This window comes from Streptomyces sp. NRRL S-1813, from assembly GCF_000719605.1.
GTDB classification, from domain to species: Bacteria; Actinomycetota; Actinomycetes; order Streptomycetales; family Streptomycetaceae; genus Streptomyces; species Streptomyces decoyicus.
In genome coordinates this window covers 1-113,820 of the sequence record NZ_JOHB01000022.1, presented here as the reverse complement: position 1 = coordinate 113,820, position 113,820 = coordinate 1, and the positions used below count along the sequence as shown (strand labels likewise).

General features: G+C 71.5%; 102 protein-coding genes, 2 tRNA genes, 1 other RNA gene and 8 pseudogenes (1 of these 113 only partly in view). 59 read left to right on the top strand and 54 right to left on the bottom strand.

Features of this window, described 5'->3' with window-relative positions:
- Positions 1–90, bottom strand: the start of a protein-coding gene (locus IF67_RS0126585) for a class I SAM-dependent methyltransferase (RefSeq protein WP_030989769.1). The gene continues 744 nt to the left of window position 1, outside the view; only the first 90 of its 834 coding nucleotides appear in the window; the start codon lies at positions 88–90; its stop codon lies beyond the left edge, outside the window.
- A gap of 243 nt (positions 91–333) precedes the next feature.
- Here IF67_RS0126585 and IF67_RS0126580 point away from each other — a divergent pair, with 243 nt between their 5' ends.
- Positions 334–2,145 (top strand): S9 family peptidase, encoded by a 1,812-nt coding sequence (locus tag IF67_RS0126580; protein ID WP_030989767.1) that lies wholly within the window; start codon positions 334–336, stop codon positions 2,143–2,145.
- Between the two features lie 378 nt (positions 2,146–2,523).
- On the opposite strand, the gene IF67_RS0126575 is transcribed toward IF67_RS0126580, so the two are convergent.
- A complete protein-coding gene (locus IF67_RS0126575; protein ID WP_037839892.1) occupies positions 2,524–3,513 on the bottom strand; it encodes a cation diffusion facilitator family transporter in 990 nt (329 codons plus the stop codon).
- Between IF67_RS0126575 and IF67_RS46360 the strand changes: the two genes are divergently transcribed.
- Positions 3,493–3,897: a hypothetical protein gene (locus tag IF67_RS46360; protein WP_420708719.1), complete on the top strand. Its 405-nt coding sequence runs from the start codon at positions 3,493–3,495 to the stop codon at positions 3,895–3,897. The genes IF67_RS0126575 and IF67_RS46360 overlap by 21 nt on opposite strands.
- A gap of 53 nt (positions 3,898–3,950) precedes the next feature.
- On the opposite strand, the gene IF67_RS0126570 is transcribed toward IF67_RS46360, so the two are convergent.
- From IF67_RS0126570 to ffs, 10 genes are all read right to left on the bottom strand, one after another.
- Positions 3,951–4,892, bottom strand: coding sequence for an SURF1 family protein (locus tag IF67_RS0126570; RefSeq protein ID WP_037839873.1), 942 nt, complete (start codon positions 4,890–4,892; stop codon positions 3,951–3,953).
- 90 nt (positions 4,893–4,982) lie between these two features.
- Positions 4,983–6,509 carry a hypothetical protein gene (locus IF67_RS0126565; RefSeq protein ID WP_234341349.1) on the bottom strand — a complete coding sequence of 509 codons (1,527 nt, stop codon included), beginning with the start codon at positions 6,507–6,509 and terminating at the stop codon, positions 4,983–4,985.
- Between the two features lie 191 nt (positions 6,510–6,700).
- Positions 6,701–7,363 (bottom strand): SigE family RNA polymerase sigma factor, encoded by a 663-nt coding sequence (locus tag IF67_RS0126560; protein WP_199812784.1) that lies wholly within the window; start codon positions 7,361–7,363, stop codon positions 6,701–6,703.
- Positions 7,364–7,833: 470 nt separating this feature from the next.
- Positions 7,834–8,949: an aspartate-semialdehyde dehydrogenase gene (locus IF67_RS0126555; RefSeq protein ID WP_030089274.1), complete on the bottom strand. Its 1,116-nt coding sequence runs from the start codon at positions 8,947–8,949 to the stop codon at positions 7,834–7,836.
- Positions 8,946–10,217 carry an aspartate kinase gene (locus tag IF67_RS0126550; protein WP_030989759.1) on the bottom strand — a complete coding sequence of 424 codons (1,272 nt, stop codon included), beginning with the start codon at positions 10,215–10,217 and terminating at the stop codon, positions 8,946–8,948. The genes IF67_RS0126555 and IF67_RS0126550 overlap by 4 nt, the downstream gene beginning before the upstream one ends.
- A gap of 423 nt (positions 10,218–10,640) precedes the next feature.
- On the bottom strand, positions 10,641–11,303 hold the full coding sequence (locus IF67_RS0126545; protein WP_030989757.1) for a DUF5063 domain-containing protein: 663 nt from the start codon (positions 11,301–11,303) through the stop codon (positions 10,641–10,643).
- Complete coding sequence (recR, locus tag IF67_RS0126540) at positions 11,296–11,895, bottom strand: recombination mediator RecR (protein ID WP_018089931.1); 600 nt, start codon at positions 11,893–11,895, stop codon at positions 11,296–11,298. Before recR ends, IF67_RS0126545 begins: the two co-directional genes overlap by 8 nt.
- Positions 11,896–11,946: 51 nt before the next feature.
- Positions 11,947–12,297, bottom strand: coding sequence for a YbaB/EbfC family nucleoid-associated protein (locus tag IF67_RS0126535; protein WP_078889642.1), 351 nt, complete (start codon positions 12,295–12,297; stop codon positions 11,947–11,949).
- Positions 12,298–12,484: 187 nt separating this feature from the next.
- A complete protein-coding gene (locus tag IF67_RS0126530) occupies positions 12,485–15,013 on the bottom strand; it encodes a DNA polymerase III subunit gamma and tau (RefSeq protein WP_030989754.1) in 2,529 nt (842 codons plus the stop codon).
- Between the two features lie 46 nt (positions 15,014–15,059).
- Positions 15,060–15,158, bottom strand: an RNA gene (gene ffs, locus IF67_RS40850) — signal recognition particle sRNA small type.
- A gap of 130 nt (positions 15,159–15,288) precedes the next feature.
- On the opposite strand from ffs, the gene IF67_RS0126520 reads away from it, so the two are divergent.
- Positions 15,289–15,376 (top strand) — tRNA-Ser (locus IF67_RS0126520).
- Between the two features lie 64 nt (positions 15,377–15,440).
- Here IF67_RS0126520 and IF67_RS45230 read toward each other — a convergent pair.
- Positions 15,441–15,673, bottom strand: a pseudogene (locus IF67_RS45230) (site-specific integrase); the annotation flags it as partial.
- Positions 15,674–15,913: 240 nt separating this feature from the next.
- Positions 15,914–17,113: a serine hydrolase domain-containing protein gene (locus IF67_RS0126510; protein ID WP_030989752.1), complete on the bottom strand. Its 1,200-nt coding sequence runs from the start codon at positions 17,111–17,113 to the stop codon at positions 15,914–15,916.
- Between the two features lie 140 nt (positions 17,114–17,253).
- Between IF67_RS0126510 and IF67_RS0126505 the strand changes: the two genes are divergently transcribed.
- Together IF67_RS0126505 and IF67_RS0126500 are read left to right on the top strand one after the other, a co-directional pair.
- Complete coding sequence (locus tag IF67_RS0126505; protein ID WP_030989750.1) at positions 17,254–18,495, top strand: sensor histidine kinase; 1,242 nt, start codon at positions 17,254–17,256, stop codon at positions 18,493–18,495.
- 82 nt (positions 18,496–18,577) lie between these two features.
- Positions 18,578–19,258, top strand: a complete 681-nt coding sequence (locus IF67_RS0126500) for a response regulator transcription factor (RefSeq protein ID WP_030989748.1) — start codon at positions 18,578–18,580, stop codon at positions 19,256–19,258.
- A 262-nt stretch (positions 19,259–19,520) separates the two neighbouring features.
- Here the strand turns inward: IF67_RS0126500 and IF67_RS0126495 are convergent, their stop codons facing one another.
- Positions 19,521–20,534: an alpha/beta hydrolase gene (locus IF67_RS0126495; protein ID WP_030989746.1), complete on the bottom strand. Its 1,014-nt coding sequence runs from the start codon at positions 20,532–20,534 to the stop codon at positions 19,521–19,523.
- 239 nt (positions 20,535–20,773) lie between these two features.
- Here IF67_RS0126495 and IF67_RS0126490 point away from each other — a divergent pair, with 239 nt between their 5' ends.
- The gene (locus IF67_RS0126490) at positions 20,774–23,722 is read left to right on the top strand and encodes an AfsR/SARP family transcriptional regulator (RefSeq protein ID WP_030989744.1); all 2,949 of its coding nucleotides are present in this window, start codon (positions 20,774–20,776) and stop codon (positions 23,720–23,722) included.
- Positions 23,723–24,134: 412 nt separating this feature from the next.
- On the opposite strand, the gene IF67_RS0126485 is transcribed toward IF67_RS0126490, so the two are convergent.
- The 8 genes from IF67_RS0126485 to IF67_RS0126445 form a co-directional block, all read right to left on the bottom strand.
- Positions 24,135–25,241, bottom strand: coding sequence for a chitinase (locus IF67_RS0126485; protein WP_030989742.1), 1,107 nt, complete (start codon positions 25,239–25,241; stop codon positions 24,135–24,137).
- Between the two features lie 318 nt (positions 25,242–25,559).
- Entirely contained in the window at positions 25,560–27,215 is a 1,656-nt protein-coding gene (locus IF67_RS0126480; protein WP_030989741.1) for an APC family permease, read from the bottom strand.
- 218 nt (positions 27,216–27,433) lie between these two features.
- Positions 27,434–29,275, bottom strand: a complete 1,842-nt coding sequence (locus IF67_RS0126475; protein WP_078889641.1) for an ABC transporter ATP-binding protein — start codon at positions 29,273–29,275, stop codon at positions 27,434–27,436.
- A gap of 858 nt (positions 29,276–30,133) precedes the next feature.
- Positions 30,134–30,262: a hypothetical protein gene (locus tag IF67_RS45815; RefSeq protein WP_267959232.1), complete on the bottom strand. Its 129-nt coding sequence runs from the start codon at positions 30,260–30,262 to the stop codon at positions 30,134–30,136.
- A gap of 282 nt (positions 30,263–30,544) precedes the next feature.
- Complete coding sequence (locus IF67_RS0126460) at positions 30,545–31,741, bottom strand: ABC transporter permease (RefSeq protein ID WP_030989737.1); 1,197 nt, start codon at positions 31,739–31,741, stop codon at positions 30,545–30,547.
- On the bottom strand, positions 31,738–32,466 hold the full coding sequence (locus IF67_RS0126455; protein WP_037839870.1) for an ABC transporter ATP-binding protein: 729 nt from the start codon (positions 32,464–32,466) through the stop codon (positions 31,738–31,740). The genes IF67_RS0126460 and IF67_RS0126455 overlap by 4 nt, the downstream gene beginning before the upstream one ends.
- Positions 32,463–33,566 carry a peptidoglycan-binding protein gene (locus IF67_RS0126450; protein ID WP_051818630.1) on the bottom strand — a complete coding sequence of 368 codons (1,104 nt, stop codon included), beginning with the start codon at positions 33,564–33,566 and terminating at the stop codon, positions 32,463–32,465. The genes IF67_RS0126455 and IF67_RS0126450 overlap by 4 nt, the downstream gene beginning before the upstream one ends.
- Positions 33,563–34,195, bottom strand: coding sequence for a hypothetical protein (locus IF67_RS0126445; RefSeq protein WP_030989731.1), 633 nt, complete (start codon positions 34,193–34,195; stop codon positions 33,563–33,565). Before IF67_RS0126445 ends, IF67_RS0126450 begins: the two co-directional genes overlap by 4 nt.
- A 134-nt stretch (positions 34,196–34,329) precedes the next feature.
- Here IF67_RS0126445 and IF67_RS0126440 point away from each other — a divergent pair, with 134 nt between their 5' ends.
- The 3 genes from IF67_RS0126440 (at position 34,330) to IF67_RS0126430 (ending at position 37,125) form a co-directional block, all read left to right on the top strand.
- Positions 34,330–35,016: a response regulator transcription factor gene (locus tag IF67_RS0126440; protein WP_030989729.1), complete on the top strand. Its 687-nt coding sequence runs from the start codon at positions 34,330–34,332 to the stop codon at positions 35,014–35,016.
- Between the two features lie 172 nt (positions 35,017–35,188).
- On the top strand, positions 35,189–36,634 hold the full coding sequence (locus IF67_RS0126435) for a sensor histidine kinase (protein WP_037839869.1): 1,446 nt from the start codon (positions 35,189–35,191) through the stop codon (positions 36,632–36,634).
- Complete coding sequence (locus IF67_RS0126430; protein ID WP_030989725.1) at positions 36,631–37,125, top strand: GerMN domain-containing protein; 495 nt, start codon at positions 36,631–36,633, stop codon at positions 37,123–37,125. Before IF67_RS0126435 ends, IF67_RS0126430 begins: the two co-directional genes overlap by 4 nt.
- Positions 37,126–37,140: 15 nt before the next feature.
- Here IF67_RS0126430 and IF67_RS0126425 read toward each other — a convergent pair whose 3' ends face one another.
- The gene (locus tag IF67_RS0126425; RefSeq protein WP_030989722.1) at positions 37,141–38,043 is read right to left on the bottom strand and encodes an MBL fold metallo-hydrolase; all 903 of its coding nucleotides are present in this window, start codon (positions 38,041–38,043) and stop codon (positions 37,141–37,143) included.
- A 126-nt stretch (positions 38,044–38,169) separates the two neighbouring features.
- Between IF67_RS0126425 and IF67_RS0126420 the strand changes: the two genes are divergently transcribed.
- Both IF67_RS0126420 and IF67_RS0126415 read left to right on the top strand, forming a co-directional pair.
- Complete coding sequence (locus IF67_RS0126420; protein WP_030989721.1) at positions 38,170–38,742, top strand: TetR/AcrR family transcriptional regulator; 573 nt, start codon at positions 38,170–38,172, stop codon at positions 38,740–38,742.
- A 151-nt stretch (positions 38,743–38,893) separates the two neighbouring features.
- Entirely contained in the window at positions 38,894–40,144 is a 1,251-nt protein-coding gene (locus tag IF67_RS0126415; RefSeq protein WP_051818629.1) for an SLC13 family permease, read from the top strand.
- 32 nt (positions 40,145–40,176) lie between these two features.
- Here IF67_RS0126415 and IF67_RS44370 read toward each other — a convergent pair whose 3' ends face one another.
- On the bottom strand, positions 40,177–40,341 hold the full coding sequence (locus tag IF67_RS44370; RefSeq protein WP_199812783.1) for a hypothetical protein: 165 nt from the start codon (positions 40,339–40,341) through the stop codon (positions 40,177–40,179).
- 172 nt (positions 40,342–40,513) lie between these two features.
- On the opposite strand from IF67_RS44370, the gene IF67_RS0126405 reads away from it, so the two are divergent.
- Together IF67_RS0126405 and IF67_RS0126400 are read left to right on the top strand one after the other, a co-directional pair.
- The gene (locus IF67_RS0126405; RefSeq protein ID WP_030989717.1) at positions 40,514–41,710 is read left to right on the top strand and encodes a sensor histidine kinase; all 1,197 of its coding nucleotides are present in this window, start codon (positions 40,514–40,516) and stop codon (positions 41,708–41,710) included.
- Positions 41,698–42,342, top strand: a complete 645-nt coding sequence (locus tag IF67_RS0126400; protein ID WP_030989714.1) for a LuxR C-terminal-related transcriptional regulator — start codon at positions 41,698–41,700, stop codon at positions 42,340–42,342. Before IF67_RS0126405 ends, IF67_RS0126400 begins: the two co-directional genes overlap by 13 nt.
- Before the next feature lie 68 nt (positions 42,343–42,410).
- Here the strand turns inward: IF67_RS0126400 and IF67_RS46030 are convergent.
- A pseudogene (locus IF67_RS46030) lies at positions 42,411–42,524 on the bottom strand (TetR family transcriptional regulator); the annotation flags it as partial.
- A 239-nt stretch (positions 42,525–42,763) separates the two neighbouring features.
- On the opposite strand from IF67_RS46030, the gene IF67_RS0126390 reads away from it, so the two are divergent.
- On the top strand, positions 42,764–43,144 hold the full coding sequence (locus tag IF67_RS0126390; RefSeq protein WP_030989712.1) for a hypothetical protein: 381 nt from the start codon (positions 42,764–42,766) through the stop codon (positions 43,142–43,144).
- Positions 43,145–43,164: 20 nt separating this feature from the next.
- On the opposite strand, the gene IF67_RS0126385 is transcribed toward IF67_RS0126390, so the two are convergent.
- Positions 43,165–43,788 carry a TetR/AcrR family transcriptional regulator gene (locus IF67_RS0126385; protein WP_030989711.1) on the bottom strand — a complete coding sequence of 208 codons (624 nt, stop codon included), beginning with the start codon at positions 43,786–43,788 and terminating at the stop codon, positions 43,165–43,167.
- 106 nt (positions 43,789–43,894) lie between these two features.
- On the opposite strand from IF67_RS0126385, the gene IF67_RS0126380 reads away from it, so the two are divergent.
- On the top strand, positions 43,895–44,353 hold the full coding sequence (locus IF67_RS0126380; protein ID WP_030989710.1) for a nuclear transport factor 2 family protein: 459 nt from the start codon (positions 43,895–43,897) through the stop codon (positions 44,351–44,353).
- A gap of 10 nt (positions 44,354–44,363) precedes the next feature.
- A complete protein-coding gene (locus IF67_RS0126375) occupies positions 44,364–45,248 on the top strand; it encodes an NAD(P)H-binding protein (RefSeq protein ID WP_030989709.1) in 885 nt (294 codons plus the stop codon).
- Positions 45,249–45,386: 138 nt separating this feature from the next.
- Here the strand turns inward: IF67_RS0126375 and IF67_RS0126370 are convergent, their stop codons facing one another.
- The 6 genes and pseudogenes from IF67_RS0126370 to IF67_RS0126350 form a co-directional block, all read right to left on the bottom strand.
- Entirely contained in the window at positions 45,387–45,932 is a 546-nt protein-coding gene (locus tag IF67_RS0126370) for a hypothetical protein (RefSeq protein ID WP_051818627.1), read from the bottom strand.
- A gap of 273 nt (positions 45,933–46,205) precedes the next feature.
- A complete protein-coding gene (locus tag IF67_RS0126365; RefSeq protein ID WP_234341347.1) occupies positions 46,206–48,404 on the bottom strand; it encodes a nuclease-related domain-containing DEAD/DEAH box helicase in 2,199 nt (732 codons plus the stop codon).
- 101 nt (positions 48,405–48,505) lie between these two features.
- Positions 48,506–50,743 carry a family 2 encapsulin nanocompartment cargo protein terpene cyclase gene (locus IF67_RS0126360; RefSeq protein ID WP_051818624.1) on the bottom strand — a complete coding sequence of 746 codons (2,238 nt, stop codon included), beginning with the start codon at positions 50,741–50,743 and terminating at the stop codon, positions 48,506–48,508.
- A 155-nt stretch (positions 50,744–50,898) separates the two neighbouring features.
- On the bottom strand, positions 50,899–51,735 hold the full coding sequence (locus IF67_RS0126355; RefSeq protein ID WP_107050308.1) for an alpha-L-glutamate ligase: 837 nt from the start codon (positions 51,733–51,735) through the stop codon (positions 50,899–50,901).
- Between the two features lie 15 nt (positions 51,736–51,750).
- A pseudogene (locus IF67_RS42025) lies at positions 51,751–52,594 on the bottom strand (ATP-grasp domain-containing protein); the annotation flags it as partial.
- A gap of 728 nt (positions 52,595–53,322) precedes the next feature.
- Positions 53,323–53,886: a recombinase family protein gene (locus tag IF67_RS0126350; protein WP_234341344.1), complete on the bottom strand. Its 564-nt coding sequence runs from the start codon at positions 53,884–53,886 to the stop codon at positions 53,323–53,325.
- A gap of 227 nt (positions 53,887–54,113) precedes the next feature.
- Between IF67_RS0126350 and IF67_RS0126345 the strand changes: the two genes are divergently transcribed.
- A complete protein-coding gene (locus IF67_RS0126345) occupies positions 54,114–54,839 on the top strand; it encodes a dienelactone hydrolase family protein (protein ID WP_030989703.1) in 726 nt (241 codons plus the stop codon).
- A gap of 19 nt (positions 54,840–54,858) precedes the next feature.
- Here IF67_RS0126345 and IF67_RS0126340 read toward each other — a convergent pair.
- A pseudogene (locus tag IF67_RS0126340) lies at positions 54,859–55,341 on the bottom strand (Tn3 family transposase); the annotation flags it as partial.
- Between the two features lie 284 nt (positions 55,342–55,625).
- Between IF67_RS0126340 and IF67_RS0126335 the strand changes: the two are divergent.
- From IF67_RS0126335 to rocD, 3 genes and pseudogenes are all read left to right on the top strand, one after another.
- A complete protein-coding gene (locus IF67_RS0126335) occupies positions 55,626–56,120 on the top strand; it encodes an Lrp/AsnC family transcriptional regulator (RefSeq protein ID WP_030989700.1) in 495 nt (164 codons plus the stop codon).
- 220 nt (positions 56,121–56,340) lie between these two features.
- A complete protein-coding gene (gene ddaH / locus IF67_RS0126330; protein WP_051818622.1) occupies positions 56,341–57,162 on the top strand; it encodes a dimethylargininase in 822 nt (273 codons plus the stop codon).
- Positions 57,162–58,401: pseudogene (gene rocD / locus IF67_RS39550) on the top strand (ornithine--oxo-acid transaminase). Before ddaH ends, rocD begins: the two are co-directional and overlap by 1 nt.
- Positions 58,402–58,582: 181 nt before the next feature.
- On the opposite strand, the pseudogene IF67_RS0126320 reads toward rocD, so the two are convergent.
- Positions 58,583–59,224 (bottom strand): annotated as a pseudogene (locus tag IF67_RS0126320) (SulP family inorganic anion transporter); the annotation flags it as partial.
- Between the two features lies 1 nt (position 59,225).
- Here IF67_RS0126320 and IF67_RS0126315 point away from each other — a divergent pair.
- Positions 59,226–59,432, top strand: a pseudogene (locus IF67_RS0126315) (DUF1348 family protein); the annotation flags it as partial.
- Between the two features lie 257 nt (positions 59,433–59,689).
- The gene (locus tag IF67_RS40460; RefSeq protein WP_030989693.1) at positions 59,690–61,261 is read left to right on the top strand and encodes an IPT/TIG domain-containing protein; all 1,572 of its coding nucleotides are present in this window, start codon (positions 59,690–59,692) and stop codon (positions 61,259–61,261) included.
- Between the two features lie 164 nt (positions 61,262–61,425).
- On the opposite strand, the gene IF67_RS0126305 is transcribed toward IF67_RS40460, so the two are convergent.
- Entirely contained in the window at positions 61,426–63,078 is a 1,653-nt protein-coding gene (locus IF67_RS0126305; protein WP_078889639.1) for a PLP-dependent aminotransferase family protein, read from the bottom strand.
- On the opposite strand from IF67_RS0126305, the gene IF67_RS0126300 reads away from it, so the two are divergent.
- On the top strand, positions 63,077–63,898 hold the full coding sequence (locus IF67_RS0126300) for a methyltransferase domain-containing protein (protein WP_030989690.1): 822 nt from the start codon (positions 63,077–63,079) through the stop codon (positions 63,896–63,898). The genes IF67_RS0126305 and IF67_RS0126300 overlap by 2 nt on opposite strands.
- A gap of 26 nt (positions 63,899–63,924) precedes the next feature.
- On the opposite strand, the gene IF67_RS0126295 is transcribed toward IF67_RS0126300, so the two are convergent.
- Positions 63,925–64,833, bottom strand: a complete 909-nt coding sequence (locus tag IF67_RS0126295) for a helix-turn-helix transcriptional regulator (protein ID WP_234341343.1) — start codon at positions 64,831–64,833, stop codon at positions 63,925–63,927.
- 150 nt (positions 64,834–64,983) lie between these two features.
- On the opposite strand from IF67_RS0126295, the gene IF67_RS0126290 reads away from it, so the two are divergent.
- From IF67_RS0126290 to IF67_RS0126270, 5 genes are all read left to right on the top strand, one after another.
- Complete coding sequence (locus tag IF67_RS0126290) at positions 64,984–66,510, top strand: MFS transporter (RefSeq protein ID WP_078889638.1); 1,527 nt, start codon at positions 64,984–64,986, stop codon at positions 66,508–66,510.
- Positions 66,511–66,844: 334 nt separating this feature from the next.
- Complete coding sequence (locus IF67_RS0126285; RefSeq protein ID WP_030989684.1) at positions 66,845–67,462, top strand: TetR/AcrR family transcriptional regulator; 618 nt, start codon at positions 66,845–66,847, stop codon at positions 67,460–67,462.
- Positions 67,459–68,115 carry a peroxiredoxin-like family protein gene (locus IF67_RS0126280; protein WP_030989683.1) on the top strand — a complete coding sequence of 219 codons (657 nt, stop codon included), beginning with the start codon at positions 67,459–67,461 and terminating at the stop codon, positions 68,113–68,115. The genes IF67_RS0126285 and IF67_RS0126280 overlap by 4 nt, the downstream gene beginning before the upstream one ends.
- Before the next feature lie 186 nt (positions 68,116–68,301).
- Complete coding sequence (locus tag IF67_RS0126275; RefSeq protein ID WP_030989681.1) at positions 68,302–68,553, top strand: hypothetical protein; 252 nt, start codon at positions 68,302–68,304, stop codon at positions 68,551–68,553.
- A gap of 11 nt (positions 68,554–68,564) precedes the next feature.
- Entirely contained in the window at positions 68,565–69,725 is a 1,161-nt protein-coding gene (locus IF67_RS0126270) for an SPFH domain-containing protein (protein ID WP_030989679.1), read from the top strand.
- Positions 69,726–69,813: 88 nt separating this feature from the next.
- On the opposite strand, the gene IF67_RS0126265 is transcribed toward IF67_RS0126270, so the two are convergent.
- Positions 69,814–70,311, bottom strand: coding sequence for a MarR family winged helix-turn-helix transcriptional regulator (locus IF67_RS0126265; RefSeq protein WP_030989677.1), 498 nt, complete (start codon positions 70,309–70,311; stop codon positions 69,814–69,816).
- A gap of 311 nt (positions 70,312–70,622) precedes the next feature.
- On the opposite strand from IF67_RS0126265, the gene IF67_RS0126260 reads away from it, so the two are divergent.
- Positions 70,623–71,861, top strand: coding sequence for a cytochrome P450 (locus IF67_RS0126260; RefSeq protein WP_030989676.1), 1,239 nt, complete (start codon positions 70,623–70,625; stop codon positions 71,859–71,861).
- A gap of 183 nt (positions 71,862–72,044) precedes the next feature.
- Positions 72,045–72,260, top strand: coding sequence for a ferredoxin (locus IF67_RS0126255; RefSeq protein WP_030989674.1), 216 nt, complete (start codon positions 72,045–72,047; stop codon positions 72,258–72,260).
- Between the two features lie 159 nt (positions 72,261–72,419).
- Here the strand turns inward: IF67_RS0126255 and IF67_RS0126250 are convergent, their stop codons facing one another.
- A complete protein-coding gene (locus IF67_RS0126250; RefSeq protein ID WP_030989672.1) occupies positions 72,420–72,851 on the bottom strand; it encodes a nuclear transport factor 2 family protein in 432 nt (143 codons plus the stop codon).
- A 104-nt stretch (positions 72,852–72,955) separates the two neighbouring features.
- On the opposite strand from IF67_RS0126250, the gene IF67_RS0126245 reads away from it, so the two are divergent.
- From IF67_RS0126245 to IF67_RS39540, 5 genes and pseudogenes are all read left to right on the top strand, one after another.
- Complete coding sequence (locus tag IF67_RS0126245) at positions 72,956–73,525, top strand: PadR family transcriptional regulator (RefSeq protein ID WP_030989670.1); 570 nt, start codon at positions 72,956–72,958, stop codon at positions 73,523–73,525.
- 180 nt (positions 73,526–73,705) lie between these two features.
- Positions 73,706–74,053: a hypothetical protein gene (locus IF67_RS0126240; protein ID WP_030989668.1), complete on the top strand. Its 348-nt coding sequence runs from the start codon at positions 73,706–73,708 to the stop codon at positions 74,051–74,053.
- A 190-nt stretch (positions 74,054–74,243) separates the two neighbouring features.
- On the top strand, positions 74,244–75,299 hold the full coding sequence (locus IF67_RS0126235; protein ID WP_030989667.1) for an NAD(P)-dependent alcohol dehydrogenase: 1,056 nt from the start codon (positions 74,244–74,246) through the stop codon (positions 75,297–75,299).
- Between the two features lie 178 nt (positions 75,300–75,477).
- Positions 75,478–75,648, top strand: a complete 171-nt coding sequence (gene rpmF, locus IF67_RS0126230; protein ID WP_030989664.1) for a 50S ribosomal protein L32 — start codon at positions 75,478–75,480, stop codon at positions 75,646–75,648.
- 6 nt (positions 75,649–75,654) lie between these two features.
- A pseudogene (locus tag IF67_RS39540) lies at positions 75,655–76,502 on the top strand (GTP-binding protein).
- Between the two features lie 95 nt (positions 76,503–76,597).
- Here IF67_RS39540 and IF67_RS0126220 read toward each other — a convergent pair.
- Positions 76,598–78,811 carry an MMPL family transporter gene (locus tag IF67_RS0126220; RefSeq protein WP_051818640.1) on the bottom strand — a complete coding sequence of 738 codons (2,214 nt, stop codon included), beginning with the start codon at positions 78,809–78,811 and terminating at the stop codon, positions 76,598–76,600.
- Positions 78,812–79,006: 195 nt separating this feature from the next.
- Between IF67_RS0126220 and IF67_RS0126215 the strand changes: the two genes are divergently transcribed.
- The 8 genes from IF67_RS0126215 (at position 79,007) to IF67_RS0126185 (ending at position 83,880) form a co-directional block, all read left to right on the top strand.
- A complete protein-coding gene (locus IF67_RS0126215) occupies positions 79,007–79,342 on the top strand; it encodes an ArsR/SmtB family transcription factor (protein ID WP_030989659.1) in 336 nt (111 codons plus the stop codon).
- A 44-nt stretch (positions 79,343–79,386) separates the two neighbouring features.
- Entirely contained in the window at positions 79,387–79,623 is a 237-nt protein-coding gene (locus IF67_RS0126210) for a hypothetical protein (protein WP_030989656.1), read from the top strand.
- 84 nt (positions 79,624–79,707) lie between these two features.
- Complete coding sequence (locus tag IF67_RS40455) at positions 79,708–80,289, top strand: LPXTG cell wall anchor domain-containing protein (RefSeq protein ID WP_158713171.1); 582 nt, start codon at positions 79,708–79,710, stop codon at positions 80,287–80,289.
- Between the two features lie 30 nt (positions 80,290–80,319).
- Complete coding sequence (locus IF67_RS0126200) at positions 80,320–81,024, top strand: RNA polymerase sigma factor (RefSeq protein WP_030989652.1); 705 nt, start codon at positions 80,320–80,322, stop codon at positions 81,022–81,024.
- On the top strand, positions 81,021–81,665 hold the full coding sequence (locus IF67_RS43905; protein ID WP_158713170.1) for a hypothetical protein: 645 nt from the start codon (positions 81,021–81,023) through the stop codon (positions 81,663–81,665). The genes IF67_RS0126200 and IF67_RS43905 overlap by 4 nt, the downstream gene beginning before the upstream one ends.
- A gap of 322 nt (positions 81,666–81,987) precedes the next feature.
- Positions 81,988–82,608, top strand: coding sequence for a DUF4232 domain-containing protein (locus tag IF67_RS45810; protein ID WP_030989649.1), 621 nt, complete (start codon positions 81,988–81,990; stop codon positions 82,606–82,608).
- A gap of 175 nt (positions 82,609–82,783) precedes the next feature.
- Positions 82,784–83,080 carry a type II toxin-antitoxin system VapB family antitoxin gene (locus tag IF67_RS0126190; protein WP_030084955.1) on the top strand — a complete coding sequence of 99 codons (297 nt, stop codon included), beginning with the start codon at positions 82,784–82,786 and terminating at the stop codon, positions 83,078–83,080.
- 152 nt (positions 83,081–83,232) lie between these two features.
- Positions 83,233–83,880: a LytR C-terminal domain-containing protein gene (locus IF67_RS0126185; RefSeq protein WP_078889636.1), complete on the top strand. Its 648-nt coding sequence runs from the start codon at positions 83,233–83,235 to the stop codon at positions 83,878–83,880.
- Positions 83,881–83,956: 76 nt separating this feature from the next.
- Here the strand turns inward: IF67_RS0126185 and upp are convergent, their stop codons facing one another.
- Positions 83,957–84,592: a uracil phosphoribosyltransferase gene (upp, locus tag IF67_RS0126180; RefSeq protein ID WP_030989645.1), complete on the bottom strand. Its 636-nt coding sequence runs from the start codon at positions 84,590–84,592 to the stop codon at positions 83,957–83,959.
- Positions 84,593–84,767: 175 nt separating this feature from the next.
- On the opposite strand from upp, the gene IF67_RS0126175 reads away from it, so the two are divergent.
- The 4 genes from IF67_RS0126175 (at position 84,768) to IF67_RS0126160 (ending at position 86,496) form a co-directional block, all read left to right on the top strand.
- On the top strand, positions 84,768–84,986 hold the full coding sequence (locus IF67_RS0126175; RefSeq protein ID WP_030989643.1) for a hypothetical protein: 219 nt from the start codon (positions 84,768–84,770) through the stop codon (positions 84,984–84,986).
- Between the two features lie 188 nt (positions 84,987–85,174).
- Positions 85,175–85,720 (top strand): hypothetical protein, encoded by a 546-nt coding sequence (locus IF67_RS0126170; protein ID WP_030989640.1) that lies wholly within the window; start codon positions 85,175–85,177, stop codon positions 85,718–85,720.
- A gap of 70 nt (positions 85,721–85,790) precedes the next feature.
- On the top strand, positions 85,791–86,342 hold the full coding sequence (gene tadA / locus IF67_RS0126165) for a tRNA adenosine(34) deaminase TadA (protein WP_078889635.1): 552 nt from the start codon (positions 85,791–85,793) through the stop codon (positions 86,340–86,342).
- Between the two features lie 67 nt (positions 86,343–86,409).
- Positions 86,410–86,496: transfer RNA gene (locus IF67_RS0126160), tRNA-Ser, on the top strand.
- A 142-nt stretch (positions 86,497–86,638) separates the two neighbouring features.
- Here IF67_RS0126160 and IF67_RS0126155 read toward each other — a convergent pair.
- The 3 genes from IF67_RS0126155 to IF67_RS0126145 form a co-directional block, all read right to left on the bottom strand.
- Positions 86,639–87,169, bottom strand: coding sequence for a GNAT family N-acetyltransferase (locus tag IF67_RS0126155; protein ID WP_030989637.1), 531 nt, complete (start codon positions 87,167–87,169; stop codon positions 86,639–86,641).
- 202 nt (positions 87,170–87,371) lie between these two features.
- Positions 87,372–87,860 carry a hypothetical protein gene (locus IF67_RS0126150; RefSeq protein WP_051818618.1) on the bottom strand — a complete coding sequence of 163 codons (489 nt, stop codon included), beginning with the start codon at positions 87,858–87,860 and terminating at the stop codon, positions 87,372–87,374.
- A 33-nt stretch (positions 87,861–87,893) separates the two neighbouring features.
- Positions 87,894–88,673: a DUF2127 domain-containing protein gene (locus IF67_RS0126145; protein WP_030989633.1), complete on the bottom strand. Its 780-nt coding sequence runs from the start codon at positions 88,671–88,673 to the stop codon at positions 87,894–87,896.
- 727 nt (positions 88,674–89,400) lie between these two features.
- Between IF67_RS0126145 and IF67_RS43900 the strand changes: the two genes are divergently transcribed.
- From IF67_RS43900 to IF67_RS0126115, 6 genes are all read left to right on the top strand, one after another.
- Positions 89,401–89,610, top strand: coding sequence for a hypothetical protein (locus IF67_RS43900; RefSeq protein ID WP_158713169.1), 210 nt, complete (start codon positions 89,401–89,403; stop codon positions 89,608–89,610).
- Between the two features lie 130 nt (positions 89,611–89,740).
- Complete coding sequence (locus IF67_RS0126135; protein WP_030989631.1) at positions 89,741–90,034, top strand: Dabb family protein; 294 nt, start codon at positions 89,741–89,743, stop codon at positions 90,032–90,034.
- 211 nt (positions 90,035–90,245) lie between these two features.
- Complete coding sequence (locus IF67_RS0126130) at positions 90,246–91,055, top strand: RNA polymerase sigma factor SigF (RefSeq protein ID WP_030084976.1); 810 nt, start codon at positions 90,246–90,248, stop codon at positions 91,053–91,055.
- A 199-nt stretch (positions 91,056–91,254) separates the two neighbouring features.
- Entirely contained in the window at positions 91,255–92,091 is an 837-nt protein-coding gene (locus IF67_RS0126125; protein ID WP_030084977.1) for an RNA polymerase sigma factor SigF, read from the top strand.
- A 553-nt stretch (positions 92,092–92,644) separates the two neighbouring features.
- A complete protein-coding gene (locus IF67_RS0126120) occupies positions 92,645–93,484 on the top strand; it encodes a hypothetical protein (RefSeq protein ID WP_051818616.1) in 840 nt (279 codons plus the stop codon).
- Positions 93,485–93,727: 243 nt separating this feature from the next.
- Positions 93,728–94,201, top strand: a complete 474-nt coding sequence (locus IF67_RS0126115) for a VOC family protein (RefSeq protein ID WP_030989627.1) — start codon at positions 93,728–93,730, stop codon at positions 94,199–94,201.
- Between the two features lie 207 nt (positions 94,202–94,408).
- On the opposite strand, the gene IF67_RS0126110 is transcribed toward IF67_RS0126115, so the two are convergent.
- Positions 94,409–94,969 (bottom strand): MarR family winged helix-turn-helix transcriptional regulator, encoded by a 561-nt coding sequence (locus IF67_RS0126110; RefSeq protein WP_234341341.1) that lies wholly within the window; start codon positions 94,967–94,969, stop codon positions 94,409–94,411.
- A 73-nt stretch (positions 94,970–95,042) separates the two neighbouring features.
- Here IF67_RS0126110 and IF67_RS0126105 point away from each other — a divergent pair, with 73 nt between their 5' ends.
- On the top strand, positions 95,043–96,374 hold the full coding sequence (locus IF67_RS0126105; protein ID WP_030989624.1) for an amidohydrolase family protein: 1,332 nt from the start codon (positions 95,043–95,045) through the stop codon (positions 96,372–96,374).
- A 22-nt stretch (positions 96,375–96,396) separates the two neighbouring features.
- On the opposite strand, the gene IF67_RS0126100 is transcribed toward IF67_RS0126105, so the two are convergent.
- The gene (locus IF67_RS0126100; protein ID WP_030989622.1) at positions 96,397–97,263 is read right to left on the bottom strand and encodes an SMI1/KNR4 family protein; all 867 of its coding nucleotides are present in this window, start codon (positions 97,261–97,263) and stop codon (positions 96,397–96,399) included.
- 81 nt (positions 97,264–97,344) lie between these two features.
- Between IF67_RS0126100 and IF67_RS0126095 the strand changes: the two genes are divergently transcribed.
- Positions 97,345–97,548 carry a hypothetical protein gene (locus tag IF67_RS0126095; protein WP_158713168.1) on the top strand — a complete coding sequence of 68 codons (204 nt, stop codon included), beginning with the start codon at positions 97,345–97,347 and terminating at the stop codon, positions 97,546–97,548.
- A 78-nt stretch (positions 97,549–97,626) separates the two neighbouring features.
- Here IF67_RS0126095 and IF67_RS0126090 read toward each other — a convergent pair whose 3' ends face one another.
- Positions 97,627–97,845: a hypothetical protein gene (locus IF67_RS0126090; RefSeq protein WP_030989618.1), complete on the bottom strand. Its 219-nt coding sequence runs from the start codon at positions 97,843–97,845 to the stop codon at positions 97,627–97,629.
- A 357-nt stretch (positions 97,846–98,202) separates the two neighbouring features.
- Here IF67_RS0126090 and IF67_RS0126085 point away from each other — a divergent pair, with 357 nt between their 5' ends.
- The 3 genes from IF67_RS0126085 (at position 98,203) to IF67_RS0126075 (ending at position 102,349) form a co-directional block, all read left to right on the top strand.
- Entirely contained in the window at positions 98,203–98,676 is a 474-nt protein-coding gene (locus tag IF67_RS0126085; protein ID WP_030989616.1) for a MarR family winged helix-turn-helix transcriptional regulator, read from the top strand.
- Between the two features lie 11 nt (positions 98,677–98,687).
- The gene (locus IF67_RS0126080) at positions 98,688–101,294 is read left to right on the top strand and encodes an MFS transporter (RefSeq protein WP_030989614.1); all 2,607 of its coding nucleotides are present in this window, start codon (positions 98,688–98,690) and stop codon (positions 101,292–101,294) included.
- Between the two features lie 212 nt (positions 101,295–101,506).
- Positions 101,507–102,349, top strand: a complete 843-nt coding sequence (locus IF67_RS0126075) for a YceI family protein (protein WP_030989612.1) — start codon at positions 101,507–101,509, stop codon at positions 102,347–102,349.
- Positions 102,350–102,415: 66 nt separating this feature from the next.
- Here IF67_RS0126075 and IF67_RS0126070 read toward each other — a convergent pair whose 3' ends face one another.
- From IF67_RS0126070 to IF67_RS0126045, 6 genes are all read right to left on the bottom strand, one after another.
- Entirely contained in the window at positions 102,416–103,186 is a 771-nt protein-coding gene (locus IF67_RS0126070; protein ID WP_030989610.1) for a TetR/AcrR family transcriptional regulator, read from the bottom strand.
- A 144-nt stretch (positions 103,187–103,330) separates the two neighbouring features.
- The gene (locus IF67_RS0126065) at positions 103,331–104,893 is read right to left on the bottom strand and encodes an MFS transporter (protein WP_030989609.1); all 1,563 of its coding nucleotides are present in this window, start codon (positions 104,891–104,893) and stop codon (positions 103,331–103,333) included.
- A gap of 141 nt (positions 104,894–105,034) precedes the next feature.
- Entirely contained in the window at positions 105,035–107,362 is a 2,328-nt protein-coding gene (locus IF67_RS0126060; protein WP_030989607.1) for an ArnT family glycosyltransferase, read from the bottom strand.
- Positions 107,359–108,681, bottom strand: coding sequence for a bifunctional glycosyltransferase family 2/GtrA family protein (locus IF67_RS0126055; protein WP_037839876.1), 1,323 nt, complete (start codon positions 108,679–108,681; stop codon positions 107,359–107,361). The genes IF67_RS0126060 and IF67_RS0126055 overlap by 4 nt, the downstream gene beginning before the upstream one ends.
- A 26-nt stretch (positions 108,682–108,707) precedes the next feature.
- Positions 108,708–110,201, bottom strand: coding sequence for a sensor histidine kinase (locus IF67_RS0126050; protein ID WP_420708716.1), 1,494 nt, complete (start codon positions 110,199–110,201; stop codon positions 108,708–108,710).
- Between the two features lie 211 nt (positions 110,202–110,412).
- Positions 110,413–111,168, bottom strand: coding sequence for a response regulator transcription factor (locus tag IF67_RS0126045; protein ID WP_030989602.1), 756 nt, complete (start codon positions 111,166–111,168; stop codon positions 110,413–110,415).
- Positions 111,169–111,572: 404 nt separating this feature from the next.
- Between IF67_RS0126045 and IF67_RS0126040 the strand changes: the two genes are divergently transcribed.
- A complete protein-coding gene (locus IF67_RS0126040) occupies positions 111,573–112,136 on the top strand; it encodes an NADPH-dependent FMN reductase (protein ID WP_030989601.1) in 564 nt (187 codons plus the stop codon).
- Between the two features lie 128 nt (positions 112,137–112,264).
- Here IF67_RS0126040 and IF67_RS0126035 read toward each other — a convergent pair whose 3' ends face one another.
- Positions 112,265–113,140, bottom strand: a complete 876-nt coding sequence (locus IF67_RS0126035) for an amidohydrolase family protein (RefSeq protein ID WP_030989599.1) — start codon at positions 113,138–113,140, stop codon at positions 112,265–112,267.
- Between the last annotated feature and the right edge of the window lie 680 nt (positions 113,141–113,820).

The window sequence follows — 113,820 nt, the reverse complement described above, 5'->3', positions numbered from 1 at the left end:
ATAGTCACTCGCGGTGTGGATGGGGACGCGCTCGTCCCACTTCGCGCGATTGGCTTCCCGCCAATCGTCGGGGCCGGTGTGTCTTCGCATACGGCGAAGTTATCCACAGCCCTGTGGCCCTCGCCAACGGATTTCCGGCGCCGGGCGCAGAATGGGCCCATGACTGACGAGACGACCGCAGACCCAGGCCACGCCACCTCTCCGACCCCTTCGACGACCGACACCCACCCCACGACGGGGACACGGACGGGCTCGGCCGACCCGATAGCGGGAGCGGACGGATCGGCGAAGCACTCGACTGGCTCGGCGGGCTCCAGCGGCACGGACACCGCGATGCCGGACTGGGAGAAGCGCTTCCGTGCACCGCGGATCGGGCTGCCGGACTGGGCCGAGGACGCCCCGGACCGTTCCCTGTTCGTCTCGAACGCCACCGGCACCTTCGAGCTGTACGCGTGGGACCGGGCAACCGGCAGTCAGCGGCAGGCCACGGACCGTCCGAACGGCACGACGGACGGGACGCTGTCGCCGGACGGCCGGTGGATCTGGTGGTTCTCGGACACCGACGGGGACGAGTTCGGCGTCTGGATGCGGCAGCCGTTCGAGGGCGGCGCCGATGAGCCGGCCACTCCGGGGCTCGCCGCCTCGTATCCGGGAGGGCTGGCGATCGGCCGGGACGGGACGGCGGTCGTCGGGTGCTCGACGGACGAGGAGGGCTCGACGGTCCATGTCGTACGGCCCGGGGAACCGCCGGTGGAGATCTACCGGCACCGCGAGTCGGCGGGCGTCGGCGATCTCTCGCACGACGGATCGCTCATCGCCCTTGAGCACACCGAGCACGGCGATGCGATGCACTCCGCAATCCGTGTCGTACGGCCCGACGGCTCCACGGTCGCGGAGCTGGACGACACCAACGGCGGGACCGAGGAGCTGGGCCTGTCGGTGATGGGTTTCGCGCCGGTGGACGGGGATGCCCGGCTGCTGGTGGGGCACCAGCGGCGGGGCCGTTGGGAGCCGATGCTCTGGGATCCGCTGACCGGGACGGAGACTGCGCTGGAGATAGACCTCCCGGGAGATGTGGGTGCCGACTGGTATCCCGACGGTTCGGCGCTGCTGGTGGAGCACGAGTACCAGGCACGGAGCGAGCTGTGGCGTTACGAGCTGGGTGCGCCGGGCGGTGCCACTGACGCGGCTGCCGCGGCCGGCCGGTCTCTGCTGACGCGGGTCGAGACCCCGGCCGGCACGGTCTCGGGCGCGACGGCGCGGCCGGACGGAGCGGTGGAGTTCCTGTGGTCGTCGGCGGCGCAGCCCCCCGAGGTGCGTTCGACGAGCGGCAAGGTCGTGCTGGACCCGCCCGGTATGAAGGCGCCCGGGTCGGTGCCGGTGCGGGACGTGTGGGTGGAGGGCCCCGGCGGCCGCATTCATGCACTGGTGCAGCAGCCGGCGGGCGAGGGCCCCTTCCCGACGGTCTTCGACATACACGGCGGTCCGACCTGGCACGACAGTGACGCCTTCGCCTCGTCGCCCGCGGCCTGGGTGGACCACGGCTTCGCGGTCGTACGCGTCAACTACCGCGGCTCGACCGGCTACGGCCGTGCCTGGACGGATGCGCTCAAGCACCGCGTCGGGCTGATCGAGCTGGAGGACATCGCCGCGGTGCGCGAGTGGGCGGTCTCGTCCGGGCTGGCGGATCCGGAGCGGCTGGTACTGGCGGGCGGTTCATGGGGCGGGTACCTGACGCTGCTCGGGCTCGGCACGCAGCCGGACACCTGGGCGGTGGGCCTGGCGGCGGTCCCGGTCGCGGACTATGTCACGGCGTACAACGACGAGATGGAAGCCCTCAAGGCGATGGACCGGACCCTGCTGGGCGGCACTCCCGAGGAGGTCCCGGAGCGCTTCGAGGCGTCATCGCCGCTGACGTATGTGGACGCGGTGCGGGCGCCGGTCTACATCTCCGCGGGCGTCAACGACCCACGCTGCCCGATCCAGCAGGTGGAGAACTACGTCCAGCGGCTGGAGGGCCGCGCCCATCCGCACGAGGTCTACCGCTACGACGCCGGACACGGCTCCCTGGTCGTCGAGGAACGGATCAAGCAGGTCCGCCTGGAACTCGACTTCGCCCAGCGGTATGTGATCGACAAGAGGTAACGGCCTGAGGGGCGCCGGGAGCTGCGGCGGGGTGCCCCCGTCGGGGGTGCCCTGTGGGTCGGGCTCTGCGCGGGGTGCCCCTGGGTCGGGCGCTGCGCGGGGTGACCGTGGGGCGGGCGCTGCGCGGGGTGGTCTGTGGCTCGGTGCGGCGCCGGGTGCCCCGTGGCTCGGCGGGGGTCAGCCAGCCGCAGGTCACCCAGTCACGGGGCACCAGGCCGCGGGACACCCACCCACAGGGCACCGGTCCACAGGCCACTCAGTCACAGGGCACCCGCCCAGAGACACCCGGCCCCATCCCGCCCTGGAGCACCGTTCCCACGAGGGCTCCCACGAGACACTCCGCCGCTGGGCCGGGGGGCGGGGCGGGGAGGGGGGCGATCAAGCCGCGGCGTGATGAGCCGTGTGATGAGCCAGAGCCGCATGAGGATCGCTGCCCTCGCTGGTGGTGTGGTCGGTGTGCACGGTCGCGGCCGTGAGCCGGGGGACGGCGTGGATGAGGGCGTGCTCTGCGGCGACGGCGAGTGCGTGGGCCTGCACCACGGTCAGACGGGCGTCGACGACGATATCTGCCTCGGCGCGCAACGTATGGCCGATCCAGCGCATGCGGACCTGTCCGACGCCGCGGACGCCGTCGACCGCGCGCAGTGCGGTCTCGGCCGCGTCGATGAGGCCGGGGTCGACGCAGTCCATCAGCCGCCGGTAGACCTCCCTGGCGGCGTCCCGCAGCACCATGAGAATGGCGGCGGTGATCAGCAAGCCGATGAGGGGGTCGGCCGCCCGCCAGCCGAGAGCCGAGCCGCCCGCGCCCAGCAGGACGGCGAGGGAGGTGAAGCCGTCGGTACGGGCGTGCAGGCCGTCGGCGACGAGTGCGGCCGAGCCGATTTTGCGGCCGGTGCGGATGCGGAAGCGGGCCACCCACTCGTTGCCGATGAACCCGGTCACGGCGGCCGCGGCCACGGCCCACAGGTGGGTGACATCGCGGGGGTTCAGCAGCCGGTCCACGGCCTCGTAGGCGGCCACGGCCGAGGAGATGGCGATCGTCAGCACGATGACGATCCCCGCGAGGTCCTCGGCCCGGCCGTATCCGTAGGTGTAGCGGCGGTTCGCGGCCCGGCGCCCGAGGACGAAGGCGATGCCCAGCGGCACGGCGGTCAGCGCGTCGGCGGCGTTGTGGATCGTGTCGCCGAGCAGCGCCACCGACCCCGACAGCGCGACGACCACCAGCTGGATCACGCTGGTCAGGCCCAGGATGCCGAGCGAGAGCCACAGCGTGCGCAGGCCCTCGCGGGAGGTCTCCATCGCGGCGTCGACCTTGTCCATGGCCGCATGGCTGTGCGGGGTGACGAGGTGGGCGAGCCGGTGCCGGATCCGCGACCGGCGACCGGAGGGGTGGGAGTGATGGCCGTGGTGATGGCCATGGCGGTGGTGGTCATGGTGGTGGTGGCCGTGGTGGGCAGTGCCTGCCTGCTCGTGACCAGCGCGGTCGGGCTGTACCTGCTCGTGACCAGCATGGTCGGCCTGTACCTGCTCGTGACCAGCGCACTCGGCACGCGCGGACGTGTCGTCGTGCCCGTCGTCGTGCCCGTGTTCAATGTCCTGGTCATGGCCGTGACCGTGGTCGTGGTCGTGGTCACCGTGACCATGGTCGTGGTGGTGGTCGCCGTGGGCGTGATCATGGCTGTGCGGGTGGGTGCCTTTGCCTGCCATATGGCCTACCGTGGCACGCCGATTCGATTGCGGCTACTGCCGTGATACGCCCTCTGACCAGGTGCAACACCGTTGCAGGAGCGGAGGAGCCCCCGGGTTCAGGCCTTCCCGGCCCGCGCCGCCTCGTCCCGGTCCGCGCCCCGCTCATCGGCCTTGCCTTCGCCCTGGGGCACGTCCCCGGCAGCGTCCCCGCCCCCGGCCTGCTGCTCGCCCCGTTCCCGGGCCCGAGCCGCGTCCCCGCCCCCGTCCCCCTCCGGCACGATCCCCAGCGCCGCGTCCTTGGCGGCTTCGGCATCGCGGCGGAAGAGGCGGAACCACATGAAGACGACGAAGCCGGCGAAGACGAACCACTCGCCGGTGTAGCCGAGGTTCTGGAAGGCCTTGAGGTCCAGGCCGCTGCCCTCGGCGGCGGCCGGGGGGACGGCGTGCAGCGGTGCCTGGGCGTCGGTGAGCGTGATCCAGGCGTCGTAGACCTCGTACGGCACGATGTTGACCAGCGACGCCGCGCTGATCATGCCGAGCTGGCCCTGCGGCAGCCCGCCGCCGGCCTGGACGCCGTCGGTGCCCTGGTTCTCGGAGGCCTGGAGCGCTCCGGTGACCGTCACCTCGCCCTTGGGCGGCGCGGGCACCCTCGCCGTGTCGGCCTTCGCACCGGCGTCGCCGGGCAGCCAGCCCCGTACGACCGGCAGCGCCTTGCCGCTGTCCGTGCGCAGCAGGCTGAGGACGTAGAAGCCCTGCTGCCCGCCGTGCCTGTCCTTCAAGGTGCGGGCCGGTACGAGCAGTTGGTGAGCGGTGTCGTAGTGCCCGCGGGCGCTGGCCTGCCGGCCGGAGGTGCCCGTGTCGACGGGCAGCAGATCGGCCAGCGGCCGGGCAGCGGCGGTCTTGGCCCGCGCCGAGCGGTCCTCCTGCTGCTGGTGGGTGTCGACGCGGTCCTCGAAGCGGCTCAGCTGCCAGCTGCCCATGAAGAGGCAGAGCGGAATCGCCAGTACGGCGAACACGTTGATTCCCCACCACCGCGGGGTCAGCAGGAACCGGTACACACCATCAAAGGTACGGGGCCCGTACGACGGGGCCGCACCGCCCCCTCCACCGGCCCCTGCCCCGGCCGCCGGGTTCTGGGCCGTCGGCTGTTACGAGGACGCCAGCGCCTCGGTGCGGTACACCGTTCCGGCGCAGGCATCCGTGACCTTGGCATCGGCCGCGGCGGGCTCGCCGGCCTCCGGCGTGTGGCTGAGAACGATTCCACCGGGCGCGCCACCGCCCCCGGCACCCTCGTCACCGCCCGCCTGACCGCCGCCGTCGCCCGTTGCCGGGGTCCCTGCGTCCGGGGACTGCCCGGGGTCCTTGGAGGGGTCGGGGGTCGGTGAGGGCCCGGGACTGGCGCATCCGCTGGTGCCGCCGCCGGACTGCGGGATCCAGGCGAACTTGACCTCGTAGGCCTGCCCCGGCTTGAGGACCAGCTGGTCAGGGGTGGTGGCCGGGTCGGGCAGGCCGGTGGCCTCGTCGCCCGAGGTGTGGTCGACGACGTGGATGTGGTCGGGGTTGGTGGAGCCCTGCGCGACCAGTCCGACGGTGCCGCCGCCCTCGACGGAGCATGCGGCGGCGGAGGTGTTGACCACCCGGAACGTGCCGTAGACGCGGCCCGTGGAGTCCGCCGGACCGACCGTGCTGGTGCCCTGGCCGAGCTGGTCGCGCCCGCAGACCGGCGAGGTGACGTCCATGGTCTCGTCGGGGGCGGGGCTGCCGGCGCCCGCACCGTGGCCCGCGCCGTTCTTCCCTCTGGCCTTGCCCGTGCCCGGTGGCCTGCCCTCGTCCGGCGCCGCGCCGCCCTGCTCGGTCGGCTGCGGGCCGGTCTGCTCGGTGCCTTCGCCGTGTGCGCCCCCGCTGACGCCCTGGGCGGGCTGGCTGCTCGCCGCGCCGGCGGACCGCCGGTCGGAGCTGTCGGAGAGGTTGGCCACGTGGACCATGGCGGGGATGGACGTACCCCCGAGCAGCAGCGCGGCCGCCGCGCCCAGGACCACATGCCGGCGGCGCTGACGGCGGGCGGGCACCGCGCGGCGCAGCTGGTCCAGTGCGTCCGGCGACGGTTCGAGGGCTCCGGCGCGGGACTGGAGCAGCCGCCGCAGATCGTCCTCGCCGCCGAAGCCGCCGGTGGGGTGGCTTCGGCCGGGGCCGTCGCCGGGGCCGTCGCCCGTGCCGCCGGCCTGCGCCTCGCTGCCGTACGCATGGCTGTCGGCATCGTCACCGGCGTCTGCTCCGCCTCCGCGGGCGGCCGTTGTTCCCTGCGTGCCGGTGGGTGCCCCGACGGCAGCGGACGCTGCGTCCTGCGGGCCGGCCGCCGCTTCGGCCGTCTCGGCCGGTGCTCCGTCGGCGACACCGATGTCATCGATGTCACTGATGTCACCGTCGTTGCCGGATTCCTGGCCGGATTCCTGGCCGGATTTCGCGCCCTGCCCGGACGTGATGCCCCGTCGGCGGGCGGCATCCGGCTCGCCGCCCGGGTGCCCCTGCTCCTCACGTGCCGCATACAGCCCACGCGCCGGCGCGCCGGGAGCCCCATGGGCCCCGGTCGCCTCGTCGGGCCGGCCGTACGGAGCGCCTCCGTGCGCCGTGTCGCACCGGGCGAGTCCGGTCCCGCGTGCGCCGCTCCGGTTCATCGGGTCGATCGCCGTGCTCGAATTGCCGGGAGTGCGCGGGGAGATCGCCCCGCGAGGCGTCCTCGGGTGGATCGGTCCGTTCACTGTGCTCGGGTGGATCGCTCCGTTCGGCGTGCTCGGGTGGGTCGGGTTGCTCGCCCCAGGCGAGCCACACGATTCGAACGGGTCGTACCGGCCGGACGTTGTGCCACTCATGCCGGAGCCTCCATCGCGACGCGGAGCGCCGCGATGCCCCGCGACCCGTAGGCCTTGACGGAGCCGAGCGATATGCCCAGCGTCTGGGCCACCTGCGCCTCGGTCATATCGGCGAAATAGCGCAGCACCAGCACTTCACGTTGCCGGCGCTGGAGACCGCGCATCGCCTGGATCAGCTGGTCCCGCTCCAGCAGGTCGTAAGCGCCCTCCTCGGCGCTCGCCATGTCGGGCATCGGCTTGGAGAGCAGCTTGAGCCCGAGGATGCGGCGGCGCAGCGCGGAGCGCGAGAGGTTGACGACCGTCTGCCGGAGATAGGCGAGGGTCTTCTCGGGTTCGCGCACCCGTCCGCGCGCGGAGTGCACGCGGATGAAGGCTTCCTGGACGACGTCCTCGCAGGAGGCGGTGTCGTCGAGGAGCAGTGCGGCGAGACCGAGCAGGGAGCGGTAGTGCGCGCGGTAGGTCTCGGTGAGGTGGTCGACTGTGGTGCCCGCTGCCATCGCGTCGTCAGTGTCCCCACGCTGAGGAGGAATCTGCGCGGGACGCGTGGTGGGCCAGGGAGCGATCACTGGCATGCCCCCGGACGCAAGGGGCCGCGGCGGGCGCACTGTTGCGCCTGCTGCCCCTGCCGGGGCGACGGTGAATCCGAGTACCTCTGCCACGCCTGTTGGACACGCTTCCCCCCACAAGGGTTGTACGCGCAAGGCACCGCTTTTGACGATGCATCAAATGCCCTCATGCGTACCAGCTCTTCCTGAATGCCCTAATTGCCCCGACGCAAATACCCCGATTTACTCGGGGCCCCACCCTGCTGCCCGCGGACATCCCGGGCCACCTGTGAGGGCGGCCACAAAGACGCTCCCCGCCCAACTGCCGGTTGCAGTGCGACGGGGAGCGAATGGTCGAACAGATCGTCAGCCCAGATCAAGAGGTTTGGACCGGCAATTCGCTCACAGGATCTTCACACGCCCCACAAAGTATCTCCCAGGAGCTCAGCGCACGACGGCCGATCCCGCCAAGTCACCCCCACAGCATGGCCGGAGCCCCTGCCGACATCCTCGCAGCCTCTGTCAGAACCCTTGACGGAGCCCGCCGGGCAACGCCGGCGCCGGATCCCTGGCCACGGCCGGACCTATCCCCGTAGGTCCGCCGCCACCAGCTCGCCCACCTGTGCCGTGTTCAGCGCCGCGCCCTTGCGCAGATTGTCCCCGCACACGAACAGTTCCAGCGCCCGCGGATCGTCCATCGAGCGCCGCACCCGCCCGACCCAGGTCGGATCCGTGCCGACGACATCGGCGGGGGTGGGGTACTCGCCCACGGCCGGGTCGTCGCTGAGGACGACCCCGGGGGCCGCGGCCAGGATCTCGTGCGCACCGCCGACCGAGACCTCGTTCTCGAACCGGGCATGCACGGTCAGCGAGTGCGTGGTGATCACCGGCACCCGCACACAGGTCGCGGTGACCGGAAGGTCCGGCAGCCCCAGGATCTTGCGGGACTCGTTACGGATCTTGAGCTCCTCGGAGGACCAGCCGTCCTCCTGGAGCGAGCCGGCCCAGGGCACGACGTTGAGCGCGATCGGCGCCGGGAACGGCCCCAGCGTGTCCCCGACGGCCCGCCGCACATCGCCGGGCGCGCACCCCAGCTCCGTACCGGACACCGCGGACAGCTGCGCCCGCAGGGTGTCGACGCCGGCCTTACCGGTTCCGGAAACGGCTTGGTACGAGGAGACGATCAACTCGCTCAGCCCGTACTCGGCATGCAGCGCACCCAGCGCGACGATCATCGAGAGCGTCGTGCAGTTCGGGTTGGCGATGATGCCGCGCGGCCGCACCCGTGCCGTGTGCGCATTGACCTCGGGTACGACGAGCGGCACGTCCGGGTCCATCCGGAACGCGCCGGAGTTGTCCACGACCACCGCGCCCTTGGACACCGCGACCGGCGCCCACTGCGCGGCGACCTCGTCGGGGACGTCGAACATCGCGACATCGATGCCCTCGAAGGCATCCTCGCTCAGCGCGACGACCTCGACCTCGGCGCCCCGCACGGTCAGCTTGCGGCCGGCCGAACGGGGCGAGGCGATCAGCCGGATCTCGCCCCAGATGTCGGCCCGCTCGGACAGGATGCCGAGCAGGACCGAGCCGACGGCGCCGGTGGCGCCGACGACGGCGAGATGCGGCTTGGCGGCCGTACGGGCGTCCGCCCACGCCGTGTCAGCGAGGGACGGACGGCCCGCCTCGGCCGGAATCATCGGCCGGTGCCGCCATAGACCACGGCCTCGTCACTGTCGGTGTCGAGACCGAAGGCGGTGTGCACGGCGCGAACGGCCTCGTTGACGTCATCGGCGCGGGTGACGACCGAGATGCGGATCTCGGAGGTCGAGATGAGCTCGATGTTCACGCCCGCGTTCGACAGCGCCTCGAAGAACGTCGCCGTGACGCCCGGGTTGGTCTTCATGCCCGCGCCGACCAGCGAGATCTTGGCGATCTGGTCGTCGTAGCGCAGCGAGTCGAAGCCCACCGCCGCACGGGTCTTCTCCAGGGCCGCGACGGCCTTGCGGCCCTCGGCCTTGGGCAGCGTGAAGGAGATGTCGGTCAGACCGGTCGACGCGGCGGACACGTTCTGCACGACCATGTCGATGTTGACCTCGGAGTCCGCGATCGCACGGAAGATGCGCGCGGCCTCGCCCGGCTTGTCCGGGACTCCGACGACCGTGACCTTCGCCTCGGAGGTGTCATGTGCGACGCCCGAGATGATTGCCTGCTCCATCGGCTGGTCCCCTTGCGGTTCGTTGCTGACCCATGTGCCCTTCAGCCCCGAGAACGAGGAGCGGACGTGGATCGGGATGTTGTATCGGCGTGCGTACTCGACGCAACGGTGCAGCAGCACCTTGGATCCGGAGCTGGCCAGCTCCAGCATGTCCTCGAAGGAGATCCAGTCGATCTTCCGGGCCTTCTTCACGACCCGGGGGTCGGCGGTGAAGACACCGTCCACATCGGTGTAGATCTCACAGACATCGGCGTCCAGGGCGGCCGCCAGCGCGACGGCGGTCGTGTCCGACCCACCGCGCCCCAGCGTCGTGATGTCCTTCTTGTCCTGGGACACGCCCTGGAACCCGGCGACGATGGCGATGTTGCCCTCGTCGACGGACGTCTTGATGCGGCCCGGCGTGACGTCGATGATCCGTGCCTTGTTGTGCACGGAATCGGTGATGACGCCGGCCTGGCTGCCCGTGAAGGACTGCGCCTCATGGCCGAGGTTTTTGATCGCCATCGCCAGCAGGGCCATGGAGATCCGCTCTCCGGCGGTCAGCAGCATGTCGAACTCGCGCCCCGACGGAATCGGGGACACTTCCTGCGCGAGATCGATCAGCTCGTCCGTCGTGTCGCCCATCGCCGAAACCACTACGACAACCTGGTTGCCGTTCTTCTTGGCTTCGACGACTCGCTTGGCAACGCGCTTGATGCCCTCGGCATCCGCAACGGATGAGCCGCCGTACTTCTGCACGACAAGGCCCACGTGCGCTCCTCGCAACTGTCTCTTCGGGAGTTTCCTCCCGGACCCCCGGAAATGGGGGTACTGCGGTCGGCTCAGTCTAACGAGCAAGCGGAGTCCGCCCTGCTGATACCACATCGTGAGACCTGAGACTCACTGGTTGATCACTGATTCTCACCGTGATCAACCTGTCCCGTGAGTTTCACGTCCCGAGGCGGCTCCACAAGGCGCACCGTTGCGCCTGCCCGGCGAGCACATGCCCGCTTCTGGCCGGTACACACGAAAACGTAACCCAGGTCACAAGGTCCGGGCACGGCGAGAGGCGCACGGGACGGACGGCACGGGGCGCGCCGCACAGAGCGCGGGCAACGGCGCGGGAGCCGGCCAGACGCCCGTCAGCGGGCGGCCGGGGCCCGGTCAGGCACCCCGGCGGCCCCCTCCCCCGGCTCAGGCCCCCCGCAGCCCCAGCGGCCCCGCGATCTCCGCCGCCATGACCTTCCCGGCCTCCTCGGCGAGCCGCTCCTCGTCGCCGGTGACGTCACTGTCGGTGTCCAGGCCGTCCAGCTCGACCAGCGGCTGGTCGAGGCGTACGTGGGCGACCAGCGACTGGAGCGCACGCAGTGCGGCCGAGGCGGTCGGCCCCCAGTTGGACAGGTAGGAGAACTGCCACCACCACAGGGCCTCGCTGATCCGGCCCGCCCGGTAGTGCGCGAGGCCGTGCCGCAGATCGGTGATGAGGTCGGCCAGGTCGTCGGAGATCCGGCTGGCGACCGGCTCGCTGCGCGGCACATACGGGTCGAAGACCTCGGAGTAGACGTCCACCGGGTCGAGCAGGGTCGCAAAGCGCTCGCGCAGCTCGTCGACGTCCGGCTCCGGGCCGGTGTCCGGCTCGTAGCGCTCGTCGGGGACGAAGTCCTCGTGGGCGCCCAGACGGCCGCCGGTGAGCAGCAGCTGGGAGATCTCCAGCAGCAGGAAGGGGACCGCACTGTCCGGCTCGTCGCCCTTGGCGACCTCCGTCACCGCGACGATGAAACTCTCGATCGAGTCGGAGATCGATACGGCGAAGTCGTCCGGGTCCTGTGTCGCGTTGTGCAGCGTGGCATCAGACATCGAGAAGTCTCCTCCCTTCGAAGGCCCGCCCGAGCGTGACCTCGTCCGCGTACTCCAGATCGCCACCGACCGGCAGCCCGCTCGCCAGCCGTGTCACTCTCAGGCCCATGGGCTTGATCATGCGGGCCAGATACGTGGCCGTCGCCTCGCCCTCCAGATTCGGGTCGGTGGCCAGAATCAGCTCGGTGACGGTGCCGTCGGCGAGCCTGGCCAGCAGTTCCCTGATCCGCAGGTCGTCGGGGCCCACGCCCTCGATCGGGCTGATCGCCCCGCCGAGGACGTGGTAGCGGCCGCGGAACTCGCGCGTCCGCTCGATCGCCACGACGTCCTTGGGCTCCTCCACGACGCAGATGACCGCCGGATCACGCCTCGGGTCCAGGCAGACCCGGCACTGCTCCTCCTGCGCCACATTGCCGCAGGTGCCGCAGAACCGGACCTTCGCCTTGACCTCCATCAGCGCGTTCGCGAGCCGGCGGACATCGGTCGGCTCGGCCTGAAGAATGTGGAAGGCGATCCGCTGCGCGCTCTTGGGACCGACGCCGGGCAGCCTGCCCAACTCGTCGATCAGGTCCTGGACCACGCCTTCATACACGGAACGTCTTCTTTCTCTTCTGCCGTGCTGCGTACGCTAGTTGGCTACTCCTCAGAAGGGGAGACCCGGGATTCCGCCACCGCCCAGACCCTGGGCGAGCGGACCGAGCTTCTGCTGCTGCAACTGCTGGGCACTGGCGTTGGCGTCCCGGACGGCCGCCAGCACGAGGTCGGCGATCGTCTCGGCGGTCTCCTCTGCGGAGTCGGTGTCGACCGCCTTGGGGTCGATGACCAGGCCCTGGAGCTCACCGGAGCCGGTCACCGTCGCCTTGACCAGACCGCCGCCCGCGGAACCCTCGACGGGTGTCTCCGCCAGCTCCTGCTGGGCGGCCGCGAGGTCCTGCTGCATCTTCTGGGCCTGCTGAAGCAGCTGCTGCATATTGGGCTGACCACCGGGGATCACGACGTGACTCCTGCCATACGACAACGTTTGTGCGGTAGCCCGAGCCTACGTGTTTCACGTCCCCCGCGCCCTACGCCGTAGGGAGGAGCACGGGTGTACGCCTGGTGTACGCCCGCTTACGGGCTCACCGGTTCTCCGCCCCCTGGGCCGGCCTCGTCGCGCGCTGCCACGCGGTGCTGTGCGCCGGCTACTCGTTGTTGAACTCCTCCACCACCGTCGCGCCGAGTTCGCGCACGATCAGGTCGTGCCCGCTGAGCGCGGAGTCGACGAGATCGGGGTCGTCCTCGGCCGGCATGTCGTATTCGATCGACGTCGGCGGGGGCTCCGGCGGCGTGTACGAGGCCTCCGCCGCGGGCCCGCCCTGGCCGCCGCCCGCGGACGCCGGCGAGGAGACGGCCTCCCGCGCCATCCGGGCGCCCTGGCTGCCACTGCCCGCTCCGGCGCCGCCCTGCCCGTACTGGCTTCCGGACGACGGGGGCGCCGACGGGCCGCCCTGCGGGGGCGGGGACTGCGGACCGCTCTGCGGTGGCGCGGCGGGCGCGCCGCCACTGAAGGCACCTCCGCCGCCACCGCCGCCGAAGCCGCCACCGCCGCTACGGGGAGCGCCACCGGCCGGCGGATTGGCGCCGCCCGACGGATCGACGATCGCCTCGACCCGCCACTGCACCTGGAACCGCTCGGCCAGCACGTCCTTGAGGACGTCCTCGCTTCCGCCGTTGGCGAAGCTGTCGCGGGCACCGGCATTGGGGAAGCCGATCTGGAGCGTCGTGCCGTCGAAGCCGGAGACCTGGGCGTTCTGGCTCAGCAGGATCCACGTGAAACGACGGCGGGCCTTCACCGCATCCAGGATGTCCGGCCACATCTGCCGCACCTGGGCGGCGCCCTGTGCCGCCCCCGGGGCAGCCCCTGGGGCCGCACCGGGCTGCGGCTGCGGGGACACGGGCGCGGACGCGGGCGGTCCGGGCTCGGGCGGCGCGGCGGCCTCGCTCTGCGGGGCCTGTCCGCCCTGGCCCGGGGCCACGGCCGTGGGCCAGCCGCCGGGCTGCCGCCCGGCGCCGGGGCCGTTGCCGCCCGTATTGCCGCCGCCGGTGGGGCCCCGGCCCGTGCTTCCGGGCCAGGCTCCGGGCCGCGCGCCCGCGGCCTCCCGGCCACCGCCCTGCGCTCCGGCCTGCGGTGCCTCCGCGGGACCTCCCCGGGGAGCCTCCGCGCCTCCGCCGTCGCCCCGCTGCTGCTCCCCGGCGGGCCCGGCCACCGGCCCGCCGGACGCCTCCGCAGCGGCCGTCGGCGCAGCGGGAGCGGGAGCGGCCGGGGCGGCCGGAGCCGGGGCAGCCTGGGCCGGGGCCGTCGGAGCCCCCGCACCGCCGCTCGCCGTGCCCCGCACCGCCGCACGCGCGGCGGCCGGCCCGGCCGGCATCGCCGGATGCGCCTCCGGCCCCGGTACATAGCCGGCCGCGGGCCCGCCACCGGACGCCACGACGGGCGCCGGCCCGGTCCCGGGGTCTGTCCCGGGGCCCGCACCGCTGCTCATCCCGCCGGCCCCGCCCAGCAGCGCCGCGCCCGCGCCACGCTCCAGGCGGTCGAGCCGCGCCTGCACCGAGCGCTCGTCGTCGTACGCCGCGGGCAGCAGCACCCGGGCACAGATCAGCTCCAGTTGCAGCCGCGGCGAGGTCGCCCCGCGCATCTCCGTCAGGCCCGTATTGACCAGGTCGGCGGCCCGGCTCAGCTCGGCCGCCCCGAAGACGGACGCCTGCGCCGTCATCCGCTCCACCACATCCACGGGGGCGTCGATCAGCCCCTTCTCGCCCGCGTCCGGCACGGCCGCCAGGATCACCAGATCCCGCAGGCGCTCCAGCAGGTCCGCCACGAAGCGCCGCGGGTCGTTGCCGCCCTCGATGACCCGGTCCACGACCTCGAAGGCCGCCGCCCCGTCCCCCGCGGCGAACGCCTCCACGGTCGAATCCAGCAGCGAGCCGTCGGTGTACCCCAGCAACGCCGTCGCCATGGCATACGTCACACCGTCCGCACCGGCGCCGGCGAGCAGCTGGTCCATCACGGACATCGAGTCACGCACCGACCCGGCCCCGGCGCGCACCACCAGCGGCAGCACCCCGTCCTCGACCGGGCTGGCCTCGCGCCCGCACACCTCGGCGAGGTACTCCCGCAGGGTCCCCGGCGGCACCAGCCGGAAGGGGTAGTGGTGCGTACGCGACCGGATCGTCCCGATGACCTTCTCGGGCTCGGTCGTCGCGAAGATGAACTTCAGATGCTCCGGCGGCTCCTCGACGACCTTCAGCAGAGCGTTGAAGCCCGCCGAGGTCACCATGTGCGCCTCGTCGATGATGTAGATCTTGTAGCGGCTGCCGGCCGGCCCGAAGAACGCCTTCTCCCGCAGGTCACGGGCGTCGTCCACGCCACCGTGCGACGCCGCGTCGATCTCGATCACATCGATCGAGCCCCGGCCGTTCCTGGCCAGGTCCAGACACGACTGGCACTTCCCGCAGGGCGTGGGGGTGGGACCTTCCTCACAGTTGAGGCAGCGCGCCAGGATCCGCGCGCTCGTCGTCTTGCCACAACCTCGCGGCCCACTGAACAAATAGGCGTGATTGACCCGATTGTTCCGCAATGCCTGCTGAAGCGGATCGGTTACGTGCTCTTGCCCGATGACCTCGGCGAAGGTCTCGGGGCGGTAGCGGCGGTACAGCGCAAGGGACGACACGCATACGACGATATCGGCCCGCACTGACAACCGACGGGGCCCCGCAAACGCAAGCGCCCCCCACGCACCCGCCAGAGCCGACCTACCCTTGCTGCCTTCCGGCCCTGGGGGAGTTCAGTCAGATAGCGCCACGTGAGGGGCTGCGCACCACAGTAGCGGATTCCCCGCCCAAGAAACGAACCCGGACCCCGCTCCCCGATCCACTCGATCCCCCGCCACCCCCTCCTCGCGATCATGGTCGCGAGCACTCCCCAACGTCTTGTATTGTTTGCGGCGGAGGATTCGCCTAGTGGCCTAGGGCGCACGCTTGGAAAGCGTGTTGGGGGCAACCCCTCACGAGTTCGAATCTCGTATCCTCCGCCATTGCTCTCACCGGGCAATACGTTGAAGGGCCCCACCGCTTGCGGTGGGGCCCTTCGACGTTGTCTCAGCCCTCGTTGTCCTGGCCTTTGTCCACAAGAGCTGTTTCCGGGGTTCCCCAGATCGCCGCGCCGATCTTCCGGGCCACTTCCTTCAACAGGTGGTCGGGGACATGGAGATACCGCGCCGCATCCGTGCGGCCCCGCCCGGTTCCCAACCCATGATCTGGTCGATCACCCGGTCCGGGACGCCCAGCACCATGAGCACCGTTCCGGCCTTGTGCCGGACGTCGTGCAGTCGGGCCGTCCAGGTGGCGGGCGACGACCGAGGTCCGGTAGGCCATCGCTGATCAGGTGATCCAGGCTCCAGCGATCAAGGAGTTCCCTCACGAGGTGGGCGACCGGGCGGCCCTCCAGATCGGCCGGGCCGACGTCGTGGGCGGTGACGATGTGGCGGCTGTGCGCACACATGAGACCGATGGGCCCGACCCCATGTCGGGCCCATCGGTCGTTTTGCTTCACGGAACGCCCTCGGCGGGGTTCAGCCGCACAGGGCCCTGTCCACGGCGTCCTTCACGTGCTGCGTGGCTGCCTTGTCCGTCGGGACGCCGGTGACCGCGACGTTGGCGGCGCGGCCGTCGTCGGTGACACCGCCCCGGGTCTCGTACCCCGCGATGTCGCCGCCGTGGCCCCAGTAGACGCCGCCGCACGACAGCGGCCTGCTCGTGAGCCCCAGCCCGTAGCGGAGGCCGGAGGTCCCGGCGGGGACGGTCGTGCGCATCTCGGCGAGCTGGGCCGCCGGGAGGAGGCGGCCGGCGAGGAGCGCGGTGAAGAAGCGGTTGAGGTCGGAGTTGGTGGAGATCAACTGGCCTGCGGCCCAGCCTGCGGAGGGGTCCATCTCCGTGAAGTCGCGCAGCGGTGTGTTCGCCGGGTTGCGGTGGTAACCGTGGGGGTGCGGCTCTCGGATGGTCATCTCGCCGGGGGTGGGGAAGTAGGTGTGGCGCAGCCCGATGCGCTTGATGATGCGCCGGTCCATCTCCTCGGCGAGGGGGCGGCCGGTGACCTTCTGGACGATCAGGCCGGCCAGGACGTAGTTGGTGTTGCTGTACCCCCACGTCGTCCCCGGAGCCGCGTCGGCCTTGTACCGGAGGGCGATGTCGAGCAGCTCGCGGGGCTCGAAGTACCGGTTCCTGATCTCGTCGTCGTCGACGTGGATGCCGTACTCGGGGAGTCCGCTGGTGTGCTGGAGGAGCTGGCGGACGGTGATGCGGCGCCCGTCGATCCCCTTTCCGCGGACGAGGCCGGGCAGGTAGGTGTCGACGGTGGCGTCGAGGCCGATCTTCCCTTCGCCGACCAGCTGCAGGACCACGACCGCCGTGAACGCCTTGGTGTTGCTGCCGATCCGTACCTGGCCGTCCCTGGGCACCTTCGAGCCGGTGGTCAGGTCGCCAACTCCCGCGGTGTAGCTGCGGATGCGGCCGTTCCGGTCCTGGACGCTCGCCAGCGCGGCGGGCATCCCGTCGTCGCGCACCAGCGTGTTCAGGGCCTGCTGGACGGCGTCCGGCCTGGCGGCGGCAGCAGCGGAGGCGGCGGAATCGGAGGCGGAGGCGGCGGGCGGGGCGAGGGCGCCCAGTGTCATGGCGCCGATGGCCACCGCGACCGCGGCCGACACGGCTCGTCGCCGTCTGCCGCCCTGCTGCCGGGTCGAGGAACGAAGGCCCTGCCGGGTCTGAGCACGCATAAGTCAACTCCTGGGGAATCGTTGGGTCGAGGCACGATCCTGGTTTCCAGGGCCCGCTGACCGCATCGCGGGAAGGCGGGAGAAATCGCTCCCCCGATCGGGGGAGGCTGCCGGGGGGCTGCCCGGCGATACTGGCGCCCATGATCAGGGGAATTCGGCCGCTGCTGCGCGGCTCCACGTATGCGGGTGTGCTGTTCGCCTATTGCGGCGCGCTGGCGAGCCTTCCGCTGCTGCCTTTCGCCCTGTTGCCGGCGCTGTCGTGGCGATCCGCTTCCGAGAGCGTGCAGATCGTCCTGGTCCTGCTGGTCTGGGCGGTACTGGTCGGCGTGGTCGGCCTGGCGCGCCCCGTACGACGGGCGCTGGTCGTGTCGGCCCGCCGGCTGCTGCGGGTGCCGCTGCCGAATCCGGTGGCCGGTCACCGGCCCTCCGGTTCACTCGGCCTCGACCGCTGGCGGACCCCGCTCTGGCTGGTGCTGCACGTGGCCGTCGGCTGGACGGGGGCGCTGGCGAGCGGGGTGCTGTTCATCATGGGCCTCTCCCTGCCGGGGAACTGGCTCGGCGCCGAGGCGCGGGCGAGTCTGTTCGGCACGTCGGTCCGGGTGTCGGGCGGGTGGAGCTGGGTGGTGGCGGCCGTGTGCATCCTGCTGGCGGTAGCCATCTGCGTACTGGTGACGAAGGCCCTGCGGTGGGCGGCGCCACGGCTGCTGGGGCCGTCGGCGGCCGAACGGCTCGCGCTGGCCGCCGAGCGGGAACAGCTGCTGGCCGAACGCAACCGGATTGCCCACGAGTTGCACGACTCGATCGGGCACACGCTGACGGCGGCCACCATCCAGGCGGCGGTGGCGGGCGAGGCGCTCTCCGCCGACCCGGCGACGGCGCGGGCCGCCATGCGCAGCATCGAGGAGTCGACGCGGGCCGCGCTGGAGGACCTGGACTACGTGCTCGGAGTGCTGCGCGAGGAACAGTCGGGGACGGCGCCGACCCGGACCCTGGCCGACCTCCCAGAGCTGCTGGACCGCCTGCGGCACGCGGGCGCGGTGGTGGAACCGGAGCTGTCGGGGGACCTGGCGCAGGTGCAGGGGACGCTCTCCCGGGCGGCGTACCGGATCCTCCAGGAGGGGCTGACGAACGCGCTGCGCCACGGGGCGGGCGGCCCGATCGTGGCCCGGGTGGCGGCCGGGCCGGGCGGACTGGATCTCACGGTGGTCAACCGGACCGGGGTACGGACGGGCCCGGGCCCGGGGGCCTTCCCGACCTCCGGCCACGGTCTGCCCGGACTGGCCGAGCGCGTCCGGCTGCTGCACGGTGAGTTCCAGGCCGGCCCGGACGGGACGCAGCACTGGCGGCTGGCCGTCCGGCTGCCGGCACGGGCGTCGGCGTGAGTGGATCCGACGCGGGCGAAGGCATGGCCCTCCGGCTGCCGGTACGGGTGTCGGCGTGAGTGGATCCGACGCGGGCGAAGGCATGCCCCTTCCCCCCGTCACCAGCCCCGCCGTCACCCTCCTGATCGCGGACGACGAAGAGGTGACCCGCAGCGGCCTGCGCATGCTGCTCGCCGCACAGCCGGGCATCACGGTGGTCGGCGAGGCCGCCGACGGCGTCGAGGCGGTCGAACGGGCGCAGAGCCTGCGGCCGGACGTGGTCCTGATGGACGTACGGATGCCGCGTCGCAACGGGATCGAGGCCACCCGCCAACTGCTGGCCGAAGCGGCCGACCCGCCGAAGGTCGTGGTGATCACCACCTTCGAGAACGACGGCTACGTCACCGCCGCCCTCAGCGCGGGCGCCAGCGGCTTCGTCCTCAAGCGCCTCCCGGTCCGTCAGATCGCCGAGGCGGTCCGGGTGGTGGCGGCGGGCGAAGCGGTCCTCTTCCCGGCCGCACTGGGCCGCATGGTCGCCGCCCGCCCGCTGGGCTCCGCCGAGGCCCTGCCGCACGCCGCCCTGACCGGCCGGGAGGAGGAGGTGCTGCGCCTGATGGCCACCGGGCTCTCCAATCCGGAGATCGCGGAGTCCCTCACGGTGAGCCTGGAGACGGTCAAGACCCACGTCGGAAACGTGCTGACCAAGCTCGGCGCGCAGAACCGGACCCATGCGGTGGTGATCGCGTACGAGTCCGGCCTGGTGGTCCCGGGCTTCGCCGGCTGACCGGCTTCCGCCCCTCTGCGCGGTCGCCCGCAGGCTGCTCAGTACCGGCCGCGACGTAACTCCACAGCTACTCGTATCCTCCGCCCGGCCTCACCGGGCTGAACGAAGGCCCCGACCGGGAAAGGCGGATTCCAGGGGCCTTCGTCGTGTTCCGTCTCGGTTGAGGCCGAGTGGGCTGCTGCCGGCGCTGTCGGGGGCGCCCCCGCTCTCGTCCGTCTGCCCGCCCCGGAGGGCGTGGCCATACGTCTGTGCGTGGCCGGCTCTACGCCTGACGGAGTCGGGCGATGATGCCGTCGATGTCGCGGATGGCCATCTCGGGGCGGACGAAGTGTCCGCCGGGCTCCTCGTGCCACTCGTGCGGGATGCCGGCTTGGTCGAGGCCGGCTCGGAACTCCCGCTGGCCGGCGAGCACCTCGGTCTCGTTGAGCAGGTCGAACGGGTCAACCGGGGTGGGACTGGTGCCGGCGACCATGAAGACCCGCTTGTTGCGGTAGCTCTCGATGTGCTCCATGGGGTTGTCGGCGCTGACCCTGGCCTCGTCGAACGGCTCGCCGTAGATCGTGCCGCCGCCCAGGTCCAGGGCCGCGGAGGACACGTTGGCCCAATGGGCGACCGCGCTGAGGTCGCGGCGCAGGCTGGGCGGGCCGGAGTGGGCGCTCACCGAGGCGAAGTGGCCGTAGTACTTGGCTGCGTACTTCAGCGCGCCGAAGCCACCCATCGAGAACCCGCCGACGGCGCGGCCGTCGTACTCGGCGTACGTCCGGAAGTTCGCGTCGATCCACCGGAGCAACTGGTCGATATGGAATGTCTCCCAATTCCGTGGGCCGGTAAGGGAGTTGACCGGGTTGGAGTACCAGCCCGCGTGTCCGCCGTCGGGCATCACGACGATGATCGGCTTGCCGGCGGTCCAGGTGCGGATGCCTCCCTCCGGCAGCCGGTCCCAGGTCATGAAGTCCTGGTCGGTACCGCCGCCGTGGAACAGGTAGAGGACGGGGTAGGTGCGGCCGCTGGTGTGGTAGTCGTCAGGGAGCAGGACGTTGACGGCGGGGTCCCATTCGACCGCGTCGGTCGCGAACCGGTAGTACCACATGCGGGGGTCGGCCTCGTTGCGGTCCTTGATGGTCAGCCCGAAGCCGTCGTCGGCCGCACTGGCCGCACTGGCCGCACTGGCCGGCGACGCCGTCGCAAGGACGCCTGCGCCGCCAAGAGCCATCGCGGCGGAGATTCCGCCGACGGCCTTCAGAACACTCCTGCGGGTGGAGAGGTGCTCGCTCAATCTGACCTCCTGGTCGGGAAGTTGCACGAACGGATCGCTTGCTGCGGAACACTCGGGTACGTCATGGCGAGTTCCCCCGTGGCGGGTGCCGTGGAGCCGGCCGAGCCCGCGCCCGGTGCCTTCCCTCGCTCGCCGTTCCCTTGCTTCCCAGCGGTTCTCGGTGGTGACTTGCCAACCCTTGCGGGAGGCGCTGAAATGCCGATGAAATCTCGATGATGCGGGGGAGCGGAGGCTTCGGGATGGACGGGGGATCGCATCAGCGGCTTCGGATCGCGGTGCTCGGGCCGGTGCGGGCCTGGCGTGACCGGACGCCGCTGGACCTGGGGCCGGTTCGGCGGCAGGCGGTGCTGGCCGCGCTGGTGCTGCGTCCGGGCCCGCTGGTCAGCCAGGAGCAGCTGCTCGTCGGCGTGTGGGGTGGACAGCCGCCGAGGTCCGGTCGCCGGGTACTGCCGAGCTACGTCTACCCGCTGCGGAAGGCGCTCGACGCGGAGGGCGCCGGACGGACAGGGTCGGTGATCCGCAGTGGCCGGGGCGGGTACAGCTTCGTCGGCGACGGAGTACGGCTCGATGTGGCGGAGCTGGCCGAGCGGGCCGGTGAGGCACAGCGCGCGAGGGCATCCGGTGACCTGGCCACCGCAATGGACCGGTTCACCGAGGCGCTCACCCTGTTTCGAGGCGAGCCCCTGGCCGGGCTGCCGGGGCCGTTCGCGCAGGGCGAGCGGCAGCGGCTGTCGCAGCGCCAGCGCACGCTTCAGCGGGAGAGGCTTGAGTGTCTGGTTCTTCTCGGCCGGTCCGCCGATGCCCTGGACGACCTCGCCGCTGTGTCCGCTCTGCCCGAGTCCGATCCGTACGACGAGTCGCTGACAGCGCTGAGGATGCGTGCCCTGTACGGCATCGGACGCCAAGTGGCCGCGCTGAGCGCCTATGAGGACATGCGCGAGCGGCTGCGCGACCAGCTCGGGGTCGATCCCGGCGAGGAACTCCGTCGGGAGCACCAGGCGGTGCTGCGCCGGGATGACGAGCAGCTCCTCGGTCCGGCGGTGGCGCGCTCTGCCGCTCCGCCGGACCGGCCCCGGCCCCGCCGCGCGGTCAACGAACTGCCGGGCGACACCGGCCGCCTCATCGGGCGGGAGCGCGAACTGGCGCTGCTGACCGCGTCCTCGCCGCCCGAATCCGTGTCGATCGTGGCGGTGGACGGCACGGCCGGCGTCGGCAAGACCGCGCTCGTCGTCCACGCGGCCGGTGCGCTGCGCGTCCACTACCCGGACGGCTGCCTGTTCGTGGACCTGCGCGCGCACAGCACGGAACGGCAGAGGCAACCGCCGCAGCGAGTGCTGCGGCGGTTGCTGCGCTCGGTCGGCGCAGCCGACAGCGAGGTGCCTGACGACCTCGACGAACTCACCGCGGCCTGGCGGGCCGCGACCAGCTCGCTGCGGCTGCTCCTCGTGCTCGACGATGTCCTGAGCGCGCAGCAGATACGGCCGCTGGTGCCCGCCGGGCCGGGCAGCATGGTGCTGGTGGCCGGCCGGCGGCAGCTGGCCGGACTGGACACCGATCGACGAGTCACGCTGGAGCCCCTGGAGACAGGCGATGGGCTGTCCCTGCTCAGGCACATCGTCGGGGAGGAACGCGCGGACCGGGAGCCGGAGGCGACGCGTGAGCTGGTCCGGCTGTGCGACGGGCTGCCGCTCGCGCTGCGCATCGCCGGGGCACGGCTGCAGACCCGCCCTGCCTGGACGCCGGCGTACCTGGTGGACCGGATGGCGGGCGACGAGCGCCGCCTCGGCGAGCTGAGTGCCGGGGATCGCAGCGTGGAGGCGGCCTTCCGGCTGTCGTACGACCAGCTCGCGCCGGCGCAGCAGCGCGGATTCCGTACCCTGGGCCTGTCGCCGACGGTCGAGTTCAACCCGCTGACATCAGCGGCCATGCTGGGTTGCTCGTCCCGCGACGCCGAGCAGACCCTGGAAAGCCTGGTCGATGCGAGTCTGCTGCAGCAGACTCGTCCGGGCCGCTACCGCTTGCACGACCTGGTTCGGGTGCACGCGCGGCGGCTCGCGGAAGCCGCCCCCGCCGAAGCCGGCGCGGCCCGTACAGCCGTACTCCGCCTCTATCTGGACGCGGGCCGGATCACCAGCGACTGGGGCCAAGGCGGTTTCCCCACCGGGCCGCAACCCGCCGGAGCGCCGTTCGCGGACTGGAAGGGCGCCGGCGGCTGGCTGGACGCGGCGAGCGGAGAGCTCGTCGACGTCGTCGGGCACGCCGCAGCGCTCGGCGAGGCCGACTACGCGTGCTGGATCGCCGAGGCCCTGAGCGACTACTTCGTACGCCGGGGCCGTTACCACGAGTGCCGAACAGCCCTGGAGATCGCGCTCGCGCACGCGGACGAGGCCACCGACCGGCGGATGGCCCCCGCGCTGCGGAACTGCATGGGCATCACCGACATCTATCAGGGCCGCATCCTCCAAGGGCACGCCTGGTTCACCGAGGCGCTTCACCTCAGCCGCCACCACGCGGACCCGCGCGAAGAGGTGCGGGCCCTGGCCGGGCTGGGGGCCGCCGACCTGAATTCGGGCCGGGCCGAGCGGGCAATTCCCCGTCTCACCGAGGCAGTTGAGCTGGCTCAGCGGCTCGACGACCACTGGCTCGCCGCGATGGGGCTCTGCGTACTCGGCGCCGTCCACCACAGTCAGAGGAGATGCGAGGAGGCGTTGGCCTGCTTCGCCGCCGCCCGCGCCCACGCCGAGACGAACGGCAGACCTCGCATGATCAGCATGGCCTCGGGCAACGCCGCCGGCGTCCACCTCGACCTCGGCCAGTACGCTGAGGCCAAGATCCTTTACCGCCGAGCGGCGGACCTGGCTCAGCGGGTCGGGGACGTACTCATGCACGCGATCGTCCTGACCCGGCTGGGCACGGCAGAGCATGGAGAGGGAAACCTGAGCGCCGCGGCGGCCCTCCACCACCAGGCTCTCTCCCAGCACCGGACGCTGTCCCCACTCACTGAACCCAACTGCGACCGGCTGGAGATGGACATCCGATACCGGCTGGGCCGCACCTACTCCGCGGCAGGCCGCGTCGCCGAGGCACGAGAGCAGTTCCGGACCGCGCTCGCCCTGCCCGGAGCCGACGAGCACCCTGAGGAGCGCGCGCTGGCGATCGCGGGACTCAAGGAGTGCAAAGACTGCTAGCCAGTAGGCCGGCGCGGATGCGGCGTCGCCCCCATGCAGACCGCACCTCTGATCCACCCGGGCTCCGGAGGGCGTGAGCGAGTCACCCGACCCACGTCACCACTGCGCCTCGACACCCCGCTGACCAGCAACGACTACTGGAAACCAAGCTTGCGGTGGGGCCCTTCGACGTTGTCCGTCTCGGTTTCCGTCGCGGCCGGGGCCGTGGGGCCCGCGCTCCGGACGCCTCCGGGGTCGCCATGATCGCTTCGACGGTCGGGGCAGGGAGTTGGGGCAGCAGGAGAACGGTCCCGGCCGCGTGGCGTGTGTCACGCGGCCGGGACCGTTCCGGACGCCCGGCGAGCATCTGGGCCTCGTGGTCGCCGGGGCGCGGGAGCGGTTCCGGTGCCCCGGATCCGGGCGGCGCCGGTGCTCAGCCGGTGAAGGCGCGCACGAACTCGTTCGCTGACTTCCCGATGCTGGAACAGGTCGCCATCGCCGTGGGTTTCGCGCCTCCGGGGCAGGCCTTGTCGCGGGTGACCGACCACATCGAGAGCCGGCCGAGTCCCTTCTTCTCGGCGAACCTCTTGAGTTCGGCCGCGTCGTCGGGCCTGAAGACCTCGGCCTTGACGTCGTTCACGCCGATCATCGGCGTGACCGAGACGGTCTTCCAGGCCTGGGCCTCGCTCCGGATGCCCAGCGCCGACTTCACCTGCTTCTGAGTGGCGGTGGCGGCCGCGACGGCGTATTTGCCCATGTCGCCGTCGTAGTAGGTGCCGTAGTCCATGGCCATGATGTTCACGCCGGAGATCCGGGCACCGTTCTTCTTGGCGTTCTCCAGCACCGCGACGGCGTGCCGGTTCAGGCCCGAGGGGAGCACCGGGAGGGTGACGGAGACGTCCAGATTCCTGCGCTGCTGCTGGAGCCGGGCGATCGCCCGGGCGCGGAGGCTGTTGGCCTTGGTGTCCGTCAGGGCGGGGCCCTCGATGTCGAAGTCGACCTTCGTCAGGTCGTAGGCGTCGATGACCTTGCGGTACGCGTGCACCAGCTTGGACACCGAGCCGCAGACCCTGGCCAGTTCGTTGCCGCTCTGCCCGCCGAAGGAGACCCGCACATCGCCGCCCTTGGCGCGCAGCGCGGCCACCTGCCGCGCCACCGGGTTGTCGTCCAGCTCCTGCCTGCCGCCCCACTTGGGTTCGCAGCCGCCTCCCGGGGAGACGAAGGCCAGGTTGTACTCCTTCACCCCGGTCTCCTCGGCGCCCTTGAGGAGGTCGTAGGAGGGCTTGAGCAAGGTGTCCACGTACGGCGAGAAGGCGGCGGGTTCCGCGGAGGGCGTGGCAGAGGGTGTGGGAGGGGCGGAAGGGGCGTCGCTCTTCGGATGCGACGGCTTCGCCGGGCCCGGGCTCTCGGGCTTCTCCTGCTCCTCGCTCGAGCAGCCGGCGAGCAACGACGCCGCCACCACCACCGCCATCGCCGCGATGGTGGCCGGCTTCGGCTTGCGGCTTCTCCGGGGAACGTGCGCTTCTGCGTGACGCGCCATCGCGGGGCTGCCTCCAGGGGTTGGGGGGCGGGCAGTTGTGTGCGGAGGTGCAGCGAAGAGAAGGACGGAAAGGGGAGCCACACCGGATCGGCCGATCAGCATGTTGCGCGGCGGGCACGGAGGGCAAGGAGCGCATGCAAGGCGCGGGGAGCTCCTGGCGGGGAAACATGCCTGGCCAGGCCCTGGGAACAGGCACCGGGCGGCCGGACGGCCCGTCCCCCGGAGTCGCGAAGATCACATCTGTTTCGGTGAGGCCCCGTGAGCGCGAGGACTACCGGGGAGTCCCTGCGTGACCCGGCTTCCGCCTCGTGGCCGGTGTCACCGTGCGGAGGCAGGAGGCGGAGGTACGGACTCGCCCTCCTCCTCGTGCTGTACGGCTGCGTCCACGGCTTCGGGGGGCATGGCCAGTCGTACGGCGGTGTAGTGGACGGCGAGGCTGAAGACGATCACGAGGACCAGGTCCCACCATTCGGGGAGCACACCGGTGCCGCCGTAGCGGCCGAGGTAGCCGATGAGGACCATGCCGCCGAGCCAGGGCCACACCCAGATGGCCGATTTGGCGCGCAGGCCGCTGCGTTCGGCCGCCGGGATGCCGCGGCGGGTGAGCGCGAGGACGACGAAGCCGAGCAGAGCGGCGATACCGAGTTTCCAGTCCGCCTCGTACCCGGACCAGTAGAAGATCAAGTTGGCGAAGACGAATCCGGCGGGCGCCATGACCCGTCCGGCGGGAAGCCGGTACGGGCGGTTCCGGTCACCGTCCCGTACGCGGAGGGCGTGCAGCGCCACCGGTGCGAACGCGTACATGACGGCCGCTGCCGAGGTGACCAGGCCCACCAGCGCCTGCCAGCTGGGAAACGGCAGGAACGCGAGCTCGCCGACCACGAAGGCGAGGAGGGTCGAGACGACGGGCACGCGGCTGCGGCCGACCTGGGTGAGGACTGTGGGCAGCACCCGCTCCCGCCCCATGGCGTACGAGAGACGTGCGGCACCTGCCATGTAGACCAGGCCGGTGCCTGCCGGGGAGATGACGGCGTCGACGTAGAGGATGGTCGCCAGCCAGCCGGCCCCGACCGCGGTGGCCAGAGTGGCGTAGGGACCGAAATTGCCCGCCCCCACCGGGTTGGCCCAGCCGTCGGCCACGGCCTCGGGGTTCAGGGCGGCGATGAAGGCGACCTGGAGCAGGAGATAGAGCGCGGTGCCGACCGCCATGGCCACGATCACCGCCCGGGAGATGTCGCGCTGGGGATCGCGCGCCTCACCGGCCAATTGGATGGCCTGCTCGAAGCCCAGCAGCGCGAACACCACACCGGCGGGCAGCGCCGCGAAGACGCCGTGCGCCCCGTGCGGGGCGAAGCCGCCGCCCGCGGTGAAGTTCGAGCCGTGGAAGGCCAGGCTCATCAGGACCACCACGGTCAGCAGGGGGACGGCCGTCTTCACCACCGCGGTGACCGAGTTGATCCCGGACATCAGCCGTACGCCGAGGATGTTGATGAGGGTGAAGACCAGCATGAGGAAGGTCCCGATCACCAGGCCCGCGGTGGTGAGGGTGCCGTTGGGGTGCAGGACGTGCACCCGGTCGTGGAACCAGCCGATGCGGTCCATGTACGAGAGCGTGGCCTCGACCTCGATCGGCGAGATCAGGACCGAGCGCAGCCAGGACATCCAGCCGGCCGTGAAGCCGACCAGCGGGCCGAAGGCGAAGAACGGGAAGCGGGCGGTGCCGCCCGCGATCGGGTACGTGGCGCCCAGTTCCGCGTGGGCCAGCGCCAGCACGGCGAGCATCGTCGAGGCGAGCACCCAGGACACCAGCGAGGCCGGGCCGGCGATGACGGCGGTGGTCAGGGCGCCCAGCAGCCAGCCGGAGCCGATGATCGACCCCAGGGAGATGAACATCAGGCCCCAGAACCCGACCGCTCGCTGGAGATGACGGCTTCCGGCGGGGCTCTCGCTCCCCGCCACGGATGGCTTGCTCACGCGCGCTCCTGGTTCACGGAGCCATCTTGGTCCCGGGAAGCGGACGGGAAGCGGACCCGGCGCGTCTGCGCCTTGCGTGTCGCCCTGCGTACGGAGCGTGATCAATGGTCGGGTGAGGGCCTTACGGCTGGGGGCCAGGGCCTTACGGCGTATGGCAGGCCTTGTCACGCGGGTGTACGCGTCGGCCCGGTACTGGCCGTCCTGCTGCCGGGCTACCCCTAGTGACTGCCCGACGGGTCGGCGAGGGGGTGCACGGAGCCGTTGCGGGGCGGCGGGTGGGCGTGGAAGAGGGTGGCGTACAGGCCCTGCCGGGCGAGGAGTTCGGTGTGCCGGCCCGACTCCACCAGGCGTCCCTCGTCCAGCACCAGGATGCGGTCGGCGTCCGTGGCGAGGTCCAGATCGTGTGTGATCACGAGAGTGGTACGGCCCTCGGCGAGGCGCCGTAGTGGCCCGAGGATGCGCCGGGTGGCCAAGGTGTCCAGGCCGGTGGTGGGCTCGTCGAGGATGAGCACGGGGGCGTTGCGCAGCATGGCGCGGGCGATCGCGATGCGCTGTAGCTGGCCCCCGGAGAGCCGGGAGGTGCCGGGGGCGATCACGGTGTCATAGCCGTCGGGGAGGGCGGCGATGAACACCTCGGCGTCGGCGGCCCGCGCGGCCTGGACGACGTCGTCGTGGGTCACGTCGTCGCGTCCGCAGGCGATGTTCTCCTCCACGGTGTCGTGCAGGACGAGGGTGTCCTGCGGCAGCAGCGTGATGTTCCGGCGGAGCTGGGCGAGCGGCAGCCGGTTCACGGGGATGCCGTCCAGCCGGACGCTGCCGGTGTCCGGGTCGTAGAACCTCAGCAGCAGGGCGGCCAGGGTCGACTTGCCCGCGCCGCTGGGGCCGGTGATGACCACCAGCTCCCCGGGCACCGCGGTGAAGGAGAAGTCATGGAGCACCTCCTGCTCGCTGCCCGGGTAGCGGAAGCCGACCCGGCACGCTTCCACCGCACCGACCGCGCGCTCCGGTGCCGGAACGATGACGGAGGGGTCCGGTTCGGTGACGGCGGGTGGCGCGTCGACGATCTCCAGCAGTCGCTCGGCTCCGGCGGTCGCCTCGGTGACCGTCAGACCGAGTTGGCCGAGGCTCTGGATCGGCGGGTAGAGGTAGCCGACGAACGCGGCGAAGGCCAGCAGCTGGCCCAGCGTCATCCGCCCCGAGGCGATCTCCCACGCGCCCAGGCCGATGATCGCCAGCACGCAGAACGTTTCCAGGACCTGGACCAGCTGCTCGTACAGCTCGTTGAGACGGGCACTGGTCACCGACGCCCTCAGCCAGCTGTGGGCCTCGCGGCGGAGCCGCTCCTGCTCGTCGCGCTGCCGGTTGTAGGCCTGGGTCAGGACGACGTTGACCAGCCCTTCCTCCACCACCGAGGTGATCGCGCCGTCCGCCGCGCGTTCCCGGCGGGACACCTCCTTGACCCGGTGGGTGAAACGGCTGGTGGCGAGCCAGAACAGCGGAGCCAGGGCGAAGGTGGCGAGCGCCAGGTCCCAGCGCAGCCAGAGCGCGGCACCGGCGTAGAAGACGACGCCGAACAGGGCCGTGATCGCCTGCACGAAGCCGGAGACCACGAGCTCCTCGATGGCGTCGACGTCGCCGGTCAGCCGCTCGACCAGGTCACCCCGTCGGTTGCGCTGGAAGAAGTGCGGCGGCAGCGTCTGGAGATGCGCGAAGATCCGGGCCCGTAGCCGCATCACAAAGCGCTCTGCCACCCAGGCGGCGAGCGAGTTGCCCAGATACCCCACGATCGCGCCGGCGACGGCCAGGCCGAGCCACAGCCCGGCGGGCCCCCAGAAGGCGCTGACCGAGCCCTTCTGAAGGGCGTTGTCGGTGAGTTCGGCGAAGAGCAGGATGGCCACGGTCTCGGCGAGCGTGGCGACGATGGCGCTCAGAATGACGAGGACGATCCAGCGCCGGTCGCCGCGGGTCAGGGGCCAAAAACGGCGCACCGCCTCCTTGAAGCCCACTCGCCTGGTGCGGATCGAGGTGTCTGCGACGAGCCCCCGGAACACGCGGTCCATAGCGGGGTCCGGGGGCGGCAGCTTCCTTGCCCGCCCAGCGGCCGCCGGAGCGGTGAACTCGTCACCGCCACCGCTCAGCAGTGCCGAACCCTCTTCAACGGGTGGTGGTTCCGTGCCTCGTTGAGGCGACGCTTCGAGGCGCTCTCGGCGCCGGCGTGAGCTGCGCAGGTGCATGGTGGTTACGTCATCTCGTCGCTGCTCCGGGTGCTGGCCGGGACCACGTGACACGGCCCCTCAAACGACGAGGCGGACCCGCGCTGTACGCGAGCCAGCCTCGAACTCAGAGGTTTGCGTCAGTGACGCCCGAAGCCGCGGCCATGGCCACGCCCACGACCCCTGCCACGCCCACGCCCGCGTCCGCGCCCGCGGAAGCGGCCGTAGCCACGGCCATAGTCGTCGTAGTCCCAGTCGTCTCCGTGACGCCTGCGCCTGGTGGGGAAGATCTTGCGGAAGCTCATCTCGCCTCCTCGTAGACTTTTCCTTGCTGTCGAGCCGTTACCGGCTACGACAACTCCCAAGCTACGACGCACATCTGATTCCAACAAGGAAATGTGCGTGAAAATTCAGACATAAGCCAATATTCCTCTCAAATACCCCAAAGGGTGACGAGAGGTGACTCTCCGGAGGCCATTTGGACGCTTTTGGCGCCTCTGATGTCTCTGACTCATCGGACGCAACGATCGGGCCATCGGGGGGGGCGGGGCGGGCGGGTGTCTGCGAAAGCAAATGGATCTGCCGGAGCGAAGGGATCAGCGGGAGCGCCGCGGTCCGCCGGAGCGTACGGCCACCGGGCCGCTCGGCCCTTGCGCGTCAGCTGACGGGAAGTCGGCCGGCTGCCCAAGACTGCGGCGGATGCGGTCAGTCGCCCTCCTCGGTCCCCCGCCCGCGGTGGCTGCGGGAAGCGGCGTGCAGGAGGGCCGCGGCGGCGCCGGTGGCGGCGATGAGGCCGACGGAGACCCAGAAGGCGTTCCGGGCTCCGTTCAGCACGGCACGGGCCGGTTCCGACGGGCCGTCGGAACCGGCGTGGAGGAAAATGGTGCCCAGGAGGGCGATACCGAGCGTGCCGCCCAGTTGCTGGGCGGCGTTGAGCAGCCCGGCCGCCGAGCCGGTTTCGTGCGGGCGGACCCGGTGCAGGGCGGTGGTGAAGAACGGGACGGCGAACAGGCCTTGTCCCGAGCCGCAGTCCCGAGCCGCAGACCGCCAGCGCGGCCAACGCAGACCGTGGCCCGCCGCTACCGGCGGTGTGCGCCGACGCCGGGTTGTGCCGGGTCAGGTCGCGCTGAGCGCCACCGTCGGATGCAGCCGGGAGGCCCGTACGGCCGGGTAGAGGCCCGCGATGACGCCGATCACCAGGGTGGCGCCGAGTCCGCCGGCCAGCGACCAGGGCGGTACGACGGCGGTCCACCCCTGGGCATGGGCGAAGACGGCCGTGGCGACGGCGCCCAGGGCGGCGCCCGCCAGTCCGCCGAGTGCCGACAACAGCAGTGATTCGGTGAGGAATTGGAGCCGGACCGAGCCTCTCGTCGCGCCGAGGGCGCGGCGCAGCCCGATCTCCTGGCGGCGCTCCAGTACCGAGATCACCATGGTGTTGGCCACACCCACACCGCCGACCAGCAGCGCCACCGCGCCCAGGCCCAGCATCAGGCTGGTCATCCCCTTGTCGGTGGCGGACTTGGCCACCAGGGCGTCGGAGGGGCGGGAGACCTTCACCGAGTTCTCGTCACCCGGGTTGACCGTACGGGCCAGAACCCCCTGGACCGCCTCCACCGAGGCGTCCGTGGAACGCTCGAAGAGCATGGTCGGGTGGCCGTCGAAGCCCAGGTAGCGTTCGGCGGAGGGGTATCCGACCAGGGCGGTACGGTCCAGGGTCGGCACCAGCTCGATGGGCGCGAGGATGCCGGTGACGACGTACCAGCGGTCGTCGAGCAGGATCTTGGCGCCGGGCTCGCTCATGCCGAGCCGGTCGGCGGCCACCGAGCCCAGGACGACGGTGGGCAGTCGTTCACTGGCGCGGTTCAGCCACCTTCCCTGCCTGGTACGGGCATTGAGCGCGTCCAGCAGGTCGGGGCGGGCGGCCTGGACGGTGATGCCCGCCGGCATCTCCTCCGGCACGGCATCGCTGCGCCGCACCCGGGCGTCGACCGCACCGACGGCGGTGGCGTGCTGGACCGGGCCGATCCGCTCGACCATCGACACCGCGTTCTTGGGGAGTTTGGCGTCGTTGCCCGCGGAGTCCTGGCCCGCCTCGGCGGTGAGCATATTGGTGCCGAGGCGGTCCAGCCGGGACATGATGTCGGCGCGGCTGGAGGTGGACAGCCCGATGACCGCGACCATCGTGGCGATGCCGATCGCGATGCCGAGGGCGGACAGCACGACGCGGGTGCGGCGGCTGCGCAGGCCCTCGGCGCCGACGCGCAGCACATCGGCCGGGGAGAGCCGGGCCGCCCTCAGTGCGGGGCCGCTCATCGGGTCACCTCCTCGGTGGGCTCCCCGGGGGAGCCGGGGGCGGCAGGGGCGGTACCGGAGTCGTCGACGATCTCGCCGTCGCGGAAGCGGATGCGGCGGGGCAGCGCGTCGGCGATGTCGTTGTCGTGGGTGATGACGCAGACGGTCGTCCCGGCGGCATGCAGCTCGCGGATGAGGTTCATGACCAGCTCTCCGGAAGCGGTGTCCAGGGCGCCGGTCGGCTCGTCGGCGAGCAGCAGATCGGGGTCGCCGACCAGTGCGCGGGCGATGGCCACACGCTGCTTCTCACCGCCCGACAGCTGGTGGGCGAGGTGGCCGATGCGGTGTCCGAGCCCCACTTCCTCCAGGGCCGTGCGGGCGCGGGCGCGGCGCTCCCGCAGGCCCGTTCCGCCGTACAGCAGGCCGTCGGCGACGTTGTCCTGGGCGCTGCGTCCGGGCGCGAGATGGAAGTGCTGGAAGACGAAGCCGATGTGCCGGGCGCGCAGCGCGGAGAGCTGGGCGTCGGACAGCCGGCTCACGTCGTGCCCGGCCACCCTGACCTCGCCCGAGGTGGCCCGGTCGAGGGTGCCGAGCAGATGGAGCAGGGTGGATTTGCCGGAGCCCGACGGGCCGACGATGGCGGCCAGTTCGCCGCGCTCCACCCGGAGGTCCACGCCCCGCAGGGCGTGCACCCCGCCCGGGTACGACTTGGTGGCCGCCCGCAGTTCGATCACGGCTGGGGTCATTGCTCGGCCGCTCCGACCTTCATGCCCTCGGCCAGGCCGGAACCGCTGACCTCGATCCGGCCGTCGGCCGTCAGACCGGTCTCGACCGACACCATGCGGGTCTTGGCGCCCTGGACCAGCTCCAGCCCGTAGCCGCCCTCGCGCAGCGCGACGACCGCCTCGACCGGCACCGTCAGCACGTCCTTGCGGCTTTCGCTGACGAACTTCACGGCGAGGGTGCCCTGCCGGTCCTTCTCGTGGAGCTTGGTGTCGTCGTCGAGCGTGATCTCGACCTCGATCGCGTTGTCGGACGAGCCGCCGGATCCGCCGGCCCCGCCCTCGGCAGACTCGGATTCCTCGGGGGCCGCCACGCCGCTGACCTTGCCGCGCCGGTTGCCTCCGCCGGGCATGGCGATCTCCACCTTGGTGCCGTTGGCGGCCAGCGCCCCGTCGGCCGCGCTGAGCGAGGCCCGTACGACGGGCTCGGTGGAGGCGACCGTCAGGACTGCCTTGTCCGGGCCGATGGTGTCGGCGAGGGCGGCGTCCGCGGACACCACCCGCACGGGGCCGCGCTGGAAGACGACGTCTCCCCGGCCGATCTCGCCGTTGGAGGTCATGTCGAGGGACTTCTGCCACTGCTTGACGGCGGCCTTGGTCGCCTCGTCATAACGGACGTCCACATACAGCCCGGACCCGAAGCCCAGATCGCGGAGGTTGCGCTCCAGTTGGAGGACGTCCGGGCCGCGGGTGCCGACCTTCATCGCGCGGAACATCGGTGTCGGGCCGTAGAGGAGGATCACCGGCCGGGCGTCGCGCTCGTACAGGCGCTGCCCGAGCGAGAGAGTCTTCCCCGGTTGGGCGGCCTTGGTGATCGTGCCCTCCACTGGGGACTTCACCGCCCGGCGCTGCGCGTAGTCCAGGTGTCCGTCGACGGTCTTGCTCTGGACGAGGTCGGCGCGGGTGATCTCGGTCGTGGTGGGCGGCCCCTTCGGCTTCCGGCTGTCGGCCGAGGCGTCCTGGCCGGGGTTGGTGAGGATCATGACGCCGGCGGTCACCGCGGTCGCCGTGACCGCCGCCGCCAGGGCGACGAGACCCCGACGGCGCTTGCCTGCGGAGCTCACTGCATGCCGTCCAGTCCGTCGAGGAGCTTGTCCTTGCAGGCCTGTTCGGCCTGCTGGTATGCGGGCGAGTCCCGCTCGATCTCGGGCGAGGCGGGGTTCGGGTCACCGCCGGGGAGGACATTGCCGTCCTGAAGCTTCGGGTTGGTGAACTTCGATACGCCATGGGCGCGCATGCACTTGGCGTGCGCGAGCATCGACTCGTAGTCCTTCTGGGTGTCGCGGGGCGGCTCCAGGCTCATGGCCTTCCGCATCTCGGACACACATGCGTTGCCCCGGCCGGCCTTGGCGACGTCGTTGTTGCCCATCTCCTCCTGGAGTTTGTTGATCTTCGTCCAGTCGAGATAGCCGCTCAGCTTGGGATCGGGGTAGTCCTTGGTGATCTTCTTGCGCATGCACTGGACGAACTTCATCTGTGCGTCGTAGAACGCGCTCTTGCCCTGGGCGCCACCGTCCTTGGACGAGCCGGCGCCGTCCTTGGTCCGGTCGGTGGAGGGCGCGTTGCTGACGGACGCGACCCCTTCGTCGGACGACTCGGCACCGCCGCAGGCGGTGGTCAGCGCGAGGGCGGGCAGGGCAATCAGCAGCGCGAGGCGTGCGGCACGGGAGCGGGAGCGTGTCTTCTGCGTCATGCGGCTCAATGTCAGGGCCGTAGTTGGTGGCCGCTCCATGGCCGCATGATGAGAACGTAACAATGCCGCCGGACCGCGCTTCCGCCCTGTGGATAACTCCTGAGCTGCACAAACCCTCGCCCATAATCGACGGCATGCCGCATGTGCTGCTGATCGAGGACGACATGTCCGTACGGGACGGAATGGAGCTGGTGCTGCGTCGGCACGGCCATGAGGTCGACGCCGTCGCCAGCGGCGAGGCGGGCCTGGAGCTGCTGTCCCGCCCGCGTGAGGGCGGCATCGAGATCGCGGTGGTCGACCTGATGCTGCCCGGTATCGACGGCTTCGAGGTCTGCCGCCGCATCCGCGGCCGGAGCCAGCTGCCGATCATCATGCTCACCTCGCGCGGCGACGATCTGGACGTGGTCAGCGGGCTGGAGGCGGGCGCCGACGACTATGTGATCAAGCCGATCACCGGCCGGGTGCTGGAGGCCCGCATCCGGGCGGCGCTGCGACGGGTCGGCCCGGCCACCCGCACGGACAGCGAAGACTTCGCCGGGCTCGTCATCGACCGGGCCGGGCTGACCGTCACCAAGCGCGGCACCCCCGTCCCCCTCCCGCCCACCGAGCTGCGGCTGCTGCTGGAGCTGTCAGCCGCACCCCGCCGGGTCTTCAGCCGGGAACAGCTGCTGGAGCTCGTCTGGGAACACGACTTCCTGGGCGACTCCCGGCTGGTGGACGCGGCGGTCGGGCGGCTGCGCGCCAAGCTGGAGGACGTACCCGCCAAGCCGCGCTACATCCAGACGGTGCGCGGCTTCGGCTATCGCTTCGGGCCGGTGTGAGCGCGCGATGAGGAGTAGGAAGGGGAGCGGGACGGAGAGCGCGGAAGGAGGTACGGAGGGGAGCACGGAGAGGATCGCGGCGAGGGCCGCTCCGGTGGGATCTGCTCCGCTGGGATCTGCTCCGGTGGAGTCCGCTCCGGCGACGGCCGTGAGGACCGGGCTGCGGGCCCGTATGCGGCTCCCCCGCCTTGACGGGCTTCGCGGGCGGCTGATCATCACCGTTGTCGTGGTCGCCCTGATCAGCGCGGTCACCGCCACCGGACTGGCGTACCGGGAATCGCGGGAAGCGGTCCTCAAGCGGGCCCAGAACGCCGCCGTCGACGACTTCCGCGGTCTCGTCGAGCGGCACGCGGCGGAGCTCGATGTCCCCACCGAACCCCGGTCCATGGCCCGGTTCGCCACCGACGTCTCGTCCGGTCTCCACGGCTCACTGGTCGTCGCCCGGTACCGCGACTACACCGCCTCCTCCGCCCCGTCCGCGGACCGCACCCGGATCACTCCCGAGCTGCGCGCGGCCGTGCGCACCCACACCCGGGTCTCTCTCCAGCGGGTGGAGTACGGCGGGAAGCCCTGGCTGGCGCTCGGCGCCCCGGTCGGTCTGGAAGCACCGGCCGGCCGTGGCAGCTCGGGACAGCCGTCCGGGGTCGAGATATTCGCGGCCGTCTCCCTGGCCGAGGAGGAACGCGACACCGCCGAGCTGGTGCGCAGTGTGCAGGGCGGGCTGGTGCCCGTGGTGCTGCTGGCCGCGGTCCTGGCGCTGCTCGCGGCCCGTACGGTGCTGCGGCCGGTCCGCAAACTGGCGCGGGCCACCCGCAGGCTGGCCACCGGCGAGCTCAGTATCCGGGTCGAGGAGAAGGGCCACGACGAACTGGCCGAACTCGCCCACACCTTCAACGAAACGGCCGGCGCGCTGGAGCACAGCGTCGGCGAGCTGCGCGAACAGGAGGCCCTGGCCCGCCGTTTCGTCGCCGATGTCTCCCATGAGCTGCGCACCCCGCTCGCCGCCATGACCATCGTCTCCAGCGTCCTGGAGGAGGACGCCGACCAGCTCACCCCCGACACCGCACACGCGGCCCGCACGGTCAGCGCCGAAACCGCCAAGCTGGCCCGGCTCGTCGACGACCTCATCGAGATATCCCGCTTCGACGCCCGCGCCGTGGCGCTCACGGTGCACGAACTGGACATGGCCGAGGCGGTGCGCGCGACGCTCGCGGCCCGCGGCTGGACCGACCAGGTCGTGGCCGATCTGCCGCCGGGCATCCGGGCCCGGCTCGACCGCCGCCGTCTCGACGTCATCGTCGCCAACCTCGTCGGCAACGCCCTCCGGCACGGCGCGCCGCCGGTCACCGTCACCGTACGGGCGGCGGACGACCGGCTCACCGTCTCCGTCGCCGACCACGGCCCGGGGCTGGCCCCCGAGGTCGCCCGCCATGTCTTCGACCGCTTCTTCAAGGCCGACAGCGCCCGTCGCCGCTCCGAGGGCAGCGGACTGGGCATGGCCATCGCCCTGGAGAACGCCCGCCTGCACGGCGGCACCATCGAACTCGCGCCCCCGGCTCCGGGCACCGGAGCCGTCTTCACCCTCCGCATCCCCCTCCGTACGGAATCCGCCTCATGACGCGCCCCCGCACCGCCCTCACCTGCTGTGTGCTCGCCCTCGCCGCCGCGGGCTGCGGTATCCGTCCCACCGGCGTCACGGACGGCGGCACCGCCCCTTCCGGGATCTCGAAAGGCATGCGGATCTACTTCGCCTCCGACAACGGTCCGCGCGGGGTGTCCCGGCCCGACGTGACCTTCGACCAGCTCGACGATGCGTTCAAACTGCTGATCTCGGGCCCGTCCCCGGCCGAGCGGGCCGAGGGGCTGACCAATCTCCTCCCCACGGCCGGAGGATTCCGCGCCACCGCCAGCCACGGCCAGGTCACCGTCACCGCTCCGGGCTATGCCACCGTCTCCCCCCAGGACCAGGCCACCGGCCAGCTGGTCTGCACCCTCGCCCGTGCCGAGGTCCTCGTCCACGGCACCCGCCCGGACAAGGTCCAGGTGACCATCGTCGGCGAGGACGGGCGCGCCGGGCCGTACCGCTGCCAGCAGTTCCTGGCACGCTGAGGCCCGTCCGCGGGGTCATCCGTGATCCGGTCCCACCGGCGAGAGCCGGTATGCGCCGCCCTCGGAGCGGACCCGGCCTGCCGTGGGCGGCGGGAAGTGGCTGCCCAGGAGCAGGGTGTCGGTGCCGGCCAGCGAGGCGAGAAGGGTGCGGCGGGTGTCCGCGGCCTGTGCGGGGTCGGTGTCCACGCAGCTCCCGATGTCGGGGCGCGACAGCTGGACCGGGTGGTGCAGGCAGTCACCGGTGATCAGGGCCGTCTGCCCGGCGCTGCGCAGCTCCACGGCGAACTGGCCGGGCGTGTGACCGGGGGTGGGCAGGAGGCGGACGCCGGGGGCGACCTCGGTGCCTTCGGCGGGCACGTCGACCAGGTCGAGCTGTCCGGCGTCGCGGACGGGGTGGACGGAGTCACGGAACATCTGGCGGCGGGCCTCGTCCAGGTCCTGGCCGGACCAGTGGTCCCACTCCGTACGGGACGTCAGGTAGCGGGCGCGGGGGAAGGTGGGGACCCAGCCGTCCTTGTCGGCGACGGTGTTCCAGCCGACGTGATCGGTGTGCAGATGGGTGAGGAGGACCAGGTCCACCGCCTCCGGGGCGAAGCCGGCCGCCGTCAGCCGCCGGAGATAGCCGGTGTCGAGGTGGTCCCAGGCGGGGTTGGCCCGGGGTTTGCCGTTGCCGATGCCGGTGTCGACCAGGAGGCGTATGCCCTGCACCTCCAGCGCGAAGCTGTGCGTGGCCAGGCGCAGGTCACCGTTCCGGTCGGCGAAGTCCGGCCGCAGCCAGGGCGCTTGCGCCAGCACGTCCGGGGTGACGTCGGGCAGCAGCCACCGGCCGGTCGGCGCGGGGAGCGCGGTCTCGTCGATACGGCGGACGGTGATCTCGCCGACCGTCCAGGCAGGGACCGCTTCACTGACGGCATGCATGAGCTGTCCTCTCGTGGACCTAAAGCAAATTCTTTGCGTTATGCCAGGCTAGCGCAGCCGGGCCCCTAACGCAAACATTTTGCTTTTATGTGTCGCTGTGTCACGCCGAGCCCTTAAGGTGGAGTCATGAGCCCCAGGCCGATGACCCGCCCCGGGGGACGCAGCGCCCGCGTCCAGGAATCGGTGCATGCCGCCGTGCGTGCCCTCGAAGCCGAGCAGGGCCGAGCGGCGCTGACGGTCCCTCTGGTCGCCGCGCGCGCCGGCGTCACGCCGTCGACGATCTACCGCCGGTGGGGAGACCTCCAGGAACTGCTGTCCGACGTGGCCGTCGAACGCCTCCGCCCGGAGGCACCGCCCGCCGACCACGGCGCGCTGCGCACGGACCTGGAGGCCTGGGCCGAGCAGTTCCTGGAGGAGATGGCCTCGCCCCCGGGCCGGGCCTACATCCGTGACGCGCTCGCCGGTGATCCGGACGGCCGCAATGCAGGGCAGTGCTCGGCCTACGCCGCCGAGCAGGTGGGCGTCATCCTCGCCCGCGCCGCCGACCGCGGCGAGCAGGTCCCGGACGCCGAACTCGTGATGGACCACATCGTCGCCCCCATGATGTACCGCCTGGTCTTCCGGCCCGGCCCGCTGGACGCGTCGTATGCGCGCGGCCTGGTGGAGGCGACGCTTGCCGGGCTGATGCCGCCGCACTGACCTCCTTCGTCATGCCCGCGCACCGGATGCCCGCGCACCGGCGAGGCGCGTGGCGCCCGTCGTGGCGCACCGGGTGGCATGGCCCATGAGCCCCGGGTGAGGCCTTCGCCCGCCCCGTCACGGTCCGCTGCACGAAAGGGCCATCCCGCGCATGGTGCTTGCCGAATCCCTGTCCCTCGCCATGCTGTGCGTCGTCCTGGTGGGTGCCGTGATCCGGCCGTTCCGGCTGCCGGAGGCGGTCTTCGCGGTGCCGGCCGCCGCCGTGGTGACCGTCGCCGGGGTGATCCCGCTCGCCGGTGTCCGCGACGAGGCGGAGCAGCTGGGACCGGTGATCGGCTTTCTCGCCGCGGTGCTGGTCCTCGCCAAACTCTGCGACGACGAGGGGCTCTTCCACGCCTGCGGTACCTGGATGGCGCGCTGGGCCGCGGGACGGCCCAGCCGCCTCCTGGGTGCGGTCTTCGCCCTCGCGTCGGTCATCACGGCCGTACTGAGCCTGGACGCCACCGTCGTCCTGCTGACTCCCGTCGTGTTCGCCACCGCCGCGCACATGGGCGCCCGTCCCAGGCCCCATGTCTACGCCTGCACCCATCTGTCGAACACCGCGTCCCTGCTGCTGCCCGTCTCCAATCTGACGAACCTGCTGGCCTTCACGGCGAGCGGGCTGAGCTTCACCCGGTTCGGTGCGCTGATGGCGCTGCCGTGGCTGGTCGCGATCGGTGTCGAATACCTGGTCTTCCGCCGCTTTTTCGCCACGGACCTGGCCGCCGCGACACCCGGTCCGGGCACCGCCGAGCCGCCCGAGCTCCCGCTGTTCGCGCTGGTGACGGTGGCCGGCACGCTCGCCGGTTTCGCGCTGACCTCCGCACTGGGCATCGACCCGGCCTGGGCCGCCGCGGCCGGCGCCCTCGTCTTGGCGGTCCGTGCGCTCGCCCGGCGCGACACCACCCCGGCCGCCGTCGTCCGGGCCGCCGGGCTGCCGTTCCTCGCCTTCGTACTGGCCCTGGGCATCGTCGTCCGCGCGGTCGTCGACAACGGGCTCGCCGATGCGCTCGGGCACGTACTGCCCGACGGCACCTCACTCCCCGCCCTGCTCGGCACCACCGCGCTGGCCGCCGCACTCGCCAACGTGATCAACAACTTGCCCGCCGTGCTGGTGCTGGTGCCGCTGGCCGCGCCGAGCGGCCCCGGTGCCGTCCTCGCCGTGCTCCTCGGTGTGAACATCGGCCCCAACCTCACCTACGCCGGGTCCCTGGCCACCCTGCTGTGGCGGCGCATCGTCCACCACCACGAACACGACGTCCGGCTCAAGGAGTTCACCCGGCTCGGTCTGCTCACCGTGCCCGCCGCGCTGGCCCTGTCGACGGTGGCGCTGTGGGGCGCGCTCCAGCTGATCGGCAGCTGACCCGGCCCCGGCCCGTGCGGCCCCCTGCGGCGTCAGGACCGCTTGGTGCGCTTCAGGAACAGCCCCACCCCCGACCCGATCACCACGACGCCGCTGGCGACGCTGATCAGCACCTGCCGCACCCCGTCGAAGGCGAAGCTGGTGGAGACATTGACGACGACGGCGAGGCAGAGCACGCACCAGAGCAGGGCCTTCATGGAAGTTCCTTCCGCAGGGAGTTGAGCGTCCGTGTGACCGACAATGCCGTCGCCGGACCGCCGGATCGAGGGGGTGCCCTCCCGAGCCGGGGGTGTAGCGCACTACACCCCCGGGCGGGGAGCGCAGCCACGCGCGTCCCCAGGGGGTGTCACTTAGCCTGAGCCCATGGGAATGGGGGAGACGGTGCGGCGGGCGGGGCGGGCCTCGGTCCAGTTGCTGACGGCGGCCGGGCTGGCCCTGGTGTCGTATCTCTTCCTCGCGGTGCTGCTGTTCACCGCCGTCGCCACGATCATCGTGATCGGCGCGGGGGTGCTGCCCGAGACGGTCCTGATGCTGCGCAGGATGGCCGGGTACAAGCGGCGGCGGGTGGCGGCCTGGACGGGGGAAGCAGTCCCCGAGGCGTATCTGCCGCTCACCGGGCAGCTGCCCGAGCGGGTGCGGACGGTGACCGCGGACCCGGGCACGTACCGGGATCTGCGCTGGCTCGCCGCCCACTTCGGCTACGGCCTGCTCCTGGCGTACGGAGCGCTGCCGCTGTGGGCCCTGGGCCTGTTCGTCGACGGGGTGTGGTGCGGGCTGCTGCGGCGCCGGGCCGTCGTACTGCCGCTGATCTCGCGCCTCGCCGACCTCGACGCGGCCTGGTCGCGGGCGCTGCTGCTGCCGTCGCCCGACAGCCGGCGCACCGTCCGGCTCGCCGAGCGCGTCGAGGAGCTGACCGTCACCCGGGCCGGTGCCGTCGCCGCGCACGGCGCCGAACTGCGCCGTATCGAACGGGATCTGCACGACGGTACACAAGCCCGGCTGGTGGCACTGTCGATGCGGGTGGGGCTGGCCAAGCGGGCGTACGACACGGACCCCGAGAGGGCCCGCAAGCTCCTCGACGACGCACAGGACCAGGCGGAGGAGGCCCTCACCGAGCTGCGCCATGTCGTGCGCGGCATCCATCCGCCGATCCTCACCGACCGGGGGCTGATGGGCGCGGTGCGGGCGCTCGCGGCAAGCAGCGGGCTCGATGTGGCGGTGCGCGAGGACGGGGTGGAGGAGCGGCCGCGGGCCCCGGCGGCGGTCGAGGCGGCCGCGTACTTCGTCGTCGCGGAGGCGCTGACCAATGCCGCCAAGCACAGCGGTACGGACCGGGCCGCAGTGGAACTGGTGCGCGGGACCGGCGGGTTGACGGTGTCGGTACGTGACGAGGGCCGCGGCGGCGCCGAGAGCGCCGTCCCCGGGGGCCCCTCCGCCGGAGCGCCGGGAGGCAGTGGGCTGCTCGGCATCCGGCGCCGGGTCGCGGCGCTCGACGGGACCGTGGAAGTGACCAGCCCCGTCGGGGGCCCGACTCTGATCGAGGTGGAGCTGCCGTGCGCGTGGTGATCGGCGAGGACAACGCCCTGCTGAGGGAGGGCCTGGTACTGCTGCTGACCTCCGCCGGGCACGAGGTGGTGGCGGTCGCGGCCGGCGGGCCCGAGGTGCTGCCCGCGCTGCTCGCGCACCGCCCGGATGCCGCGGTGCTGGATGTCCGGATGCCGCCCACCTTCCGTGACGAGGGCCTGCGGGCGGCGCTGGCGGCACGTCGGGAGATCCCCGGTCTGCCGGTTCTGGTGCTCTCGCAGTACGTCGAGGAAACCTACGCCGTGGAACTGCTGGGCGGCGGCGCGAGCGGGGTCGGCTATCTGCTCAAGGACCGGGTGGGGCGGGTCGACGAGTTCCTGGACGCGCTGGAACGCGTCGCGGCGGGCGGCACCGCGCTGGACCCGGAAGTGGTCACGGAGCTGCTGACCCGGCGCCGCAACGATCCGCTCGATGCCCTGACACCGCGCGAGCGCGAGGTGCTGGCGCTGATGGCGCAGGGCCGGGACAACGCCACGATCGCGCAGCTGCTGGTGGTGTCGGACCGGGCCGTCAGCAAGCACATCGGCAATGTCTTCGCGAAGCTGGGACTGCCGGCGAGCGACAGCGGGCACCGGCGGGTGCTGGCGGTGCTGGCGTACTTGAACGGGGGGTAGGGCGCCCAGATCGTGAAGTGGACGAGCGTGAGGGCGGCACGGGCCGCGTCCTCGCAGGTGAAGCCCGCCTCCCGCAGCACCCCGACGAGGGTGTCGGCGAAGCCGAGGATGTGCCTGCCGGTGGAGTGCGTAAGGGCGTAGACGCGGGCACCGTCACGGCGGGCGAGGAGCGCCGTACGCATCCGGCGGGCCAGTTCGGCCAGGCGCTCGCTCCAGTCCGGGGACGGGTGCGGCCGGTCGAGGCAGTCGGCCAGCAGCACCTCGGCCATCGCGGTGAGCAGCTCGTGCTTGGTCGCGAAGTAGCGGTACAGGGCACCGGCCCGTACGTCCATGGCCTCGGCCGGCCGCCGCACTGCGCAAGCTGACAGCCGGGCTCCTGGGCATCGAGGAGGTCAACCGCCGTCCGGCCGGGCTGGTTTCGGTGCTCGACACCGGCTATCCGCCCGCCGGCACCCGGGCCCACCCGTTGGCGGGACGGCGGATGCCCGATATCGCGCTCACGGCGGCCGGACCGGCGGCGGCCCGCGTCTACGAACTCCTGCCGCACGGCCGGTTCGTCCTGCTGGACCTCGCGGGGGACGACGAGATGAAGCGGGCCGTCGATACGGGCTGGGGGCCCCGGGTGGCCGCCTTCACCGTCACCGGGCACGACTCCCGCACCGACCTCGACGGGGTGCGGGAGATCCTCGTCCGCCCCGACGGCCATGTCGCATGGGCCACCTCCACCACGGCTGTGCAGGCCCGCCGCGCCGAACGGGCCCGTGCCCTGGCCGACTGTGCCGGCCTCCCCGCACGGGGATGAGCGGGCCGTGGGGGCCGGCGTCAGGCCCCCCGCCCGTCACACCCGCCATGCCCGCCGCCCAGCACCCTGCCCACGAAAGCGGCCAGTTGGGCCCTCATCCGCTCGGAGGTCATGCCTTCCTGGCCGACAAGGTGCTCGACCAGATCCGCGCGGGTGGCGGCCAGCAGGACATGCGCGGTGAAGTCGCTGTCCGCGGCCGGACCGGCCGCCGCCTCGGGCAGTTGCTCCAGCGCGTCCCGCAGCATGCCGTGCCACCACGCGTAGGACACCCCCTCATACGGGCTGCCGCTGCCGGCCTCCTCCAGGGCGAGCGAGAGATGGCGGTGGTCGAGCTTGAAGCGCAGGACGGCATCGAGCAGTGCCGGCACCCGTTCGCGCGGTGCGACTGACGGGCCGAGCGGCGCCGGCCCCTCCTCCACAGCCTGCCGCAGGGGCTCGATCCGTGCGTCGAAGACCGCCCGGATCAGTCCCGTGCGATCGCCGAAGCGGCGGAAGAGCGTCCCCTTGCCGACCCCGGCCGCTGCCGCGATGTCGTCCATCGACACGCTGCGGGGGCTCGCGCTGCGGGCGAAGAGCGCGTCGGCGGCCGCCAGGACGGTCTCGCGGTTGCGGAGCGCGTCCGCGCGCGCCTTGCGTTCGGCCATGGGAGGACCCCTTTACGAAACGGACTGCCAGTCCGTATAGTTGCGGCAACGGCTAAACGGACCATCGGTCCACATTGTGCCCCCAGTGTAGAGGCGAGGCATCCCCATGAACGAGAGCGAACGCGGCACCCCCGTCACCCCCGCGGCACCGGCGGAGGTCTACCGCCACGGGCTGCAACTGCTTCTGGACAAGGACATCGACGGCTGGGTGGCCCTGTGCGACGAGCACGTGGTCTTCGAGTTCCCCTTCGCCCCGGACGGCTATCCGAAGCGGCTGGAGGGCCGGGCGGCGGTCGCCGCGTACATGCAGGACTATCCCGACCACGTCGACGTCCACGCCTTCCCCCACCTGGAGATCCACCGGACCGACGCCCCGGACACCCTCGTCGTCGAAATGCGCGCCGTCGGCCGGATCGTGGCGACCGGCGCCCCGTACGAGATGCCGTACATCGCCGTGGTGACGGTCGTGAACGGCCGCTTCACGCGCTACCGCGACTACTGGAACCCCCTGATGGTCCCGGCCTCCATGAGTGCGGCGAAGTCGCCCCTCACCACCACGTCCTGACGGAGCGACCATGACCGACCACGACACCCGGACCGGCCACGACACCGTCCTGGTCACCGGCGCCACCGGCAACACCGGCAGCCGCATCGTGCCCAGGCTCACCGCACTCGGCCACCCCGTCAGAGCCGCCGCCCGCCGTGCCCCCGGGCTGCCCGGCGCACAGGCCGTCCGCTTCGACTGGGACGACCCCGCCACCCACGATGCCGCCCTGCGAGGAGTGGCCAGGATCTATCTCGTCCCGCCCATCGGGTCCCCGGACCCGGCCGCCGTCATGCTGCCCTTCCTGGAACGGGCCCGTACGGCCGGTGTCCGCCGCGCGGTCCTCCTCAGCTCCTCCGCCATCCCCGCCGGCGGCCCGATGGTGGGCCAGGTGCATGCGGCCCTCCCGGGCCTCTTCGAGGAGTGGGCGGTGCTGCGGCCCTCCTGGTTCATGCAGAACTTCACCGACCAGCATCTGCACGCGGAGAGCATCCGCACCCACGGCGTCATCCGGTCCGCGACCGGCGAAGGCCGCGTCGGCTTCATCGACGCGGACGACATCGCCGCCGTCGCCGTGCACGCCCTCACCGGTGAACCGCCGCCCGCGCACGACCTGGTGCTCACCGGCCCGCAGGCACTGAGCTACGAGGACATCGCCGCCACCCTCACCACGGTCACCGGCCGGCCCGTGCACCACCGGCCCCTCACCCACGAGCAGCTGCGCGACCGCCTGGCCGCCGGCCTTCCCGCAGAGTTCGCCGCCCTGCTGGCCGGCCTGGACCGCGCCATCGCCGACGGCGCCGAAGACCGCGTCACGGACACCGTCGAGCGCCTCACCGGCCGCCCGCCGCGCAGCTTCCGCGCCTTCGCGGAAGAGCACGGGCGCGCGGCCGGACACGCTGGGGCGGGCTCTTGATCCGGTCCGCGCGAAGGAGGCGGGCACCGAGCCGTCACGCCCGGCGCCCGGCGGGCCATCGGCCGGCCGGGCGCCGGGTGGAGTGTGCGCGGGTGCGGCGCCCGGCCTGCCTCCGGGTTCCGCACCGGCGCACTCACCTCAGCGGGCGGCTCGCGGACTCGCGTGCCCTGCCGAGTTCACCGGGTCCACCGGGCTCTCGGGGCTGTCGGAGCGCTCGGGCCTCTCGGAATCCGCGGGGCGCTCCGACTCATCCGGACTCTGCGAGCTCCTGGGAGGCTCCGGCTCACCCGGGCTCTGCGAACTCCTGGGAGGCTCCGGCTCCTCCGGCCTGTCGGTGTAGTCGTCGTCGGCCGGCTCTTCCATCGGGCCGCGCGAGCTCAGTTGCAGGCTCCCGAACCGCGCGTTCTTCCACGTGCGGTGAGGCACGACGGTGACCACGGATCCGGTGCAGTCCCGCCCGTTGTACAGGACCAGGTCGGTGGGGGTGTCGTTCTCCACCTCGCCGTACCCGTCGCCCACGCCGTAGCAGTGGTCGTCGCCGGGATCGAGGATCTCGTACACCCGGTTTCCGGGCCGGGTGTGGTAAGTGATGATGCCGGTGATGGCGTGCGCGCCGGGTGGGGCGAACACGACCAGCCCCCCGACGATGGCCGCAGTGCCAAGGAAAGCGGTCAGGCGTCGCACAGTGGGAACTCCTTGTCAGCCATGGGCGGCGGTCCGGCCCCGGTCACGCCCGTGCGGGACTTCGCCATGTGGGGTTCCCGACGACATCTCGGGATATTCACCCCGGCCGGGATATCCACCGCCCGGCGGCATCCCCGGGAGGAATCCACGCGAGGAGTCCACGCGAGGAAACCACGGGGCCAGGGTGTGTCCCGCCGTCCCGCCCGTCCCGTCCGTCCCTCGCGTCCCACCCGGCCCGCGACGCGCGGTACCCCGTACGCCGCCGCCCCCGGCTCACTTCTCCTGCGGCGGTCTGATGCTGCCCAGCCAGAGGACGTCGCGGGCACGGGTCATGGCGACGAAGAGCTGACTGCGGGCCAGCTCGCCGCGCTCATCGGCCGTTTCGGTGGACGGGCCGCCGGCCGGGTTCCCACGGGGCAGATCGGCATCGTGCTGCGGGAGGTAGACGCGCTTGAACTCCAGGCCCTTGGCACGGCGGTAGCTGCCCAGCTTCACGGCCTCGACCGGGTGCCCGTCGTACTGCTCCAACGGGCAGACGCGCAGGCCCGCCCGGGTGAGCAGGCGCTGGTAGTGCTCGATGCCGCGCTTGGCGGAGCAGAGCACGGCGGAGTCGGCGAGCTGCTGCGGCGTCAGGGCACCCAGCGCGGCCAGCAGCGCCGCGTCATGCGCGGCGAGGGTGGGCAGCACCTCGCGCTGTACCTGGCCGTCGTGGTAGGTCAGGTCGACGTCCCGCCGGCCGGGGGTGCGCAGCCCGTCGAGGTCCTCGAAGGCGTCCTCGGCGACCACGGAGAGCGCGGTGTCCACGATGTCCTTGCTGTTGCGGTAATTGGCCCGCAGCACCTGCCCGCGGTCCCCGCGGATGTCGATGCCCGCGTCCGAGAGGCGGAACCCGCCCGGGTAGACGGCCTGTTGACCGTCACCCACCAGCAGCAGTCCGTTGGGGCTGTCGCCGACCAGAGCGTGCAGCAGGCGCACCCCGACGAGGGTCAGGTCCTGGACCTCGTCCACGACGACTGCGGTGTAGGCGCTGTGGCCGGTGCGGCCGGCCGCCTCCGCGAGCGCGAGGGAGAGCACATCGTTGAAGTCGTGCACGTCACGCTCGATGCGCTGGGCCTCGTACGCCTCGTACAGCGCCCACACGGCCTGCCGGTGCGGGCGGCGCAGACCGGCCCGGCGGCGTCGGCGGGCGAGCACGGCGTACTCCTCGAAGGAGGTGATGCCGCGGCCCTTGATGACATAGTCGATCTCCTCCTGCCAGTAGGGGTGCAGCGGATCGATCTCGGTCAGACAGCTGTTCCGCCCCACGTGTTTCCAGGCGAGGCTGAAGGCCGTCTCCGCCTTCTCCTTGTGCAGATTTACCGGCACGCCGCGGCTGCGCAGATAGTCCCGCGCCCAGGAGTGCAGGCTGCGGAAGTCGATCCGGTCGGCCACCGCCGGGGCCATGGTCTTCAGGAAGGTGCTCTGTACGCGGGGCAGGTTGTTGGCGAAGGTGACGTACAGGACGCGGCCGTTGGTGCGCTGGGCGAGATAGGCCGCTCGGTGCAGGCCGACGACCGTCTTGCCGGTGCCGGCCGGGCCGCTGATCCTGGCGGGACCTGCCCAGTTGCGCCGCACCAGCGCGAGCTGGTCGGGGTCGAGGAAGGTCATCCACTGCTCGATGGGGGCCCGGCGCGCTTCGTCGAGGGCGGCCTCCCGCAGCCCGTCGAGGTCGAAGAGGCCGTCGGCCCCGGCAGCCGGCGGCCGGGCGGCGGTGGCCGGGGAGGGCGTGGTGGCGCCCGGGGCCGGGGTGGCGGCCTGGGCCGGAGCGGCGGCCGGGTCCTCGTACTCCGGGAAGACCCGCGCCAGGTGGTCGGCGAGGGCGCGGACCGATCCCGCCGACAGCCGGGTGCGCTCCGACAGCAGCGCCGGGCCGATCTCGTGCTCCCCCAGCAGCCGTATCCGGCCCAGCTCCGCGTCGACCCGCTGCCCCGCGAAGGCCAGCAGCGGACGCACCGCCACCGGCGACATCCCCAGGGACGCCACCGCGCTCTCGGCGGCCTTGGTGACCGCGAGCAGCTTGCGCCGGTGCTCATCGCGCGAGAACCCCCCGGCCCGCAGCCGGCCCCCCGAGGTCTCCGGCGCGGCCCGCCAGTTCTTGACGTCGATGACGAAGACACCGCCGGGGCCGATCAGCAGCATGTCCACATTGGCCGCGCGGGTGCCGGGCCAGCGCCGGTCCACCAGCAGCCGCCAGCCCCGGCCGGCCAGCATCAGCAGCTGGGCGGCGACCCGCCGCTCCCCCTCGCTCGCCGCCTCCCAGCGCTCGGCCCGCTGCCGGGCGGCCTGCCACTGTTCGCGTAAGAGCCGCTCCTGCCGACGGGCCTCCTGCGCCCGCCGGGACGCCGAACCACCTGCCGCGCCGCCTCGAGAACTCCCTGCCGCCATCGCCCGCCCCCTCGCCGCTCGCCCCGTACGCACGGGGTCATGAACCATAGGTCGATGGCACATGACGCGGTACCGCGCACGGCAGGGGCACGGGCGCATACGGGCCGGCGGCCCACCGGGCCGCCCCGGATCACCCCGCTCGCTGCCGCCTACCCCACGCTCACGGCCGACGGCCGGAAGGCGCGGGCGGCCGACGTGCCCAGCCCGTCCGGTGCGCCCAGCCACCCCGGCGAACCCGTCGGGTGACGCAGCTCGGGCTCGATGTAGCGCAGACAGCCCTGGTGCCAGGTGAGGATGCCGGCCATCCAGTTCTCCAGCTCGTGGACATAGCCGTCGAGCGCCTTGCGGGCTTCCGGCGAGAGGTCGAAGTCGTCGTAGACGACGGGGAGTTCATGGGCGGCGACATGCTGGAACTCGTGCATCCGCGAGGTCATGAGGTCATGGATGATGTTCAGCGCGGTCGGGTAGTCGCAGTCGAAGAAGTTCTGGACGACCAGGATGCCGTTGTGGACCTCGCCCTCGTACTCGATCTCCTTCTGGTACGAGAAGACATCGTTCATCAGACAGGCGTAGTCGGCCGCGGCGTTCTCCAGTGAGCGCAGCGGGCCGGAGCGGTAGACCTCCGGCGGGACCTGCCGGCCGTGGCCGATGCGGCTCAGGCTCATGGTGAGGTCGGAGCCGAAGGTCGCGCGGCGCATCTCGATGTAGTCGACCGGATCGGGGATGCGGTTCAGGATCTGGTTGTCGATCTCCCAGAGCCAGCTGGCCGTCATCGTGTCGACGGCCTCACGGAACGACCGGCGCGCTTCGGGCGTCATCGGTCCCGCCGTACGGGTCCACAGGTCCCCCAGCACGCGTTCCATGGCGTTGACCGGCTCCGGCGCTTGCGCCGAGGAGTCGAGCGGCATGAAGGACGACAGCCGCTCGGTGCACACCTTGGCCGAGGCGATGTCGCGGGTCCGGCCGAAGACCTGGGGGTAGTAGTCGTCCGCATACGTGCCCCAGGCCAGCCAGGCGGCGCCCAGGTCCAGTTGCTCGGGGGTGGCGTCCGGGTGGATGCCGGCCGCACACAGCGCCAGGTCATAGCGGATCATCGCGGGTTCGTCCCAGACGTCGGACAGCGGCACCCCGGGCTGCGGGCCGAGGATGCCCATCCGGTGCGCCCATTCGATGACGCGGCGGCGGGCCCCCTCCAGGTGCGGGCTGAGGGTCGTGGTGAACGGCATGCAGAGGTCGGGGATGCGCGAGGGGCCGACCTTCTGGTGCGGGACATGGGTGGAGCTGCGGATACGGTACGCACCGGCCGTGGCCGACGCCGTCTTCAGATCGGCGGCCGAGGTGCCGAGTCCGCCCAAGGAGAAGGGCGACCAGGGCTGCGAGGTGCCGGCCGCGGAGCCGCCGCCGTTCATGTAGCGGCTGGAGCGCATATGCCATTCATGGCCGCCGGACTGCCAGTCCTGGAGCCCCTTGGCATACGCCAGCACCTCCGCGCAGGACTTCGGATCGAGGCCCTTCTCCAGGAAGAGCGCGGGGAGTTCGGCGACCACGGTGTTCTCGAACTGCTGGAGCCGCGAGGTGATCAGATCGTTGACGGCGTCCGCGGCCTCCTGGGTGGTGCAGTCCAGGAAGGTCTCCAGCACCAGGACGCCATTGCTCAGCTCGCCCTCCTCCTCCGTCTCCCGCTGGTAGGAGAAGAGGTCGTTGCGCAGGTGCACACCGTCGGAGAAGGTGTCCCGCAGCACCCGCAGCGGGCGGGATCCGGCGACGGCCGCGGGCACCTCGGCGCCGGTCGCGAACTCCACCAGTCCCGCCGACCAGGGCGCGCCACCCACCTTGCGGCGCATCTCGATGTACTCGACGGGGTTGGGCACCCGGTGGATGTTGATGTTGGACAGTTCCCACAGCGACTCATTGAGCAGATGCTCGGTGCTCTCGGCGAAGCGCTGCCGCCACGCCATGGACATATGCGGCACCGTGCGCGCCCACAGATCGGCAAGGCCCGCCTCGACGGGGTTGGTCGGCTCGGGAACGGGCGCGGTCAGATCCATCGGCATGAAGGCGGGCAGCCGGTCGAGGTACTCCTTGCCGCCCTCCCGGTCGAGCGTCCGCTTGAACATCTCCAGGAAGTGGTCGTCGAAGAAGAAGACCCAGACATACCAGTCGGTCACCAGCGAGAGCGCATCCGCGTCGCAGTCCGGGTGGGTGTAGGAGCACAGCAGCGCGTAATCGTGGGCGTCGAGGTCCTTCTCCTCCCAGATGCCCGAGCCCTCCAGCATCCCCATGGTGCGGGCCCACTTCCTGGAATGCGTACGCGCCGTCTCCAGATGCGGGTTCAACCGCGCCGGATAGGGCGTATAGAAGTGGGGCAATTCGAATGGCTGTGTCACCGTTGCTGGCCTCTCCCCATACGTACGGAAGGAAGGCACGTGGAACCACGCCTTCCAGACGGGGCAGCGCTACCCCAGGGGTCGGCGCCTTAGGCCTTACGGAGGAGGACCTTCCGCCTCCGCTCCACTTCGGTTCGGTGAGCTCCGAACTTGCGCTATTTCTGGCTGACTTCCGGCACTTTTCTTTCGTCCATGCCGCGGCTCCGGCCGTGCGCCGCGGTGCGCAGGGCAAGCTGCGCCAGCGCCTCGGGCGCACCGGCCTGGCCGCGGATGCCGGGGAAGGCGTTGATGTCCACGATGAGGGGCGCACCGCCGCCGGCGTCGAGGAGGTCGACGCCGTAGACGTCCAGGCCGAAGATCTCGCCGACCCGGAGCGCGGCATCCGCCCAGCCGGCGGGCAGGTCGCCGACCGGCAGCGGCAGCGTCGGCCCACGGCCGTCCGGGGCCAGCTCCGAGCGGCGCAGCCCGGCGAAGAGCCGGCCGTCGACCACCCACAGCTTGTGGTCCCAGCCGCTGTTCACGGTGAACTCCTGCACCACCACCGGCTCATCGGGCCAGGCGGCGGCCAGTTCCCGCAGCCGTACGGCACTGTCGGCACGGGCCACGAGGTCATGGCGCCGGCTGAACCGGCTCTTGATCACCAGCGGGCCGTCCGGTGCGCCCGCCGCGGCCAGCTGCCCGAGCGTGGCCACGGAGGTGGTGCCCGCGAACGGCAGCCCGGCCGCGCGGGCGACCGCGGCCATCTCGACACGGTCCTGGCACCGCGCGGTCGCCGCCGCGGAGTTGAGCACCGCAGCGCCGTGCTCCTCCAGGAGAGCGGCAAGCGCCAGCGCGCGCGGCGTCCGCGCCTTGAGGAGATAGACATCGGCGAGCGAGGACAGGTCCAGGTCCCGCACCTCGCCGCCCGGATCCAGCCACTCGACCTGATGCCCTCGGCTGCCCGGTGGTCGGCTGCCCGGTGGTCGGCTGCCCGGTGGTCGGCTGCCCGGCAGTGGGGGACCCGGCCCCCTGCCCTGCCGTCCCGTTACGGGCGAGCTCCAGCACCGCGGCGGACACCCGGGCGACCGCGTCCGGCACCTGACGGAAGCTCGGGAAGTCGTTGATGTCGACGACCACCGGTCCGTCGGGTCCGAGCAGAATGTCGACCCCGTAGAGGTCGAGACCGAACACCGTCCCGACCTCGGCAGCGATCCGGGCGATCTCCGGGGTGAGCGGAACCTGCCGTTCGCGTACGGCATGGGCGGGATGCAACGGGGAGCACCGCTCGGTGGCATACAGCTGCCCGGCGACGCTGTACACCTTCAGATCCGTACCGGAGTTGGGCACATAGGGCTGGGCGATGAGCAGCCCGCCGCCCGGCGCGCCCGTAGCCCCTGCGTCATCCGGCTCCACGGGATCCAGCAGCCGGTCCGGCGTCGCCACCAGCCGGACGGCGCGCCCGGAACTGCCGTCCGCGGGCTTCACCACGAGGGGGAACTCCGCCTCGGGTATCTCCGCGAACTCCTGGGGACGGGCCGCCGCATACGTCACGGGGACGGGCAGCCCGCTGCTGCGGGCGATCACCGCGGCCAGCGCCTTGTCCCGTACGCCACGGATCGCCCGGACATCGTTCACCGTCGTCAGCCCGACGGAGGCGGCGGCTTCCAGGAGCGTCAGCCCCGGGCCGCCGGAGACGGTCTTGAGAACCCAGGCATCGTGGCTGCCCGCACGGATCGCCTCGGATATGGGGATCAGCGAGCGGCCGGGCCACAGCACATCCACCTGGTGGCCCCAGGCGCCGAGTTGGCGGATCACATCCAGCGGCATGCCGTCATGGCGGTACTGCTCCTCCACCAGGAAGCAGAGTCTCATCGGTGCACCCTTGTCATCGCCGCACGTCCACCGTCCGTCCGGCAGATCCATGACACACCAGGATCCCATGCGGATTCCGGCGGGGACCGTGGGCCCACGCACCCGGCTCCGGCCCACATTTCGGCGAGGCTACGCCACCCCGAACGCCCCGCACGCAGACCATGACCAGGACTTTGCCGGACCCCGGCGCGACTTCCGCCACCTGCCCTCCCCTCCATCACATCCCGCATGCCGGAACCCTTGTTCCAATTCCGCGCTGGTCCTAAGGAGGCCACCCCGGGGACGGCTCAGCGAACAGGACACCCACGCACCGAAGTACGGGAAGCAGGCGAGCGGGTTGGCGAACGAGCAGCAGGCTCCGACCGAGCAGCAGGATCAGGATCACGACGTCCCCCAGGACGGGCACCCGGAAGCCGGATCGGGGCCGGAACCTGGGCCGGGACCGGGGCCGGAACCGGCGCCGGGAAGCGGCACCTTCCGACGGCGGAAATTCCTCGTCGGTGCGGGCCTGCCCGGCGCAGGCAGCCTCCTCGGCACAACGGGCCGCGGAGGCACCGGCGGTACGGCAATGGCCGCCCCCCACAGCCCCCACAGCCCCCACAGCCAAACCGCCCCCCGGCTCGAACAATTCCACGGCAGACAGCACCTCCTGGTGCCCGAGTTGCTGCTGTTGCCGGTCGGTCCACGGCCTCGGGGAACATCGGTACAGCGGTTGGCGCTGAGATTGCTCATGGTCCGATCGGCGCGAGTGTGCTGACGCGGTTCTCGTCATACGCGGTGCGCACGGCGCCGGTTGTTTCGGCCGCCACGGCGGGGCGGCGGCCGCCCTTGCTGCCCTTGGCCTCGGCGGCGCGCAGTCCGTCGTAGGTCAGCTCGCGCTGGAGGTCGCGCTGGAGTTCGCCGGCGGCCGCGAGGGTCTGCACCATGAACTTCACGGTGGACAGCGACTCGCCTGTGCGCGGGTGGCGGGCGGTGAGGTCCATCGCGGAGAACGCTCCGTCGTGGATGCGCAGGGCCAGGCGGTCGCGGTGGAGGACGTCGAGCACGTCGAGGATGTGCTGATTGCCGCGTACGAGGCGGAACAGCTCGGAGATGTGCACGGTGTCGCCGGGCCGCGCGTAGGTGAGCAGTTCGCGGAACTTCGGGCGTTGGAGCGGATGGAGGCGGCTGGAGGTGCCGGGGTCTTCCTCGAAGACGACCGGGTCCTCGATCCCGGCCTCGTCCAGGACGAGGTCCTGGCGGGCGGTGGACTGCTGGTCGGTCGAGACCCGCTTGTAGACGAGGTTCGCCACCCGGAGTGCCCTTTCACGCGGAGGATTGGACCCTGTCAGCAATCACCATCGGATCTGATGGGATTCGGGCCCTACCGATCTCGGAAATCCACGGGTTCATTGGACGTTCGGCCGCCCTGTCTTTAAACGAGGGCGACGCGTCCGGGTGTTGTAGTCGGGACAGACTGCTGTCTGCCATCGGTGAACACCACCCCGAGCGGACGCAACGGTCATTACCGTCCCGTCGCATGACGACGATCACAACCCGTACGGTCGAATACCCGGCCGACAACCTGACGATGATCGGATACCTCGCGCTCCCGGCCGGTGCCGAGCGCCGACCCGCAGTCCTGATCGGACCCGAGGGGACGGGGCTCAGCGACGTCGAGCGCCGCCGGGCCGATGCCCTGGCCGAGCTGGGATACGTGGCGCTGGCTTTCGACCTCCACGGTGGACGCTATTTGGAAGACCCAGAGGAAATGTTGGCCCGTTGCATGCCGCTGCTCGCCGACCCCGACCGGATGCGAGGAATCGGTCACGCCGCGCTCGACGTGTTGCGTGCCGAACCACGGGCCGACCCCGACCGGACCGCCGCCGTCGGCTACGGCACCGGGGGCGCAGTCGCACTGGAACTCGGTCGCGATGGCGTCGATCTGCGCGCGATTGGGACAGTCAACGCACTCACCACGGGCCGACCGGGCGAGGCGGCACGCATTCGCTGCCCGGTATGGGCCGGGGTCGGGTCGGAAGACCCGATCATGCCGCCCGCCCAACGGGACGCGTTCACCGCAGAGATGGAGGCCGCGGGCGTCGACTGGCGCCTCGTGGTTTACGGGGGAGCCCTTCACGCCTTCCACCATCCACCGGTCGACCACACCGTGCGTCCCGGCGTCGGCTACCACCCACGGCACGCACAGCGAGCCTGGCGTGACGTCGTCGCTCTGCTCGCCGAGTGCCTGCCCGTCACGGATTGATCCGATCGGCTCCTGATACTCACTTCTGCCCGCCGTCGTCGTCTTCGTCCAGCTCCGACGCCTCCGGGTCGCGCAGCGGGCGCAGGGCGCCGGCTGCCGGGGTCGAGGCCGTGAAGCTGTAGCGGCCGAGCAGGTTCAGGTTGCGGTGCTTGAGCGGGGAGAGCCGGGCGATGTCCTCGCCCCGTATCTCGTGGCTCTCGGCCTTCAGCTGGGCCACGGCGGCGTCGATGTAGCGGGTCGTCCAGAGCACGATGGCGTTGAGGACCAGGCCGAGCGCGCCGAGCTGGTCCTCCATCCCGTCCCGGTACGCCTGATGGATGGTGCCGCGCTTGCCGTGGCACACGTCGCGGGCGAGCTTGTGGCGGGACTCCTGCACGGTGAGCTGGCGGTTCATCTGCCGGCGGTAGGTGTCGTCCACCGGGTCGACCACGCGCAGCAGGTGCTCGGTCTTCACGATCCGCCCGTACTCCGCGAACGCCGCCCCCAGTGGGGTCGGGCGCCCCTCTGGGCCCGGAGGCCGTACGCCGAGCGGGGCTGCATCGCGTCGAGCCCACCTGACACACCAGCCTGCGGCAGCGCACCGGCCAACCCCTGCACGGGGAGGGCCACTCCACCGGAATCTTCCTCTCCGATCGGTCCATGCCGGTGGGGTCATACCCCGTGACCTGCAAAGGGTTGCGGCGAAAGCGGTGGTCCGACGGCGGGCGGGGCGGGGTGTCGGCGCTACCGTGAGGGCGACCGCGACGGCGACGGAGCGGGATGGACCGGGATGAATCGGGAGGCCCAGTGACCAACAAGGCCGCGCCCTTCGACGACCTCGACCGCAAGATCGTTGCGGCGTTGATCGACAACGGCCGGGCGAGCTTTGCGGAGATCGGCGCGGCGGTCGGGCTGTCGTCCACCGCGGTGAAGCGCCGGGTGGACCGGATGCGGGAGAACAACGTGATCACGGGGTTCACCGCCACCGTCCGCCCGGCCGCGCTGGGGTGGCTGACCGAGGCGTATGTAGAGGTGTACTGCGACAGTGCGGCGCCGCCCCGCCGGCTCGCCGAGGTGGTGCGCAACCATCCGGAGATCGCGGCGGCGATGACCGTGACCGGCGGCGCCGATGCGCTGCTGCACGTACGGGCGACCGATGTCGAGCACTTCGAGGAGGTGCTCGAACGCATCAGGGCCGAGCCGTTCATCCGCAAGACGATCAGTTACATGGTGCTGTCCCATCTCCTGCCGGACAGCCCGGAGGCGGGCGCCCGCCAGTCCTCCGGGGGATCCGCCCCCTGACGCGAGGGCGAACGGCGTGGAATCGCTCCGGCGTACGCAGGAGTGCGCAGCAATCCAGCGTGGAGCCGCATGAACACGCTCGTTTCCTGCGCTGACGAGCAGCATTTGTTTCTTGTGGCCCAAATCCATCGCTCCTTACCGTGGAAGCACCCCGGGTGACCATCAGTGACGCCCGGTCACCCCGTATGTCCCGTAGGAGCGAAGGGATCCTCCCGTGCCGATGAGTCGTGTATCGCGCCCCCGGCGCTATCTGGTCTGCGAGCCCAGACACTTCGATGTGCGTTACGCGATCAATCCGTGGATGCGTGCGGACGCGCAGGTGGACACCGCCCTCGCGGGGCGCCAGTGGGAGGCGCTGATGGGCGCCTACCGCGACCACGGGCACACGGTGGAGACCGTGGCCCCGGTGGCCGGGCTGCCCGACATGGTGTTCGCGGCGAACTCCGCGGTCGTCGTGGGCGGCCGGGTCTTCGGCTCGTCCTTCCATGCGCCGCAGCGGCGGCCGGAGTCCACGGAGTACGAGACGTGGTTCAAGGCGGCCGGGTACGACGTCTACCGGCCGGAGTCGCTGTGCGAGGGCGAGGGCGACCTCGTACCGGCAGGCCGCTACATCCTGGCGGGTACGGGCTTTCGCACCACCCCGGCCGCACATCGCGAGGTGCAGGAGTTCTTCGGCGTACCGACGATCGGCCTGCAACTGGTGGACCCGTACTTCTACCACCTGGACACCGCGCTGTTCGTCCTGGAGGACACGGCGGAGACGGGCGAGGCGAACATCGCCTACTACCCCGGGGCCTTCTCGACCGGCAGTCGTGAAGTGCTGCGGCGACTGTTTCCCGAGGCGGTGCTCGCCACCCGGGACGACGCGATGACGTTCGGCCTCAACTCCGTCTCCGACGGCCGCCATGTCTTCGTCGCCCCGCAGGCGGCCGGCCTGATCGCCCAGCTCGTCGCGCACGGCTATGTCCCCGTCCCCGTCGACCTCTCCGAGTTCCACAAGGCCGGCGGTGGCATCAAGTGCTGCACCCAGGAGATTCGCTGATGACCGCTCCCACCCGTACCGTCCCCGCGCAGACCGCTCCCCGTTCGTCCGCGGAGCTGATCCAGGCCGAGGGCCCGGTCCTCGCGCACAACTACCACCCGCTGCCGGTGGTGGTCGCGCGCGCCGAAGGCGTCTGGGTCGAGGACGTCGAGGGGCGCCGCTATCTCGACATGCTGGCCGGCTACTCGGCGCTCAATTTCGGCCATCGGCACCCGGCACTGATCGAGGCCGCACACCGCCAGCTCGACCAACTCACCCTCACCTCCCGCGCCTTCCACAACGACCGCCTCGCCGGTTTCGCCGAGGGCCTCGCCGCGCTGACCGGCCTGGACATGGTGCTGCCGATGAACACCGGCGCCGAGGCGGTGGAGAGCGGTATCAAGGTCGCGCGCAAGTGGGCGTACGACGTCAAGGGCGTCCCGGCGGACCGGGCGACGATCGTGGTGGCCGGCGGCAACTTCCACGGCCGGACGACCACCATCGTCGGCTTCTCCGACGACGACACGGCCCGTATCGGCTTCGGCCCCTTCGCCCCCGGCTTCCGCACCGTCCCGTACAACGATCTCGCCGCGCTCGAAGGCGGCCGTGGACGAGACGACGGCCGCCGTGCTGATCGAGCCCATCCAGGGCGAGGCGGGCGTCGTCATCCCCGACGACGGCTATCTCACCGGCGTCCGCGAACTGACCCGGCGGGCCGGGTGCCTGTTCATCGCCGACGAGATCCAGTCCGGTCTGGGCCGCACCGGCACCACCCTCGCGGTCGAGCACGAGTCCGTGGTGCCGGACATGCTGCTGCTCGGCAAGGCCCTCGGCGGCGGAATCGTCCCGGTCTCCGCGGTCGTCGCCCGCCGCGAGGTGCTCGGTGTGCTGGGCCCCGGCCAGCACGGCTCGACCTTCGGCGGCAATCCCCTGGCGGCCGCGGTCGGCTCCGCCGTGGTCGAGCTGCTCGCCACCGGAGAGTTCCAGCGCCGCGCCGCCGAGCTGGGCGAGCAGCTCCGCGACGGTCTGGCCGCGCTGACCGGCAAGGGCGTGACCGGCTTCCGCGCCCGCGGCCTGTGGGCCGGCGTCGACATCGACCCCGCACTCGGCACCGGCCGCGAGATCAGCGAACGCCTGCTGAAGGAAGGCGTCCTGGTCAAGGACACCCATGGGTCGACGATCCGGCTCGCCCCGCCGCTGACCATCACGGCGGAGGAACTGACGTCGGCCCTGGGATGCCTGGAGCGGGCGCTGGGGTAGGACGACGGGCTGTGCGGGAGTGACCGGCCCCCGGTTACGTGACCGGCCCCCAGTGCGTGATCGGCCCTGAGGGTGTGACCGGCCCTGTGCACATGACCAGCCCTGTGGGCGTAACCGGCCCTGAAGACGCGACCGGCCCCGGCGGACTGCTGCCGCCGGGGCCGTTCAGGGTGCGTCCGGATCAGCCGCGTTGCGGTGTTCCGCCGGTGGGCTGCCCGGCCGTCACCGCGGCCGGGCGGTCGTCGGGGGCCGCGGCCGCCGCGCCGTTGTGCTGCGCGGTCCAGCCGTCCAGCGCGGTGCGGCAGGCATGGTCCAGGTGCCGCAGTTCCGTCAGGTCCAGCTCGACGGGCTTGTCGCGGGGCAGCGCCTCCAGCGCGTCCAGGATCTTGGGCAGCCGCAGGAAGGTCGCATTGCCGCTGAGCGAGACGAGGGTCCGTCCCCCGGTCAACTCCCGCACGTCGACCTGCACATGCGAGGTGTCCCAGGCAGTCTTCACTACGGCGAGCAGCAGGCCGAGCAGCACTCCCTCGAACATGTTGGTGAAGACGATCGCCCCCGCGGTCACCCCGAGGATCACCGCCTCGCCCCGGTGCTCCCGCCACAGCTGCGGCAGCTGCCGTACGGGCACCAGCTTCTCCCCGGCATGCACCAGGACGGCGGCGAGCGCGGCGAGCGGGACGACCCCGAGGGCCACCGGGAACAGCGCGGCGAAGAGCAGCAGCCAGACACCGTGCAGGATGCGGGAGGCCTTCGTCCGCGCCCCGGCCTGCACATTGGCCGCGCTGCGGACGATCACCGCGGTCATCGGCAGCGCACCGAGCAGCATCGCGGTGCGCTTCCAGTACGAGTCCCATGACGCGGCCGGCGAGTGGTGGCGCAGCTACGGCAACGAGCTGTGGGAGTTCGACGAGAACGGTCTGATGCGGCGCCGGGAGGCCGGCATCCACGATGTCGCGATCACCGGCGACGAACGGCGCATCTTCGGGCCCCGCCCGGAGGAGGAGCGGGGGCGCCCCCTCCCGTTCCGCTGATCATCCGACACCGGGGAACTCCCCCTCTTCGAGGGCACCTACGGGGGAAGCGGAGCAGCCGCGCGGCGGCGCCGGCCGACGGCAGTCACCCGCGGACGTTTCGCTTCCCCGCGGTGTGGGAACGAAGTAACCACCGAACCACCGGGCTGCCCATCCCTCCTCGGGGATGTGCAGCCCGCCGTGTTGTTACGCGTGTGGCCTGTGGTTGTGGTGCCCCGGAGCGGGATCTCTGGACGGCCCCCACAAAAGGGGTCCACATGAGTACGAATGTTCAGTCGCTGTCGCAGGAGCTGCTGCGGACAGCCGCACTCCCCGGCCAGGCCGCCGCGCCCGCCCCTGCGGGGCAGGTGAGCCGGGCGGCAGTCCCGGCGAGCATCTTCCTGGCCGTCACCTCGATCCCCGTCGGCAACAACCCGGTCGGGGTGGCCATCGCCCCCAACAGCAACCTCTACGTCGCCAACTCCGGGTCGGCCAACGTGCCGGTGATCAACACCACCACGGACACCGTCGTCGGCGGCCCGATCGGCGTCGGCGGTACACCGGTCTGGCTGACGGTCGCCCCCAACGGCAACGCCTACGTCCCCAACAGCGGGTCGAACACCGTGTCGGTGATCAATACCGCCACCAACACCGTTGTCGGCGGCCCGATCGCCGTCGGCGGCCAGCCGGCCGTGGTGGCGATCGCGCCCAACGGCAACGCCTACGTCACCAACTTCGCGGCGAACACCGTGACGGTGATCGACACCACCACCAACATGGTCGTCGGCGGCCCGATCGCCGTCGGCGCCCAGCCGGTCGGCATCGCGGTCGCCCCCAACGGCAACGCCTACGTCACCAACCGGGGGGCGAACACCGTGACGGTGATCAACACCGCCACCAACGTGGTCATCGGTGTCCCGATCCCCGTCGGCGCCCAGCCGAACTTCGTGGCGATCGCACCCAACGGCAACGCCTACGTCGCCAACATCGGGTCGAACAACGTGACGGTGATCAATACCATCAGCAACACCGTCGTCGGCGCCCCGATCGCCGTCGGCAACCAGCCGTGGGGCATCGCGGTCGGAGCCGACGGGATCGCCTACACGGCCAACCGGGCGGCCAACAGCGTGACGGTGTTCGACACCGCCACCAACACCGTCGTCGGCGCCCCGATCCCCGTCGGTGCCGGACCGATCGCCGTGACGGTCGCCCCCAACAACAAGGTCTACGTCAGCAACATCAACGGGAACAACGTCAGCGTCATCCAATTCGACCCGACGCTGACCAGCATCAACCCCATCCAAGGGCCCATCGCGGGCGGCACGGTCGTGACGATCACCGGCACCAACCTGACCGGGGCGGGTGTCGGCTTCGGCGGCATCCCCGCCACCGGGGTGAGCGTCAACGCCACCGGCACGCAGATCACCGCCACCACTCCGCCCGGGGCGGCGGCCGTCACCGTGACCGTCACCGTCACCACCCCTGGTGGCAGTGCCAGTCTGGTGAACGGCTTCACCTACCTCCTGCCCGTCCACGCCACCTCGCTGACCGCGACCCCGGCGCTGTCGAAACTGTTCCCGCCGCACGTGTACTTCCCGTACCTGACCGCCACGCTGACCGATCAGGTCACCGGCCTGCCCGTGCCCGGCCAGACCATCAGCTTCAAGATCGGCAGCAACCTGGTGGGCACCGCCACCACCGATGCCCAAGGCGTCGCCCGGTTCAACGAGACGCTCATCCTGACGCTCATCCTCGCCAACGGCGGCTATGACGCCGAGTTCGCCGGCGGCTCCACCGGGTCGGCAATCCTGTCGCCGTCCAGCGACCACGCGGGAGTCATCGAACCCTGACCCCTGTCCGGTCCCCGGCCGACCCGGCAGCGCCGGCGGGCACCACCCCGCCACGCCGCGTCCGGGCAACCGCCGGTCGCCAGGCCGGCACCCCACCGTTCCGTGCGCTCCGAGAACAGGAGCGCACGGAACGGTCCGCTGCCCAGCGGTGGCGCACAGCCCCGTCACCCACTGCTCAGCACCTTGCCCACGACGGCCACACCCTCGGTGATCTCGTCCGCTGTACGCGCCGCATAACCGAGTACCAGTCCTGGCGGGGACGGGCGTTGACTGTGCCAGGACAGCGGCTGGACCTTGACGCCGCGGGCGAGGGCGGCCGCGGCCAGGTCCGTGTCGGAGCCCCGGTAGCCGTCCGGACCGAAGGTGACCATCAGATGCAGGCCCGCGGCGGCGCCGTGCACGGTCGCGTCCGGCAGCCGGTCGCGGATCGCCGCGATCATGGCGTCGCGACGACGGCGATGGCGGCGTCGCAGCAGTCGCAGCCCGCGCTCCAGTTCACCGGACTCCATCAGCCGGGCCAGGACCAGTTGGGGCAGTGCGGCATTGCCGAGGTCGGCGAACCGCTTGGCGCCGACCAGCGCGTTCCGGTACTTCGGCGGCGACAGCAGCCAGCCCACCCGCAGGGCGGGGGCCAGCAGCTTGGAGACGCTGCCGGCGTAGCAGACCTGCTCGGGGAGGAGCGAGCGCAGAGCCGGGACCGGCGCACGGTCGTAGCGGTGCTCCGCGTCGTAGTCGTCCTCGACGATCAGGCCGCCGCCGGCCGCCCAGCGCATCAGCTCGCGGCGCCGGCCGCCGCCGAGCACCACCCCGGTGGGGAACTGGTGCGCCGGGGTGAGCAGGACAGCCCGCGCACCGCTCGACCGCAGCGCATCGACGCGTATCCCGTCCCCGTCGACCGGGACCGGCGGCGTCGCCGGCTTCCAGTGGCGCAGATGCTGCCGCGCTCCGAGGGAGCCGGGGTCCTCCACCGCGATCTCCGGGGTGCCGTCATGGTGCAGCACCTGGGCGATCAGGCCGAGCGCCTGTGCGGTACCGGCGACGATCAGCACCTCGTCCGGGTGCGCCCTGATCCCGCGGTTACGCGCAAGCCAGTTGGCGACGGCCAGCCGTAGCGCCGGAGTGCCGCGGGGGTCCCCGTAGCCGAGCTCGGTGGACGCGAGACCGGCGAGCACCGAGCGTTCGGCGCGGAGCCAGGCCGTGCGGGGGAAGGCGGACAGGTCGGGCACGCCGGGCGAGAGATCGATCCGCGCGGGCGCGGCGCGCAGCTCGTCGAAGATCTCCGGACCGGGCGGCGCGGTGAACGGGGCGACGAACGGAGCAGCGAGCGGAGCGGCAGATGGAGCGGCGCTCGGAGCGATGGCCGGAGCGGCGGTCCGGTGCGCGTACGGCGTCGAAGCCGCGCCCTTCGCCGCCGTGGTCACCGGAGCGGCGACGACAACGGTCCCGCGTCTCCCCCGTCCGGCGAGCTGCCCGTCCTCGGTCAGCCGCCGGTACGCCTCGGTGATCACACCCCGCGAGACGCGCAGATCGGCGGCGAGCACCCGGGTCGCGGGCAGCCGGCTCCCCACCGGGAGCCGGCCGTCCGCGATCGCGCGCCGCAACTCCCGGGCGAGCCAGACCGACCGGCCGCCCGCGGGCGCGTCCTCGATGCGCAGTTGCAGGAAGTCGGAGGAACCGGCAGCCGCAGAAGGGGAGGAGGAGTTCACGGACGAGGAGGTCCCAAGCGGCGAGGCGGCGGACGCGGGAGTTATGGACCTCTCCTTAGGCCGATCATTGGACCTGTTCACCGATCCATTGTCCCGGCACGGTGAAGCCATGAACACGAACACGGCATACGTACACGGCTACTCCTCCCAGGAGGCCCGGCGCCTCGGCGACCAGGCGGACACCCTGGCCACACTGCTGCATGCCGGTACGGCCTACCCCGTCGGCTCCCGGGTCCTGGAGGTCGGCTGTGGGGTGGGCGCGCAGACCGTACATCTGGTCAGGAACAGTCCGGGGGCACGGATCGTCGCGGTCGACCGTTCCGAGGAGTCACTGGCCCAGGCCCGCGCGCACCTGGCGACGCAGGAGCCCGGGGCCGAGGTGACGTGGCGGACCGCCGATCTGTTTCACCTGCCGTTCCCTGCACGGTCGTTCGACCACGTTTTCGCCTGCTTCGTGCTGGAGCATCTCCAAGCACCCGGCCGGGCGCTGGCCGCACTGCGCCGGGTGCTGCGGCCCGGCGGGACCCTCACCGTGATCGAGGGCGACCACGGTTCGGTGGTCTTCCATCCGGACAGCCACCGCGCCCATGAGGTGATCGGCCACCAGGTGCGCCTCCAGGCCGCGGCCGGTGGAAATGCGCTTCTGGGACGGCAGTTGCAGCCACTGCTCAGAGGGGCCGGATTCGGCGATGTGGTCATCCGGCCGCGTACGGTCTATGCCGACCGGACCCGGCCCTCGATGGTGGAGGGCTTTACCCGGAAGACCTTCATCGCCATGGTCGAATCCGTCCGGGACGATGCGCTGGGCGCCGGCCTGACCACCGCCGCCGACTGGGACCAAGGGATCGCCGATCTGCGGCTGACCGCGGACGGCGACGGGACCTTCCACTACACCTTCTTCAAGGCCGTGGCCGTCAATCCGGGGCCCTAGGCGGCTCTCCCCGGGGCCCTGTCGTCCTACCGTGCGCCCATCGGGCCGACGTCCGCTTCATCAGGGTCTGCGCCCGCCGGGCCGACCGCCGCTCCATCAGGGTCTGCGCCCGCCGCGCACTCCTGGAGCGCGGGCAGTTTCCGCGTCGTCGCGGCGTCGGCCGGCATACATGCGAAGAGCTTGATACCGGGCGCGTCCAGCGCGGCCAGCTTCACGTAGTCAAAGGTCAGCACCCCGACCCGGGGATGGCGAAAGGTCCGGCGGCTGCTGCCGAAGTCCGCGATGTCATGCGCAGCCCACCAGGCCCGGAACTCCTCGCTCGCCTCCCGCAGCCCGCCGGTGAGCTGCTCGTAGCGCGGGTCCCCGGAGCGCTGCCGGGCATCGGCCCGGAACTGGGCGACCAGATCCTGCGCCTGCCCGGACCAGTCGGCCAGCAGTGAGCGCATGGCCGGATCCGTGAACACCAGCCACAGCAGATTGCGTTCGGCGGGCTCCACCTGTCCGGGATCGCCGATCAGCGCTGCCTCGGCACGGTTCCAGCCGACCAGGTCCCAGTTGGCGTCGAGGAGGTAGGCGGGGTTCGGTTCGAGTGCGTCGACCAGCCGTTGCAGGGCAGGGCCGGGGCCGGGGCCGGGCGGCCGCTCCGGCAACGGTTCCCCGGCCAGCGCGAACAGATGGCGGCGCTCGACCGAACTGAGCATCAGGGCGCGCGCCAGGCTCGTGAGGACCTGCCTGCTGACGGTGATGTCGCGCGCCTGCTCCAGCCAGGTGTACCAGGTCACGCTGACCCCGGAGAGCTGGGCGACCTCTTCGCGCCGGAGCCCCGGGGTGCGCCGCCGCGGTCCCGCGAGGATGCCCGCTTCCTGGGGCGTGAGCCGCTCCCGGCGCGAGCGCAGGAACTCCGCGAGACTCCGCCGCCGTTGCAGGTCAGCCATCGAAACTCCCGTTCGCCGCGGGTCTCGGGGGCCGGCCCGGGTCGGGGCCCGCCGCACGCGTATCCGGGCACAGCCCCTGTGTGGGGGTGGTGGGGACACCAGCATAATCGGCCTCTGTATGTCCGCCCGGGGCTGTCCGACGCTGGCCGCATGACCCAGACCACCCCACCCTCAGGCCCCACGGGACGGCACACCGCACCGGTACGGCAGGACACACCGATACGGCAGGACGGGCCGGTACGGCCGGACCTCCCGCCGAGCGGTCCGTGCTCCCCCGCGGCGCCGTGGCGGGCCCTGGCCATCGTGCTGGCCGGGGCGTTCATGGCCGTGCTCGACACCTTCATCGTGCTGGTCGCCGCCCCCGCCATCCAGGCGGATCTGCACTCCTCCGCCGCCGATGTCCAGCTCATCCTGGCGGGCTATCAGCTCAGCTACGCCCTCGCCCTGATCACCGGTGCCCGGCTCGGTGACCGCTTCGGCCGCAAGCGGCTGTTCATGACGGGGATGGCGCTGTTCACCCTGTCCTCCGTGGGCTGTGCGCTGGCACCCGGCTCCGGCAGCCTGATCGCCGCACGGCTGGTCCAGGGCCTCGGCGCGGCCGCGATGTTCCCGCAGGTCTTCGCGGTGATCCAGGTGCTGATCCCGGCCGCCCGGCGCCCGAAGGCATTCGGTGTGCTCGGGGCGGTCATCGGCATGGCCACGATGTCCGGCCAGCTGGTCGGCGGACTGCTGATCGCCGCCGACCTCTTCGGCACCTCGTGGCGGCCGGTGTTCTGGGTCAATGTGCCGGTCGGCCTGCTGACTCTGCTGCTCGCCGGCAGGTTCGTACCCGAGTCACGGGCGCCGGAGGCCCGGCGGCTCGATCTCCCCGGCGCCGTGGTGCTGACCGTGGCGCTCTCGCTGCTCGTGGTGCCGCTGGTCGAGGGCCGCGCGTACGGCTGGCCGCTGTGGGCCTGGCTCGGTCTGGCCGCAAGCGTCCCCGCGTTCGCTGCGTTCGGCCTGGTGGAACGGCGGGTGGACGCCGGGGGCGGCACCCCGCTCGTCCGGCTGAGGCTGCTGCGCGAGCGGCCGTTCGCGGTCGGGATGACCCTGGTCGTCCTCACGTATGCGGGCATCAACTCCTTGTTCCTCGTCTTGTCGCTGACCCTCCAGGACGGTCTGGGGATGGACGCACTCGGCGCCGGCCTGGTCTACACCCCGTTCGCCGTCGCCTTCTTCGCCGCCAGCCTCCTCGCCGGGCGGCTGGCCCGCTTCGGCCGGCGCGTGCTGCTGCTCGGCGCCCTGACCGGCGCCGTCGGCTTCGTCGGCACCATCGCCCTCACCCTCAACGCCGGTGCCACCCTGACCGCCTGGGAGCTGGTGCCCACGCTGCTCCTGGTGGGCGCGGGCAACGGTCTGCTGGTCACCCCGCTGCTGAACGCGGTACTCGGCACCGTCCGCCCCGCCGAGGTGGGTATGGCCTCCGGGGTGCTCTCCACCGGTCAGCAGATCGGCGGCGCGGTCGGCGTGGCTCTCGTCGGCATCCTCTACTACGGCGCGCTCGGCGGCGCCGCGCACCACGACACCGGCGCGTACGGCCATGCGCTGGCAACCGCGCTTGTCCTCAACGTCGCCCTGGCCGCGGCCATTTCGTCCCTCCTGCCGTTCCTTCCGGAGGCCGCCGCGCGCCGCGCATAACGACCGCCGGACGGCTTCTGCACGGGACGGCGTCCGCACCGGGCGGCTCCCGTACCGGACACCTTCTGCACCGGACACCTTCACGGAAGGGCGGGTTCCAGAAGTTGTCCCCAGCCGATTTCCCCAACTCCTTGACAGATAAGGCGACTCGGAGCATCTTGGAATAACCGTTCCAAGATGCGGCGCGGACGACGAGGCGGTGGAGGGAGAGCTCCCAGTTCCCCCCTCGCCACCCGAACTGCCACTACCTGAACCCGCACCACCGACCCGTACCGACCGACCCCGTGCCACCCGCCCCCGTACCGCCCATCGCAGCGAAACGAGCAGGCCGGCCATGCCCGACATCAAGCACTTCAACCCCGACATCGTGCTCGACGACGCGATCCAGGTCTTCTGGCGCCAGGGCCTGCCCACGACCGGCATCCAGGCGCTGGTGACCGCGACCGGAGTGAGCCGCTCCAGCCTCTACGCGACGTTCGGCAGCAAGGACGGCCTCTACGCCGCGGCGCTGGACCGCTATATAGCGCAGTACTCGACACCGGCCTTCGCCCAGCTGTCGTCGGCCCCCTCGGGGCTGACCGCCATCGAGGAGTTCTTCAGCGGTCTGATCGAGGTGCGCTGCTCCGGGCCGGTCGCCGGCTGGGGCTGCATGGTCACCAATGCCTACGCCGGACCGGAATGCGGCGAACCCGGCATCCGCACCCTGCTCGAAGAGCACCACACCACGCTGGAAGCGGCCATGCGAGCAGCCCTTGCCACGGCCCACGACCTGGGCCAACTCCACGCGGACGGCGATCTCGACGCCTCCGCCGCGGTGCTGGCGACGCTTGCGTACGGCGTCAATCTGCGCTCCCGGGCGGGCGCCGACGCCCAGGCGCTGACCGACACGGTGCACGCCGCCCTCGCGCCACTGCGCGCCCATCCCTCACCTCAGGAGCACCTACCGCAATGAGCCTCCGTGACGAACTCACCATGCTTCTCCGCACCGGCTACCCCGAGCTCCCGGCCGCCGCCCGCGAGGTGATGGAGCGAGCCGGCCGTGACCTCGCCGCCTCGGGCCAGGCCGCGCGGGCCCGGCAGGCCGGTGACACGGCACCCCGCTTCAGCCTCCCCACCGCGACCGGCGCCACCGTCACCCTGGACGACCTGCTGTCCGCCGGCCCCGTCGTGCTCACGTTCTACCGCGGCGCCTGGTGCCCCTACTGCAACCTCGCGCTGCGCGCCCTCCAGCAGCATCACGCCGATATCACCGCCCGCGGCGCCCAGTTGGTGGCCCTCTCGCCCCAGATCCCCGACGAGTCCCTCACCCTCACCGAAAAGCACGCGCTCGCCTTCGACGTCCTCAGCGACCTCGGCTCGGACACCGCCAAGCAGTACGGCCTCAGCTTCGATCTTCCCGACGACCTGGCCGCCGTGTACGACTCCTTCGGTTTTGAGCTCCAGCGCGTCAACGGCGGCCATCCGCGCACCCTCCCGATACCCGCCACCTACGTCATCGACCGCGACGGCACCATCCGCTGGGCCTTCGTCGACACCGACTACACCGCCCGCGCCGAACCGTCCGACATCCTCACTGCCCTCGACGCCTTGCCCTCGGCCCGCTGAATCACGCCCGGCACTCCAGCACCGCACCCGCGCCGGGAAATTGCACACCGAATTCGCGGAGGCCTCAACGGGAATTTGACCGCCGCGCCCCGGCATCCCAACTCGCCACCATCCCCCCATAGGCCGCCGCGTGATGGAGCGCTAGGGTCGGATTTCCAGGAACGTAACGGGGGAGGGCAGCCGCCTGTGGCGCAGGACGATGCCGTGATCGGCTGTACGGGAGTGCTGCTGATCGGCACGCGTGGGACTGCCGGTCCCGGTGAGGTCCTGGTACGGATCAGAGGCGGCACCGAGGCTTTTCTCGCCTGGTCCGCCGAGCCCCTTCCGGTAGGGGCGACCGTGCTCGTGATCGAGTCCCGTGGCAGTCGCCAGGTCGATGTCATGGAGTGGGCCGATCCATTGGACGCGTTGTCCGGCAATGCCGGCGACGCCGGTTGAGGAGACAAAGGATGTTCGGTTACCGCGTTCCTGCCCCCGATCAAGCCATGCTGATCTCGGGAGGCAGGCGTGGACAGGGGGGCGCGCCATTCCGAGTGGTCACCGGGCACGGCAAGTTCGTGCTGCCGGTCTTCCGTAAGGTCCGCTTCCTGACGCTGGCGATGTGTGAGTCGGAGGTCGCCGAGACCTGTGTGACCCGGCAGGGCATTGCGCTGACGGTGCGGGCCGTGATCGCCTTCAAGGTAGGCAACGACACCGAGAGCGTGGTCAACGCCGGCCAGCGGTTCCTGTCCGACCAGGACCAGATGTCGGTGCTGACCGGCCGGATCTTCGCCGGTCATCTGCGCTCCATCATCGGTTCGATGACGGTCGAGGAGATCGTCACCGAGCGGCAGAAGCTGGCCACCGAGGTCCTGGAGACGTCCAAGACCGAAATGGCGAAGATCGGCCTGATCGTCGACTCGTTGCAGATCCAGTCGATCGACGACGGCGACACGGGCTATATCGAGGCGATGTCCGCCCCGCACAAGGCGGCCATCCAGCGGCAGGCGCAGATCGCCCAGGCCCAGGCCACCCAGGCGTCGGTCGAGGCGCAGCAGGAGGCCGCGCGCAATCAGGCCGAATACTCCCGGCAGACCGCCGTGGTCCAGGCCGAGTACTCCGCCGAGGTGGACCGCGCCCAGGCCCGTGCCGCCCAGGCCGGCCCGCTCGCTCATGCCCACGCACAGCAGGAAGTCCTCGCCGCCCAGACCGAACTCGCCGAGCGCGCGGCCCTGCTGCGCCAGCAGGAACTGGTGGCCGAGGTCGTCAAGCCCGCCGAGGCGGAGGCCGAGCGCATCCGGCTGCTGGCGCTGGCCGAGGCCGAGCGGATGAAGATCCAGGCCGAGGCCGCCGCCTCGCACGACCGTGTGGCGCTGGACCGGATGCTCATCGACCAGCTCCCGCAGATCGTCAAGGAAGCCTCCGCGGGCCTGGCCAACGCCAATGTCAATGTCCTCAACGGCACCGACGGCCTGGGCGAGATCGCCGCCGGCCTGGTCGGCCAGGGCCTGACCATCCTCGATTCGGTCCGCCGCAACCTCGGCACCCCCGACGGCCAGGACGACAAGGCCGCGAAGAACGGCGGCACCGCGACGAACCAGAGCCACAGCGGCCGGGTCGAGATCGAGTAACACCGGACGGGGCGGCGGGGCCACTGACACGGAACGGGGTGGGAGCCTCTGACACCGGACGGGGTGGGGGCCTCGCCCCACCCCCCGCTCATGCCTCCCGCCCCCGCGGCTGCTCCTCCGCCGTGTGCTTGCGGCGGGCATGGGCCACCAGATGATTGAGCACCGTGACAGTGGTGGCGATATCCGCGTCGTCGAAGCCGGCGAGGGACTCGCGGAGACCGGCTTGGCTGGTTTGCTGGAGACGGTTGAGGACCGCCTTCCCGTGGGGCGTGATCGCCACCTGACGGGCCCGGCGGTCGAGGGAGTCCGGGGTGCGTTCGACCAGATCCTGGGTTTCCAACTGGCTGATCTGGCGGGTGACATGAGGCGGTTCGACCATCAGCAGGGCGGCCAGATCGCCGACCCTGCTGACCCCTCCGCTGTCCTCCAGGGCCATCAGCAGCCATAGGTCGGAGCGTGCCGCCGTGACGCCCGCCCTGGCCGCCTGGCGTTCGTGCGCCCGGGAGCGGGTGAGCAGATAGGACAGCGTGGCCAGCACTCTTTGCAGTGCGGCGGTGGGGTCCTGGTCTCTTCCGGGGTCCGGCATGCAGGCACTTTAGCGGCCCTCGCGGTGCCGGGAGCCCTGCTCCGGGACGCCGGTGCCCGGAGGGGCGTCCGCTCGGTTTGAGCCAACCTCGGGTGCGCGTTGATCGCCTCTTCCCTCCCCCGTTCAGGGTGAGTTAGCGTGGCGCGAGTTAGTTGCTTAAGTTAGGTAACTAGTCACCATCTGACCGCGCTTGCGCTGGTCACGGCGGCTGAAGAGCTGGTTACCGAGGTCGCAGAACCCGTCAAGGAGAGGCGCCACCCGCACCGTTCGCCACGGCAGCGCCGTGTCCCGATCGTGGAAGGACCAGCCGCATGACGACTGCACAAGGCACCGAGGCCGAGCACGATTTCGGACCGGGCGAGGGCCTCGCCCCCCTCGCCGTCCCGGCCGCGCGGGCCGCCGGCTGCCCCTTCGATCCCCCACCCGGCGTCGAACGGGCCCGCCGGGAGGAGCCGGTCACCCGGGTCACGCTGTGGGACGGTTCCTCCTGCTGGCTGGTGACCCGGCACCAGGACGTACGGGAGGTGCTCGGCGACCCGCGGTTCAGCGCCGATGCGTCGCGGCCGGGCTTCCCCTTCCTCACCGCCGGCTCGCGCGAACTCGCCACGTCCACACCGACGTTCATCCGCAGGGACGACCCCGAGCATGCGCGGCTGCGCCGGATGCTCACCGCCGATTTCATGGTGAAGAAGGTGGAGGCGATGCGCCCCGAGGTGCAGCGCCTCACCGACGGTCTGCTCGACCGGATGACCGCGGGGCGCAGCTCGGCGGATCTGGTGGCCGAGTTCGCGCTGCCGCTGCCGTCCCTGGTGATCTGCCTGCTGCTCGGCGTCCCGTATGACGACCACGAGTTCTTCCAGGACCGCAGCCGCCTCCTGCTCAGCCTCCACTCGACGGCCGAGGAGGTGCGCACCGCAGGGGACGAGCTCCAGGACTATCTGAGCCGGCTCGCCGAGGCCAAACGCCGCGAGCCGGACAACGGCATCGTCAGCCGGCTGGTCGCCCGCGACGATCTCGACGCCGAGGAAATCGCCTCCATGGGGCGGTTGTTGCTGATCGCGGGCCATGAGACCACCGCCAATATGACCGCGCTGTCCACCCTCGCCCTGCTGCGCAACCCGGACCAATTGGCGCGGCTGCGCGCGGACCCGTCGTTGATCAAGGGGGCCGTCGAGGAGCTGCTGCGCTACCTGTCGATCATCCACAACGGTCTGCCGCGGATCGCCGACGAGGACGTCACGATCGGCGGCCGCACCATCCGCGCCGGCGAGGGCGTGCTGTGCACCCTCAACTCCGCCAACCGTGACGAGGACGTCTTCCCCGGGGGCGAGGCGCTCGACATCGGGCGCGACGCCCGCCGCCATGTCGCCTTCGGCTTCGGTGTCCACCAGTGCCTGGGTCAGCCGCTCGCCCGGGTGGAGCTACAGATCGCCGTCGAGACGCTGCTGCGCCGGCTGCCCGGCCTGCGGCTCGGCATCCCCTTCGAGGACGTCCCGTTCCGTCACGACATGGGGATCTACGGGGTCCACGCACTGCCGGTCGCGTGGTGATCCCCGCGACCAGCAGTGCGTACCCCGGCGCATTCCGCCACTCCGGCGCGTTCACCGCCACCCGCCACCCCGGCGCGATCCGCCGCCCCGACACCTTCCGTCACCCCGACACCTTCCGTCATCCCGTTCCAGCCCGTCCGCCAACGGTCCTCAGGGGCCGGGCGGCCCACCGTGGGGAGAGCCATGCGCGTGCACATTGACCAGGAGAAGTGCTGCGGCGCCGGAAGCTGTGTGCTGTCCGCGCCGGAGGTGTTCGACCAGCGCGAGGAGGACGGCATCGTCGTCCTCCTCGATGCCGAACCGCCGGCCGACCTCCACGAAGCGGTCCAAGAGGCGGTGGCCATCTGCCCGGCCGCCGCGATCTCGGTGCAGCAGGTGGAGCAGGCGGATCGGGTCTAGGGGCGCCTCCCCCTAGACCCGCCCCCTGGTCAGGGCCGGGCAGGCCCCAGGCCGGACAGCCCTGAGGCCGGTCCGGCCCTGCGGCGGTCCGGCCCTGCGGCGGTCCGGCCCTGCGGCGGTCCGGCCCCAGGGCCCGTCCGGCCCTGCGGCGGGCCCGCCCTACGGCTGGGGCACCAGCCCGTCCTCGACCAGCCCGGCCAGCACCGCCTCACCCAGCGCCTGCACCGCGGACTGCGGCCGCACCATCACGGTGAACTCCTTGATCCGGCCCGCCTCGTCGAATTGCAGCAGATCGATGCCATGGATCTGCTTGCCGTTCACGGTGGCCCGGAAGATCAGGATCACCGAGTCCGCGGAGCCGCCGTCCGGCCCCGCCGCCGTCTGTGCGCTGCCCGCCAGCTCGCCGACGTAATGGAAGTCCTCGAAGGTCCGCAGCAGCACCCCGAACAGTCCGAGCACCATCGGCCGCCCCTCGAAGGGCGAGAACTTCACCGGGCTGTACAGGCGGACATCCTCGGTGAACAGCCCTTCCGCCGCGCCCAGGTCCCGTGCTTCCACTGCCGCCTTGAAGCGGTCCGCGGTCGTCCCCATGACTCTTCCTCCTCGCTCGACCGGGCACCGGCCCGGCCCCGATGGCTCATAGTCGCGACTATGATTAGTCAGATTCTTGAGTATGGGAAGGGGTGGCCGGGGAGATGTCCCTCAAGCACGCGGTGCTGGCGGCGCTGCTGGACGGCGAGTACAGCGGCTATCAGCTGGCCAAGGCGTTCGATGCCGGTGTCGCCAATTTCTGGCATGCGCTGCCGCAGCAGCTCTATGCGGAGCTGACCAAGCTGGAGGCGGAGGGGCTGGTCGCCGGCCGCCAGGTGGTCCAGGAGACGCGGCCGAACAAGCGGCTGTTCCATGTCACCGACGAGGGCCTGGCCGAGCTGGAGCGGTTTGCGGCGGCCGCGTCCAAACCGTCGTTCATCCGCGACGATCTGCTGGTCAAGGTGCAGGCCGTGGACCGGATCGACGCCGCACCGGTGATCGAGCAACTGGCGGAGCGGGCGCGGGTGGCCGCCGCCAAGGTCGAGATCTTCGACCAGCTGCTGGCGCGGCTGCGCGGCGGCATGGACGAGACGGAGTTCCTCGCCCGCGGCGACCGGATCGGCCCGTATCTGACGTGCCTGCGCGGTCTCGGCTTCGAGCGGGAGACCCGCGACTGGTGCGAGCGGATCGCCGGGGTACTGCGGGAGCGGAGCGGTGCGCACCCACAGCCGTAGGACAGCGCGGCACACATCCGCACTCGCGGCTGGGCGAAGGCGGGCCCCGGGTCGAACGGCGACCGAAACAGCGACCGAGTGATCGTTTCTCCGGAACCCCTTCGTGTGACAACGGACATCACCGGGCGTATGCGGGGCAACACACATTCCGCATGGAAACGGAATGAAAGGAATATTCTTATGCGTCTTCGCCATACCGTCGCCACCGCCGTCGGCACGCTCGCCCTCACCCTGGCCCTGCCCACCGCCTCGGCCGGTGCGGCCACCGGCCCGTTCACCTACGTGTACACCGACTCGACCGGCAACCCGCACGTGGGCCTGCTGTCCGACCCGCCGAGCCGGGCCTGCCTCAGCCTCCCCGAGGTGACCGACCCGTCCGTCCAGCCCGCCCACACTCCGAAGAACTACACCTCATCCGTCGCGACGGTCTTCGCGGGTCCCCACTGCACGGGCGACTACTTCAGCCTCCGGCCGAACGGCGGTCATGGCTCGGACCGGCTGAAGGTCCGTTCGGTGGTCTTCGCCTGATCCGACGCCGGCAGCCGCAGTGCGCCGGCCGACCGCGACCCCGGCCCGGCGTGGTGGATGATCACCTGCCGGCCGGGGTCGGCGTCGCATTCGACCGGGCCGGAGGGTGGTTCCGCCAGGACTAGGCACGCCGTGCATATGTTGAAGGGGGCCCTGGTTACGACAAGCGGAACGAACCATTCTCGATGGCATGACCCACACCTCTGTCTCCGCGTACGCCGCACCCGCCCCGAAAGCACCGCTGGAGCGGATCACGATTCCGCGCCGCGAGCTGGGGGCCCACGACATCCTGATCGACATCAAGTACGCCGGTATCTGCCACTCCGACATCCACACCGTGCGCGCCGAGTGGGGCGACGGCGGGGCCTTCCCGATCGTCCCCGGCCATGAGATCGCCGGTGTGGTCGCCGAGGTCGGCGCCGAGGTCACCCGTTACCGGGCGGGCGACCGGGTCGGGGTCGGCTGCTTCGTCGACTCCTGCCGGGAGTGCGAGAACTGCCGGGCCGGCCTGGAGCAGTACTGCACCGGCGAGCTCGGCAACGTCGGTACGTACAACGCGACCGGCCGGGACGGCGAGACCACCTACGGCGGCTACTCCACGCACCTCGTGGTCGACGAGAACTACGCCCTGCGCATCCCCGAGAGCATCCCGCTGGACGCCGCGGCCCCGCTGCTGTGCGCGGGCATCACCCTCTACTCGCCGCTCGCCCACTGGAAGGCCGGCCCCGGCAAGAAGGTCGCCATCGTCGGCCTGGGCGGCCTCGGCCACATGGGCGTGAAGATCGCACATGCGATGGGCGCCGAGGTCACCGTGCTGAGCCAGTCGCTGCGCAAGAAGGACGACGGCCTGCGGCTGGGCGCGGACCACTACTACGCGACCTCCGACCCGGCCACGTTCGAGGCGCTGGCGGGCACCTTCGACCTGATCGTCAACACCGTCTCCGCCAACCTGGACCTGAACGCCTACCTCGGGCTGCTGGGCACCGACGGCACCCTGGTGCAGGTCGGCGCCCCGGAGAACCCGCTGCCGGTGGCACCGTTCGCGCTGATCCCGCGGCGCCGGTCGATCGCCGGCTCGATGATCGGCGGCATCCCGGAGACGCAGGAGATGCTCGACTTCTGCGGTGAGCACGGGCTGACGGCGGACATCGAGGTGATCGGCGCGGAGCAGATCAACGAAGCGTACGAGCGGGTGCTCGCGAGCGATGTCCGCTACCGCTTCGTGATCGACACCTCGACGATCTGATCCACGGCCCGCTTCGGCGGACCGGCCTCCGCAGGCGCGAACGCCCGGGGCTGCCTGACGCAGGCCACCCCGGGCGTTCGCATGCCGTGACCCCACGAGCTCGGCTAATTGGAAACGGTATCCATTTTCATATAGCCTCGGACCTCCTGCCGCCGACCGCCGAAGGAGGCCCCGCCCCATGGCCGTGCCCAAGCGCAAGCTCTCCCGCAGCAACACCCGCCACCGCCGTGCGCAGTGGAAGGCCACCGCACCCCAGCTGGTGCCCGTCACCGTCGACGGCTCCGTCCACCAGGTCCCGCGCCGCCTCGCGAAGGCGTACCGACTCGGCCTGATCGACCCGAAGGGCTGACCGGCCATGGCGCACGCCCGGCTGCCCGTCACCGTGCTCTCCGGATTCCTCGGCGCGGGCAAGACCACCCTGCTCCACCACATCCTGGGCAACCGGGAAGGCCTGCGCGTCGCCGTCATCGTCAACGACATGAGCGAGGTCAACATCGATGCCGCCCTGGTGCGCGGCGGCGCCGCGGCGCTGTCCCGCACCGAGGAACGGCTCGTCGTGATGACCAACGGATGCATCTGCTGCACCCTGCGCGACGACCTGCTGGAGGAGGTCGACCGGCTGGCCCGCGAGGGTCGCTTCGACTATCTGCTGATCGAGTCCAGCGGTATCTCCGAGCCGATGCCGGTCGCCGCGACCTTCGCCTTTCCCCGCGACGACGGTGCCACGCTCGGCGACCTGGCCTGCTTGGACACCATGGTCACCGTCGTCGACGCCGCCGGTTTCCTGCCCGGACTCACCGGCGGCGACGGCCTCGCCGAACGCGGCCTCGGCCAGTACGAGGACGACGAACGCACCATCAGCGATCTGCTCATCGACCAGATCGAATTCGCCGATGTCATCGTGCTCAACAAGACCGACCTGGTTCGTCGGGCGTGGACACCGAGCGGGCGGAGCCCGCCCCGGCCGACGGCGGGGAGCACCCGGCCGGCCAGGAGCTGGTCTTCATCGGCACCGGACTGCGCCCGGAACCGCTCCATGCCGCCCTCACCTCCTGCCTCCTTGCCCCCGACGAGCCCGCCCCCACGGCGGCCGACGACCCGTTCCCGGCCTGGGAGGTCCACGGCACCGAGGAGCGTTGCGCACACGAGGAGGAGGAGAAGGAGTCGGCGGCGTCCCACTCGGCTGCGCAGAGCCCGGGTTGAGGGTAGGGGCGACCCGCCACGGCCCCTACCCGTAGCACCCTCCCGCTCCCTAGCACCCTCCCGTTCCCGTAGCGCCCTGCCGCCCGAGCCCTTCCTCAGCCCTGCGCCCGCCGCATCGTCCGGGACGGCCACCAGCTCGCCCGCCCCAGGAGGATCAGTGCCGACGGCAGGATCACCACCCGGATGACGAAGGCGTCCAGCAGGACGGCCACCGCGAGGCTGAAGCCGATCTGCTTCATCTCGGCGAGGTGCAGGAACATATAGCCGGCGAAGACCGTCACCATGACCGCTGCCGCACTGGTGACGACCTTGGCGGAGGCGCCGACCCCGTGCAGCACCGCCTCCCGCGTCGGTACACCGCGCAGTGCCGCCTCCCGTATACGGCTGACGACGAAGACCTGGTAGTCCATCGACAGGCCGAAGAGGATCACGAACAGGAACAGCGGGACGCGGGAGCCGATGGCGCTGGTCGCCGTGGCGTCGAAGCCGAACAGCGTGCTCGCCAGGCCGTGTTGGAAGAAGATCACGACCAGCCCGAACGCGGCGGCCGCGGACAGCAGATTGAGCGCGACGCCGACCAGACCGATGACGACGGAGCGGAAGACCAGGGCCGTCATCAGGAAGGTCACCAGCAGCAGCGCCCCGACGACCAGGGGCAGTTTCTCGTTCTGGTGGGCGAGGTAGTCGGTGTCGTGCGCGACGTCCCCGCTGACCGCGTACTCCGCGCCGGGCACCTTGCCCACGGTGGCCGGCAGATAGTCCGTACGGAGGCGGTCGAGGGAGGTGAGCGCCTCGGGGGAACTGACCTTGTGGGGCGTCGACACGTCCATGGTGGTGGTGCGGCGGTCCCGGGAGGTGCGGAGGGGCGGTGTGGCGTCCGTGGCGTACAAGGGATCGGAGTGGGTGCGTGCGCCCGCCTCCCGTAGTGCCGCCGCCACTTCGGGCGCGTGGGCGGCGGCGGCCCGGACCACGATCTGGTGCTGGACACGCAGGTCGGGGAAAGCCGTGGTGAGACGGTCGTAGGTCCGCAGTGCGGGGATCTCGCGTGAGTGACTGTCCTTGTTGAGGACGCGCAGCTGCATGCCCAGGGCGGGTGCCGCAAGACCCAGCATCAGCAGGACGGCCAGGCACAGGGCGCGGGCCGGGTGGGTGCTCGCGGGGCGCAGCAGGGCGCGCCAGATGCGGCCGGTGCCGTCCGGCCGGACCCGTGGCGCCGGGCGGCGTCCGGTCCGCCGCTCGCGGCGGGCGGCGCGGCGTTCGGCGCGCTGGGCGATCTTGACCAGGAGTGCGGGCAGCGCCGTCAGCGAGCTGAGGACCGCGGCCAGGACGACGATGACGGTGCTGGTCGCGAGCGAGGAGAAGATCACGTCGGTGGCCAGGTAGAGGGTGGCCGTGGAGACGACGACCGCGAGGCCGGAGACGACGACCGCCCGGCCGGAGGTGGCCGCGGCGAGTTCCACCAGTGCTTCGGGTCCGAGGCGGCCGCCCGCGCGGTCCCGTTCCTCCCGTTCGCGCTTGAGATAGAAGAGCGTGTAGTCGACGCCGACCGCCATGCCGATCAGCAGGATGATGCTGGTGCCCACCCCGGCGTCCGGCAGGACGTGGGAGACCGTCATCGACAGGCCCACGGCGGCCGCGATCGAGGTCAGCGCGAGCAGCAGCGGCACCGCCACCATCAGTGCGGACCCGAAGACGGCCAGCAGGGTCAGCAGGGTGACCGGCAGGGTGATCGCTTCGGAGAGCGCCAGGTCCTGGCCTCGCTGGGTGTCGACGCCGACGCTGACCGACGGGCTGCCGGTCTCCGCCACCCGCAGTTGCGGATGGCTGCGCTGGACCGCCGCGGCCTGGGCGGCGAGCGGGGCGACATGGTCCTTGGCGTCCGCCTCCGCCCCCTTCATGATCACGGGGACCCGTAGCGCGCCGCCGTCCGCCGAGCGGACCGCGGGCGCGACCCGCGCCACCTCGGACAGCTTCCGCATCCGGGCGGTGACGTCCCGGACGGCCGCCCGGGCCGCGGCCTCCTCCAGCGGGCCGGACCGGGCGGAGATCAGCACCTGTTCGACCGGCTCGTGCCCCAGACCCGCCTCTGCGGCCAGGGTCTCCGCGCGGCCCGCCTCGCCGACGCGGTGGTCCTCCGCGGTGGCCTTGTGGGTGCCCGCCGCGAGGCCCACCCCCAGGCACAGCACCACGAACGCCAGCCATCCGGCCAGGGCGCGCCAGGGATGCCGTGCGCTCCAGTTCGCCAACCGGACCGTGACCGGCCGCTTTTCCTTCGGCCGATGCTCCGTCGGCCTGCTTCGTACCGCCACGTTCACGTGCCCGGCTCCTTCGGCATCACGTCGCGCCCCCCACTGGTACGCATGTAAGTAGAGAATTACAGGTGTCGGAGCGAGGCGTCAACCGTAAGATTGTGGTGGCCGGAGGGCGGCGGACGTGTTTGACAGTCCGTCGTGTCATGCGACAACCTCCGCTGACAGGCGTCCGGAACGGCAAGAAGGTGGGCCATGAACAGCGAGGAGCTGCTGGCCCTGCTGTCCGCCGTGGGCCATGCGCAGCGGCTGCGGGTGATCGCCGAACTGGCCGACGGCAGGCTGTACGTCAGCGAACTCGCCCGCCGGCTGGAGATGTCCCGGCCGCTGCTCTATATGCACCTGGACCGCCTGGAGAAGGCCGGTCTGGTGGCGGGCCGGCTGGAACTGTCCGAGGACGGCAAGGCGCTCAAGTACTTCGAACTGACGCCGTTCGAGCTGAAGCTGAATGTGGACACCGTCCTCGGCGCCCTCCGGGAGGACCGCTCGGAGGCGGCGTCACCGCAAGAGACCGGGGACGCGGACGGCTGAGCCGTCGGCCGCGAGGGACCGAACGACCCTAGGGGGACCCGTACATGAACGGCAGCACCATCATCCCGATAGCAGTCCTGGTGATCATCTTCGCCTCGGTCACCACGATCGTGGTGTCGTACTTCAGGCTTCAGCGGCACCGGGCGGATGCCGCAGCGATGGCCGAGTACCGCAGGCTCGCGGAACGGATCACCGTCCAACAGGAGACGGTGAGCGCGCAGTTGGTGGAGCTGGGCGACCGGGTCAAGGCCGTGGAGAAGCTGCTGCACAGCGTGGGCTGAGGACCCCGTGGGGAGCGGGCGCGGGCCCGCGGAAGAATTTCCGCGCCTTCCGGCAACCCCCGTCCCTGCCGCACGTCGTCACGGGTGAGGGCGCAATCGGGCGCCGACCTGACGAACAACGTGGAGCAGCCGACCGTGAAGTTCACCCGTACCTCCCCCGCCTCCGCCGTTTTCCGGCCGTCCGCCGCGCGCCCCCGTCTGCGCGGTGCGGCCGGCGCCGGACTGGTCGCCACGCTCGCGCTCGCCGCGCTGTCCACGGCCGGCACCGCACACGCCGACGCCGCCGCATCCCAGCCGCAGCGTCCGTACACCGGCCATGCGACCCCGTCACCCGTCCCCCGGCCGGCCGACGGCAGCACCCGGCCCACGCCGTCCACCAGCGTCCCCCCGAAGCCCACCGCCCCCACCACTCCCCGGCCCTCCGCCTCCCCCAGCCACCCGGTGCCGCAGCCCAGCGTCAGCGCCCCGCCGGCCTCCCCCGGCAAGGGCGGTGACAGCCCCTCGGCAAGCGCCCGCCCCGCCCCCGCCAAGGGATCGGGGAGCGACAAGGAACTCGCACGCACCGGGGCGTCCGCCACGACCACCATGGCGCTCGGCGGAGCCGCCGCGGCCCTGATCGCCGCGGGCGGCGGCACCGTCTACGCGGTCCGCCGCCGGCGCGGCTGAGCCACCGCGCCCGCCCGCCCCGAGGATTCGATGGAGTACTCCGCCACCCCGCGGCACGCCCCGGTACGGTTCGCCCTGCCGGGGCTCCGGCCTGCCCTGTGGCGGTGGCTGCTGCGCACCGCCCGTCCGCCGGCCGCCCGCCGCGAAACACCGCGCCCCGGCCGGCAACCCCGGTATCCCGTGTCCGGCGGGCCCGCCGGCGTCGAGTCCCGGTTGCCGGACGACGGCGCCCCCGCGCCGCCCGAACCCGGGCCGACGATCAGCGAGCTCTACCAGGCACACCGGCTGAACATGGTCCGGCTGGCCGTCCTGCTCGTCGACGACCGCGCCACCGCCGAGGACGTCGTCCAGGACGCGTTCGCCGCGCTCTACAAGCGGCACGGCGAAGAGCTCGGCGAGGTCGACAATGCGCTCGCCTATCTGCGCACCGCGGTCGTCAACGCCGCCCGCTCGGTGCTGCGGCGCCGCCGTACAGCACGCGACTACACCCCGCCCTATGAGGCGGACGCGCCGTCCGCCGAGGAGCGGATCGTGCTGGACGAGGAGCACCGGGAGGTGTTCGCCGCGCTGAGCGGGCTGACCGCCCGCCGCCGGGAGGTGCTCGTCCTGCGCTACTGGGGCGATCTGACCGAGGCGCAGATCGCGGCGACGCTGGGCATCAGCCGCGGCTCGGTGAAATCGATCGCCAGCCGCGCACTGGACTCGCTGGAGAAGATCTTGGAGGAGCGGTCATGAACGGCCCCGGCACGGGTACCGGCCGCACCGGCAGCGGGCCCGGCGGCGGCGTGGGCGACAGCGGCACGGGCCCTGGCGACGGCACGTCCGGGCGCCCCGTGGAGGACCGGCTGCGCCGGGCCTTCGCGGCACGCGCCGAGAGCATCGCCCTGCGGGATCTGCGGCCCGCCGCGCCCCCCGGGCCGCATACCCGCCGCAGCCGGCTGTCCGTTGCCGAGCTGCCGTGGCTGCGCCGTTTCGGGCTGCCGCTGGCCGCGGCAGCCGCCGCCGTCGTGATCGGCTGCCTGGCGACCGCCCCCGGCGGCCCCCCGGACCGGCCCTCACCCGCGACGCCCCCGCGCCCGGTCACCCCCGCACCGTCCCCGGCACATACGGGACCGGCCCCCGAACCGCCTGCGGACACTCCGTCGACGGGCCCCCACCGCAGCGCCGACCCCTCCGGCTCACCCGCGCCCGGTACCGGCCCGGCACGGCCGCCGCGTAGCCCCCGTGACACCCCTACGCCCAGCCCGACGGATCAGCCGGGCGGCCGTCCCCCCACGACCCCCCGGCCCCCCTCCGCCACCCCGTCGGCTCCCACCCCACAGAGCAGCACCGCATCCGGCGGCAGGAGCAATTCCCCTTCGCCCTCCAGTAGTTGAGCGTGCCGCTGACGGACACCCGCCCCCGCCCCGCCGGCCTCGGGCCACAGCGGCTCGCCCGGCCCGCCCGGCCCGTGCGCACACCCGGTGCGCAGCCGTCCCCGGCGGGCCGGCCCCAGCCGTGCGGTGCGGTCCACGGGCGGGCACCCCCGGCCGCGCCCCGTACGGCAGCCCATCCGCGACCTCCCGGGCGGCGAACCCGCGCGCCGGACGGGGGCGGGCGCGTCGCCGAGGCCTCCGGCATGCGTTAGCCGTGCGTTAGCGGATCACCAGCACCGGAGCCGAAGGTCGTGAACACGCCACTGTCCCGGGGGAGCTCCCTATGCCGTTCACCGACACCACCGCCTGCCGGGCCGTCGCCGCCGCCCTCCTCGCCACCGCCGCACTCGCCCTGACCACCGCCTGCCACGAGATCTCCGGCAACCGGATCGGCAACCCCGCGGGCGTCTCCCCGGCCCCCACCTCGACCTCCCGGGAGGACGGCGAGAATCCGTCCCCCGGCCCCGACGGCCGGGTCGCCTGCACCCCCGAGATGCTCAGATTCCATGCCGGCGCGATGCCGCGGCGGACCCACCGGATGCTGCTGACGGTCACCAACTCCTCCGGCCGGACCTGCCACTTCGCCGCCCAGCGCTACCCCCTGCTGCGGTTCGGCGACGACCGGCAGCCCACCCTCCCCGCGATCGCGGCGAGCCGGCCGTCCACCGCGGTCTCGCTGGCGCCCGGCGACACCGCGTACGCCACGATCACCACCTCCGCCGCCGGCGGGCCGGGCGGCAGGGGCCACCGGGGCCGGAAAATTTCCCAGTTCGGCGTCGCACTGACCGGCCGCGCCACCCCCACCCAGGTCGGCCTGGACGGCCGCGCTCCGGTCCATGTCGACCCGCGCACCGCCACGGTCACGTACTGGCAGCCGAGCCTGGACGCCGCCCGGAGGTGGTGACGGTCCGGCCCCGCGGCACGGGTCCGGGACGCGCCGCGCCGTAGTCCGTTCGGGTCGCATCCGGCCATATCCTTCGGGCCTCCCCTCCCCAATGATCCAAATTTGCCGTCAATGATCCTTTTGCATTGCTGCGGCATGGCTGCGCCCGGTGCCGCTCGCCCGGTAGGCTTTCCGTGTGATCTTCAAGCGCATCGGAAACGGTCGGCCGTACCCGGACCACGGCCGGGAGAGCACCCGCCAGTGGGCGGACGTCGCCCCGCGTCCGGTACGCCTCGACCAGTTGGTGACGACCAAGCAGCAGCTCGACCTCGAAACGCTGCTCGCCGAGGACTCGACGTTCTACGGTGACCTCTTCGCGCATGTCGTGAAGTGGGAGGGCGACCTCTACCTGGAGGACGGGCTGCACCGCGCGGTACGCGCGGCTCTCCAGCAACGCCAGGTACTGCACGCCCGCGTACTCGAACTGGGCTGACGCACACCCCCTGCCCAACTGGCCGGAAATCCCCTCTTCCCGCCCGGCAGCACCCAACTCGCCCTGTCCGTATTGACCCTTTTGGGTTGGGTCTCGCGCCACGCGTTGATCATTTGATAGGCACAACCCGCCTCCCGCACTACGCTGCGCCCATGAGCATGCTGACGCCCCCAGGCATGGGCGGTAAGAAGTACCGCATCACGGGCGACAGGTATCCGCGGATGCGCCGTCCCCGCCACCGTCGCCGGATCGCCCTCGCCCTTGTCGCCACGGCCTGCGCCCTCGGTCTGGCCGGCTGGGGGACCTTGCAGCTCATCGACGTCTTCGGCGGCCGTGGCAGTACCGCCCAGGCCTCCCAGGGCAAGAAGCACTGCCGGGACAGCGGCAACAAGGATGCGGCGCAGGCCAGGACGGCCGCCCAGAAACTGCCCGCACCCGGCACGCTGACCGTCAATGTCCTCAACGCCACCCCGCGCTCCGGACTCGCCAAGCAGACCGCCGACGAACTCCAGAAACGCGGCTTCAAGATCGGCAAAGTGGGCAACGCGCCCGCCGCCTACGACAAGAAGGTCAAGGGCGCCGGGATACTTCTCGGCCCCGCGGCGGCCGACGGCCCGCTGAAGGTGCTGGCCACCCAGCTCGCCGGCGCCCAGCAGAAGTCCGACGGCCGCAAGGGCGCCGAGCTCGATCTGATCATCGGCGACACCTTCAAGGCGCTGGCCCCCCAGGCGAGCGCGGCGAAGTCCCTGTCCCTGCTGACCCATCCGTCCCCGGCCCCCGCCGACGCCGCCAAGTGCTGACCGCATACGGACGGGCCCCGCACCAAACCGTGGTGCGGGGCCCGGACAATGATCAGGCGGGAAGGCCTCGGCCCGTTCAGCCGGCCGTGCCGTACATCCGGTCTCCCGCGTCGCCGAGGCCCGGCACGATGTAGCGGTCCTCGTTCAGCCGCTCGTCGACCGCCGCGGTGACCACCGTCACCGGCGTGCCGGCCAGCTCCTTCTCCATGACGGCGACGCCCTCCGGCGCGGCCAGCAGACAAATCGCGGTGACATCGTCCGCACCGCGCTTGATCAGCTCGCGGATCGCCGCGACCAGCGTGCCGCCGGTGGCGAGCATCGGGTCGACGACGTACACCTGACGGCCCGAGAGGTCATCGGGCATCCGCGTGGCGTAGGTGTGCGCCTCGTACGTCTCCTCGTTGCGGACCATGCCCATGAAGCCGACCTCGGCGGTGGGCAGCAGCCGGACCATGCCGTCCAGCATGCCCAGACCGGCCCGCAGGATCGGTACGACCAGGGGGCGCGGGTGCGACAGCCGCACACCGGTGGTCGCCGTCACCGGGGTCTGGATGTCGACCTGCTCGGTGCGCACATCACGGGTGGCCTCGTAGGCGAGCAGGGTGACCAGCTCGTCGGCGAGCCGCCGGAAGGTGGGGGAGTCGGTGCGCTTGTCGCGCAGTGTGGTGAGTTTGTGCGCCACCAGCGGGTGGTCGACGACGTGGATCCGCATGACATCGACAGTAACCGAGGCGGAAGGCGCCGACGCCCGCCGTGCGGCCCCGGCTTCCGTTCACGGCAGCACGACGTGGCCGGCATCAAACCGCCGAAAGGAGGGAAAGTGGGCACGTACGCCCGATTGGCCCGTCCCGTCGCCGGGCGAAGATCCTGCCCGAGGTGGTGCATGGGTGCCCGACCGTCAGCGGACCGATGACACGAACGAGGCCGTCTCCGGGAGCGAGGACGCGGCCCCGGACACCGGTGCGGAAGCGGCGCGCCGACGGCGCCGCGCACAATTTCTGCGGGAACTGCACGAGGCCAAGGAGCTGCGCAACCGCGTCCAGCCGCGCCGCGCACGGGCCGAACGGATGCGCCAGGCCATGCGGATGCGCACATTCCGCTGGTAGCGGAACACCCCCGCGCCCCGCCCGCACTGCGGCACGTGAGCGACATCTCTCACAACCTCCGCACGACGCAGCGCCGAAGACCCCGCGCGACGGCGTTGTTTCTGCCACGATTCCGAAGGGGCGGGACCAACGGCGTGCAGCGCCGCCCCGCCCGGCCCGGCACGCCTATGACCAGTGGGAGAGTCACGGTGTACTTCGCCGCACTGCTCGCGCGCACCGAAGACGGGTGGGAAGCGAGCGATACGGAGCTCGACGATGTGGAGACGCTGACCGATCTGGCCGATCTGGCCCGAGAGGCAGCCGTCGACGACGACACGGTGGTGGCCTTCATCGAGCAGGACGACGCCTGGTTCGGCGTCGTCCGGGTGGACGGCGAGGAGGACCCGCGGGTCTTCCTCTCCAATGCCGCCGCCGCCGCCAGAAGCTCGTACGGCGCGATGCTGGCCGACGAGCTGCTCGGCCGCGATGAGGACGACGCGGACGATGACCTCGACAGCCTCGACCTGGACGGCACGGAGGACGGCGAACCCGAATCGGACGACAACGTGGACGACGACGACCCCCTGGAGGCCGTGAACGGCTCGGACGGCCCGCCGCGCGGCCCGCTCGGCGATGCCGCCCTGCTGGCCGACCTGGGTGTCGGCGAGAAGGAGCTGCTGGCCCTCGACGGTGATGCGCTGAGCACCATCGCCGACTCGCTGGGCTGCACGGAGGTCCTGGAAGCCGTGCGCTGAGCCGGCCGGGCCGGACCCGCGCCCCCAGGGACCGGGTCCCGCCCCCGGTCGCGTCCCCGACACTGGGGACATGACCGTCCCCCCATCCGCCTCTCACCCCTCCCCCGCTCCCGACCCGCTGCGCGATCCCTGGATCGCACCGATGCGGCAGGCGCTGGGCGAGGCCGCCCGCGCCCCCGGGACCGGTGACGTCCCGGTGGGCGCCGTCGTGCTGTCCGCGGACGGCACGGTCCTCGGCACCGGCCACAACGCGCGTGAGGCCACCGGCGATCCGACCGCGCACGCCGAGATCCTCGCGCTGCGGGCAGCGGCCCGGACCCTCCGGGAGGGGGCCGCGCTCCCGGAGTCCGCGGGAGGCGGCGGGCGGCGGGCGGGCGACTGGCGGCTGACCGACTGCACGCTCGTCGTCACCCTCGAACCGTGCACGATGTGTGCCGGCGCGATCGTGCTCTCCCGCGTCGACCGGGTCGTCTACGGCGCCCGCGACGCCAAGGCCGGCGCGGCCGGCTCCCTCTGGGACGTCGTACGTGACCGGCGCCTCAATCACCGCCCCGAGGTCATCACCGGCGTCCTCGAAGCCGACTGTGCGGCCCTGCTCACCGACTTCTTCCGCGACCGCTGACCGGCGGCCCGCCCCTCCCGGGAATCCGATTTCGGCGCACGGCCACCCGTGGGCTAAGCTCTCTCTCGGTAGCGTGTCCGAGCGGCCGAAGGAGCGCGCCTCGAAAGCGCGTGAGGGGGCAACTCCTCCGTGGGTTCAAATCCCACCGCTACCGCTCAGAGGGCAAGGGCCCCGATCTTCACGGATCGGGGCCCTTGTCGTTTCCGGGCCCCTCGTCGTTTCCGGGGCTCTCGTCGTCCGGGGCGCAGCGGAGAGGGGCGGCAGGGCGACCGTCCGCCCCGGCCCGGCGGGGTGCGTCACCGCGGGTCCGCCGGTCCCGCCTGCGCTGCCGTTGCCCCGGTCCAGACGATCTCGTAGTACTTCACTCGTTGGTCCTCCCCGGCAGGCAGCATTCCGGCCGCCGTCATGACGCGCTGGGAGGCGATGTTGTCGTGGTCGGCGTCGCCCTTGACGCAGGTGATGCCGCGCGCCCGCGCGAACAGCAGCAGCTCCCGGAGCGCTTCGGAGGCGTATCCGTTGCCTCGTGTGGACGGGATCAGACCGTAGCCGATCGTGACGCCGCCGCTGTCGTCCGGCGGCCCGTGGAAGCCCAGGCCGCCGATCGCCTGTCCGTCCGCGCGGCGACGGATCTCATAGGGCCCGAACGGCTGGGAATTGCCGCTGTGCGCGCAGCGGTTCAGGAAGTCCGTAGCCGATTTCACATCCCCCTCGGTGGGGTAGCCGGGCGACCATCGGTCACTGTCCCGCGGTGTGCCCGCCACCATCCGCTGCGCCTCGATGACGCTCATCGGGTGGAGTATCAGCCGGGCCGTCACAAGGTCGTCCATGGCACGGAGGAGTACCACGCGGGAGGCCTGCACCGCCCGTGGATTTCCGTGCCGTTGGGGCCGTCGTCCGTGGGGTGCCGCGACAAACACGCCTGATGGAAGCCGTCGAAGGACGGCGTAGAGCGAAAGCGGCACCAAGCAAAAGCGGCGCGCCCGCCGGAGCGGACGCGCCGCGGGGCCGAGGCGGCCCGTGGGGCACCGATCAGGCGTCGCGGCGGTTCCGCGCGCGGCGGAAGAAGCGCACGATCAGCCAGATCACCAGGATCATGACGACGAGGAAGAGGACGAACAGCACGATCAAGAAGATGCCGAGCTTCTTGAAGAAGCCGCCCTTCTTCTTCACCTTCGACTTCCACTTCGACGTCTTGGACTTCTTGGACTTGAAGACCGTCTTGACCGCAGTCGAGTGGTGCGCGCTGTGGTGGCGGTACGCGGCGGGCTGCGCGGGCGCGGCGGCGAGCCGGGAGGCGCCGGCGCTTTGGCCCTGGGCGCTCGCGGTGGCCGTCGTGCGTGCGCCGTCCACCGCGCTGCGGCCCGCCGCCGTTGCCGGTGCGACGGCCGCGGCCAGCAGGCCGACCAGCAGCGCCAGCACGATGGCCGGCCGCCGCCGGGTCAGCGGAGACCGGGGTCCCCTCCGGGCCGGACGGGCAGCCGCGTGGGACGAATCGGTCTCGCGCGATACGGAGTTCATGGGCATTCTTCGGTTCCCCCTAGAGACGGGCGTTCAGCCATTATGGGCGGTGGCGGCCACTCCGGCCGAGGTCTCGACTTCGAGGAGGGAGGCGCTGTGCCGCTCCTCGTCGAAGGCGGCGCGGCCGCCCCGTAGCCCGAACAGCCGCTTGGTGAGCGCGATGTAGAGCACTGCGAGGATGTTGATCACCAGCGTGGCGATCTTGAGCCAGCTGACCTTCTCGGTCAGCTCGTAGATCTCCAGCGGCAGGAAGGCCGCCGTCGCCACCACCGTCAGATACTCCGCCCACCGCTTGGCGCGCCACAGGCCCACGCCCTCGATGATCTCCACCAGGGCGTACACCAGCAGCAGCACGGCCACCAGCAGCAGCGTGGAGTGGCGGTAGCCGAAGGTCTTCTGGATGGTGCCGACGACCGGTGAGTGGTCCAGGTCGTAGTGGAAATGCCGGGCCACCGGGCGGAGCACGGCGATGTACTCGTCGAAGAACCGGCGGACCGCGTCCTTGCGGTTGCTGAACTGCCAGACGCCGACCGCGGCCAGGACGATGAACACCCCGCGCACCGCCCGCTCGACGGCCAGGAACCGCAGGATGAACAGATCGCGCAGGACCTTGCCGCGCGGGACCAGCGGGGCGTCGGCGGCCGGCCCGGAGCCGTGCGGGTCACCGAGGGCGAAGTCGCCGCAGCGCAGACAGCGCCAGGCCTCGCCGAGAGCGGTGGCCGCGCGCAGCTTGTCCCGGAGGTGTTCCTCGTGCGGGAGGTAGGTGATGTGCCCGCGGCGCGCGCAGGTACGCCGGTCCCAGTCGATCTTCATCGTTGGAGCCCGTCTTCCTTTCGTCGTCCCCCGCGGCCGCTTGCCGCGGTACGACACTGCCGCCGCGCGTGCTCATGTGTCGTGCGTGTCGTGTACATGATGCATGCTCCCGGCCGGCCAGGTACTTCGCGGCGCATGACGTCCGGAGGTGTCCGCGTCCTACCGGGTGGGAGACGCGGGGTGCGTTCCTCTTGGTTGCGGCCAGTTGGTCGCGGCCGGGCACCCGAGAGGAACGCACCCCGGGGACTCGTGGCCGCGGACTCCGGCGGCCGCGTGCGGCGCGCGCGGCCGCCGCATACGACGGAGCCCCGCCTCCGGGCCGTGTCCTGGGACCCCCCGTGGAAACCAGGGATGGCGCGGAGGCGGGGCTCCTGTTCGGTCGGGGGAGCGGGCGTCAGGAGACGACCACTCCCCCGGTTGCGGACCGGACCCCCAAGTCCGCGCCATCGTCACGCGGACGATCTTGGCGCGGACCCCGCAGTGAGGTCCTGGTCCGGGCCCGTGGATTCCTGCCAGATCCACGGCGCCGCCTCATTCATGGTGCCTCGGACAGGCCGCCCCAACAGGCAGGCAAAAGGCCTCCCTTGGCAGGCCTTTGGTCCATAAAGTCCGGATCAGTGCCGGGGCCCGGGTGCCGCGACCCGGCGGGGCCGCCCGAGCGGAGCCCGTAGGCCCGGCTCCCGCGATCGAACACGTGTGGTTACACTCGCCCGACTGCAACGGGGACGTGCAGGCATTGCCGGTAGGGGACTGCGTAGGGGAGACGGGACTGATGGCGCAGGCGAAGAAGATCGCGTTGTACATGATCATCGTCTTCGTGCTGTACACGATCATCACCTCCCCGCAGCGGGCCGCCGAAATGGTCCAGATAGGGTTCGAGGGCATATCGTCCGCCGCTCAGGGCGTCGGCCAGTTCATGACCCAGCTGATCAAATAGGGATCGTCCGGTCCGACCCGGCGGGCCCTGGGGCCACCCGAGGGACCGGCCCGCGATCGGCCGGCACCCCAGCCCGGCCCAGTCGGCCCACCGGACCGGCTGCGCCTCGTCCGCCGCACGGAGGCCCCCAGTGATCCGCCACCTGGTCCTGTTCAAGCTCAATGAAGGTGTCTCCCGCGACGAGGAGCGGGTGCAGGCCGGCGTCCGCGCCTTCGCGGCGCTGGAGGGCGAGATCCCGGAGCTGGCGTTCTGGGAGTGCGCCTGGAACATCACCGACCGCCCGATCGCCTACGACTTTGCGATCAACTCCGCCGTGGCCGACAAGGACGCCCTCACGCGCTATATCGAGCATCCGGCCCACCAGGCGGCCGCTGCCCAGTGGCGCGAATTCGCCACCTGGGTGATCGCCGACTACGAATTCTGAGCCGCGGCACCTCCGTACCGCGCCCAGCCGAGCCCCTCGCCCCCTGTGGGCGGGGGGCTTCGCCGTACCCCCGGGCGCCACCCGCCCCCCGGCCGCCCCGCACCCACTCAACTCTCTGTTCAACACGGCGTTATGGGGTGCTTGCACACAGTGCACATGTCTTGTGATGCTATGACCGCTTTTGCCGGATACATGCACTGTGAAGGGTGGCGTGACCGTGACGGCCCGTACTGCGCCCAAGGCTCCATCCCGCGAGAGCCGAAGCGCGGACACGCGGGCGCTCACGCAGGTGCTGTTCGCGGAGTTGACGGACCTCGAACCGGGCACCCCCGAGCACACCCGGGTCCGTGCCGCGCTGATCGAAGCCAATCTGCCGCTGGTCCGCTATGCCGCGGCGCGCTTCCGCAGCCGCAACGAGCCCATGGAGGACGTCATCCAGGTCGGCACCATCGGCCTGATCAATGCGATCGACCGGTTCGATCCGGACCGGGGCGTCCAGTTCCCCACCTTCGCCATGCCCACTGTCGTCGGCGAGATCAAACGCTACTTTCGAGACAATGTCCGCACGGTCCATGTGCCGCGCCGCCTGCACGAGCTCTGGGTGCAGGTCAACGGTGCAACGGAGGACCTGACGGTGCTGCACGGCCGCTCCCCCACCACCGCCGAGATCGCCGAGCGGCTGAAGATCGGCGAGGACGAGGTGCTGGCCTGCCTGGAGGCAGGCCGCTCGTATCACGCCACCTCACTGGAGGCCGCCCAGGAGGGCGACGGCCTGCCCGGCCTGCTCGACCGCCTCGGATACGAGGACCCGGAGCTGGCCGGCGTCGAGCACCGCGACCTCGTACGGCATCTCCTGGTCCAGCTTCCCGAGCGCGAGCAGCGGATCCTTCTGCTGCGTTACTACAGCAATCTGACGCAGTCACAGATCAGTGCGGAGCTAGGGGTGTCGCAGATGCATGTCTCGCGGCTACTGTCGCGGAGCTTCGCCCGGCTGCGATCCGCAAACAGGATCGAGGCCTAACCGGGACGGGCGACCCGTCCCCGTACAGCCTGCGCAGATATGTCGACATGGCGCTACAGCGTGTTGCCGACATGTGACATTCTGCTGGAACCGCGTTTGCCGTAGCGCTGCCTCCGGTATTCAGGTGGAGGCATCACTCCTCGGTCCACCCCGGTCCGAGGACGCCACAGCGACCCGACCGCGACCTCAAGGGGGTGGCATGTCCGTAGAACTGGGCAGCTCGAAGGTGCTTCCCGCGATTCCCGCGCCCGCACCACACGTGCATGACGACGACGCCATCAACACCCGCACGCTCTCCCGCTCCCTGTTCCTGCGGCTGGCCTCGCTCGACAAGGACTGCGCGGAACGTACGTACGTCCGAGACACGCTCATCGAACTGAACCTCCCTCTGGTGCGTTACGCCGCGGCCCGCTTCCGCAGCCGCAACGAACCGATGGAGGACATCGTCCAGGTCGGCACGATCGGCCTGATCAAGGCGATCGACCGTTTCGACTGCGAACGCGGCGTGGAATTCCCGACGTTCGCGATGCCGACCGTGGTCGGCGAGATCAAGCGCTTCTTCCGCGACACGTCATGGTCGGTACGGGTCCCGCGCCGGCTCCAGGAGCTCCGGCTCGCCCTCACCAAGGCCAGCGACGAGCTCTCCCAGAAGCTGGACCGCTCCCCGACCGTCCCCGAACTGGCCCTGTGCCTGGGGGTGTCGGAGGAGGACGTGGTCGACGGCCTGGCCGTCGGCAACGCGTACACCGCCTCCTCGCTCGACTCCCCCTCCCCCGAGGACGACGGCGGCGAGGGCTCCCTCGCGGACCGCCTCGGCTACGAGGACACCGCCCTGGAGGGCGTGGAGTACCGCGAGTCCCTCAAGCCCCTGCTGGCCAAACTCCCGCCCCGCGAGCGCCAGATCATCATGCTGCGCTTCTTCGCCAACATGACGCAGTCCCAGATCGGCGAGGAGGTCGGCATCTCCCAGATGCACGTCTCCCGTCTACTCACCCGCACCCTGGCGCAGCTGCGCGAGGGCCTCATCTCCGACTGAGGAACGGTCCGCCGAGGGGCCCGCAAGGCGCTCAGTGCCGCTCGGCGGACAGTTGTAAAGCTTCGGGGAGGAAGGGCGGGGGCGTGGCGCGAGAGGCGCGCGCCCGGCCGCATGAGGGGCCGCACGAGGCTGGTGAGCGTGTGCGGGCGTGTGCGTCTTTCTGGGTGTGCCGTTGGTGGGTCGTCATCCGCGGGTCGCCCCCTCCGTGTGCCGCCCTCTTTGGGTCCCTGTCTTTGGGTCCCTGTCTTTGGGTCCCTGTCTTTGGGTCCCTGTCTTTGGGTCCCTGTCTTTGCGGACCTGTCCGTGGGTCCCTGTCTTTGCGGACCTGTCCGTGGGTCCCGTCTGCCGGCCCTTTCGCGCGTCCCGTCCGTGGTGCCCTCGTGGATTGCTGAACGCGGCCCGTGGACCGAGAACTGGCGCGGGCCTTGGCTTCCTGCCCGTCCTGGGCCGTCGACCGCGCGCCCCGTCGCGTCCGGCCCCGGGTCGCCGAGGAATCATCCAGCCCGGCGTCCGACCTCTGTACACCTGACGCATCGTCAGCAACACTGACCCGATGCGACGGACGACGACTGTGGCCTCCGCCTCTGCGGCCGTGCTGTGTCTGGGTGCGCTGCTCGCCGGCTGCGGGAGCGCGGCCGACGAGGGCTATGTCGCGGTGGGCGCGGCAGGCCCCGCCGATGGTCAGGCGCCGACACGGGCCGTACCGCCCGGGGAGGGCGTGGAGCTGACGCCGCTGGACGGCCACGGGGGCCGCAGGGGCGGCAACGGTAGCGGCAGTGGAGACGGGAACGGCAACAACGATGGCGGTGCACCTACTGGTCGGCCCGGACCTGGGTCCCCCGTCGGATCCGGTGGGAGCGAGACGGCAGACGGCGCAGGAGCCCCCGGCAGCCCCGGTGCGTCCGGAGCGCCGCCCGGCCCCTCCGCACCACCCGCCGGGGCGCATCCCGGTCACGGCGACGCCACCCCGCCCCCGGCCCCACCGGGCGCATCCAACTCCCCCGGCCACCCCGGCGGTTCCACCCCGCCCCACGGCTCTCCCGCCCCGGAGCCGCCCTCCCCCACCATCCCGGCCGGTGCGGATGCGCCTGCCGGCCTTCTGATCGGCAAGCCCGCTCTCGCCGGCACCGACGTCCGCTGGTGCCAGAAGGTCACCCTCGACTTCCTCAACAGCGGCGACCGGCCCGTCACCGCCGGCACCGTCACCTTCGGCACCCACATCATCGGCGCCCTCGGCGTCGACTGGGCGACGATCACGTCCACCCACAAACTTCCGCTGCCGCTCGCCCCCGGGAAGAAGAAAACCGGCACCTGGCGGGTGTGCGTGGACGGCTGGCGGGTGCCGCTGGGCATGCACCTCGACACCAAGGACGTCACTTTCGGGTGGAAGTGAGGCCGCTCGCGAGGCCCGGACCGCACCCGGGCACGGTCCACGACCGTCCTGCATCACCGCCGGCGTCGCCGCCGCCCTCATCGTCGGCCTGGCTGAAAAACGCCCCTTCAGGGCGAGCCGCTCCACGTCCCTGAGGGGCGGCCCGAACCGCGTCCCTGAATAGCGATGAGTTCCGAGCGGTGCGACCGTCTTAAGAGGCACAGACGCAGCCACCGGCAGCGACCCCGTCTCAGGGAGAAGACCATGCCCAAGATCATCCCCAACCTCTGGTTCGACACCCAGGGCAAGGACGCCGCAGAGTTCTACTGCTCGGTGTTCCCGAACTCGAAGATCAAGAACGTCACCTATTACAACGACGCAGGCCCGCGACCTGCGGGGACCGTACTGACGGTCGAGTTCGAGCTCGACGGCCAGGAGTACATCGCGATCAACGGCGGTCCCGAGTTCACCTTCAGCGAGGCCATCTCCCTGATGATCAACTGTGCCGGCCAGGACGAGATCGACTACTACTGGGCCAAGCTCTCCGAAGGCGGCGAGGAAGGCCCCTGTGGCTGGCTGAAGGACAGGTACGGCCTGTCCTGGCAGGTGGCGCCCGGCGGCATGGCGGAGATGCTGAACGACCCGGATCAGGAGCGCGCGGCCCGTGCCATGAAGGCCATGTTCGGCATGAAGAAGATCGACATCGCCGCCCTCCAGGCTGCGGCCGATCAGGCCTAGAAGCCTGGAGGCCCGGCGACACCCCAGGCATCGGCTACGCGCCGCGAGAGCCCCAGCCCGGCCACGGTCCGGGGCTCGCCGCCGCACCGGGCGCGACTACCGTCCCGGACTCGCCGACGCGCCGGGAGCGGCATCACCACGGGCTCACCGACGTGCCGGAAGCGGCCATCGGCCCCGGGTTCGCCGCCCCCCCCCGGCCGCCCCACCTCAGGACCGGCTGCGATTCCGTCCCGTCCGTAGCGGGCGCGGTGCGGGACGGCCGTGTATGCGCACGTCCCGCAGCGCCCGGGTGGCCTCGTTCACGGCCGTGGGGGACGCCTCGGCGAAGACTGCCTCATGAGCGTCCGCATTGACGCGGACGGCACGCTCGGCGGTCCGCACCCCGTCCGGTGTCAGCCGGATCATGGTGCTGCGGCCGTCGTCCGGCGAGGGCTCGCGCAGGACGAGTCCGCGGCCGGTGAGGTGGTTGACGACGTTGCTGATGCCGCCGGAGGACAGCAGCAGGGACCGGGCCAGTTCGTTCGGCTTCATACGGTACGGCTCACCGGACCTGCGCAGGGCGACCAGGATGTCGAACTCGGCGACGGTCAGGCCGAGTTCGGGAAGTACGCCACGGGTGGCCGCGTCCAGGGCGCCGGCGAGCTGCGTTATCCGCTTCGACAGTTCCGTCGTCGGGCGGAGCGCATCCGGCAGCTCGGTGCGCCATGCGCTCAGCAGCGCATCGACGGGGTCGGGGACTGGTCCGGATGCTGCGGATGCTGCGGTCACCTGGGCAGGATAGATCACCATCATGATAGCTTTCTATAAAGCTTTCTTCCGAACGTGTAGAGGGTGACTTGCCATGGGAAACGAGCGCCACCACACACCGCGACTGCTTCTGCGCGGCGGCCTGGTCATCGACACCGCCCCCCACCCCGTCGTCCACCCGCACACCGATGTCCTCGTCGAGGCGGGCCGGATCGCCGCCGTGGGCCGCGACCTGCCGCTCGACGACTCCGATACCGGCCTGGAGGTGATCGACGCCCGCACGATGGTCGTGCTGCCCGGGTTCGTCGACGCCCACCGGCATCTGTGGCAGGGGGTGCTGCGGTCCGCGGCGGTCGACGCGAGCCTCGACGGCTACTTCAGCCGGGTCCTCGGTGAGCTCGCCGGCCGCTTCACGCCCGCCGACGTGCACACCGGCAATCTCCTCGGCGCGCTGGACTGCCTGGACTCGGGGATCACCACCGTCCAGGACTTCTCCCACGTCCAGTACTCGCCGGAGCACACCGCGGCCGCCGTCGAGGCGCTCCGGGAAGCGGGAATCCGCGCCGTCTTCGGCTACGGCTACCCCGTCTTCGACGAGTCCGCCCGGCAGGCCGACTGGGTCCGCAAGGCCCGCACCGCGCACTTCCCGTCGCGCGATGCGCGGGTCACGATGGCCCTGGCCCCGGTCGGCCCCTCCTTCACGCCGCCGGAGGCCGTACGGGAGGACTGGCTGCTCGCCCGCGAGCTGGGGCTCCCCGTCGCCGTCCATGTGAGCGCCGGGCCGGTGGCGATGCGGCCGATCACCGCCCTCCGGGAGGAGGGGCTGCTCACCGCGGGCACCCTGTACGTGCACGGCAATTCGCTGCCCGACTCCGAGCTGCGGCTGATCGCCGAGTCCGGCGGGGCGGTGGCGATCACGCCGGCGATCGAGGCCTCGATGCGGTTCGGCGCCCCGATGGCGGGACGGCTGCGCCGGGCGGGCATCACCACGGGGCTGGGCGCGGACGCGGTCACCTCGGCGCCGGGTGACATGTTCTCCCAGATGCGCGCCGCGTTGATGAGCAGCCACTTCGACGGAGACAGAGACGGCGACGGAGACGGTCTCGCGCTCAAGGCGGCCGATGTGCTGCGCATGGCCACCGCCGAGGGGGCCGCGGCGCTCGGCCTCGGCGAGGAGGTGGGCTCACTGGGAGTCGGCAAGCGCGCCGATCTCGTCCTGCTGCGCGCCGATGCGCTCAACCTCGCCCCGGTGGCGCACGATCCGATCGGTGCGGTGGTGACCGCCGCACACCCGGGGAACGTCGATACCGTCCTGGTGGACGGGCGGGCGGTCAAGCGCGGCGGGCGGCTGCTGTACGAGAACCTCGGCGGCGTCCTGGCCGAGGCCCACCGCGCGACCGAACGCCTCGGGGCGTCGAGCTCCTAGAGGTTCTACCCCGGAGCGTTGTTCACGCGGTTGAGGGGTCGTGGGAAGGCTTCCAGGATGACGTGCCGTGGACGGTGCCGATGGACTGGACGGCACACCCCATCCGGTCGATGGCGGCGAGGACGGCCTGGCGGGCCGCTTCACTTTCGGCGGGCGGGAACGCGACGCGGAGTTGATGCGCGTAGGCCGTCTCATACGTCAGCTGCCAGCCGGTCTCGGTGACGATGAAGTGGTCCTGCCTGCTGCCGTTGTATTCGTAGCCGCCTCGGTCCGCGGTGGGGGCGAGTGTGTCGCGCAGGATCCGGAGGCGCTCGGTGTAGGGGAGGTCTCCTTCCTCCAGGCGGACGTAGACGTGGTCGCGTTCGATCGCCGCATCGAACCAGGGGGCGACCTCCGGCTCGTGGTGCAGGAGTTCGGAGCTGAGGCGGCCACTGATCCACCCTTCGAGGAATGCGGCAGCCCCGCAGTCGAATCGTTCGTACTCGCTGTCCCGTGACCAGATCACCACCGGCCAGGACTCGGGCGGCCCCTCGGTCAGCCAGCACAATTGCGCCGAGTCGCCGGTCACTGCCCAGGTCAGCAGTCCGCCGGGTTCCGGGAAGAAGGGGTAGGGGTGCTCCTCGGGCCAGCTCTCGCGCAGCGGACCGAAGACCTCCACGAGGTCTGCTTCGAGCCGGACCGGGTTGTCGTCGCCGAACGGGGTGCACAGGCACAGCGCGCCCCAGAAGTCACCGCGCCCGTAGGTCTCGACCAGTCTTTTGTAGTCGTCCGGTAGCCGGGTGCCCAAGACCAGTTCCGTATCGGCCCAGTTGCCGCGTCCGTTGACCGCTTGGGCGGGCGGCGGTACCCGTTCGATGACGCGGGCGAGGGGGCTGTGCGCATCGATCATGGACACACCTTAGAACCGGCGTCCGGGACGGCCCGTTCACTTTATTCGGCTTCGACTCTCTTCTTCGCCATCGCTTGCCTCATGGTCCTGCTGACGGCCGGAATGGTGATCGTGGCCCATATGGACGCCGCCGAGGCAGCCGCGAACATCGGAAAGCCGCTGTGTGAGGGCCAAGGGCTGTCCCGCGATCCGTGGTGGATCAGCGAACGGCGTCAGATGCGGTGCATCGCAAGGCTGTGTGAAGCGCTGCGGATCGCGGAGAGCAGGGGCGGGCTCGTGACGTAGCCGGCGGGCGGAAAGATCAAGGGCCCGGCATCATGATGCCGGGCCCCGTGCGCGTGAAGAAAGCTGCGGAGAGCGTCGTCAGGCCAGCGCCAGCCACGCCGCGCCCGCGACGACCAGAACCGCGACGATCACGCCGACGATGACGCCCACCCGGGGGCCGGCCGACTGCTGCGGGGCCGGTGCGCGGCGGCTGCCGGTCTGCGGGGTGCCGCCCTCGTCCACGAAGGCGCGGAACATCTGCGTGCTGCCCGCCGGGTCGTAGTTGCCGCCGGCCTGGTTCTGCGGGTTGGTCGCCATGGGGAAGGACCCTAGCGAACCGGGGGCGGAGGGGCACCCCTGGGGCAGGTATGCGGCGCCCGCGAAGGCGCCTACGGAGCGGGGTCGGGCCGCGTACGGCGCGTCGCCGGGAGTGCGGCCGGGTCGTCTGGGGGTGTCCCGCTACCGACCGGTATCGGCCAGGGGCCGCCCTCTGGGCCCTCACCTGCGCCTTTACGCGGGATCTTGCACCCATTGACCAGGCCCCGGCCCAGACTTTTGGCTCCCTTTACTTCAAGCTTGGACGAATCGTTTGCCTTCAGCAACCAACTTTGCTTATGGTTGCCTCAAGCAACAAAAGATGTTGATGCGATGTGCGAGGGATGCGTGGAGGAGCTCGTGGCCGCCCACAGTCAGTACGAGGAGCTGGCCAGGCAACTCAGCGCCATCGGTGCCGTCAAGCGCGAAATGGGGCGGATGCTGCCCCAGGACTGCCCGCCCGCTTCGGCCGGGGTGCTCACCCTTCTCGACCGGCACGGCGAGATGCGGATGAGTCAGCTCGCCGAGCTGCTCGCCATCGACATGTCGGTGACCAGCCGGCATGTCGCCCACGCCGCCGAGCGTGGCTGGATCGAGCGGAAGCCCGATCCGGCGGACAAGCGGTCGCGGCTGCTGCGCCTGACGCCGAGCGGCGCGGAGCTCCTGGAGGAGCTCGCCGAGCGCTACACCGCAACGCTCGCCCGGTACCTGGACGACTGGACCGACACCGACGTCGGACACCTCACCGAACTGCTCGCCAGGCTCCGCACGAGCTTCGGCGACTGCCGCACCCGGGCGCATCACGACTCCACCACCCGTACACCCGCAGGATGAAAAGGAACTACATGGCTACGACCACACCAGCCGGTGTGCGGGGCGGCCACGCCAGGCACGGAGGCGGACATCACCACGCCTCCGACGGAGCCCCTATGACGCACCGTCAGATCATGGAGGCGCTGTCCGGGCTGCTGCTCGGCATGTTCGTCGCCATTCTGTCGTCGACGATCGTCTCCAACGCGCTGCCCGAGATCATTCATGACCTCGACGGCGGGCAGAGCGCCTACACCTGGGTCGTCACCGCCTCGCTGCTCGCGATGACCGCGACCACCCCGCTGTGGGGCAAGCTCTCCGACCTGTTCAGCAAGAAGCTGCTGGTGCAGTTCGCGCTGATCATCTATGTCGCGGGCTCGGTCGTCGCCGGTCTCTCGCAGAACACCGGCATGCTGATCGCCTGCCGCGTGGTGCAGGGCATAGGCGTGGGCGGTCTGTCCGCCCTGGCCCAGATCGTGATGGCCGCGATGATCTCGCCGCGCGAGCGCGGTCGTTACAGCGGCTACCTCGGCGCCACCTTCGCCGTCGCCACCGTCGGCGGGCCGCTGCTCGGCGGTGTCATCACCGACACCGACTGGCTCGGCTGGCGCTGGTGCTTCTACGTCGGTGTGCCGTTCGCGATCATCGCGCTGATCGTGCTCCAGAAGACCCTGAAGCTCCCCGTCGTCAGGCGCGAGGGCGTCAAGGTCGACTGGGCGGGCGCCTTCTTCATCAGCGCGGCGGTCTCCCTGCTGCTGGTGTGGGTGACGCTGGCCGGTGACAAGTACGACTGGATGTCGTGGCAGACGGCCGCGATGGTCGGCGGCGCGGTCGTGCTCGGCGCGATCTTCGTCTTCGTCGAGACCAAGGCCAAGGAGCCGATCATCCCGTTGCGGCTGTTCCGCAACAAGACGATCACCCTGGCGTCGGTGGCCTCGCTGTTCGTCGGTATCGCGATGTTCTCCGGCACCGTCTTCTTCAGCCAGTACTTCCAGCTGGCGCGTGGCAAGTCGCCGACGATGTCCGGTGTGATGACGATCCCGATGATCGCGGGTCTGTTCGTCTCCTCGACCGTCTCGGGACAGATCATCACCAAGACCGGCCGCTGGAAGGCCTGGCTGGTCTCCGGTGGTGTGCTGGTCACCGCGGGTCTCGGCCTGCTGGGCACCATCCGCTACGACACCGAGTACTGGCACATCGCGATCTTCATGGCCCTGATGGGTCTGGGCATCGGCATGATGATGCAGAACCTGGTGCTCGCCACGCAGAACCAGGTGGCGCCCGAGGACCTCGGCTCCGCCTCGTCCGTCGTGACCTTCTTCCGCTCCCTCGGTGGTGCGGTGGGCGTCTCGGCCCTCGGTGCGGTGCTCGCCAACCGCGTCACCCACTACGTCAAGGACGGCCTGGCCGACCTCGGTCCCAAGGCCGCCAAGGCCGCCGCCCACGGCGCCGGCAACAGCGGCGGGGGCATCCCGGACCTGGACGCCCTCCCGGCGCCGCTGCGCACCGTCATGGAGAGCGCCTACGGTCACGGCGTCGGCGATGTGTTCCTCTACGCGGCGCCCTGCGCGCTGCTCGCCTTCCTCTTCACCCTGTTCATCAAGGAGGTCGCGTTGAAGACGCGTGGCGGACTGTCCCAGAGCGCCGAGAGCGCCCAGGCCGCGGCCACCCCTTCGGATGCCGTGGTCCCGGACCTCGCCGCCGCCACGGCGCCGGTCGACGAGCTGGAGCCCGCCCTGGTGGGCGCCCCCTCGGTCGCCCCCGACGACGACGTGCACACGCCCTCCTGGGTGCAGCCGGCCGCCGCGACGGCCACCCAGCCGCTGGCGGCGTACGCCTCGGCCGGCGGCGGTGGCACCACCCCGGCCGGTTCCGCGATCCACGGCTTCGTGCGCAACGCGGAGGGCAGCCCCGTACCGCGCTCCGCGGTGACGCTGATCTCGCTCAGCGGGCGTCAGCTGGGCCGCGCGGTCGCCCAGGCCAACGGCTCGTATGCGCTCGACGCCCCCGGCGCCGGTTCGTACGTGCTGATCGCCGCGGCCGACGGCCACCAGCCGCAGGCGTCCACGGTCGTCGTCGGCGACCAGCCGTACGGCTACGACATCCTGCTCAGCGGCACCAGCGGCCTCGGCGGCCAGGTCCGCAGCGCGGCCACCGGTGAGCCGGTCGACGGTGCGATGGTCGTCGTTACCGACGTCCGCGGCGAGGTGCTGGCCACCGGAATGACCGGCGCCGAGGGCCACTTCGCCTTCGACGAGCTGGCGCCCGGGACCTTCACCGTCGCCGTGAACGCCGCGAACCACCGCCCGGCCGCGCTGCCGGTCGAGGTCGGCGGCCAGGGCACGACCCGGATCGAGGTCGAGCTGCTGTCCGGCGCGCGGGTGCAGGGCATCGTGCGGGCGGGCGGCCAGGACGGCGCCCGCCGCCCGCTGCCCGATGCCCGGGTCACGCTGGTGGACGCGGCGGGCAATGTCGTGGCCACCTCGACGACCGGGGAGGACGGCGCCTACGCCTTCACCGACCTGGACGCCGGCGACTACACGGTCATCGCGAGCGGCTACCCGCCGGTCGCCACCGGCCTTGCGGTCGATGCCCGCGGGGTCGACGGCTACGACGTCGAGCTCGCCCACCCCGGGGACTGAAACACCCCGGGCCCGGGGATCCACCCGGGAGCAATACCCCGGAACGGGGCGCGCGTTGAGCGGATACGCGCCCCGGACCGGACCCCAGGGCTCCGGCGGCGGCGCTGCGCACAGGCAGGGGACGGCCTGCACGCCGCCGTCCGGAGCCCGACACTCCCCCGACCTCTCGGCTTCGAGAAGGGGGCACCACCAGGCAACAAACGGGAGAGGCAATGACTTCGACGGGCGCGGGAGCCACGGGACTGAGGGCCCAGGTCCGCACACGGGACGGCTGGGCGGTCCAGCACGCCGTGCTGACCGTCACCGATATGACGGGCGCACAGGTGCTGCGCGCAGCGGCGGACAACGAGGGCGCCGTCCGCAGCGAACAGCCGCTGCCCGCCGGCCCGTACACGGTCATCGTGACGGCCGTCGGCTATGCACCGGTCGCCGCCACCGCGATCGTGACGGCGAGCGGCCGGATGGACGTCGGCAGTGTCGTCCTGGCCCGGCAGGGCGGGGCCGAGCTGCCGCCGCCCGGCGCCTGGACCATCGACCCGATGCACTCGACGGTGGCCGCGGTCGCCCAGCACCTGGGGATCTCCAGCGTGCACGGCCGGTTCACCGAGTTCAGCGGCCGGATCGAGATCGCCGAGGACCTGTCCGCGTCGCGGGTCGAGGCGGCCATCAAGGCCACGTCGATCGACACCGGCAACGGTATGCGCGACGGACATCTGCGCTCCGAGGACTTCCTGAACGTCGAGGAGTTCCCGGAGATCACCTACCGCAGCTCGGGCCTGGCACCGGCCGGCCCGGACCGCTGGACGGTACACGGCGAGCTGTCGCTGCACGGGGTCGTACGCCCGGTGGACCTCGACCTGAGCTACCTCGGCACCGGCCCCGACCCGTGGGGCGGGGTGCGAGCCGCCTTCCGCGCCACCGCGGAGCTGCGCCGCGAGGACTTCAAGATGAACTACAACCAGGTCGTCGCGGCCGGTATCGCGGCGATCGGCACGACCCTGAAGGTCGAACTGGACATCCAGGCGGTGCAGGGGGAGAGCCTGCCGATGGGGTGAGCGCCCCTGCGCTCACAGGCGGACGGGCGACGGCCCCGGGCTTCACGGCCCGGGGCCGTCGTCGCGTCAGCCCGCCGGCCGGTCCCGCATCGCCTCGATCCCCGCGATCTGGAGATCGAGGGCGAACGCGAAGTCCCGGTCCAGCATTTCCACCACGCTGCCGCCCCTGCGGACCTCGCCGACCCGGGTGGACGGCTCCAGCATCTCGGCGAACTCCGGCCGGTCCGAGAGCGCGGCGACGACCTCCTCGAAGTAGTCGTCGAGGCTCATGTCGGCGGCGCGGCAGCGGGCCTCGTGGGTGGCCCGGATCGTCGAGAAGCCGTAGACGAAGTGGAACAGAGACGCCAGCGCACCGGACGCCTGGTCCGCTGCCAGGCCGCTGCGCCGCATCACCCGCTGGGTGGCGTTGGCGAAGGCCGTCGAATGCGGGCCGATGTTGATGAACTCGCCCAGCAGCCGGGCCGCCCAGGGGTGGCCCAGCAGCATGTCGCGGTAGCCGACGGCGAGCGTGCGCAGCTGGTCGCGCCAGTCGGCGGCGGCGTCCGACTCGTCGGGCAGGGCCATCTCTCCGGCCACCGCGTCCACGGCCAGTTCCAGCAGGTCGTCCTTGGTGTCGACGTACCAGTACACGGACATCGCGGTGACGCCGAGCTCGGCGGCGAGCCTGCGCATCGAGAACTTCGACAGGCCCTCGGCGTCGAGCAGCCGGACCGTCGCCGCGACGATCTTGTCGAGGTCGAGCCCGGCCGGCTGCTCCGCCTTGCGTTTGAGCGGGGGCCGTTCGGTCAGCCAGACGCTGTTCGGCCGCTTCCTGGCGCGGTCGTCCGTCGCTGCCATGGCGCCCCTCCCTGTCCTGAGCGTCGTCGACGTCGTGGGTGCCGTCGTCGAGGTCGGCTTCGGTGTCGTCCGTCGGTGACGGCACGTACGGGTGTCATACGTGCCGCCGGTACGTGCCGTTCACGATCACGTACCGGGCCGATGCTATTCCGCCGCGGCTGCGGCCGGTTGCGAACCGGAAGGCGCCGCGAGCGGCTCCGCCTCCTGGCCGGTGCGCTCCGCCCGGCGCAGCAGGACGGCCGCGACCAGCCCGCCGAGGAACACCGCGGCCGCGCCGACCAGCTGGCTGGTGCCGATGCCGGACGCGAAGGCGTCGTGGACGGCGGTCCGTTCGGCATCCGTACGGGTGCGGGCGAGTGCCGCGGACAGCGATCCGGCGCCCGCGGCGGCCAGCGGAAGCAGCGCCACGAAGCGGGAGTTGAGGACCGCACCGAGGACGGCGACGCCGAGACCCTGGCCGAATTCCATCAGCGTGCCGTTGACGCCGGCCCCCACTCCGGCCTTGGCCGGCGGGATGGCGGACATGATGGCGTTGGCCATCGTGGGCATCGCGAGCGCGACACCGAGGCCCATCACGACCAGGCTGATCAGCATGCCGCCGTAGCCGGCGCCGGCCAGCAGGGAGACGGCGGCCAGGCCGGCCGCGAGCAGCGACATCCCCGAGACGATCATTCCGGGGGTGCCGATCCGGGGCATCAGACGGGCGCCCAGCCCGGTGAAGTTGATCAGGATGACCGTGACGGCGAGCGGCGCCATCCGCAGGCCCGCATCCAACGGGCCGTAGCCCATGACCAGTTGGAGATGCTGGGTGAGCAGGAACATCGAGCCGCCCATCCCGAAGGCGACGAGGATGCCGCCCGAGACGGCGCCGATGAACCGGCGGTTGCGGAAGAAGTGCATGTCCAGCATCGGATGCGGGACGTGCAGCTCCCACAGCGCGAAGGCGGCGAGCCCGATGACACCGATGGCGGCGGAGCTCAGCACCTGGCCGGACAGCCAGCCGTCCATCGGCCCGGAGATGATCGCAAAGACCACTCCGACCATGCCGATCATGGACAGCAGGGCGCCCAGCAGGTCGAGGGGGGCACCGCCGCGGCTGCTGGATTCGGGCACCAGGAGGACGACGGCCGCCAGCGAGATCACCGCGACGGGGAGATTGACCAGGAACAGCGAGCCCCACCAGAAGTGATCGAGCAGCGAACCGCCGATCAGCGGGCCGGCGGCGAAGCCGAGGGAGTTGACCGAGCTCCAGATGCCGATGGCCCGGGGGCGCTCCTCGTCGTCGAAGATCTGCATGACGACGGCGAGGGTGGTGGTCACCAGCAGGGCGCCGCCGATGCCCATGCCGGCGCGGGCGGCGATGAGCTGGCCGGGCGACTGGGCGAGCGCGGCGCCGAGCGAGGCGGCCCCGAACAGCGACAGGCCGACGGCCAGCATCTTCTTACGGCCGTAACGGTCGGCGGAATTGCCCGCGGTGAGCAGCAGGCCGGACTGGACCAGCGAATACGCGTTGATCATCCACTGGACGTCGGCAGTGGTCGCGCCCAGGTCCTCGGTGAGGGAGGGGATGGCGACGTTCAGGACGGTGTTGTCGAGGATGACCGTCAGCTGCGCGAGGCAGATGACGGCCAGGGTCAGCCACCGGGTGGCGGACCGGCCCGGTGGCTGGAGGGCGGTGGAGGTGGCGTCGGAGGCCACGGAGGGCATACGGGCTCCCTGTACGGTGCGGGCGGTGACTTACACCGTACAGGGAGAGCTATACGCCGTACATTTGATTTTCGGCCGCCTGGGGGAGCGGGCGGCGCGGACCGTCGCCGCGGCGGCGCCGCCCGGGGTGCGCCGCCCCGCTCACGCCTTCCGGGTCAGGTCGTAGAAGGTGGCGCTGCCGACGGTGACCTTCTTGAAGGTCTTCGTCACCCACGAAGTGATCTTCGACGAGCCGCCCTGGCCGCCGCCGGGGCCGCCCCGCCCGCCCGCGAGGAAGTAGTGGATCTTCCCGTCCGCGACATAGGTCTTGAACTGGGCGAGGGTCGGCGACGGGTCGCTCCCGTTGAATCCGCCGATGGCCATCACCGGCTTCTGGGTGGCGAGTTGATAGCTCGCCGCATTCTGCGAGCCGATGGCCGCGGCGGCCCAGGTGTAGTCCCCCGCGTCCTTCTCCAGCAGCGCCTTGGCCTTGGCGCTCACCTTGCTGCCGTTGAGCAGTCCGCCCATGCCGCCCATCCGGCCGACGCCCCGCTCACCGAAGCCGCCCGGCCCGCCCGCACCGCCGGGGAAGCCCGGCCGGCCGGTGCCCTGACGGCCGGCGGCCTGCCCCGGGAGCCGGCCCCGGTTGCCGGGCTGGTTGCCGGCCTGGCTGTTGCCCTGCCGGGTGGCCTGGTTGTTGCCTTGGGGACCGCCTGCGCCCTGGCCGCCCTGACCGCCGCCGGGCGCGCCCCCTGCCGTACCGCCGTTGTTGCCGCGCCACATACCGGGCGGCCGGCCGCCGGGGAAGCCGCCACCGGGCCCGCCCATGCCGCCCCGCACCAAGGGGCCGGCCGTGATGATCGACCCGCTCTTGGGCGTGTTGACCGTGTTGAGGGTGTACGCGAGCGGACCGGCCAGCGCCGTCACCACCCCGAGCCCGGCCGCCAGCACCGCGACCCGCCGGCCGGCCCGCAGCGGCGCTCCCGCCCGCGCAGGACCCCCGTCCCGCACAGGCTTTCCGTCCCCCGCGGGCTCCCCGTCCCGCACCGAAGCTCCCGCCCGTACCGGCAGCAGCAGCCCCACCGCCGACACCAGACCCACGCCCAACACCGTCCAGCGCAGCCACGGCAGCCACTCCGGTGACCGGTCCAGCAGCACGTACGACCATCCGGCGGTCACCGCGACCGTCGCGGCCAGCACGAGCGAGGCGCCCCGCCCGCCGCGCCGCCACAGCAGCGCCGCGCCCATCCCGACCAGCGCCGCGATATACGGGGCCAGCGCGATGTTGTAGTACTGATGGAAGATCCCGGACATGAAGCTGAAGGTCGCGAAGGTCGTCAGCAGCGCGCCACCCCACACCAGGAACTCCGCCCGCTGCCCGGCCTGTTCGGCGGCGGTCGCACGCCGGGCCCGCCGCAGCACCCACACCCCCGCGCCCAGCAGGATCACCGCGGCAGGCAGCAGCCACGAGATCTGCCCGCCCATGTCGGACGAGAACAGCCGGGTGATGCCGGTCTCTCCCCATCCGCCGCCGCCACCGCCCCCGGGACGGCCGCCGCCCCCGCCGACGCTGCCGGTCTCATTGCCGGTGATCCGCCCGAAGCCGTTGTAGCCGAAGGTCAGCTCCAGGAAGCTGTTGTGCTGCGAGCCGCCGATGTACGGGCGCGAGGACGCGGGCCACAGCTCGACAATCGCCACCCACCAGCCGCCGGACACCACGATCGCCAGACCGGCGAGCAGCAGCTGCCCGAACCGCCGGCGCAGCGCCACCGGCGCACAGCAGACGTAGACCACAGCGAGCGCCGGCAGGATCAGCCACGCCTGGAGCGTCTTGGTCAGAAAGCCCAGGCCGAAGCAGACACCCGCCAGCACCAGCCACTTCGTACGGCCGTCGTCCAGGGCCCGCAGCACAGCGGCGATCGCACAGACCATCAGCAGGCACAGCAGCGCATCGGGGTTGTTGAACCGGAACATCAGCGCCGCAACCGGCGTCACGGCCAGCGCCCCGCCGGCCAGCAGCCCCGCCCCCGCACCGAACCGACGCCGTACGGCCCCGTAGAGCACCCCGACGGTCGCGACCCCCATCAGCGCCTCGGGCACCAGGATCGCCCACGAGCCGAGCCCGAAGAGCCGTACGGACAGCGCCATCGGCCACAGCGCGGCCGGCGGCTTGTCGACGGTGATGGAGTTCGCGGCGTCGGAGGAGCCGAAGAAGAACGCCTTCCAGCTCTCGCCGCCGGCCTGTACAGCGGCCGAGTAGAACTGGTTGGCATCACCGGACGCGGACAGACTCCAGAGGTAGAGCACCGCCGTGACCAGCAACAACGCCAGCAGAGCGGGACGCGCCCAGCGCGGCTGCGCGGGCCGCGCCGCGGTCCCGGGCTGCTGGGGCGTCCGGGGGGCGACGACCGACGCCAGCCCTCTCTCCTGTGATGTGAGGGGCGGGGGATACGACGGGTGGGCCGGCGTACCGGGCGGGGGCGGGGTCATCGAGCGCTCCTGGTGAGGTCGTTGTGTTCGTGTGTGGTGTGCGGCTGCGGTGCGTGAACGTCGTCGGTCCGCTCACGGTCGGGGAAGACCCAGGCGCGGAAGAGCAGGAACCGCAGCACCGTCGCCGCGAGGTTGGCGGCCACCAGCACCGCGAGTTCGGTCCCGTGCGAGGAGTCGCCGCCCGCGGCGTCGAGGGCGGCCAGGGAGCCGCTGGTCAGGGCCAGTCCGATGGCGAAGACCACCAGCCCCTGGGCCTGGTGGCGCAGCGCCCGGTCCCGGCCCCGCACCCCGAACGTCAGCCGCCGATTGGCCGCCGTATTGGCCAGGGCCGACACCAACAGCGCCCCCGCATTGGCGAGCTGAGGTCCCACCCCGAGCCGGAAGAGCGAGTACAGGGCCAGATAGAGCAGGGTGCTGAGGCCGCCGACGGCACAGAAACCGACGAGCTGACGGGCCAGCCCGCCGGGCACGCCGGACAGCTCACGGTCGCGCGGGTCGTCCCCGAAAGGCCGGGCGAGCCGGTCCAGCGGCAGCCCACCGGTCGCCAGCGCCCGCCCCACCCGCCATACGCCCTTGAGGTCATCGGCGGCCGTACGCACCAGTTGCACGGTGCTCTCGGGGTCGTCGACCCAGTCCACCGGCACCTCGTGGATCCGCAGCCCCGCCCGCTCCGCCAGCACCAGCATCTCGGTGTCGAAGAACCATCCGGTGTCCTCGATCATCGGCAGCAGCCGCGCGGCGACATCCCCGCGGATGGCCTTGAATCCGCACTGCGCATCGGAGAAGCGGGCGGCGAGCGAGCCGCGCAGGATGAGGTTGTACGTACGCGAGATGAACTCCCGCTTCGGGCCGCGCACCACCCGCGCACTGCGGCTGAGCCGGGAGCCGATCGCCAGATCCGAGTGCCCGGAGATCAGCGGAGCGACCAGCGGCAGCAGCGCGTTGAGGTCGGTGGACAGATCGACGTCCATATAGGCGAGCACCGGCGCCTCGGAGTGCGACCACACCGTGCGCAGCGCCCTCCCGCGCCCCTTCTGCTCCAGCCGTACCGCCGTGACCTCGTCGATCTCGTCGTCGAGCAGGGCGGCGACCTCCGGCGTACGGTCCGTGCTCGCGTTGTCGGCGATGGTGATGCGGAAGCCGTACGGGAAGGTGCGGGCGAGGTGCTCGTGCAGCCGCCGCACACACGGTTCGAGGTCGCGCTCCTCGTTGTAGACGGGGACCACCACATCGAGCACGGTCGCGATCTGACCGAGCCGCAGATGCTCGCGCGGTGGCAGGGAGCCCAGCGGTGTGCGGGGCGGCTGTGTCGTCGTCATGCCGACGACACTCGCCAACCGCGCTGTCACGGGGGTGTGCTGAGCCTGTGTCCTGACTGTGAGGGGGGAGCGGGGGCCGCAGCGGGCACCGGAGCAGGCATATGAGCAGGCACTGCCTTCGTCGGCAGCGTCACCGTGAAGACCGTCCGTCCCGGCACGCTGTCGACCCCGACCGTGCCACCGTGCGCGGCCACCACCGCCTCCACGATGGCGAGGCCGAGCCCCGTGCTCCCGGCGGCACGCGACCGCGAGGCATCACCACGCGCAAAGCGCTCGAAGACATGCGGGAGGAGAGCGGCGGGAATGCCGGGCCCGTCGTCCTGCACCTCCAGCTGAACGACATCGCGCCGCCCGGCAGGGCGCACCCTGGCGGTCACCGTCGTGCCCTCGGGCGTATGCGTCCGGGCGTTGGCCAGCAGATTCACCAAGATCTGGTGCAGCCGTCCGCCGTCGCCGTACACCCATGCCGGCTCATCGGGCAGCTCCAGCCGCCACCGGTGACCGGGCCCCGCCACCCGCGCATCGCTCACCGCGTCCACCACCAGCGGCGACAGATCCGTGCTCTCGTAGGACAGCGGCCGCCCGGAATCGAGCCGGGCGAGCAGCAACAGGTCCTCCACCAGCCCCGTCATCCGCTCCGCCTCCGACTCGATCCGGCCCAGGGCGTGCCGGGTCTCGGGCCCCGGCTGCTCCCGCCCGCGCCGGGTCAGCTCGGCGTAGCCCCGGATCGACGCGAGCGGCGTACGCAGCTCATGGCTGGCGTCGGCGACAAACCGCCGCACCCGCATCTCGCTCTCCTGCCGGGCCGAGAGCGCCGCCCCGACATGCCCCAGCATCCGGTTCAGCGCCGCGCCGACCTGCCCCACTTCCGTACGGCCGTCCGACTCGGACGCCGGCACCCGTACGTGCAGCGCCACCTCGCCCTGGTGGAGCGAGAGTTCGGAGACCCGGGTGGCGGTGGCGGCGACCCGGCGCAGCGGCCGCAGGGCGATACCGACCATGCTGGAACCGGCGAGGCCGGCCGCGATCAGCCCGGCGACCGTCACGCACTCCTCGATGACCACCAGCTGGCTGACCGTGCCCTGCACATGGCCGAGCGGCAGACCGAGCACCAGCGAGCGGTCCCGGGCGGACTTCACCCGGTAGTCACCGAGTCCGGGCAGCTCGGCGGTGTGCGGCCTGTCGTCCCGCGGCACCGAGTTCAACGCCGCGACCTGCTCACCGGACAGCCGCGCCAGCCGCTCCTCGGTCAGCCGGCTGGTCGAGTTGCTCAGCTTCGCGCCGTCCACGGCCATGCCGTCGGGCCCGATCCGCGCCCCCACCGTCCCGATGGGCTGACCCCCCATCGCCACGAAGTCCAGGCCCTGGCCTTGCGGAGGCACCAGGTCATGCGGCCGCGGGCCCTCGGCCCGCTTCACGGAACCCGTCAGCTGAATGTCCAACTGACCTTGCAGGTAGGAGTGCAGGGCGATGGTCGTCACCGTGCCGATGACGGCTCCGACGACAGCGATCAGCGCCACCGCCGACACGACGAGCCGGGTCCGGAGGGACCAGCGGCGGCGGAGGGTGGGAGGGAGTGGGGAGGTGGAAGGAGGCGGGGAGGCGGGAGGAGGTGGGGAGGCGGGCGGGGTGCGCGGCCCCGAAGGCCTGGCAGCCGAGGTGGCGGGTGTGCCCGGCCCCGACGGCCCGGGGGCTGAGGCGGCAGAGGCGGCAGAGGCGGCAGACACCCGTCTACCCACCGGGCTTGATGAGATAGCCCGCGCCCCGGCGGGTGTGGATCATCGGCGCCCGCCCCACGTCGATCTTCCGCCGCAGATACGAGATATACAGCTCCACGACGTTGGCCTGGCCGCCGAAGTCATAGCTCCAGACCCGGTCGAGGATCTGTGTCTTGCTCAGCACCCGCCGCGGATTGCGCATCAGATAGCGCAGCAGCTCGAACTCGGTGGCCGTCAGATGGATCTCCTGCCCGTCCCGCCACACCTCATGGCTGTCCTCGTCGAGCACCAGATCGCCCACCGTCAGCCGCGATTCGCTCCGCGCGCTGGCCGCGCCGGCCCGGCGCAGCAGTCCCCGCAGCCTGGCCACCACCTCTTCCAGGCTGAACGGCTTGGTGACGTAGTCGTCGCCGCCCGCCGTCAGCCCGGCGATCCGGTCCTCGACCGCGTCCTTGGCGGTCAGGAACAGCACCGGCACATCCGGAAGTTCACGCCGCAGCCGTCCGAGCACCGTCAGCCCGTCCATGTCCGGCAGCATCACATCGAGCAGCACCGCGTCCGGCCGCCGACTACGGGCGCAGCGCAGCGCTCCCGCGCCGTCCCCCTCCGCGCGGATGTCCCATCCCTCGTAGCGCAGCGCGAGGGACAGCAGATCGGCGAGGGAGGACTCGTCGTCCACGACCAGCACCCGCACGGGCGTGCCGTCGGGCCGCAACAGTTCCGGCTGCTTCCCGGGCGCGCCCCTGGAGGACGAGGCCGTAGCCGGCATACGAAACGACGCTGAGGACGACGAAGTCACGGTCATGCCCGTGAGCTTGACCCGCTCCCGTGAGAGCTCCCTTGCGCCTTTCTGTGAATCTCCTGAGAATCCCCCGTGCTTCTCCGCCCCCTCCTGGGGCTTTCCCCTCTCCTGGCCTCTCCCGGGCCCCCAACCCCCACCCCGTCCCCCACCCCTCGACCGACCTGGGCAGCCCCCCGTGCGACCCAGGTCGATCACCACTTCTTAAGCATCGCACCAGGCACTGACAATCGCTCTGACCAGCACTTTCATCGCCGTACGGAAACCCGCCCGGCACTCCCGCAGCCTCGGCCACGGCCCTACCCGCTGCACACGTTCCGCCCCGCTGCACGTTCCGCCCCGTCCCCGTGCCGCACACCACGTACCGTCATCCCATGAGACTCCTCGCCCTCTCCGGCAGTCTGCGTGCGCGCTCCTCCAACGGCGCGGTGCTGCGCTCCGCGCTCGCCCTCTGGGACGGCCCGACCGCCACCGCGGACATCGGCACACTCCCGCACTTCAACCCCGATCTGGACGGCGAGGACGCCACACCCCCCGCCCCCGTCGCCGCCCTGCGCACCGCGGTCGCGGCGTCCGACGCCCTGCTTCTCGTCAGCCCCGAGTACGCGCACGGCGTCCCCGGAGTCCTCAAGAACGCCCTCGACTGGCTGGTCAGCAGCGGCGAATGCGTCCACAAGCCGACCGCGGTGATCACCGCCTCGCCATTCCCCACCGGCGGCGACCACGCCAACGCCCAGCTCCGCGAGATCCTGCGCATGATGACCGGCGAGGTCGTCACGGCCGCCTGCCGCGAGATCCCCGCGATCGGCCCGAAGATCGACCCCTCTACGGAACGCGTCACCGACGAGCCCACCCTCGCCGATCTGGGCGTGGCCCTGACTCAGCTGGCCGCGGCCGCCACCGCGACCGCCGCCGCTCTCACGTCCGAACAGCACTGAGCACCCGGCACCCCGCCACCCCGCACACGCCCAACAGGCCCTGAGCGCCCTGCACTCCCCCACCAGGCCCTGCGTCCCACGTGCTACGTGCTGCCGTCTGCTTCCCTGGAAGAAGCAGCCCCTCCCCCTCACACCCCGAACAACCGCGCCGCGTTCCCGTAACAGACTCCCCGCAGCCACTCCTCACCCAGCTCCAGCCTGCTGAGCGCCTCCAGCGCATGTGCGTACCCGTAAGGGATGTTGGGAAAGTCGCTGCCGAACAGCACCCGGTCACCGAGGTCCGTGAGCCGCCGGCGTTCCGTCCGCGGGAACGGCGCGTCCCGCTCGGAGAAGTCCGTGAAGACCATCGTCGTATCGAGGTGCACGCCCGGGTATCGCTGCGCAAGGTCCAGGAAGTCGGCGTACTCCGGCATCCCCATGTGCGCGATGATCAGCCGCAGCCCCGGATGGCGGGCCAGCACCCGCCCGATCGGCTCGGGCCCGGTGTACTTGCCCGGCGCCGGTCCCGACCCGCAGTGGATGACCACCGGCACACCGGCCTCCGCCACGGCACCCCACACGGCATCGAGCAGCGCATCGGCCGGGTCGTACCCGCCCACCTGCACATGCGCCTTGAGGACCCGTGCCCCGCCCGCCAGTTCGGCGCGCACATACGCCGCGGCGCCGTCCTCCGGAAAGAACGTCGCGGTCCGCAGGCAGTCGGGCGTACGGGACGCGAAGTCGGCCGCCCAGCCGTTCAGCCACTGCGCCATCCCCGGCTTGTGCGGGTAGACCATCGACGTGAACGCCCGCACCCCGAAGCCGCGCAGCACCGCCAGCCGCTCGTCCTCCTCGAAGCGGTAGGCGATCGGCCACTGCCTGCCGACCAGCGGTCCGGCCGCGTCGAAGTACGCCCAGACCTTCGCCATCACCCGCTCGGGCATGAAGTGCGTATGCACATCGATCAGCCCCGGCAGCCCCAACTCCCGCCAGAACGCGCCGACCCGCTCATCACCCTCCGCCACGCCGTGCCCCTCCCCCTACGGTTCCGACCACTACTCCCGATCACGACGACCGCAACCAGGACGCCGCCCCTGCACAGTCCGACCCCACGCCCCTGGTGAGACCCGCCCGCCGGCAGAACACCACGCGCCCAACCGACGCCCCGCCCTCCGGCGACGCCACACGCCGGGCCGACATCATGCGCGGCCGATGCCACACGCCCGGCGTTGACTCGCGCGGCCGATGCCACACACCCACCGATGCCCCGCGCCCAGCCGACGCAACGCCCAGCCACCGCGCCCGCCATCTACCTGCACCGAGCATCTAATCGCCCCCCTCGGCCCGGAACAACCCCCGCCAGCCACTTCCCCAGCAGGCCCGGCAAGCCCAGAAACCCCAGCAAGCGCGCACGCCGACACGGTCAGCAAGCCCCGCAAGCCAGCCCCGCAAGCGTCGGCACGGTCATCCCGCCACCAGCCCGAATCCCCCGGATGCCCCGGACGCCCCGACGCCCCTCCCCGGCCACCCACCCGGAACCGTCCCATCCGGAACCGGCCCGCCCCGAACCACCCCGGACCGAACCACCCCGAACCGAACCGCCCCCTCAGAACAACCCTTCCTGCCGCCCCCTCCCCTCCCCTTCCCGCTCCCCCGCCCCGGGCCCCCCGGCCCGCACCGGCACCGTCGTCACCCGCCCCACCGC

Coding starts and splice junctions, on each gene's coding strand:
- IF67_RS0126445 (WP_030989731.1), bottom strand. CDS start 34,195: ATGACGCAGAAGACACGCTCCCGCTCCCGTGCCGCACGCCTCGCGCTG.
- IF67_RS0126200 (WP_030989652.1), top strand. CDS start 80,320: ATGGAGTACTCCGCCACCCCGCGGCACGCCCCGGTACGGTTCGCCCTG.
- IF67_RS0126240 (WP_030989668.1), top strand. CDS start 73,706: ATGCGTCTTCGCCATACCGTCGCCACCGCCGTCGGCACGCTCGCCCTC.
- IF67_RS0126255 (WP_030989674.1), top strand. CDS start 72,045: ATGCGCGTGCACATTGACCAGGAGAAGTGCTGCGGCGCCGGAAGCTGT.
- upp (WP_030989645.1), bottom strand. CDS start 84,592: ATGCGGATCCACGTCGTCGACCACCCGCTGGTGGCGCACAAACTCACC.
- IF67_RS0126420 (WP_030989721.1), top strand. CDS start 38,170: ATGAGCCCCAGGCCGATGACCCGCCCCGGGGGACGCAGCGCCCGCGTC.
- IF67_RS0126440 (WP_030989729.1), top strand. CDS start 34,330: ATGCCGCATGTGCTGCTGATCGAGGACGACATGTCCGTACGGGACGGA.
- IF67_RS0126260 (WP_030989676.1), top strand. CDS start 70,623: ATGACGACTGCACAAGGCACCGAGGCCGAGCACGATTTCGGACCGGGC.
- IF67_RS0126270 (WP_030989679.1), top strand. CDS start 68,565: ATGTTCGGTTACCGCGTTCCTGCCCCCGATCAAGCCATGCTGATCTCG.
- rpmF (WP_030989664.1), top strand. CDS start 75,478: ATGGCCGTGCCCAAGCGCAAGCTCTCCCGCAGCAACACCCGCCACCGC.
- IF67_RS0126435 (WP_037839869.1), top strand. CDS start 35,189: ATGCGGCTCCCCCGCCTTGACGGGCTTCGCGGGCGGCTGATCATCACC.
- IF67_RS0126065 (WP_030989609.1), bottom strand. CDS start 104,893: ATGCCCTCCGTGGCCTCCGACGCCACCTCCACCGCCCTCCAGCCACCG.
- IF67_RS0126295 (WP_234341343.1), bottom strand. CDS start 64,833: ATGGCTGACCTGCAACGGCGGCGGAGTCTCGCGGAGTTCCTGCGCTCG.
- IF67_RS0126210 (WP_030989656.1), top strand. CDS start 79,387: ATGAACGGCAGCACCATCATCCCGATAGCAGTCCTGGTGATCATCTTC.
- IF67_RS0126250 (WP_030989672.1), bottom strand. CDS start 72,851: ATGGGGACGACCGCGGACCGCTTCAAGGCGGCAGTGGAAGCACGGGAC.
- IF67_RS0126100 (WP_030989622.1), bottom strand. CDS start 97,263: ATGATCGATGCGCACAGCCCCCTCGCCCGCGTCATCGAACGGGTACCG.
- IF67_RS0126405 (WP_030989717.1), top strand. CDS start 40,514: ATGGGGGAGACGGTGCGGCGGGCGGGGCGGGCCTCGGTCCAGTTGCTG.
- IF67_RS0126365 (WP_234341347.1), bottom strand. CDS start 48,404: ATGGTTCATGACCCCGTGCGTACGGGGCGAGCGGCGAGGGGGCGGGCG.
- IF67_RS0126080 (WP_030989614.1), top strand. CDS start 98,688: ATGGCTACGACCACACCAGCCGGTGTGCGGGGCGGCCACGCCAGGCAC.
- IF67_RS0126485 (WP_030989742.1), bottom strand. CDS start 25,241: ATGGCGCGTCACGCAGAAGCGCACGTTCCCCGGAGAAGCCGCAAGCCG.
- IF67_RS0126385 (WP_030989711.1), bottom strand. CDS start 43,788: ATGGCCGAACGCAAGGCGCGCGCGGACGCGCTCCGCAACCGCGAGACC.
- IF67_RS0126580 (WP_030989767.1), top strand. CDS start 334: ATGCCGGACTGGGAGAAGCGCTTCCGTGCACCGCGGATCGGGCTGCCG.
- IF67_RS0126215 (WP_030989659.1), top strand. CDS start 79,007: ATGAACAGCGAGGAGCTGCTGGCCCTGCTGTCCGCCGTGGGCCATGCG.
- IF67_RS0126120 (WP_051818616.1), top strand. CDS start 92,645: ATGCGACGGACGACGACTGTGGCCTCCGCCTCTGCGGCCGTGCTGTGT.
- IF67_RS0126565 (WP_234341349.1), bottom strand. CDS start 6,509: ATGAACCGGAGCGGCGCACGCGGGACCGGACTCGCCCGGTGCGACACG.
- IF67_RS0126105 (WP_030989624.1), top strand. CDS start 95,043: ATGGGAAACGAGCGCCACCACACACCGCGACTGCTTCTGCGCGGCGGC.
- IF67_RS0126070 (WP_030989610.1), bottom strand. CDS start 103,186: ATGGCAGCGACGGACGACCGCGCCAGGAAGCGGCCGAACAGCGTCTGG.
- IF67_RS0126245 (WP_030989670.1), top strand. CDS start 72,956: ATGTCCCTCAAGCACGCGGTGCTGGCGGCGCTGCTGGACGGCGAGTAC.
- IF67_RS0126095 (WP_158713168.1), top strand. CDS start 97,345: ATGGTCCTGCTGACGGCCGGAATGGTGATCGTGGCCCATATGGACGCC.
- IF67_RS0126545 (WP_030989757.1), bottom strand. CDS start 11,303: ATGTCTGATGCCACGCTGCACAACGCGACACAGGACCCGGACGACTTC.
- IF67_RS0126290 (WP_078889638.1), top strand. CDS start 64,984: ATGACCCAGACCACCCCACCCTCAGGCCCCACGGGACGGCACACCGCA.
- IF67_RS0126555 (WP_030089274.1), bottom strand. CDS start 8,949: ATGATTCCGGCCGAGGCGGGCCGTCCGTCCCTCGCTGACACGGCGTGG.
- IF67_RS0126490 (WP_030989744.1), top strand. CDS start 20,774: ATGGACGGGGGATCGCATCAGCGGCTTCGGATCGCGGTGCTCGGGCCG.
- IF67_RS0126300 (WP_030989690.1), top strand. CDS start 63,077: ATGAACACGAACACGGCATACGTACACGGCTACTCCTCCCAGGAGGCC.
- IF67_RS0126415 (WP_051818629.1), top strand. CDS start 38,894: ATGGTGCTTGCCGAATCCCTGTCCCTCGCCATGCTGTGCGTCGTCCTG.
- IF67_RS0126510 (WP_030989752.1), bottom strand. CDS start 17,113: ATGCGTGCTCAGACCCGGCAGGGCCTTCGTTCCTCGACCCGGCAGCAG.
- IF67_RS0126155 (WP_030989637.1), bottom strand. CDS start 87,169: ATGGACGACCTTGTGACGGCCCGGCTGATACTCCACCCGATGAGCGTC.
- IF67_RS0126235 (WP_030989667.1), top strand. CDS start 74,244: ATGACCCACACCTCTGTCTCCGCGTACGCCGCACCCGCCCCGAAAGCA.
- ddaH (WP_051818622.1), top strand. CDS start 56,341: ATGAGTCGTGTATCGCGCCCCCGGCGCTATCTGGTCTGCGAGCCCAGA.
- IF67_RS0126425 (WP_030989722.1), bottom strand. CDS start 38,043: ATGCATGCCGTCAGTGAAGCGGTCCCTGCCTGGACGGTCGGCGAGATC.
- IF67_RS0126430 (WP_030989725.1), top strand. CDS start 36,631: ATGACGCGCCCCCGCACCGCCCTCACCTGCTGTGTGCTCGCCCTCGCC.
- IF67_RS0126125 (WP_030084977.1), top strand. CDS start 91,255: ATGTCCGTAGAACTGGGCAGCTCGAAGGTGCTTCCCGCGATTCCCGCG.
- IF67_RS0126090 (WP_030989618.1), bottom strand. CDS start 97,845: ATGGCGACCAACCCGCAGAACCAGGCCGGCGGCAACTACGACCCGGCG.
- IF67_RS0126040 (WP_030989601.1), top strand. CDS start 111,573: ATGAGACTCCTCGCCCTCTCCGGCAGTCTGCGTGCGCGCTCCTCCAAC.
- tadA (WP_078889635.1), top strand. CDS start 85,791: ATGACCGTCCCCCCATCCGCCTCTCACCCCTCCCCCGCTCCCGACCCG.
- IF67_RS43905 (WP_158713170.1), top strand. CDS start 81,021: ATGAACGGCCCCGGCACGGGTACCGGCCGCACCGGCAGCGGGCCCGGC.
- IF67_RS0126305 (WP_078889639.1), bottom strand. CDS start 63,078: ATGGCTTCACCGTGCCGGGACAATGGATCGGTGAACAGGTCCAATGAT.
- IF67_RS40460 (WP_030989693.1), top strand. CDS start 59,690: ATGAGTACGAATGTTCAGTCGCTGTCGCAGGAGCTGCTGCGGACAGCC.
- IF67_RS0126460 (WP_030989737.1), bottom strand. CDS start 31,741: ATGAGCGGCCCCGCACTGAGGGCGGCCCGGCTCTCCCCGGCCGATGTG.
- IF67_RS0126375 (WP_030989709.1), top strand. CDS start 44,364: ATGACCGACCACGACACCCGGACCGGCCACGACACCGTCCTGGTCACC.
- IF67_RS0126115 (WP_030989627.1), top strand. CDS start 93,728: ATGCCCAAGATCATCCCCAACCTCTGGTTCGACACCCAGGGCAAGGAC.
- IF67_RS0126475 (WP_078889641.1), bottom strand. CDS start 29,275: ATGGACCGCGTGTTCCGGGGGCTCGTCGCAGACACCTCGATCCGCACC.
- IF67_RS44370 (WP_199812783.1), bottom strand. CDS start 40,341: ATGAAGGCCCTGCTCTGGTGCGTGCTCTGCCTCGCCGTCGTCGTCAAT.
- IF67_RS0126055 (WP_037839876.1), bottom strand. CDS start 108,681: ATGACGACGACACAGCCGCCCCGCACACCGCTGGGCTCCCTGCCACCG.
- IF67_RS0126265 (WP_030989677.1), bottom strand. CDS start 70,311: ATGCCGGACCCCGGAAGAGACCAGGACCCCACCGCCGCACTGCAAAGA.
- IF67_RS0126345 (WP_030989703.1), top strand. CDS start 54,114: ATGACGACGATCACAACCCGTACGGTCGAATACCCGGCCGACAACCTG.
- IF67_RS0126075 (WP_030989612.1), top strand. CDS start 101,507: ATGACTTCGACGGGCGCGGGAGCCACGGGACTGAGGGCCCAGGTCCGC.
- IF67_RS0126455 (WP_037839870.1), bottom strand. CDS start 32,466: ATGACCCCAGCCGTGATCGAACTGCGGGCGGCCACCAAGTCGTACCCG.
- IF67_RS0126500 (WP_030989748.1), top strand. CDS start 18,578: ATGCCCCTTCCCCCCGTCACCAGCCCCGCCGTCACCCTCCTGATCGCG.
- IF67_RS45810 (WP_030989649.1), top strand. CDS start 81,988: ATGCCGTTCACCGACACCACCGCCTGCCGGGCCGTCGCCGCCGCCCTC.
- IF67_RS0126150 (WP_051818618.1), bottom strand. CDS start 87,860: ATGAACTCCGTATCGCGCGAGACCGATTCGTCCCACGCGGCTGCCCGT.
- IF67_RS0126285 (WP_030989684.1), top strand. CDS start 66,845: ATGCCCGACATCAAGCACTTCAACCCCGACATCGTGCTCGACGACGCG.
- IF67_RS0126045 (WP_030989602.1), bottom strand. CDS start 111,168: ATGCCGGCTACGGCCTCGTCCTCCAGGGGCGCGCCCGGGAAGCAGCCG.
- IF67_RS0126145 (WP_030989633.1), bottom strand. CDS start 88,673: ATGAAGATCGACTGGGACCGGCGTACCTGCGCGCGCCGCGGGCACATC.
- IF67_RS0126280 (WP_030989683.1), top strand. CDS start 67,459: ATGAGCCTCCGTGACGAACTCACCATGCTTCTCCGCACCGGCTACCCC.
- IF67_RS0126185 (WP_078889636.1), top strand. CDS start 83,233: ATGAGCATGCTGACGCCCCCAGGCATGGGCGGTAAGAAGTACCGCATC.
- IF67_RS0126505 (WP_030989750.1), top strand. CDS start 17,254: ATGATCAGGGGAATTCGGCCGCTGCTGCGCGGCTCCACGTATGCGGGT.
- IF67_RS0126380 (WP_030989710.1), top strand. CDS start 43,895: ATGAACGAGAGCGAACGCGGCACCCCCGTCACCCCCGCGGCACCGGCG.
- IF67_RS0126060 (WP_030989607.1), bottom strand. CDS start 107,362: ATGACCCCGCCCCCGCCCGGTACGCCGGCCCACCCGTCGTATCCCCCG.